We start from the raw sequence: 105,236 nt of genomic DNA, 5'->3' as shown, positions 1-105,236 counted from the left end.
AACTGCGTAACTCGTTGTTTACCAAGGAGTTTTCCGTTTCGACTGCGCCGGAAGTGGGGCGAATTATAGACGTCCAGGATCTGCCGTCAACCCCTGATTACGCTTTTCTATCAGGATGTTCAAAATCCCTGCTTATATATAGACGCAACCGCAACGAATGCGCAGTATATTGCCCAACACATTACAAACTACTCTCGTTTCTCACCTCGGACGATGCCACGCAATGAATGACCACCCCCGCAGCCTTGCCTCGACCCTGTTCTCGGTAGGCCTGCTCTTGATAGCCATGGCATCGATCCAGTCCGGAGCCTCCCTGGCCAAAAGCATGTTCCCGGTTATCGGCGCTCAAGGGACCACCACCCTGCGGCTGATCTTCGCCAGCGTGATCATGCTGCTGCTATTGCGCCCATGGCGAGCGAAGCTCACCGCAAAATCCCTGCGCACGGTAATTGTCTATGGGATGGCGCTGGGCGGCATGAACTTCCTCTTCTATATGTCCTTGAACACTGTCCCTCTGGGTATCGCGGTAGCCCTGGAGTTCACCGGCCCATTAGCGGTCGCTATTTATGCCTCACGTCGGGCGATCGACTTTCTGTGGATCGCTCTGGCGGCAGTGGGTTTACTGCTGTTGATTCCAACTGGCGCCACGAGCGCAGGTATTGATCTGATTGGCGCAGGTTATGCCCTTGGCGCCGGTGTCTGCTGGGCGTTGTACATTCTGTTCGGCCAGAAGGCCGGTGCCGACAATGGCGTGCAGACCGCCGCATTGGGCGTGATGATTGCTGCACTGTTCGTAGCCCCCATCGGTATCGTCCATGCTGGTGCTGCGCTGCTGACACCCTCGCTGATTCCCGTGGCCATCGGGGTCGCGATTCTGTCCACTGCCCTGCCCTACACCCTGGAGATGGTCGCCCTCACACGGCTGCCGGCCCGGACCTTCGGCACATTGATGAGTATCGAGCCCGCGTTCGGTGCACTGTCCGGCCTGTTGTTCCTCCATGAATACCTTTCCCTGTCTCAGTGGATGGCAATCCTGTGCATCATTCTGGCGTCCGTCGGCGCAACCATGACCATGGGGAGCACCGCCAAGCCCGCAGTAGCGGCGGATTGATACGAGATTTGACGAGGGTCTAGTATTTACCGCTCATTTAGGCCATGTTTAGGCCACGTAACTCAGTGTCAGACATGGATTTTTTCAGATAGGGATATCAGAACGCTTCAAGCAAAAGCGAATGCAGGCAGACCCGGGCACAAAGATCCGGGGCCTCAATAAGGACAGCAATGAAACGAATTTTGATACTGATCGCCGTGCTTGCAGTTGCGGGCTGCGCGGCGACCTCGAAAACCCAGATCAAACACGGCAAGAAAGGGCTGCATATCAACTGTTCCGGGCTGTCGTCCTCCTGGGACCAGTGCTACACCAGCGCTGCCAACTCGTGCGCGCCCAAGGGTTACAAGGTGATTGCCAAGTCTGGGGATGCGGTCGAAGAGCCCGGAGATTATCCGTTTGGCCTTAACCCGGCCGGCTATACCAGCCGCAGCATGATCGTCATCTGCAAGTAATCCTCCAACCCTATTGGGCTTGCGTAGCCCGATAGGCGCCTCGCCCGGGATGCTGCTAACGTTCGTCAGTCACTGACCGTTCAGCAAAGGGCGACATCCATGACCACCGCTATCAATAGCAAGAAAATCGTATTGGTCGTCGGCGCAGGCGATGCCACCGGCGGCGCCATCGCCAAGCGTTTTGCCCGAGAAGGCTACGTCGCCTGCGTCACACGTCGCAGCGCAGACAAACTTCAGCCACTGGTAGATGCCATCACGATCAGCGGCGGCGAGGCTCATGGCTTTGCCTGCGATGCGCGCAAAGAAGAGGACGTGATTGCGCTCGTCGAGCAGATCGAAACCGCGATCGGCCCCATCGAAGCATTCGTTTTCAATATCGGCGCCAATGTGCCCTGCAGTATTCTCGAAGAAACCGCCCGCAAGTATTTCAAGATCTGGGAAATGGCCTGTTTCTCAGGGTTTCTCAATGCTCGCGAAGTGGCCAAACGCATGGTCACCCGCCAAAGGGGCACGATCCTGTTCACCGGGGCCACCGCCGGTTTGCGCGGTGCCGCAGGTTTTGCTGCCTTCGCCGGCGCCAAGCACGGGATTCGCGCCCTGGCCCAAAGCATGGCCCGCGAACTGGGGCCGATGAACATCCACGTCGCCCATGTGGTGGTCGATGGTGCCATCGACACCGACTTTATCCGCGACAGATTTCCGGAAAAATACGCGACCAAGGATCAGGACGGCATCCTCAATCCCGAGCACATCGCCGAAAACTATTGGTACTTACACAGCCAGCCACGGGACGCCTGGACGTTCGAGCTGGATCTGCGCCCCTGGAACGAACGCTGGTAAGCCTTCCCCTACGACAAAAAGAAGAGCACATCGACATGAGTAAAACCGTGGAGTTCTTTTTCGACCTCGGCAGCCCCGCCACCTACCTGGCCTACACCCAACTGCCGAAAATATGCGCGCAGACCGATAGTCAGCTGATCTACAAACCGATGCTGCTGGGCGGCGTCTTCAAAGCCACCGGCAACGCCTCCCCGGTGACCATTCCGGCCAAGGGTCGCTACATGTTTCAGGATCTGGACCGCTATGCCAAGCGTTACGGTGTGCCGCTGAAGTTCAACCCGCACTTCCCCATCAATACCCTGATGTTGATGCGCGTGGTCACGGGTATGCAATTACGTCATCCCGAACGCTTTCAGGCGTTTATCGATTGCCTGTTTCACGCCCTGTGGGTGGAAGGGTGCAGCCTCGATGATCCCGCGACCGTTGCCGCCGTGCTGACGCAAAACGGTTTCGACCCGAACGAGGTGCTGTCGCTAGCCGCAGATGAGAACGTCAAAGCCGCCCTCAAGAAAAACACCGAGGAAGCAGTACAACGCGGTGTATTCGGCGCACCGAGCATGTTTGTCGGGAATCAACTGTTCTTCGGCCAGGATCGGCTGGACTTCGTCCTTGAAGCCCTGCGGGCACAATAGCCAGGCTTGAGTTCAGGCGCTGTTTCCAGCAACTGAACTCAAGCCGATCAAATAGCCGCGGTCCGGGTGTTCAACCACTCAAGGGCCGCGCCATCGAGCAACGGGCTCAGGCGCTCGCGCACTTCGGCATGGTAGCCGTTGAACCACTGCTTTTCGTCTTCGGTCAGCAACGACGGTTCCAGGCAACGGGTGTCGATCGGGCACAGGGTCAGGGTTTCGAACTTCAGGAATTCACCGAACTCGCTCTTGCCCGCCTCGCGGTTCAACACCAGGTTCTCGATCCGCACGCCCCAGCGGCCCGGACGGTAGGTGCCCGGTTCGATGGAAGTGATCATCCCTGGCTGCATTGCAGTTTGCGGCGCGGCTGCCGCCTGATAGGCGATCACTTGCGGGCCTTCGTGAACGTTGAGGAAGTAGCCGACGCCGTGACCGGTGCCATGACCGTAGTCGACACTTTCGGCCCAGATCGGTGCGCGGGCAATGGCGTCCAGCAACGGCGACAGAATGCCCCGCGGGAACTGCGCGCGGGAGAGTGCAATCACGCCTTTGAGTACGCGGGTGCAATCGCGCTTCTGCTCGTCAGTCGGCGTCCCCACCGGCACCATCCGCGTAATGTCGGTAGTGCCGCCCAAGTATTGGCCGCCGGAGTCGATCAGCAACAGGCCGTCACCCTCGATGACCGCGTGCTCTTCTTCGGTGGCGTGGTAATGCGGCATCGCACCGTTGGCATTAAACGCAGCAATGGTGTTGAAGCTCAGTGACACATAATCCGGACGCCGGGTGCGGGCCGCGGTCAGGTGTTCGTCGATGGTCAGTTCGGTGATGCGCTCACGCCCCCATGCCGCCTCCAGCCAGGCGAAGAATTCGCACAGCGCCGCGCCATCCTGCTCCATGGCCCGACGGATGTGCTCGGCATCGGCCAGGCTTTTTTGTGACTTGGCCAGGGTGGTCGGGTTCAGGCCTTCGACCAGTTTCACATCACTGTTCAAGTTATCCAGCAGACCCGCCGTGACCCGCGCCGGATCGACTTGCAGGCTCGCGCCGCTTGGTATGGCGCGCAAGGCGGCGGCCACTTCGCTGTAATCGCGCAGGGTCACGCCGTCCTGTTCAAGGATGGCACGCAGCTCGGCGCTGACTTTACTCAGGGCGACGAACAAGGTGGCCTGTTGCTGGCTAATGAGCGCGAAGGACACAAACACCGGGTTGAACGACACATCGCCGCCGCGCAAGTTGAACAGCCAGGCGATGTCATCGAGGGTGGCGATGAAATGCCAGTCGGCACCGCGCTCTTTCAACACGTCACGCAGCTGGGCGAGTTTTTCGCCACGGCCGACGGTCGCCTGAGGCGGTAAGTGTTGATAAATCGGCTCGTTCGGCAAGCTCGGGCGATCACTCCAGACTTCGCTCAGCAAATCGATGTCAGTGCGCAGACGTGCGCCGCGTTCTTGGAGTTTGCTGCTCAGGGTACGCGCCGACGCCACGGCCATCACCGCGCCATCGACTGCGACGACACCGCCTTCAGGCGTTTGCTCGGCCAGCCAATCAAGCGGGCCGGGTTGACCCGGTTGCAGCTTGACCAGCTCGATACCGCTGCCCTTGAGTTCCTTGCTCGCTTGTTCCCAATAGCGGCTGTCGGCCCAGACGCCGGCGAAATCCGGTGTGACGATCAGCGTGCCGACCGAGCCATGGAAACCCGACAGCCACTGCCGCCCCTGCCAATAGCCCGGCAGGTATTCCGACAGGTGCGGGTCGGCCGACGGCACCAACAGAGCATGAATGCCCTCCCGGCTCATCAGCTCGCGGGTTTGCGCCAGGCGCCGGGGTACCAATCCATTGATCGAAGGCTGCGTACTCATCGTGTCTCCTGCTAACCACTTCATCATTATTGTTTGGTGCCGATCAGAGTCGGCGCTTAAGGACCTGTCGCCCAGAATGCCGGAGCACTGGCGGTGGCCGTTTTGATCAGGTGCGCAGCCTGGTCGATATCTTGCTCGGTGGTGAAACGCCCCAGGCTCAGGCGAATGGTGCGACTGGCCGAGCGCGCGTCATGCCCCAGCGCCAGCAGCACATGAGATGGCGCATTACTGGCGGAGTTGCAGGCCGACGTCGCGGAAAACGCGATCGAAGTGCTCAACGCCGCGGAATTGAACTCACCTTCGTTGAAGGTCAGGCTCAGGGTATGGGGAATGCGTTGGGTCGGACTGCCATTGACGCGAATACCGGAAATGCTCAGCAGCTGATCGAGCAAGCGTTCACGCAGGCGCACGATGGTGGCTTTTTCTTCATCGAACAAAGCGGCCGCCAGTGCGAAAGCGGCGCCCATGGCTGCGATCTGGTGCGTCGCCAGAGTACCGGAACGCAACCCGCCCTCATGGCCGCCACCGTGGATCTGCGCCTGCAGGCGCTGTTGCGCACGAGGCCCGACGTACAGCGCGCCGATGCCTTTGGGGCCGTAGACCTTATGCGCCGAGAACGACATCAGATCCACCGGCCACCGGGCCAGGTCGATCGCTACTTTGCCCGCGCCCTGAGCCGCGTCAACGTGGAACAACGCATCGCGATCACGCACCACCTGGCCGATGGCCGGGATGTCGTTGACGGTGCCCAGTTCGTTATTGACCAGCATCAGCGACACCAGAAAGGTGTCTTCACGCATCGCCTCGCTGACTGCTTGCGGAGTTATCAGGCCTTCGGCATCGGGCACCAGATACGTCACGGCAATGCCGGCATCCTGCAATTGTTTGGCGGTGTCGAGAATTGCCTTGTGTTCAATCTGGCTGGTGATGATATGGCCGCCGGACACACCGCGGGCCTGGGTAACGCCCTTGAGTGCCAGGTTGTTGGATTCGGTGGCTCCGGAGGTCCAGACGATCTGCTCGGCCTGGGCGCCCACCAGTTCGGCGACCTGGCGCCGTGCGTGCTCGACCGATTGCCGGGCCTGTTGACCGAAGGCGTGGGAGCTGGATGCCGGGTTGCCGAAGTTTCCGCTAAAACCCAGACACTCGACCATCACCTTGATGACCCGCTCATCCACCGGCGTGGTGGCGGCGTAGTCGAAATACAACGGACGTTTATTCATAGAAGACTCGCAGAGCGTGTTCCGGGATCAGGAAGCTCGTCACTGGAAATATCAAAGCGCCGCCTTATGAGCGGCGCCGAATTTGCAGAACGATAGCAATACCCGATCGGAGGCCATTAAAGAAGAACAACTTCATTTAAAAGTGCGTAGGAACGCTCCTGAAGTCGAGCTTAACAGGCATCGGGCAACCGGTTGAAGCAATGCGTCAGCTAAAACTTTCAAGCAACAACGGATACATGGAAGCCACCAGCAACAAGGCCATGCCCCAGTTGAACAGGCGTAGCCAGCGGCGATCGCGCAGCACATTGCGCAACAGCGTGCCACAACCGGCCCACACACCGACGCTCGGCAGGTTGATCAGAGCGAAGACCGCGGCAATCACAATCACATTGGTGAAATAGCCCTGCATCGGCGTGTAGGTGCTGATGGCACCGATGGCCATGATCCAGGCCTTGGGGTTGACCCATTGAAACGCCGCCGCGCCCAAATAACTGATCGGCTTGCCCTCGCCCTGCTCACCCTCGGCGACCGGCCCGGAATGCGCAATCTTCCAGGCCAGGTACAGCAAATACGCCGCGCCGACATAACGCAGCACGGTGTAAAGCAGTGGATAGGTTTGAAACACCGTGCCCAGGCCGAAACCGACGGCCACCACCAACACGAAGAAGCCGCAGGTAATGCCCAGCATGTGAGGGATGGTGCGGCCAAAGCCGAAATTCACGCCCGAGGCCAGCAACATGGTGTTGTTCGGACCGGGGGTGATCGAGGTGACAAGAGCGAACAGGGCAAAGCCCAGCAGAAGGTCGAGCGAGAGCATGGGGGGCAGTCCATCAGAGTCAGTCAGGTGTTGACCCTATCGCACGCCTTGAGGGAAACCCATGGACAGTTGCGTGAAAGTTAGAGCAGCACAGTTGTCGCTCAGCTTTGGCGACCGTGCATCTGTACTGTGCGCTCGGCGTTCATCTCGCCTTGCTTGTCAAAACTGATCGATTTGGTCGGCTGGCCGAGCAATTCGGCTTTCTTCGCGTGGTACTCCTCGAAGGACAAGCCCCGACGGTTCAAGGCTTCCAGCGCCAGTTCCCGGGTTTCTTCAGCGGTGTAGGGGCGTAGTTCCGGTGAAACATGACTGGCACATCCGGCGAGGACGGAAACGGCGAGCAACAGAAAAGTAGTGAGTAGAGTTTTCATTTCGAAAGTCCGGATAGCTGGGTTCGGGGCAATGAACACAGGCTACCGACGCGCCCCGACGGGCAGAAATCAATGCTCTCGATAGTGGGTATCGGGAATTGGTGAACTGGCAGTGAACAAGCGTCGCGCCACAGAGAACCTGTCGATCCAGGTTCTTACCGCTGATGCACCAAAATTGCAGTGCGGCGCGTTGTCGTGACTGCGGCTACTCGTCGGGCACTCAGTTGTGGCGAAGGGGTTGACCTATAGTTATCCGACCGGAAAACGGCGAAGGAACACCTTAACTCCACAACAATAAAGGGAGAACCGTCATGAGCGTCAAACCTATTCCAGAGGGTTATCACAGCATCACCCCTTATCTGGGCATTCAGAAAGCTGCCGAAGCCATCGACTTCTACAAGAAAGCCTTTGGCGCCACCGAAGTCATGCGCCTGGCCATGCCCGACGGCGGCATCGGGCACGCCGAACTGCGTATCGGCGATAGCCCGATCATGCTGGGCACACCCTGTGACCAAGGGCCCTTGAGCAACCCGGACAAATCGCCGTCCGTGGGCCTGCATTTGTATGTGAACGACGTGGACAAGTCCTATAAACAGGCCATCGATGCCGGTGCCACGGTGGTGTCCGAGGTCAAGGATCAGTTTTATGGCGACCGCACGGGGACCTTGAAGGATCCCTATGGGCATGTGTGGTTTCTGGCCACGCGCAAGGAGGATCTGACGCAGGAACAGATCGAACAGCGGGCGAAGGAGATGTTCAAGCAGGGTTGATAGCTTCGGTATGTGATCAGCCCCCATCGCGAGCAGGCTCGCGATGGGGGCATCACATTCAACATCAATATTGGCTGTTCCCACACAGCGCAGAAACACGAAACATTTACTTTCATATCCCCTTTCGGGATTTCCGATGCTCATACGTCTTATTTAGATGCAGCCGGTCGCGTAGGCAAAAGCCACGACCGGGCCTTTCATGGACCTCAACGCTGGGAAGCCCGCAGCAGAGGTCCTCTCATCGAAACAAGACCTTTAATCATGTCGAAGAAATCCCGCTCAAAACTCTGGTTTCTGGTCCATAGCTGGCTGGCCCTGCCCATCTGGTTCTTTGTATTGATCGTCTGTGTGACCGGCACATTGGCGGTGGTCAGTCAGGAAATCGTCTGGCTGGCCAACCCGCAAATGCGCGCCAGCCCGCCTTCGGACGACGCGCCGCTGCTCAGCTATGACCAGATCATCGCCGCCATCAAAAAGGCCGAGCCCCAAACGCTGGTCGAAAGTATCAACCGTCCCGACGAGTCGCATTTCGCCCTGGACGTGAAGGTCAGCTACCCGGACGGACGCTCGGTGACGGTCTATGTGAACCCCTACAGCGGGGCGATTCAGGGCACCGCTCCACCCTTCAACTTCCAGGCCTTCACTCGCGCGCTGCATGGCTGGTGGCTGGTGCCATTCACCAACGGCTACAGCTGGGGCTGGTATCTGGTGTCGTTCCTCGGCTTGCCGATGCTGGCTTCACTGGTGACGGGGCTCGTGGTCTACAAACGGTTCTGGAAAGGCTTCTTGCGACCGACCCTGCGCATTCGTCATGGCGCGCGGATTTTCTGGGGCGACTTTCACCGGCTCAGCGGCATCTGGTCGATCTGGTTCATTGCGGTGATTTCCGTCACCAGCACCTGGTTCATGATTGAAGCGATCCTGTCCGATAACCACATTTCGATTTCCACCGCGCCGGTCGCCCCCGTCGTCCCGCGTGAGAGCGTGCCGCTCACCGTCGATGGCGCACCGGCGCCGATGATCAGCCTGGAAAGCGCGATCCGCGAGGCCAAGGAACGCATTCCTGGCCTGGAAGACAGCTCTGTCAGCCTCCCCGCCAATGCCTATAGCCATCTTTTGGTGAGCGGGCGCAGTTGGTACCCGTTGATCTACCAGAGCGCCGAGGTCAACCCTTACACCGGTGACATTTCCACCACGCGCCTGCTGTCGGATCGTTCGGGTCTGGAGCTGGTGACCGAATCCACGCGTCCGCTGCACACCGGCGATTTCGGCGGTATTTGGATCAAGCTGATCTGGTTCTTCTTCGGCCTGATCCTGAGCATGATGGTCCTCAGCGGCCTGTTGATCTGGACCAAACGCACCGCCCTGGCCACGGCCAATGCGCTCAAGCGCAACAACAAGCGTCCACGGGCTGCGCTGACCGGCCAACCGGCCCCGGCCATGAGCCGCGAAGCCACGGAGGGCAGCCGATGAGCCAGGTCGCAGCAGAAAAACCACGCTCGCCGCTAAGCCGCTTCTGGCACACATGGCGTTTCCACATCAACGTGCTGCTGTTGCTGGTGCCGCTGGGGTTCATGCCCAAATACTTCGCCGACGCAGCGCTGTTTCGCGGAGACACCGGCCTGGGTGAGCGTGAAGTCGGTGAAATTCAGGTCGGCCCCTGGAGCCTGCGCCTGGCTGAATTGCGCAACGCAGCCCCGGTATCCGATGGCCCGGCCGGCTACTTGAAGTCCTTCAATGCTGCGCTCTGCGACAGTTGTCGCGATCAGGTCAAGGCGACTTACCTGCGCATTGGCAAACCGCGCAGCCTGCGCGCCGCCGGGGTGATTTTCTTCGGCACGCCCTACCACATGGGCGCCGCGCTGCCGGTACCCGAAAAGACCAAAAACGACGCTGAACTGTGGATCACCATGGAAGGCTGGGACGGCGCCATGCATCAAGCCTCCATCCCCCTGAGCCAGGCGTCCCCGGCCACCGTCGCATGGCTGAACAGACAAGGAGGCAAACCATGACCAGCGTTTTTCGCCCCGTTTTACTGGTGCTCTGCACCGTCTTCAGCACCAGCGCCCTGGCCCACAACCCGATGTGCGAGTGCAAGGCCATCGACGCCGAACAGATCCGTTGCACCGGTGGTTTCTCCGACGGCAGCGGCGCGCCGGGCGTGACCCTGGATGTGATCGGCTACGACGAAACCATTCTGGTGCCAGGCAAGCTCGGCGCCGATTCGACCCTGACGTTCAAGAAGCCCGGCGCTGAATTCTACGTGCTGTTCGACGCCGGTCCCGGCCACGTGGTCGAGATCGACCAAGCCGACATCGAGGCGCCCTGAGCATGAGCACGCCAACCACCCAAGTGGTGCGCCCGGCCGGAGCCGGCCATGAAACCCTCTATGTGTTGCTGTTGTGCCTGATGATCCTGGCGGTGGCCGGCTCGGTAGTTGCCTGGCGCGGCGAGTCCCGGGAAGTGAGCAGCGTCGGCAGCCATCAACTGGATGCCCGCCGCGACCTGAGCGCATCCGAGCAAGGTATTTACGCAGACCTGCGGGTCACGCTGGATGAAATCCACCTGTTGCGCGAGGAACAACAAGCACTGCCCACACCCGCCACCCTAGCCGATGAAGGTTTCGCGCCGTTTGCCCGGGATGCCAGTTCTGTCAGCCGAGGCGGTCATGCCTGGCAATTGCTGGACGCCAAGGCGTATTTCGGCCAGAGCCAGGCACCCACCGTGGCCGGCTCATTCCTGATGCGTTTGACTGCTGACGACGATGCGCCAGACGTCTGGCTCAACCGCTCCAAAGCCCTCGCGCGCCCGGCTGATCTGACTGAGGCCGCGCTGGAAAGCGCCGGCTGGCAGCAGATCGTCGCGCAATTCGATGCCGGGGTCACCCGCCAGCATCGGCACTGAACCCTCGCCCTCACCCGAGAGAAGACCGCTTTCCCATGCCTAGTTCATCTCAACGTCGTTTTTTGCGCCTGCTGCTGGTCGGCCTGCTTGCCTGTTTGCTGACGCCTCTGGCCAGTGCCGACGAAGCCAAGCGCCTGCGCATCGGCATCACCCTGCACCCTTATTACAGCTACGTGGCCAATATCGTCGGCGACAAGGCCGAAGTGGTGCCGTTGATCCCGGCCGGTTTCAACCCGCACGCCTATGAGCCCCGCGCCGAGGACATCAAACGCATCAGCGGGCTCGACGTAATCGTGCTCAACGGTGTGGGCCATGACGACTTCGCCGACCGCATGATCGCCGCCAGCGAAACCCCGAATATCAAAGTGATCGAAGCCAACGAAAACGTGCCGCTGCTGGCCGCCACCGGTGTCGCCGCTCGCGGTGCCGGTAAAGTGGTCAACCCGCACACGTTCTTGTCGATCAGCGCTTCGATTGCCCAGGTCAACAACATTGCCCGCGAGTTGGGCAAGCTCGACCCGGCCAACGCTAAAACCTACACCCAGAATGCCCGCGCCTACGGTAAGCGCCTGCGGCAGATGCGCGCCGATGCCCTGGCCAAACTGACCCAGGCGCCGAACGCCGAGCTGCGCGTGGCCACGGTCCATGCCGCCTACGACTATCTGCTGCGCGAGTTCGGCCTGGAAGTCACTGCCGTGGTCGAGCCGGCCCACGGCATCGAACCCAGCCCCAGCCAACTGAAAAAGACCATCGATCAACTGCGGGAGCTGGACGTGAAAGTGATCTTCTCGGAGATGGATTTCCCGTCCACTTACGTCGAAACCATCCAGCGCGAATCGGGGGTGAAGCTGTATCCGCTGTCGCACATTTCCTATGGCGAATACACCGCCGACAAGTACGAAAAGGAAATGACCGGCAACCTCAATACCGTGGTTCGGGCGATTCAGGAGTCTGGCGCATGACCGCTCAAGAAACCCTGACCGTACAAAGCGCCGGCCCGACCCTCGACTTCGCCGAAGTCAGCCTGACGCTGGGGCGCACGACCATCCTCGACAACGTAACTTTTCAGGTCCGGCCCGGCAGCGTGCATGCCCTGGTTGGCCCCAACGGTGGCGGCAAGAGTTCGCTGATCAAGACCCTGCTCGGGCAGATGCCGCATCAGGGCCGTTTGAGCCTGCAATGGCCCGACGAACCGGGGACGATCGGCTACGTGCCGCAAGCGCTGGAGTTTGATCGCGGTTTGCCGATGACCGTCGACGACTTCATGGCGGCCATGTGTCAGCGACGTCCAGCGTTCCTCGGTTTGAGCAAGCATTACGCAACAGCCATTGGCGAGGCGCTGGAACGGGTCGGCATGCAGGACAAACGCAAACGGCGCATGGGCGCGTTGTCCGGCGGCGAACGCCAGCGGGTTTTGTTGGCCCAAGGGCTGATTCCGGCGCCGCAATTGCTGGTGCTCGACGAACCGATGTCGGCCCTCGACGAGGCTGGCATTCAAGTGTTCGAACGGCTGCTGGGCGATTGGCGCCAGAGCGGCATCACCGTGCTGTGGATCGAGCATGATCTGGAAGCGGTCGGGCGTCTGGCGGACCGGGTCACCGGGCTCAATCGCCGGGTGTTGTTCGATGCCACGCCGAAACAGGCGCTGACCCCGGAGCGACTGCTGACCCTGTTCTCGACCCATCCCCGGAGCGCTGCCTGATGAGTTATGAAGCCTTTCGTTTGATGGTCCAGGGTTGGGCCTCGCAAGGTTACCTGCCGGAAGCGCTGGCCTATGGATTTGTGGTCAACGCCCTGCTCGCTGGATTACTGATCGGCCCGGTGCTGGGCGGTTTGGGCACGCTGGTGGTGGTCAAGCGCTTCGCGTTTTTTTCCGAAGCGGTGGGTCACGCGGCGTTGACTGGCGTGGCCATCGGCATTCTGCTCGGTGAACCTTACACCGGGCCTTATGGCAGCCTGTTCGGTTACTGCCTGCTGTTCGGGATTTTGCTGAACTACCTGCGCAACCGCACGGGTCTGGCGCCGGATACATTGATCGGCGTGTTTCTGTCGGTGTCGTTGGCGCTGGGCGCGAGCCTGCTGTTGATTCTGGCGGGCAAGATCAATGTGCACATTCTGGAAAACGTGCTGTTCGGCTCGGTACTGACGGTCAACGGCAACGACCTGCTGGTGTTGGCTATCGTCGGCTCGCTGGTCATGGCACTGGCCCTGCCGCTGTACAACCGCATCATGCTCGCCAGTTTCAACCCGCAACTGGCGGCGGTACGTGGCGTGGCGGTGAAAACCCTGGACTACCTGTTCGTGATCCTGGTGACGCTGATCACGGTGGCAGCGGTGAAAGTCATCGGCGCGATTCTGGTCGGCGCCCTGCTGGTGATTCCAGCGGCGGCCGCGCGGTTGCTCAGCCAGTCGTTGAAGGGTTTTTTCTGGTGTTCGGTGCTGATTGCCACGGTGAGCACCTTGTGCGGAATTCTCGCGCCGATTGTCTTTGACCTGCCCATCCCGTCCGGTGCCGCGATCATTCTGGTGGCCGGTATCGCCTTCGCCCTGGCCGCGATCGCTCGCGGCATCCTCCCCAGCCTGAAAGGGAACCTCGGATAAATGTGCTTTTCTCTGCGTCAACTGACCCTGGCATTGACCTTCACATTGCCCCTGTGCGGTCTGGCCAATACTTGCGCTGCGGCGGACAGCGCCAAACCGCTGCACGTGCTGGCGTCCTTGCCGATCACCTATGGTCTGGGCGAAGTGTTGCTCAAAGGCACCGAAATCAAACTGGAACGGGCCGCGCCGGACAATCTCCCCGGCAGCCGACAGACCGCCTATTTCACCGGTCGTGGCGCTCCGGCGCTGGCCAAGCTGGCGACCGACGCCGATGCCGTGATTGGTCTGCGTTCCCTGTGGGCGGATGATCCGCTGTACCCGATATCCCGGCGCAGCAATATTCGTATCGTCGAAGTCGACGCCGCCCGCCCGGTGGACGGCGCCCTTCCCGGCATCGCCGTGCAGCCCGGCAGCAAGGTCGACGGGTTGAACAGCCAGCCGTGGCTTTCCAGCAACAACATGGGGCGCATGGCAGACGTGATGGCGGCGGACCTGGTGCGCCTGGCGCCGGCGGCCAAACCGACCATCGAGGCCAATCTGGCAGCGCTCAAGCAGCGCCTGCTCAAGCTCAGTGCCGACAGCGAAGCGCGGCTGGCCAGTGCCGATAACCTGAGCGTGATGAGCCTGAGCGATCATTTCGGCTACCTGATCGGCGGCCTCAACCTGGAGCTGATCGGCCTCGATGCACGGCCGGATGCCGAGTGGACGCCTGAAGCGCTCAAGCAGTTGAGTGCGACGCTCAAGGACCATGACGTGGCGGTGGTGTTGCATCATCGACAGCCGTCGGAGGCGGTGAAAGCGGCGATCTCGCAGGCAGGCAGTCGGTTGGTGGTGTTGAGTGTCGATGCGGCGGATCCGGTGGCCGAGCTGGAAGGGAATGTGGATCAAGTGATCAAGGGGTTGAGCGGGGCATAACGTCAGTTAAACCCGCGATGGCAGCCGCGCAGACAACAGAGATTTCAAACGTGAAAAACCCGCTGACCGTCACCGGTTCAGCGGGTTTCTTTTTGCGCGGCGACTCAGTGAGCCACGGCCGCCTGCTCTTCCATTTTCTGGCGCAGGCTCAGTGGACGCATGTCAGTCCAGACCTCTTCGATGTAGGCCAGGCATTCCTTTTTCAGGCCGCTCTTGCCCACGGTGCGCCAGCCTTGTGGCACGGCTTTGTAGTCGGGCCAGATCGAGTATTGCTCTTCGTGGTTGACCACGACCTGAAAGAGGATGTCCTCGCGGTCGAATACTGACGTCATGCTGTCTCTCCATCGCTATAGGGTGGGCTGCACACCGCGCGCAGCCGTTATGTAGAAGGAACGTTAAAGGCGCTGAAAAATTTAGAGGCTGGCGACGGCTGCGGCCATGGCCCTGCCGAAAATGTCGGATACCCGATCGATTTCGGCAGCGGTGATCACCAACGGCGGCAGGAAACGCACGACACCGCCATGACGCCCGCCCAGCTCGAGGATTAACCCACGCTTGAGACATTCGCGCTGCACCAACGACGCCAGACGACCGAATACCGGTGGATGGCCTTGAGCGTCCGGCGCACCAGCCGGGTCGACCAATTCGACACCCAGCATCAAGCCACGTCCGCGAATGTCGCCCAGCTGCGGGAAGTCCCGCTGCAGGATGTGCAGGTGTTCGCTCAAGCGCTCGCCCATGGTGGCGGCGTGCTCGCAAACCTTGTGCTCGGTCAGGTAGCGCATCACCGCAGAGCCTGCGGCCATGGCCATCTGATTACCGCGGAAGGTTCCGGCATGGGCGCCCGGCAGCCAGGTGTCGAGCCATTCGCGATAGACCACCACCGCCAGCGGCAGGCTGCCGCCGATGGCCTTGGACATCACCACCACGTCCGGAATGATTCCGGCGTGCTCGAAGGCGAACATCTTGCCGGTGCGGGCAAAGCCGCTCTGAATCTCATCGACGATCAGCGCCACGCCGGCCTGCTCGGTGATGCGCCGCAAACCGCGCAGCCAGTCGAGATCGGCCGGAATCACCCCGCCCTCGCCCTGCACCACTTCGACGATCACCGCAGCCGGCAGTTGCACGCCAGCCTCTGGATCGTTCAGCAGGTTCTCCAGGTAATTCAGGTTGACCTGCACTCCCTGCGCGCCACCGAGACCGAACGGGCAACGGTAATCGTAGGGATACGGCATGAACTGCACGCCATTGCCGAGCAAGGCACCCAACGGCTTTTTCGGTCCCAGACTGCCCATCAGGCTCAGCGCGCCCTGACTCATGCCGTGGTAACCGCCCTGGAACGACAAGACGGTGCTGCGCTCGGTGGCGGTACGCACCAGCTTCAGCGCGGCTTCCACGGCATCGGTGCCGGTGGGGCCACAGAACTGAATCTTCGCTTCAGCGGCCAATGCCGGCGGCAGCAGGCCGAACAGGTCCTGGACAAACCGGTCCTTGACCGGCGTGGTCAGGTCGAGGGTGTGCAGCGGCAGTTCATCGCTCAGCACTTGCTGGATCGCTTCGATCACCACCGGATGGTTGTGCCCCAGGGCCAGGGTCCCGGCACCGGCCAGGCAATCGATGAAACAACGGCCTTCGACGTCTTCGACATAAATGCCCTTGGCACGCTTGAGTGCCAGGGGTATGCGTCGCGGGTAGCTGCGGGCGTTCGATTCCTGTTGGCTCTGACGGGCCAGCAGCGGCGATTCGTTGAACTGATAAAGCGTCTCGGCAGGCGTCGGGGCAATCCGGGCCGGCTGATCTTCGATAAGGCTGGTAGCGACTGACATCTCTCGACCCCTGTTGATAGTGACCAAAACTGCACACCGGGCAGGTGCGCATTCCGTTCACGGGGCGCACTTGCAGGTTTTCCTGTTCTGGAAACGCATCAAGGGCTCGAGGATTTAGACCCTCGATCAGCTTTCTATGAAGGTGGTGGCAGCGCCTTGTGCATGGGAATGGCGTGGAGCCCCGCCACCGTGAAAGCTTCAGCGCAAGCCCGGTAACCCAGGCGGTGGTAAAACGCTTCGCCGGTGCGCGTGCTGTTGAGACGTGCCTGGGGCAAACCCTGAGCAATCAACCACGTCTCCAGATCATGCACCAACGCTTGTCCGGCGCCCCGTCGAAACCATTCCGGTTGCACGTAACAAAACGCAACCTTGCCGCTGATCGCCGCCATGGCGACGCCGACCGGTTTGTCTTGCAACAGAGCGATGTTCAGGTACAACCGCGGGTCGTTCAGCCAGGGCTGCACGTGTTCGATGGTTTTGTTGTGGGTCCAGGTGGCGACGGTTCGCGGGTCGTTACGGTGGTCGAGCGCGCAGCCGACGCGAATGGAGCGCTCGACGATCCGGCTGATGATGCCGGCGTCGGCAGACGTTGCCTTGCAGATGTGTATCGATGCAGTCATGGCGCTGTTACCTCAATCCATTGAGTCAAAGCTGCCGGGGACGATAACGCCGTGGGGGCCGGGAGGCCAACGGAGAGACGTTACATTTGGTGTGCGACAACATAGACACCCTGTGGGAGCGGTGTCTGTTAGACAGGTTGCAACGGCATCGTCAATTCAACCCGCAGGCCATCCGGCCGGCTGTCGAAATGCAGGGTACAGCCGCAGCGCTGGACGATGGCCTGGACAATCGCCAGGCCGAGGCCGCAACCGGTGCTCTGGCCATTGCGCCAGAAGCGTTGGGTCAGGTGTTGCAAGTCGTCTTCGGCAATTCCCGGACCGTGGTCGCGCACCAGAAAGTGCACGCGATTGCCATTGGTTTCCAGGCTCAGCTCCACCGCCCTATCGCCCGGCGTGTGGCGCAGGGCGTTGTCGAGCAAGTTGCGTAATGCAGCAATCGACAGCACTGCGGGCATTTGCAGCGGCGCATCGGAGAATCTGGCCGGCACCTGAAACTTGATCCGCTGACGATCGCCGCTGGCGGCATCCTGAATCGCCAGTTTTGCCACCTGCTCAGCGCTGCACTGCACGCCATCATCGAACGACAAGCTGCCCTCGACACGCGCCAGCAGCAGCAATTGTTCAAGGGTACGGTGCAGACGGTCGGCGCCCTCTTCGGCCCGGGCCAGGGACTGATCCCGCGCGGCACCGTCGGTCATGCGCGCCACTTGCAGATGGGTTTTGATCGCAGTCAGCGGGCTACGCAATTCGTGCGCCGCATCACCGGTCAGGCGCCGTTCACGCTCGATGGTCTTGCCGATGCGCTGGAACAACTGATTCTGGGTTTCCAGCAGCGGTTGCAATTCGCTGGGCAAGGGCTGGATCTGCAATGGCTCCAGAGAATCGGCGCTACGCCGCATCAACGCATCGCGCATACGATTGAGCGGTGCCAGCCCCTGACCGATGCCGAGCCACAACAGGCACAGGCAGCCAAGCAGCGCCACGCCGACGGGCACCGAAGCCGCCAGCAGAATGGACATGTTCAGCGCTTCACGCTCGATCTGCCGGTCGGCGGTGGTGATGCGCACATCGCCCCGCGCCAGGGTGAAACTGCGCCATGGCGCGCCGTCGATAATCTGATCGTGGAAACCCATTTTCTCGGCTTCCAGCGCTTGCTCGGGGTTGCTGTGGCTGCGGGCCAGAATCTCGCCGCGCAACGAGCTGACCTGACAGGCCATGCCGCCGGGGATATTCAGTTGTTCAGCGCTGAAATGGGTGCCCTCGCCCTTGCTCGGCAATGCCGGCAGTTGCTCCAGTAACCCGGCGACCATCCGCGCCGAGGCAACCAGCCGCTGGTCGAGGGAAAACATCATCTGGTTGCGCAGATCGCTGAGCATCCAGGCGGCGGCCAGGGCCCAGATCAGCGCAAATGCGGCGCCGAGGGTCAGGCTCAGACGCAAACGCAGGCTCATCACTTCGATTCTTCTCCGCCATCGGCCGGCCCCAGGCGATAGCCCAGGCCACGCACCGTCTCGACAATGCCATTGCCGAGTTTACGCCGCAGGTGATGGATATGGACGTTAAGGGCGTTGCTTTCCAGCTCATCGTTGAAACCGTAGACGCTGTCTTTCAGTTGCTCGGTTGAGAGTACGCGACCACGGTTGTGCAGCAAGGCTTGCAACAGCGATTGCTCGCGACGGGAAAGGTCCACCGGCTGGCCGCCCAGCATGGTTTCGCGGCTGCTCGGATCGTAGGTCAAACGACCGTGCTCGATCAGGTTGACGCTGCGCCCCGCCACTCGTCGCAGCAAGGTGTGCAGGCGCGCTGCCAGTTCGCGCAGGTCAAAAGGCTTGAGCAAGTAATCGTCGGCCCCGGCCTGCAAACCGTCGACGCGATCGGTGACCGAATCCCGCGCCGTGAGAATCAACACCGGAATCTCCAGGCCACTGTGACGCAACTGCTGCAACAGCTTCAGGCCATCCTCATCGGGAAGGCCAAGGTCGAGCACCATGACATCGAACTCAGCCACCTTGAGCATCGCCCGGGCAGCCGACGCGGTGGCGACGTGCTCGACGGTCAGGCCTTGCGCGGTCAGGCCGGCAACAATTCCGCTGGCGATCAGCTCATCGTCTTCGCAAACCAGTACATGCATGGGAGCCCCCAGGACAAAAAAGCGAGTGAAGCAGCTGAGGATTAAGCCGCAATTATGGCAAGGCCCGCCGCTGACGAGAAGCAGCGCCTCCCTCGCAGGCGTCGCGACCGCTAAGCGACGAAGTTGAAAGTGAAGTTCGCTGTTAATCCATGGCCGAACGCCTGCGCACATGTCGTTTCAAACCGAAACATATTCCATCCTGAAAACATGACCACAGCGTAAAACATCACGCTACCCTAGCACGGCTCCACTCCAGGCCAATCATTACCTGGAAGAAAGTCATTTAAGACCCGAACCATACTTAATTATCTGAAAGGAATCAGATCATGCCGACACTTAAAAACATCGTGACCGTCGATTGGCGTTCCGGAAAAGACAAGATCTACTTCATCTTCAAAGACACCGATACTTATTCCCGCTTTGATATTCCCGATAACAAGGTCTCTGATGGATACCCCTGGCCTATTAAAGGAAACTGGGGGACGTTGGAAAACCACATGAAAAACCTGCGGTTTGGATTTACGACCACGGGCATAACGCTTGATCGTCCCATGGACTCTTCTGACCTCGATATCCTTTGGCTTTTCTATTACGAGCGCACTACGCCGATGGTCTGCGCCTACAATCAGGATACCGATGCGGTAATGCAGACCCGCAAGGTTGAAGACACTAAATGGAAGCTGCTGTTGCCTCACTTTGATCGAATCGTTGCAGGGACATGGTGGCAAGTAAGTCGCCCCTCACTCTTTCGATTCATCATGAATGACGGGAACTCCCTCTATCTGGATTTGGACGAGGATCCCAACCGGGACCGCGGCTATATCGGTGGCAAACTTGACGACGACCTCCCTCCTCCTGTTGTGACCCCGGTCCAGTCACTGAGGACAGAGCCCATTACAGAAGCTACCTGGCCCGGTCTTGCTCCCTATAAAGACCGGATCATTACAGCGGTGCAAAACGATCGGACTTTCGCTGACAGTTATTACTATATCTTTCTGACTGACAATCAGTTTCTGACTTATAACATTCCGAAAAATCGCCTGGTTTCCGGTCCGCATGCGGTTGATAGCCAATCCTGGCCAGGCCTGTTGCGCAACTGAAGTTTCAAGCCGTAGTGGCTACCTCCTGACGGGTCGAGCAGGCGGTACCGGCGGCGGTTAATCATCGGTTAATCGCCGCCACCCATTGTGCAGTCAACTTGCACAGGGATAAGGCTTACCCATGCGTCGACTGTTTCTATTTTTTGTTCTCTTGATCTCGGGTGTGGCCCAGGCAGGGATAAATCCGTTCGACACCAAACCTGAATTCTTGCCAGTGGAAAAGGCCTTTGCCTTTACCTCCGAACGCCTCGAATCAGGTGAAACACAGCTCTATTGGCAGATTACCGACGGTTATTACCTTTATCAGAAACGCCTGAATTTCGAGGGTTTGTCTGCGCAACAGCACCCGGTACTACCTGACGGCGAAGCACACAGCGATGAGTTCTTCGGCGAACAAGAGGTTTATCGCCAAGGCCTGGAGCTGAAGATTCCGGCGGGAGCCACCGGTCAGATCAAGGTGGGTTTCCAGGGGTGTGCCGATGCCGGTTTGTGTTATCCGCCGCAAACCCAGATCGTGGACCTGGGCGGCAAGGCTACTGCATCTGCGGCCAGCGAAGCGCCGGACCAAGCCTTGGCCAGCGGCCTGCAACAACGTGCGCTGGGCTGGAGCTTGTTGGTGTTCTTTGGTCTGGGCCTGTTGCTGGCCTTCACCCCTTGCTCGTTGCCGATGCTGCCGATTCTGGCGGGGTTGATCGTTGGCAGTGGTGCCACGCCCAAACGCGGTTTTGCCCTCGCCGGCAGTTATGTGATCAGCATGGCGCTGGTGTATGCGGCGATGGGTGTTCTGGCGGCGTCGCTTGGCGCGAACCTTCAAGCGCTGTTGCAGAATCCATGGCTGTTGGGCAGCTTTGCGGCGGTGTTCGTGCTGCTGGCCTTGCCGATGTTCGGTTTTTTTGAACTGCAATTGCCGGTGGCCGTGCGGGATCGGCTGGAACATGTTTCACGCAGCCAGCGCGGTGGCAACCTGATGGGCGCCGGTGTGCTTGGGGCCTTGTCCGGTCTGTTGGTGGGGCCGTGCATGACTGCCCCATTGGCCGGCGCCCTGCTCTATATCGCCCAGAGCGGCAATGCGCTGCACGGCGGGTTGATTCTGTTCGCCCTGGGCATCGGCATCGGTGTGCCGCTGTTGCTGCTGGTCACCGTCGGCAATCGCTTCCTGCCTAAACCTGGCGCCTGGATGAACCTGCTCAAGGGCGTGTTCGGTTTCCTGTTCCTCGCCACCGCGTTGCTGATGCTGCGCCCGGTGCTGGATGAATCGCTGTGGCTCGGTTTGTGCGGTGGTTTGCTGCTGATCGCCGCCTACAGCGCCTGGAAGCAGTCCCAGGGGTTTGGCCGCGTTGCCCACCTGTTCGGCGCCAGTTCGCTGCTCTTGGGTTTATGGGGCAGCCTGCTGGTGGTCGGTGCGGCGGGCGGCAGTGACGATCCGTATCAGCCGTTGCAGGTGTACAGCGCCGGTCGCACCGGCGCTGTCTCGCCGAGCGCTCACGATGCATTCACGACGATCAAGGAGCCCGCAGCCCTGCAACGTGAGCTCGACGCCGCCAAGGCCCAGGGCCAATGGGTGCTGCTGGACTACTACGCCGACTGGTGTGTGTCGTGCAAAGTCATGGAAAAACAGGTCTTCGGCAAACCCCAGGTGCTGGATGCGCTGAGCGATGTGCGCTTGCTACGGCTGGACGTCACCGCCGACAATGCCGCCAGCCGCGAACTGCTCGGCCGTTATAAAGTGCCGGGGCCGCCGAGCCTGTTGTGGATCGGCACCGACGGCGAAGAGCGTCGCAGCCAGCGCATCACCGGCGAGGTCGATGCCGGCACTTTCCTGCAACGCTGGACCACCACCCGAGACGCTCGTTAATGCTGACCTTTACCCTCGGCACCTTTGCCATCGCGCTTAACCACTTGCTGCTGATCAGTGCCCTGGCGCTGGCGACGTTTGTCGGCTGGCGGGTGGCCAAGCGTGGCGGCGAGAACCCGGAATCGGTGCTGTTCAGCCTGTTCCTGTTGGGCATGTTGGCGGCCCGGGTCGGCTTCGTGATTGCCTACTGGGCACAGTATCGCAACGATCCGTGGCAGATCATCGACCTGCGCGACGGTGGTTTTCTCGCCTGGCCGGGGGTGGTCGTGCTCTTGCTGGCTGCGTTGTACCGAGGCTGGCGTCAACCGGGCCTGCGTCGGCCATTGGGCTTTGGCGTGGCCAGCGGTCTGGCGTTCTGGCTGCTGGCGAGTTTCTCCCTGAGTATTTACGAACAAGGCACGCGCCTGCCGCAGATCACCCTGCGCAATGCCGCCGGCCAGACCATCCAACTCAGCGATTACCAGGGTGGCCCGTTGGTCATCAACCTCTGGGCCACCTGGTGCCCGCCGTGCCGCCGGGAAATGCCGGTGCTGGAGAACGCCCAGCAACAGCGCCCGGACCTGACCTTCCTGTTCGTCAACCAGAGCGAAAGCATGCAGAGCGTCGCCACTTTCCTCGAAACCCAGGGCCTGAGCCTGACCAACGTGCTGTTCGATGGCAGCGGTCGATTGAGCCATGCCGTGGGTTCCATGGCATTGCCGACTACGCTGTTCTATAGCCCCAACGGGTATCTGTTGGGCAGTCACCTGGGTGAGTTGTCGGAAGCCAGCCTGGCCCGCGCCCTGGAACACTTCGACACCCCGAACCCGGCCACCTCGGCCACGCCTTCAAGGAAATTGCCATGCTCCGCCTCCGCCTCCGCCACCTGCTGACACTGACCCTGGGTGCTGCCCTGCTACACCTGCCGTCGGTACAGGCCGAAGAACTGCCTGAAGCGATCAAGAAGATCGAAGCCAAGGGCGCCAAAATCGTCGGCACCTTCGACGCGCCCGATGGCCTGCGCGGTTACGCGGCGCAGTACCAGAACCGCGGTATGACGCTGTACCTGACCCCGGACGGCAAACATGTGCTGCTCGGCAATCTGTACGACGCCGACGGCAATGACCTGAGCAGCGCACCGTTGCAGAAACTGGTCTACGCGCCGATGGCCAAGGAAGTCTGGGGCAAGATGGAAGCAAGCAGCTGGATCGGTGACGGCAATAAGGACGCACCACGGGTCGTCTACCTGTTCAGCGACCCGAACTGCCCGTACTGCAACATGTTCTGGGAACAGGCACGGCCGTGGGTCCAGGCCGGCAAGGTGCAGCTGCGGCACATCATGGTCGGTATCATTCGCGAAGACAGCCCCGGCAAATCCGCCGCGCTGCTGGCCGCCAAGGACCCGCAGAAAGCCCTGGAAGAACACGAGAAATCCGGCAAGGGCAGCTCGCTCAAGGCCTTGAAGGACGTACCACCGGCGGTTCAGGCGAAACTGGCGGCGAACATGAAGTTGATGGAAGACCTGGAACTGGCCGCTACCCCGGCGATTTTCTACATGGATGAAAAGGGCCAGTTGCAACAACAGCAAGGCGCGCCGTCGCCGGACAAGTTGCTGAAGATTCTCGGGCCCAAATAAAGATCAAAAAATCGCAGCCTTCGCCCTACGCGCCTGTGGGCAATACCGAAGGCTGCGATCTTTTTAATCAAGCGCTACACGGATTTCTGTCGGCCAGAAACTTCAGCAGCGCCTCAGTGACAAACTCGGGGTTCTCCAGATTGGAGATATGCCCCGCCTCCGGCACCAGCACATACGGGCAACCGATCAACTCAGCCATTTCTCTGGTTTCCGACGGCGGCCGCGGTTTGTCCTGATCGCCACACATCAACAGTGTGGTTTCAGGGTTCAGCTGAGCCAGGCGCGGCAACAAATCATCACGACTAAACGTGATCCGTCCCATCGGCACAATGCTTTCACGCAGCCGGCTGACGGGTAATGCCGCCAGCCTGGCGCGGAAATCCTGATACAAAGCCGACTGCGGATCGATGCCCGGACGGAAGAAGATCGGCACAATAATGTCGAGCAGTTGCGGCGAGATCTCACCGCTGTCTTCGATCTGCTTGAACAGCGAGAAATAGTATTGGCGGGTCGGTTCCGGTTCGACGCCGACATAGGTGTCCATCAGCACCAGCCCGTTGAGCCGCTGCGGCGCCGACAGTGCCAGGCGAACGCCCCACATGCCACCGACCGAAAGACCGACCAGCGTGACGCGATCGATGTCCAGATGATCGAGTAATGCCAGTGCCTGACGCGCCACGTCATCCAGCGACGTCATGCCCTCGGGCATCCGCCCGGATTCGCCATGGCCCCAGAGGTCCAGTGCAATGACCCGATAGCGCTGCGACAGCGCCGCAATCTGCGGTGCCCACATGGCCTGGTCCCACAGGTAGCTCCCGGCCAGCAATACCGCCGGGCCCGTGCCTTGATCTATGTAGTGAAGCGCTTGTCCATCAACCGTTACGAAGGGCATCGACTGTCTCCCTGGTGAAATAGGATCCATTAAAAAACCACGGGAAGCCTGAGCCGCGTGGGCTCGGCAGTCAACCCGGATTAAAGGCCCTCCAGCTCCGCCATCAGGTCATTCAACCGATCCACCTTCTCCTCGGTAATGTCGCTCGCCGCCAACCCATCGATGTACTCGGCCAATTCCGCCACCGTGCTGCACTCGAACATCGCCCGCAGCGGCACGTTGCGTTGCAGGGCTTTTTGTACCCGCGAGGCAATTTGCGTGGCCAGCAGCGAATGCCCACCAAGTTCGAAGAAGTTGTCACGCACGCCAACCTTCTCGACCTTCAACACTTCGGCCCAGATATCCGCCAAGGTCTGCTCCAGCCCATTGCCCGGCGCCTGATAGTCCTGGCTCTGCAACTGGCCGATCTCCAGTGCCGGCAAGGCCTTGCGATCGAGTTTGCCGTTGGCGTTGAGCGGCAGCTTGTCGAGCCACAACCAATGCAGCGGCACCATGTATTCCGGCAACTCAGCACGCAGGCGCTGCTTGATCCGCTCCAGTCGTTCGTTCGGATTGAGCGCCGAATCCGCTGCCACCAGATAGCCGACCAGATGCTTGCCGTTGACGCCCTCCTGCACCCCGACCGCCACGTCGCGGACTTCCGGCTGTTCATGCAGACGCGCTTCGATTTCACCCAGCTCGATACGGTACCCGCGAATCTTCACTTGATGATCGATACGCCCGACGTATTCCAGCACGCCATCACTGCGCCGACGGGCCAGGTCACCGGTGCGATACAGGCGATCCCCGGGCGCACCGAACGGGTTCGGCACAAACACCTGCGCCGTGCGCAACGGATCGCTCACATAACCGCGCCCGACCCCGGTGCCGGCCACACACAACTCACCCACCGCCCCCAACGGCACCAGCTCCAGCGCGCCATCGAGCAAGTACAAACGGTTGTTGTCGGTCGGCGTACCGATCGGCAGATAACTGCCACGGGTCGAGGCCAGGTCGATGCGGAAGAACGCCACATCGTCCGAGCATTCCGCCGGGCCATAAGCGTTCACCAGCCCCGTCTGCGGGTAACGCAGCAACCATTGATGCGCCAGTTCCGGCGGCATCGCTTCACCGGTCGGCAACATCCAGCGCAGGCCATCGAGGCTCATGCAGTCCTGGGCGAGCATGCCCTGAATCAGCGACGGCACGCTTTCCAGCACGCTAATGCCCTGGCTCTGGACGTGGGCCAGCAAGCCTTGCGGATCATGGGCGATGCTGTTCGGCACGATGTCCACCCGAGCGCCGAACAACGGCGCCGCGAGGAACTGCCAGACCGAAATGTCGAAGCTTTGCGAGGCAGTCTGGGCGATCACATCGGCGTCACTCAGTTTCAGGTACGGCACCTTACTCAACTGGTTATTGAGCATGCCGCGCTGCTCGACCATCACGCCCTTCGGCAGGCCGGTGGAGCCTGAGGTGTAAATCACGTAGGCGAGGTTGTCCGGGCCGCTGTAAATACCCGGATTGGCCACCGAAACATCGCTCGCCTGCACGTCTTCCCAGACCAGCAATCGAGGCCGGTTGGCACATCCGAATTCCTCCAGCAGCGCGACGGCTTGTTCACGGCACGCCTGGGTGCAGACCAGCAACGGCGTGCGGCTCAGGTCGATGATGCGGCTTAGACGTTGACTCGGAAGGCCCGGGTCCAGCGGCAGGTAACCGGCACCGGCCTTGAAGCTGCCGATAATCATGCCCAGCAGATCGAGATTACGCTCGGCGAGCAGCGCCACCGGTTGATCGAGGCCGACGCCTGCAGCGATCAAGGCATGGCCGAGACGGTTGCTGCGCTGGTTCAACTCAACATAGCTGTGTTGCTGATCGAGATAACTGGCGGCAATCCGCTGTGGATGCCGGGCAACCTGCGCTTCGAACAATGAGACATAGCTCTGCTCCAGCGGATAATCGTGTTCGCTCTGGTTGCAGCCATGGATCAGGAAGTCCTGCTCCTCGACGCCCAGCAGCGGCAAATCGGCCATGTCACCGTGGAAGCCCTCGACCAGCGCCAGCAACAGGCGCTTGAACTCACCGAGCATGCGCTCGACGGTGGATTCGTCGAAATAGCGCTGGTCGTAGGACAGGTGCAAACCCAGGTCATCCCCCGGATAGCAGACCGCCGTCAACGGGAAGTTAGTGTGGGTGCGGCCCGAATCCGAAGTGGCATTGAGGCTTTGCGCACGGTCCAGCACCGAGACTTCCACCGGGGCATTTTCGAACACGAACAGGCTGTCGAACAGCGGCTGGCCTTTCGGCAACTCGCTGTTTTCCTGAATGCTCACCAGCGGCAGGTACTCGTATTCGCGCAGTTGCATGTTGCTGTCGAGCAGACCGCTGAGCCACTGACGAACGCTGCAGCGCTGATCGTCCTCGGGCATTTTCACCCGCAGGGCGATGCTGTTGATGAACAGCCCGACGGTGCGCTGCATCTCTGGCATGTCCACCGGACGCCCGGCCACCGTGACGCCGAACAGCACGTCGCGCTCACCGCTCAAGCGACGCAGCACCAACGCCCACGCCGCCTGGGCGAAGGTGTTGACGGTCAACTGATGGGCCTGGGCCAGTTCGCGCAATTGTGCGCCGTCCCGGGGATCAAGCCTTGTGTAACGGTCGCCGACGATCATGCCGCCGCTGTCGCCGGCATGTTCACGCAGGAACGGCCGGTCGCTCGGAATCGGCGTGGTGCGCTCGAAACCTTGCAGGTTCTGCCGCCACCACTGTCGCGCCTCGGCCAGGCTCTGGCGTTGCAGCCAGCCGATGTAATCGCGATAACGCGGCGGCACGGCCAGTTGCGCTTGCCGGCCTTCGCCGAGGGCGGTGTAGATTTCGAAGAAGTCGTTCATCAGCAGCGAACGGCACCAGGCATCGATGAGGATGTGGTGGTTGCTCATCATGAACCAGTAGCGCGCCGCGCCGACGCGGATCAAACGCAGATGGAACGGTGCCTGGTTGAGCAGATCGAACCCGGCCTCGCGCTCGCTTTTCAGCAGCGCCTGCAGCTTCGGCTCTTGCTCTGCTTCGGCAACCGCGCTCCAGTCCAGATACTCGATCGGCGTGCTGCCGGGTTTATGGATCACTTGCAGCATGTCTTCGCCGACGTTCCAGCAGAACGACGCGCGCAAGGCTTCGTGACGGGCGATCACCGCTTGCCAGGCCTGGGCGAAACGCACCGGGTCGAGCTCGCTGTTGATGCGGTAGCGGTCCTGCATGTAGTAGAGGCCGGTGCCCGGTTCGAGCAAGGTGTGCAGCAGCATGCCTTCCTGCATCGGGGTCAGCGGGTAGACGTCTTCGATCATCGCTGCCGGAACCGGCAGTGCGTCGAGTTGCGGCTGAGTCAGTTTGGCCAACGGGAAGTCCGACGGCGTCAGGCCGCCCGCGTTGTCGCTCAGGCAGTGCTGGATCAGGCTGTGCAATTCATCCAGATACGCCTGCGCCAGGTCGGTGATGGTTTGCCGGTCGTGGCGTTCGGCGCTGAAGGTCCAGCGCAGCACCAGTTCACCACCGTACACCTGACTGTCGATGCTCAGTTCGTTGGGCAGCGGCGCATGCGGATCATGGGCCGCGCCGACCGGCTCATCGAGCGGACGGAACAGCGCATCGCTGCCGAAGCTCTGGTCGAACTGGCCGAGGTAGTTGAAGGTGATCGGCGCCACCGGCAGCGCGGCCATGGTCTGCCGACACAGGCCATCGGCCAGGTAACGCAGCACGCCATACCCCAGGCCTTTATGCGGCACCGCGCGCAGTTGCTCCTTGATTACCTTGATCGACGCACCCTGCTCACTCACCGGAGTGAGGCGCAGTGGATAAGCACTGGTGAACCAGCCGACGGTGCGGGTCAGGTCAATCTCGTCGAACAGGGTTTCGCGGCCGTGGCCTTCGAGTTGAATCAACGCCGACCCATGACCGCTCCAGCGGCACAACACACGGGCCAACGCAGTCAGCAGTAAATCGTTGACTTGGGTGCGATAGGCCGCCGGCGCCTGTTGCAACAGTTGGCGGGTGCGCTCGCTGTCGAGGCGCACGCTGACGGTTTGTGCGTGACGATTCTGCTGCCCGCCCCGAGGCCGATCACACGGCAATTCAGCGCTTGGGCCGGCCAGTTGCGCCTGCCACCAGCTCAATTCTTCCCGCAAGGATTCGCTGCCGGCATAAGCCTGCAACCGTGCGGCCCAGTCCCTGAAGGCACTGGTTTTCGCTGGCAGTTTTACTGACTGCTCTGCGTCCAGTTGACGATAAACCGTTTGCAGATCGTCCAGCAGCACCCGCCACGACACCCCGTCAACCACCAAGTGGTGAATGGCAATGAACAACCGTTGTTGCCCCTCGGGATCATCGACCAGCAGCGCCCGCATCAGCGGCCCTTGCTCAAGGTCGAGGCTGCGCTGGGCATCGGCGAACAGCGCGGCGCACGCGTCCAGGGTCGGCACGTGTACCTGCCACAGCACAGCGGCATCGGAAACCGCCTGATGCTCGGCTTGCCAACGGCCGGCGACCTCAGTGAAACGCAGGCGCAAGGCGTCGTGCTGCTCGATCACCGCCAACAGCGCTTGCTCCAGGCGATGCGGCTCCAGCACCACGGTCGGTTCCAGCAGCAACGCCTGGTTCCAGTGTTGACGCTGCGGGATTTCGGTGTCGAAGAACCAGTGCTGAATGGGCGTCAGACGCGATTCACCCGTGAGCAAACCTTGTTCGGCGGTGACCTGCTCGGTACGAGTCGCCACCGCAGCCAACGTCTGCACGGTCTGGTGCTGGAACAGGTCGCGGGGGCTGAAGTGAATGCCCTGCTGCCGCGCACGGCTCACCACCTGGATCGACAGGATCGAATCGCCGCCCAGTTCGAAGAAGTTGTCGTTGAGGCCGACCTGTTGAACGTTGAGCACTTCACACCAGATGCCGGCCAGGATCATCTCAAGTTCGTTGCTCGGCGCCACGTATTGCTGACGATTCAACTCCGGGTCCGGTGCCGGCAGTGCGCGACGGTCGAGTTTGCCGTTGGCGGTCAGCGGCATGCTGGCCAGCAGGATCAAGTGCGTCGGCACCATGTAATCCGGCAACTGAGATTTGAGGTGCGCCTTCAGCGCTTCGCGCAGTGCAGTTTGCTGCGCTTCATCCTGCTCGGCCACGTTTGTAACCAGATAGCCCACCAGTTGCTTGCCGCTCGGCGCATCGAGCGCCAGCACGACCGCTTCACGGATCGATTCATGTTCCAGCAGTCGGGTTTCGATCTCGCCCAGTTCGATGCGAAAACCACGGATCTTCACTTGATGGTCAATGCGGCCGAGGTACTCGACCAGGCCATCGGCGCGCTGACGGACAAGGTCGCCGGTGCGGTACAAGCGTCCGCCGTTCGCGGCAAAAGGATCAGCGACAAAGCGTTCGGCGGTCATCCCCGGACGTTGGTGATAACCCTGCGCCAGACCGGCGCCGCCGACATACAACTCGCCGGTCGCGCCTTGCGGCAGCAACGCCAGATCGGCGTCGAGAATGTACGCCACCCGAGCGCCGATCACGCTGCCAATCGGCACACTGCCCAGCCCTTCTTCCAATTGCTCGGGGGCCAGGCTGGCGAGCGGCATGACCACAGTTTCGGTCGGGCCGTAAGCGTTGAAAAACAGGCTCGGTTTGAACGCCGCGCGAATCCGCTGCAAGTGTTCGCCAGTCAGGGCTTCGCCACCGGTGATGCACATGCGCACCGGCAGGGTTTCGCCCTGGGTCGCCAGCCATTGCGCCAACTGGCTGCCGTAGCTTGGGGTGAAGCCGAGGATGTTGATGTTGTGGCGACGAATCAGCCCGCAGATTTCCTGCGCGTCCCACTGGCCTTGAGCGCGAAGGACCACCTGCGCACCACTCAATAGCGGCACCAGCAGACGCTCGGTCGCGGCATCGAAGTTGATCGAATAGAAGTGCAACTCGCAATCATCGGGGCGCATGCCGAAACGCTCGATCACCGCGCGGCAATGCATGGCGATTTCACCGTGGGACACCACCACGCCTTTCGGTTTTCCGGTGGAGCCCGAGGTGTAAATCAGGTACGCCTGATGCTGCGGCATACTGATAAACGGCAGCTCGCTGGCCGGGTAATTGGCCAGGTCCGCGGCATCGTCTTCCAGGCACCAACGACCGACGCTGGCCGGCAATTCACCGAGTGCTGCGAACATCGCCGCATCGCTGAGCAACAAACCGATGCCGCTGTCTTCGATCATGTAGTGCAGGCGATCCAGCGGGTATTCCGGGTCCAGCGGCACATAGGCGCCGCCCGCCTTGAGGATTGCCAGCAAGCCGATGACCATCTCCAGCGAACGTTCCAACGCCAAGCCGACCCGCACGTGCGGCCCGACACCGCGCTCACGGAGCATCCAGGCCAGACGATTGGCGCGGCTGTCGAGCTCGGCGTAGCTCAGGGTTTGCCCGGCGAACGTCAGCGCCGGTGCGCCCATGCGCACCAGCGCCTGCTCAGCGAACAGCTGATGGATGTATTGATCGAGGCGATGCTCACCCGGCTCGATGCCGAGGCTGTCGAGCAGGTTTTGCTGTTCAGTGGCGTCGAGCAATGGCAGCTCACTCAAGCGCTGTTGCGGATCGGCCAGCAACGCTTCCAGCAGATTGCGCCAGTGCCCGGCCATGCGCGCAATGCGCGGCTCGTCGAACAGATCGGTACTGTAAGTCAGGCAGCAACCCAGGCGATGGTCGAGGTCGGTGACTTCCAGGTTGAGGTCGAACTTGGTCGCTCGCGCATCGTTGGCCAGGTACTCGACGGTCATCCCGGCCAGGGTCCGGCGCTGCTGGAACTCCCAGCGCTGCACGTTGCACATCACCTGGAACAGCGGGTTGTACGCGGCGCTGCGCGGTGGCTGCAGGGCTTCGACCAAGTGATCGAACGGCAGGTCCTGATGGGACTGGCCTTCGATCACCGTGTGGCGAACCTGCTCGAACAACTCGCCCACGGACATCTGCCCGTCGAGCTGGCAACGCAGCACTTGGGTGTTGAGGAACGCGCCAATCAGCCCTTCGCTTTCCGGGCGAATGCGGTTGGCCACCGGCGCACCGATGCGCAGGTCGGTCTGGCCGCTGTAGCGGTAAAGCAGCACGGCCAGGGCGGCGGTCATGGTCATGAACAGGGTCAGGCCGTTGTCTGCGTTGAAGGCACGAACCCGCGCCGCGAGGTCATCGCTGAGGTCGAAGCGGAACAGTTCGCCCTGATGACTTTGCACCGGCGGACGCGGACGATCAGCCGGCAACTCCAGCAGCGGATGTTCGCGACCCAGTTGCGCAGTCCAGTAATCGAGCTGGCGCTGACGTTCGCCGGATTCCAGCCACTGACGCTGCCACACGCTGTAATCCAGGTACTGCACCGGCAAGGGTTGCAGCGGTGATTCGCGGTCATCGACGAACGCTTCGTAGAGCGCGCTGAGTTCCCGGGCGAAGATGTCCATCGCCCAGCCTTCGGTGACGATGTGGTGCAGGGTCAGCACCAGGTAATGTTCATGCTCGGCGGTCTTGACCAGGCAGGCGCGCAGCAACGGTCCGGTATCCAGATCGAAAGGCGTGTGCGCCTCGCTGTCGGCCAGTTGCTGGACTCGCTGCTCACGGGTATCGGCCGCCAGCGCGGAGAAATCCTTCCAGTCCATGCGTAGGCCGGTGTCCGGACGCACCTGTTGCCGGGCCACGCCGTCGATGCTCGGGAACGTCGTGCGCAAGGTTTCGTGACGCATGACCAATGCTTGCAGCGCCGCTTCGAAACGCCCGACATCCAGCACGCCACGCAAGCGCGCCATACCGCCGACGTTGTAGGCCGGGCTGTCCGGTTCCATCTGCCAGAGGAACCACATGCGTTGCTGGGAATAGGACAAGGGCACCGGTTGGCGGCGGTCGACCTTCTCGATCGGTGGCTGCCGGTTGGTTTTGCCGCTGGCCTGGATCAAGCGAACCTGTTCGGCAAACGCGCCCAGCTCACTGGCCTCGAACAGCGCCCGCAACGGTAACTCGACGTCGCAGGCCTGACGGGTACGGGAGATGATTTGCGTGGCCAGCAGCGAGTGGCCACCAAGGGCGAAGAAGTCGTCGCGCAGACCGATCTGCGTCTGGTCCAGCACTTCGCGCCAGATGCCGGCGATTTGTTGCTCAAGCGCCGTGACCGGTTCAACGTGTTCGCGAACTTGCCACTGCGGCTCCGGCAAGGCACGACGGTCGAGTTTGCCGCTCGGGCTCAGGGGCATTTTGTCCAGACGCATCAGTTGCGCCGGGACCATGTATTCCGGCAACTCGGCGGCCAGTGCGGCTTTCAGGCGTGCGGTTTGAGTGTCGAGGTCTTCAGTGGAATCAGTGGCGGTGTAGTAACCGATCAACTGCCCGCCGACCGCTGTTTCGCGCACCAGCACCACCGCTTGGGCGACGCCGGATTGTGCCAACAGCCGCGCTTCGATCTCTTGCGGCTCGACACGAAAACCGCGCAGCTTGACCTGCTGATCGAGACGACCGAGGTATTCGATCACGCCATCGGCGGTCCAGCGCGCACGGTCGCCGGTGCGGTACAGACGCGCGCCCTGCTCGCCCAGTGGATCGACCACGAAACGCTCAGCGGTCAGCCCCGGACGGCCCAGATAGCCCCGAGCCAAACCGATACCGCTGATGCACAGTTCACCCGGCACGCCGGCCGGCACCGGGTTGAGGTCACTGTCGAGCACCCGGCACAGCACGTTGCCCAATGGCCGGCCAATCGGCGAGCGCTCGCCATCGGCGGTTGTGCAGTGCCAGTGAGTGACGTTGATCGCGGTTTCGGTGGGGCCGTAGCGGTTGTGTAGTTGCACCGCCGGCAGTTGCGTCAGCAGGCGGTTGCGCAGTTCGACGGGCAAGGCTTCGCCGCCGCAGAACACCCGGCGCAGGCTGGTGCATTCGGCGGTCAGCGGTTCGTCGATGAACAGCGAAAGCAGCGGCGGCACAAAGTGCAGCGTGGTCACGCCGTATTGCTTGACCAGTTGTGCGATGCGGTGTGGATCGCGGTGTTCGCCGGGACCGGCGATCAGCAAGCGGCACCCGGTAATCAGCGGCCAGAAACACTCCCACACCGACACGTCAAAACTGATCGGGGCTTTTTGCATCAGCACGTCGGTATCGTTCAGGCGATAAGTGTTCTGCATCCATTGCAGACGTTCAGCGAGCGCTGCGTGCGTGTTGCCGACACCCTTGGGCTGGCCGGTGGAACCCGAGGTATAAATCACGTAGGCCAGGTTGTCGCCGTGCAGGTGCAAACCCGGTGCATGGCTTGGCCAGTTCTCCAGGTGCAGGGCGTCCATGGCAATCAGGCAGACGCCATCAGTGGCCGGCAAGCGGTCGAGCAATTCGGTTTGGGTCAGCAACAACTCGACGCCACTGTCGCGGAGCATGTAGGCCAGGCGCTCGGCCGGGTAATCCGGGTCCAGCGGCACATAAGCGCCGCCGGCCTTGATGATCGCCAGCAAACCGATCAGCAACTGCGGCGAACGTTCGGCGGCGATCGCCACGCACACGTCCGGGCCGACGCCTTTGTCGCGCAGGTAATGCGCCAGGCGGTTGGCCTGAGTATGCAGTTCGGCGAAGTCCAGGCTGCCGCCGTCCCACAGCAACGCGATGCGTTCCGGGGTCTGGCGTACTTGTTCGTTGAGCAGTTCCGGCAACCACTGCTGTGCCGGGTTGCACGGAGCAACGCTCCAGTCATTTTGCTGAGCCTGTTCGGCGGCGGTCAGCAGTTGCAGATCGCCGATCGCTTGTTGCGGACGCTCACAGACGGCTCGCAGCAGGTTGGCGAAATGCTCGGCCAGACGCTCGATGGTCGCCGCGTCAAACAACTCGCTGGCGTAGTCGAACGACAGGCTCAAGCGTCCGTTGCGGTCTTCTTCGCTGTGCAGTTGCAGGTCGAACTTGGCTTCGCGGCTGTGCCACGGCAGCTCTTCGGCGAGCAGCCCCGGCAGACGACGCAGAGCGCCGAGATCCCGTTGCTGATGGTTGAACATGACCTGGAACAAGCCTTGTTCGCGGGCCTGGGGGAAGGCCTCGAGCAGTTGCTCGAACGGCAAGTCCTGATGCGCTTGCGCACCCAAGGCGGCTTGACGGGTTTGCGCCAGCAACTCCACGAATGGCAGACGCGAATCCACTTCCGCACGCAGCACCTGGGTGTTGATGAAGAAGCCGATCAGCCCCTGGGTTTCCAGCCGTGGACGGTTGGCATTCGGCACGCCGATGCGGATGTCGCGCTGGCCGCTGTAGCGATGCAGCAGGCTCTGGAACGCCGCGAGCAACAGCATGAACGGCGTCGACTCATGAGCCTGGGCGGTCTGGCGAATGGCGTTGCTCAGGCTCGCGTCCAACCGCAGGGTGTGGCGGGCGGCGCTGTGGGTGTGTTGTGCCGAACGTGGGTGGTCGGTGGCCAGGCTCAGGGTCGGATGCTCATCACCCAACTGCTCTTTCCAGTAAGCGAGTTGCCGTTCGCCCTCCCCTTGCGCCAGCCACTGGCGCTGCCAACTGCCGTAGTCGGCGTATTGCGTCGGCAAGGCTGGAAGGCTGGCGGTCTGGCCTTGAGAGGCGGCCGTATACAGGCGCGAGAACTCCTCGATCAGCACGTTCAGCGACCAGCCATCGGCGATGATGTGGTGCATCGTCACCAGCAGTTGATGATCCTCATCATCGAGGCGCACCAGGGTCACCCACAGCAGCGGGCCGTTCTCCAGGTCGAACCGGGTGCGGGCTTCGTCCTCGCGGATTTGTTGCGCGCGGACTTCACGCTCGGCGGCCGGCACGTCGCTGATGTCGATCACTTGAAGATTGAATTCAGCGGCAGCATCGACCCGTTGCAGGGCCACACCGTCGCGCTCGAAAAACCGCGTGCGCAGGGATTCGTGACGTTCGATCAGTTGCTGGAAACTGGCGCGCAAGGCGTCTTCGTCCAGTTCGCCGCGCAGGCGCAAGGCGCCGGGAATGTTGTAGGCGCTGCTCTGCGGGTCGAGTTGCCAGGTGATCCACAAACGGTTTTGCGCCAGGGATTGCGGCATGGCGTCGTTGCGCGACAGCTGAGTGATCGCGCCTTGGGCGAGGCCGCCGTCCTGTTGTTGCCGGGCGACCGCGGCGGCGAACGCGCCGAGGGTTGGCGCTTCGAACAACAGACGCAGATTCAGCTCCAGAGCCAACGTTTCACGCAGGCGTGCGACCACTTGAGTAGCGGCGATGGAGTTACCGCCGAGCAGGAAGAAATGATCGTCGGCGTTGACTTGTTTGACCTGCAATTGCTCGCACCAGATCTGGCCGATCAGGGTTTGCAGTTCTGAACTCGACTCGCTGCTGCCTTCACTTTCGTTCGCTGCCGACGGGAAAACCGCATAGCTGTCGAGGCTGCCATCGGCCAGGCGATTGCGGCAGGCCGAACGTTGCAACTTGCCGCTGGAGGTCTTGGGCAGTGCCCCCGGATTGAGCAGCACCACCACGCTCGGCGCCTCCTGATACGCCTCGGCCACCGCTTGGCGGATGGCTTTGATCAGCGCCTCGGACGACAGGATTTTCTGCACGCTGCGGCTGATTTCCGCGGCAATGCCGATGCCTTCCTGACCCTCGAGATTGACCGCGAACGCGGCCACACGCCCCTTGCGCACCACCTCCACTTCGCGCTCGATGGTCTGCTCGATGTCCTGCGGATAGAGGTTGTGACCACGAACGATCAGCATGTCTTTCAGGCGCCCGGTGATGAACAGTTCACCGTCACGCAAAAAGCCCAGGTCGCCGGTGCGCAGCCAGGTGCGGCCCGCGTGCTGGACGAAGGTCTTGGCCGTGGCTTCAGGGTTGCGCCAGTAGCCATGGGCGATGCTCGGCCCGGCGGCCCAGACTTCACCGACCGCGTTGTCGGCGAGTTCTTCGAACGATACCGAATCGACAATCAGCACCGCATGATCCGGCTGGTTGATGCCGCAACTCATGACCGGACTGCCGTCGCCCGGTTCGGCGCGGTTTTGCGCCAAGGCCTGATCGTCCACGCGCAACGCCGGAATGCCCTGACCGCGCGGAGTGCCGGCAACGAACAGTGTCGCTTCCGCGAGGCCGTAAGAAGCCATGAAGCTGTCTGGCGTAAAACCACAGGCCGAGAACTTCTCGGCGAAGCGTTCCAGGGTGTCGAGGCGAATCGGTTCGGAACCGGAATACGCCACGCGCCAGCCGCTCAAATCAATGCGCTCCAGAGCCGATTCGCTGACGCGCTCGCTGCACAGTCGATAGGCGAAGTCCGGCCCGCCACTGATGGTGCCGCCGTACTCGCTGATCGCTTCCAGCCAGCGCAACGGGCGACCGAGGAAGTACGCCGGCGACATCAACACGCACGGCACACCACTGAAAATCGGCTGCAGCAGACCACCGATCAGGCCCATGTCGTGGTACAGCGGCAGCCAGCTGACGATCACGTCATCAGGATTGAGGTCAATGCCAAAGCCGTGACGAATCAATCGTTCGTTGGCCACCAGGTTGCCGTGGCTGACTTGCACACCTTTAGGCAAAGCGGTGGAGCCGGAGGTGTATTGCAGGAAAGCGATGTGCTCGCCTTGCAGGTCCGGCGCAACCCAGCGTTCAGCCAGGGCGTTGTCGAGGGTGTCGACACATAGCAGCGGCGGCGCCCCGTTGATTTGCAACAAGGCGTCGCGCAGGTCGGCGCTGGTCAACAGCAGGCGCGGCTCGGCATCGCTGATGATCGACAGCAGGCGTTCCTGATGATGACGACGGGTCGATTCCGGCGGATAGGCCGGCACCGCGATCACCCCGGCGTACAGGCAACCAAAGAACGCCGCGACGTAATCCGGACCGCTGGGAAACAGCAGCACCGCGCGATCACCGAGCGACGCCTGGGCCTGCAACGCGCCGGCAATGGTTCGCGCCCGTTGGTCCAGCTCACGATAACTGAGCACCACAGCCTGATCCTGGGCTTCGGCAAGAAAACGCAAGGCCACCCGGTCCGGCGTCAGGGCCGCGCGGCGCTGGAGGGCTTGGACCAGTGTGCTGGGGAGTTCGAACGCGTCGGTCATGAGGTTTCCTGCCTGAATTCGGCTTGCAAGTGGAATCGGTTTTCGTACGTCACGCCCGTTCATGGGCATGCAGGACGCGGTCTTCGCCGACCGCGCAAGGCATTGGGAATGCTGTTCTGGCCGGGGCTTGCGCCCGCAGCCATTCACCAATGAGAACGGATGAGGTCTTGGAATAATTAGTCGCCGGGCTTGAGCGCCGGCAGGCTTGTGGCCGGTGGGTGAGTCAGCGTGTCGCCGTTCTCGGTCCGCACCGCAACGGAGCATTAATTCTCTTTCTCAATTGACAATCATTATCATTCAACATAATTTGTCGCTCGATATGTAGGACGGCTCCGACCCCCTTGTCGTCCCACGACCCTATTTGCAGCAAGGTGATTTCCAATGACGGAACAAGTATCCACAAGCAGGTGCGATTCACCGCTACTTCAGGCCTTCGTCGACAACCGAATGATTCTGGTCAAGATTGCCGCCCGCATTACCGGCTGCCGATCCCGCGCCGAAGACGTGGTGCAGGATGCGTTCTTCCGGTTGCAATCGGCGCCGCAGATCACCTCGTCCATCAAGGCGCAGCTCAGTTACCTGTTCCAGATCGTGCGCAACCTGGCGATCGATCACTACCGCAAGCAGGCGCTGGAGCAGAAGTATTCGGGCCCGGAAGAAGAAGGCCTGAACGTGGTGATCCAAGGCGCTTCGCCGGAAACCTCGCACATGAATTTCTCGACCCTGGAAAACATTGCCGATGCACTGACGGAGCTGCCCAGCCGCACCCGTTACGCCTTCGAGATGTACCGCCTGCACGGCGTGCCGCAAAAAGACATCGCCAAGGAACTGGGCGTCTCGCCGACCCTGGTGAACTTCATGATTCGTGATGCGCTGGTGCATTGCCGCAAGGTGTCGGGCAATCGTGCCGATACCTTCGCCCGTCGTTAAACGCTTCGCGGGCAAGCCTCGCTCCACAGGGAATATTGCCTGTCACTGTAGGAGCGAGCGGTGCGGCGATCCGACTTGCCCGCGAAGACTGACTCAAGCCAACGAACACCGATCAAAAAAACGCTCACGCCCCAGCACCATCAGCGCCGCGCGCTTGTGCGGGAAGTCGAACTCTTTCTCGCAGTGAAAACACTGATTATGCAGATGCCCGATCATCTTCGCGTTGTCGGCGCGAGGTTCGGCGACCACCCGTTGAGTGCGCGGATCATCGAGAAACAGGTAGTGCACCAGCGCCGATAACCAACTCGCCACCTTGTGCGGGCCACGGTGATCTTCCTCACCCACCAGCATGTGAATGCCACGGTCGTAATCGCCGGCGTCATAGAACGGCGCAATGCGATCTTCCTTGGCCCAGTAGGCTTCAAAGTAGGCAAACGGCTGATCATCGAAGCAACCGATCAGGGTCAAGGTGTGCGGGTCGGCTTCGAGTTTGCCGAGGTATTCCCGATGCTTCTCGAGGCTGCCCTCCTCCTGCCAGAAACTCGCGACCCGCGGGCTGTTCTGCCAGCGGTTGAAACGCGCCAGGTCATGCTCAATTTCTACCGTGCGCAAGGAGACCCACGCACCGAGCCGCGCATCGAAGCGTCGATAGACCTCACCACGGGGTTTCACCGCACGCAGGGGATGGCGCTTGCCGTCACTGATGACCATCTGCTGCGGATAGCTATCGGTCAACGACTCACCCAGCCAAGGCTGAGGCAATTGCCAGAACAGCGTGCGTTCACAGCGATATTGACCGTTGACGTCGGTCGCGATCAGCAACCCGCTGAGCAAGGCTTCAGTGGGCACTTGATCGAGGTGCCAGGTCAGACGCTGACACTGCGCATCACGGGCAAACAGCCAATAACAGGCCGCCCAGAATGCTTGACCGTCAGGACGGCCAAAGCACTCCTCCAGCCACAGATGCAACTCGGGCTCACGGGTCAGCCGCAGTTCGATCAGCGGCTGCCCTTCCAGACTGAGGCTCAGGCGACTTGCGGTTTCATCGGCTACAAGACGGTTGCCTGACGGCAAGGCCAGGGCGGTCAGGTCATTCAGATTGGACATGGGTCGGGCTCACGGTAATCGTCGACAGTTAACTGAGGTGACGTGAGCCGGACATGGAAATTTAACGAAAAATACCGCGAACCTTAATCAGCATTCGCGGTGGCATGCACAGCCTGGATCAGTTCCAGGCCATTGACGTTACGCAGGTGCTAGATCGACCTGACCCAGATTTCGCGGAAGGCATAGTCATTGCCGTTTCCGGTGGCGACATGGTTAACGATCTGCAACTCCATCTGTGATGCACTCGCGGTAAACGTGCCTTTGAGCGGAGCCCAGGCCATTGACGAAATTTCCGTCGCGGGGGCAATGACTTGCGCTCCGCTGTTGAGTGACAGCACCGGAACCGAATAGCTGTTGTTCCACCTGCGCACGGTCACCCCGAACTCATAGGACCGACCCACTTCCAGCCCCTGAAAGGTCTTTTTCAACACCGTGCCGGCAGAGTTGTTGGTGTAGGTGTTGTCGAATAATACGTAGATATCTCCATCTTTGGTGATGGTGAGATCCCGTGGATCAGTCGCAGCGTCGCCCCTCATCCAACCATTCCAGTTATTGGTACCGTCTGTTGCCGAGAAGGTCGTTGTATCGTCGAAAGGCGCCTGGACCTCAAGACACAATGTCGGGAACAGCACCGGGCCAGCACAACTGCCTCCATCCAGCGCCGCCTGAAAAACAAACGCGAGATGGCTCCCGTCTTTCAGATTCTGCAAAGACGCCCAGGCAATATTGCGACGCCAGCCCTCCTGGAACTCTTGTTGCGTGACGGGCTCGGCGTCGGCCACTCGCAGCATCACTGGCGAGCCGTCGGCTTGTTGACCGCAGACATGCAGCGTTGTCTTTTGATTAACCACCATGAATGGCCAACGCGCCACCTCGACCGTGACACCGGCCGAATCATCAGGTTTTTTCAGAACGAGTACATCGTTGACGGCTTGTGGCACCACAGGAGCGGGCACACAGGAGAGAGAAACCAACGCGGGGTTTGTCATGACAGAAATCCTTTCTGAATGAGCGCCAACCCCTCCATGGGGTCGGACACAGGAAAGGAGCTAAGACCACGTGAGGGGAAGCGTCTACTGTCAATTCGACCATTCGAACAGCAAAACATAAATACCAGATGAATGGTCGTCCGCCCCCCCCTGCCCCCGGAAACTCTATCTGTCAGTGCTTGCCCACCGGCACCAGGGCAATTTTGTAGGGATCGAAAATCTTCAGCATCTGGCCGTTGTTTCGCAGGCCTTGCAGCAACTTGCCGAATGCTTCCCCCGTAATCGGCGCCTCTGGACGAATCAGCGCGTAATGGTGATAGACCTGATCGATGCGTTGCGACACCAGCAACTGCTCGCCGACTTTTTCGTTGCGCAGCAGGTAATCGCTCAGATAAGAGCGTGTCACCAGGGCAATGTCCGCTCGCCCGCGCAGCACCATCAGCAGGTTGCTGTCGTGGGAATAGGTCAGCGTGGCGTTGTAAGTGTCGGCCAGGTACTTGGGATCGGCGTTGAAATTGGCAAACTCGTAGTGATAGCCGCTGTACAGCGCCAGGCGCTTGCTCGCCAGATCCTTGAAGTAGTTCTCATCGCGACCGGGTTGCTTCTGCGCGACAAAGATTTCTGCATCTTCCAGGCCCATGTCGACATCGGTATGCGGAATGTCCTTCCAGCCCCACTCCGGGTTCTCGAAAATCGCCATATCGACCCGGCCTTCCTTGAAGTCATTGAAACGCCGGGGAATCGAGGTGGGCACCAGCACAAACTGATAATCGGTTTGCAGCTGATTCAACGCTTCCACCAGTTGCGGCAGCAGACCGGTGTCGGCACCGGACTCCGGGCGCACGGTATAGGGTGGAAAATGGGCGGCCCCGACCCGCACCTGTTGCGCGGCCTGAGATGGCAACACCCAGCACACCGCAAGCGCCGCCAGCAAAAGCCGCGACGCCATTCGAATTGATGAAGACATCAAAACAGCACACTCCCCAAAAAAAATACTCACCAATGCATACAAACTAGGCTGTTTCGTCAACTTAGCCAGTTTCTTGCCGAGATAGACGGCTCTTACCGTTCTTCAAGCACCAAAATCAGCGCTTCATCGGCCAATTGATCGAGGTTCATACTGCCATCGGCGCGAAACCAGGTGGTGGTCCAGGAGAGTGCGCCCGTCAGGAAGCGGCGGGTGATGAACACGTCGCCCCGGATAAAACCGGCGTCCTTGGCTTCTCCCAGCACCTGCAGCCAGATGGCTTCATAAATATCGCGCAACGCCAGAACCTGCGCCTGACCTTCCTCAGACAGCGAACGCCACTCATACACCAGCACCGCCATGGCCTCGCCACTGCCGCCCATGATCGACTGCAATTCGCAGCGAATCAGCGCCAGCACCCGCTCGCGCACATTGCCGGCCTCGGCCAGCGCTGCACGCATCAACGCGGTGTTGTAGCGAATGGTCTCCTCCATCACTGCCCGCAGAATCTCGTCCTTGCTTTTGAAGTGATGAAAAATGCTGCCTGACTGAATGCCCACCGCACTGGCCAGGTCACGCACGGTGGTGCGTTCATAACCTTTGTTGCGAAACAGGTGAGCGGCCACTTGCAGCAGTTTGCCGCGGGCGCTGTCGGGGTCGGTCAATTGGCCGCTGTCGACCAATTCGCGCATCACCCTCAGGGCTTTTTGCTCGTCCACCCGTTCTCTCCTACAGTCGATCAATCAAATGCGCCGCTGCCCGTTAAAACAGCAGGGTTGCGCGGGCAATTTAAGCTGGCGGGGGCGACCAAGCAAGCGCTCGGGAAGAAGATAATCAAGGCGTTTACAAACCAAGCGCTTGCTTGGTAGTCTCGAAGCACTTCTGTCGCAGGTGGCTATGGAGTTGACTGTGCCTAAAACAATTCGCATCGGTTGTGCCAGTGCATTCTGGGGCGACACCTCGACCGCCGCCGCGCAACTGGTGGAGGGCGGGGGACTGGACTATCTGGTGTTCGATTATCTGGCCGAAATAACAATGTCGATCATGGCCGGGGCGCGGATGAAAGACCCCGCCACCGGCTACGCCAGCGACTTCATCGAAGTCCTCAACCCCCTCCTCGAGCAGCTCGCAAAACAACAGATCCGGGTGATCAGCAATGCCGGCGGGGTTAATCCACAGGCCTGCGCCGCAGCCCTGCAAGCGGCCTGCGACAAGGCCGGGGTGGCGCTGAAAATCGCCGTGCTGTCGGGTGACGACCTACAACCGCAGTTCAAACACCTGAGCAACCTGGGCATCCATGAGATGTTCAGTGGCGCACCCCTGCCGCCTATGTGCGTGTCGACCAACGCCTACCTCGGCGCACCGGGCATCGTCGAAGCCCTGCGCCTGGGCGCCGACGTTGTGATCACCGGGCGCGTAGTCGACAGCGCCGTGGTCAGCGCCGCGCTGATGCATGAGTTTGGCTGGTCGTGGCACGACTACGACAAACTCGCCCAAGCCGCATTGGCCGGGCATCTGATCGAATGTGGCGCCCAGTGCACCGGCGGTAATTTCACCGATTGGCACGACGTGCCCGACTACGAACACATCGGTTTTCCGATCGTCGAAGTCGGTGCCGACAGCCAGTTCATCGTCAGCAAACCCGACGGCTCCGGCGGCCTGGTCACGCCCCTGACGGTAGGCGAGCAGATGCTCTATGAAATCGGCGATCCGCAGGCCTATTTGCTGCCCGATGTGGTGTGCGATTTCAGTCAGGTCAAACTCGTGCAACAAGGCAAAAACGCGGTTCAGGTGCATGGCGCGAAAGGCTTGCCACCGACCGCTCAGTACAAGGTCAGCGCAACGTACCCGGACGGTTTCCGCTGCACCGCCAGTTGCCTGATCGCCGGGATCGATGCCGTGGCCAAGGCCCGACGGGTCAGCCAGGCGATCATCAACAAGACCTCGGAAATGTTTAACCAGCGCGGCTGGGCGCCCTACAGCGAGGTGAACATCGAACTGCTGGGCAGCGAAGCCACTTACGGCCCCCACGGCCAGCGCCAGGACAGCCGCGAAGTGGTGATCAAACTCGCCGTGCGCCATCCGAGCAAGCAGGCCTTGATTCTGTTCTCCCGGGAAATCGCTCAGGCTGCCACCGGTATGGCGCCTGGGCTGACGGGAATCGTCGGCGGGCGGCCGACGGTGTATCCGTTGATCCGGCTGTTTTCGTTCCTGATCGACAAAACCGCCTGCACCTTGGAGATCGACCTTGCCGGTGAGCGCCATCCGTGTGCCCTGCCCGCCCTCGATGCGCTCGACCCAGCTGACTTGCCGCTGCCGTTCGACCCACCCAAAGCCACAGAGCGTGCCGACGCCAGCGTGGCCTTGATCAAACTCGCCGTGGCGCGCTCCGGCGACAAGGGTAACCACAGCAACATCGGCGTCATGGCCCGCCACCCCGACTACCTGCCGTGGATCGCCGAAACACTGACACCCGAGGTGATGGTCGACTGGATGAGCCATGTCCTCGACCCGATTCACGGACGCGTCGAACGCTGGTATTTACCCGGCACTCAGAGCTTTAATTTTCTTCTGGAAAACGCACTCGGCGGCGGTGGCGTGGCCAGCCTGCGGATCGATCCGCAGGGCAAGGCGTTCGCCCAACAACTGTTGGAAATCCAGATTCCGGTGCCCCAGCGCATCGCCGATCAGTTCAATTAGAGGACTGTCGCCATGGCCTATGACTCGATTTTCAAACCCGACCTGTTCGCCGGCCAAACCATCATCGTCACCGGAGGCGGTAGCGGCATCGGTCGTTGCACCGCCCATGAGCTCGCGGCCCTCGGCGCGCAAGTGCTGCTGGTGGGACGCAATGCCGACAAATTGAAAAAGGTCAGCGCCGAAATCACCGAAGACGGCGGTAAAGCCAGTTGGCAGGTCTGCGATATCCGCAACGAAGACGCCGTCACGCAACTGGTCAGCGAGCTGATCCGCGAACACGGGCCGATTCATGGGTTGGTCAACAATGCTGGCGGGCAGTACCCGTCGCCGCTGGCGTCGATCAATCAGAAAGGTTTCGAAACCATCCTGCGCACCAACCTGGTGGGTGGTTTTCTGATGGCCCGGGAGGTGTTCAATCAGTCCATGAGCAAGCACGGCGGTGCCATCGTCAACATGCTCGCCGACATGTGGGGCGGCATGCCCGGCATGGGCCATTCGGGCGCGGCGCGCTCGGGCATGGACAACTTCACCAAGACCGCCGCGTTCGAATGGGGCTACGCCGGCGTGCGGGTCAACGCCGTCGCGCCGGGCTGGGTCGCGTCCAGCGGCATGGACACCTACGAAGGCGCGTTCCGGGCGGTGATTCCGACGCTGTGCGAACACGTGCCGCTCAAGCGCATCGGCACCGAATCGGAAATCAGCGCGGCGATTGTGTTCCTGCTCAGCCCGGCAGCGGCGTTTGTCAGCGGCAGCACGTTGCGCATCGACGGTGCCGCCAGCCTCGGCGGGCGGGCCTGGCCAATGCACAAGGCGCAGAACAGTCACTCGTACAACGGCTTTCACCGCGCCTATTTACCTGAAGTACTCAGGCCGGACGCCTCCAAACCAGACGAACCGAAGGACAAGGAATAACCATGCCGGTCATCCAGTCCCAGATAGACCCGTTCAGCGAACCATTCGCCCGCAACCGTGCGGCCATGCTGGCCGGCATCGAGCAGGTCCGCCAGCTCGAACAGAACCTGTTGAATAAAGCCACAGAAGCCAAACCGAGGTTCGACAAGCGCGGGCAATTGCTGCCCCGGGAGCGGCTGAACCTGCTGCTTGATCCCGGCGCGCCATTCCTCGAGCTGGCGAGCCTGGCCGGCTACAAGCTGCACGACGACAAGGACGGCAGCGCGGCCGGCGGCGGTTTGATCGCCGGGATCGGTTACGTATCCGGCGTGCGGGTGCTGGTGGTGGCGAACAACAGCGCGATCAAGGGCGGCACCATTTCCCCCAGCGGCCTGAAAAAGTCCCTGCGTCTGCAGCAGATCGCCATGGAAAACAAACTACCGGTGATCACCCTCGCCGAGAGCGGTGGCGCCAACCTCAACTATGCGGCGGAAATTTTCGTCGAAGGCGCGCGCAGCTTTGCCAATCAGGCGCGGATGTCGGCGATGGGCTTGCCGCAGATCACCGTGGTCCACGGCTCGGCCACGGCGGGCGGTGCTTACCAGCCAGGGTTGTCGGATTACGTGGTGGTGGTGCGCGGCAAGGCCAAGCTGTTTCTCGCCGGCCCCCCGCTGCTCAAGGCAGCCACCGGTGAAGTCGCCACCGACGAAGAACTGGGCGGTGCCGAGATGCATGCACAAACCGCCGGCACCGCCGAATACCTGGCCGAGAACGATGCCGATGGCGTGCGCCAGGTGCGCGAGATTGTCAGTCTGTTGCCGTGGAACGATCAGTTGCCGTGGTTACCGGAACGTCGGTGGGAAGAGCCCCTCTACCCCATCGACGAACTGCTGGGGCTGATCCCGGATGACCCGAAAAAACCTTACGACGTGCGTGAAATCATCGCGCGGGTTGCCGACGCTTCGAACTTCCTCGAATTCAAAAGCGAGTTCGATCAGCAGACGGTGTGCGGGCATTTGCAGATCCAGGGTCGAGCCTGCGGTTTCATCGGCAACAACGGCCCGATCACCCCCAAAGGCGCGAGCAAGGCCGCGCAGTTCATTCAACTCTGCGACCAGAGCCAGACGCCGCTGCTGTTTTTCCACAACACCACCGGCTTCATGGTCGGCACCGAGTCGGAACAGCAAGGCGTGATCAAGCACGGCGCGAAAATGATTCAAGCGGTGGCCAATGCCCGGGTGCCTAAACTGACAATCGTCGTCGGCGGTTCCTACGGTGCCGGCAATTACGCGATGTGCGGCCGCGGTCTCGACCCGCGCTTCATCTTCGCCTGGCCCAACAGCCGCACCGCGGTGATGGGCGGCGCCCAGGCCGGCAAAGTGCTGCGGATCGTCACCGAAGCCAAACAACTCAAGGACGGATTGGTGCCCGACCCAAAAATGCTCGACATGCTGGAACAGGTCACCGCGCAGAAACTCGATAGCCAGTCCACCGCGCTATATGGCAGCGCCAACCTGTGGGATGACGGGCTGATCGATCCACGGGATACCCGCACGTTGCTTGGATACTTGCTGGACATCTGCCATGAGGCCGAGGTTCGGGCGCTGCAACCCAACAGCTTTGGTGTCGCCCGCTTCTAAGGGCGATCAGGAGAACAATAAAAATGATCTTCACCCAGGAACACGAAGCACTGCGCCGCACCGTCCGCCAATTCGTCGATCATGAAATCAATCCCCACGTCGAGGAATGGGAAAAGGCCGGGCGCTTTCCGATCCATGAGATCTTCCGCAAGGCCGGCGAGCTCGGTTTGCTGGGGATTTCCAAACCGGAAAAATTCGGCGGAATGGGCCTCGATTACAGTTATTCGATTGTGGCGGCCGAAGAGTTCGGCACCATTCATTGCGGCGGCATTCCGATGTCCATCGGCGTGCAGACCGACATGTGCACCCCGGCCCTGGCGCGTTTCGGCTCCGATGAACTGCGCGAAGAATTCCTGCGGCCGGCGATCACCGGCGAGCAGGTCGGCTGCATCGGCGTTTCCGAAGTCGGCGCCGGCTCCGACGTCGCCGGGCTGAAAACCACCGCCCGCAAGGACGGCGACGACTACGTGATCAACGGCAGCAAGATGTGGATCACCAACTCGCCGAGCGCCGATTTCATCTGCCTGCTGGCCAACACCTCGGACGACAAACCGCACATCAACAAGTCGCTGATCATGGTGCCGATGAGCAGCCCCGGGATCAGCCTCAGCTCGCACCTGGACAAGCTCGGCATGCGCAGCTCGGAAACCGCCCAGGTGTTTTTCGATAACGTGCGCGTGCCGCAACGCAACCGCATCGGCCACGAAGGCGCGGGGTTCATGATGCAGATGCTGCAGTTCCAGGAAGAACGGCTGTTCGGCGCGGCGAACATGATCAAAGGCCTGGAGTACTGCGTCGACAGCACCATCGAGTACTGCAAGGAGCGTAAAACCTTCGGCAACGCGCTGATCGACAACCAGGTCATCCACTTTCGCCTGGCCGAGCTGCAAACCGAAATCGAATGCCTGCGGGCGCTGGTCTACCAGGCCACCGAGCAATACATCAAAGGCCAGGACGTCACCCGTCTGGCCTCCATGGCCAAACTCAAGGCCGGGCGACTGGGCCGGGAAGTCAGCGACAGTTGCCTGCAATACTGGGGCGGCATGGGCTTCATGTGGGACAACCCGGTGGCCAGGGCTTACCGCGATGTGCGGCTGGTATCGATTGGCGGCGGTGCCGACGAAATCATGCTGGGGATCATCTGCAAACTCATGGGCATCCTGCCGGGGAAAAACAAATGAGCACCCTCCCCACCTGTCAAACCCTGTTGCTCGGCCTGCATGACAGCGTGCTGCACATCACCCTCAATCGTCCCGAAAGCCGTAATGCCATGAGCTTGCAGATGGTCACCGAACTGCGTGCGGTGCTGGCGGCGGTTCGCGATGATCGGCAGATTCGTGCGCTAGTGATCGGCGGTGCCGGCGGGCATTTTTGTGCCGGTGCCGACATCAAGGACATGGCCAACGCCCGCGCTCAAGGCCAGCCCGCCTACCGCGATTTGAACCGTGCGTTCGGTGCGCTACTGCAAGAGGTGCAACGCGCGCCGCAAGTGGTGATGACGGTGCTGCAAGGTGCGGTGCTTGGCGGCGGCTTCGGCCTGGCTTGCGTCAGCGACATCGCGATGGCCGATCATCAGGCGCAGTTCGGCCTGCCGGAAACCAGCCTCGGCCTGTTGCCGGCGCAGATCGCGCCTTACGTGGTGCAACGCATCGGCCTGACCCAGGCCCGCCGACTGGCCCTGACCGCCGCACGCTTCGATGGCACCCAGGCGCGGCGCATGGGGCTGGTGCATTTTGTCGAACATGACCCACAAGCCTTGGCCGAACGCCTCGATGAGGTGCTGGCCCATGTGTTGTGTTGCGCACCGGGGGCGAACGCGGCGACCAAAAAGCTGTTGCTGGCGAGTGCCGGACAACCCTCGGATGATCTGCTGGATCAGGCAGCCGAGTGGTTCAGCGAAGCAGTGACCGGGGCTGAAGGGATCGAGGGGACGATGGCTTTTGTGCAGAAGCGCAAACCAGGGTGGTCCGTTTAAGAGCTTCGCGAGCAAGCCCTTACATTCACCGCAAAAAACCAAGGGAATAACCGATGCCCGCCCTCAAAAAAATCCTGATCGCCAACCGCGGTGAAATCGCCTGCCGTGTCCAGCGCACCGCGCAAGAGCTGGGCTACCGCACCGTCGCCGTATTCAGCGACGCCGACGCCGATGCGCTGCACGTGCAGATGGCCGACGAAGCCGTGAACATCGGCCCAGCCCCGGTGCAGCAGTCTTATCTGGACATCCCGGCCATCATCGACGCCGCCCGGCGCACCGGTGCCGATGCAATCCATCCCGGTTACGGCTTCCTCTCGGAAAACTCAGGCTTCGCCCTCGCCTGCCAACAAGCCGGCATCATCTTTATCGGTCCCAGCTCCGAAGCCATCGAGCTGATGGGCAGTAAACGGCTGTCGAAACTGGCCATGATCAAAGCCGGCGTGCCCTGCATCAAAGGCTATCAGGGCAGCGAACAGGACGACGCCACCCTGCGCCGCGAAGCCGAACGCATCGGCTATCCGCTGATGATCAAGGCCAGTGCCGGCGGTGGCGGTCGCGGCATGCGCCTGGTGCACAGCGCCGCCGAATTGCCGGAACAGCTCCGTAGCGCACGCTCCGAAGCGCTGCACGGGTTTGGCAGCGACGAATTGATCCTCGAACAAGCCTTGATCGATCCGCGTCACGTTGAAATTCAGGTGTTCGGCGACCAGCACGGCAACCTGATCCACCTCGGCGAGCGCGACTGTTCGATCCAGCGCCGCCACCAGAAAATCATCGAAGAAGCGCCCTGCCCGGCGATGACCACCGAGTTGCGCCAGGCCATGGGCGAGGCGGCGCTCAAGGCGGGTCGCGCGGTGAATTACGTGGGGGCTGGCACTGTGGAATTCCTGCTGGATGCTCACGGCCGGTTTTACTTCCTGGAGATGAACACCCGGTTGCAAGTGGAACACCCGGTGACTGAACTGATCACCGGCCTCGATCTGGTGGCCTGGCAATTACACATCGCCGAAGGGCAACCGCTGCCGCTACGACAGGAACAGGTGCAGCTCAACGGGCATGCCATGGAAGTGCGCCTGTACGCCGAAGATCCGGCCCAGGGATTTCTGCCGCAAACCGGTCGAATCGTGGCCTGGGAGCCAGCGATCCAGGGCAGCGTACGGATCGACCATGGCCTGATCGAAGGCCAGTCTGTCAGCCCGTTCTATGACCCGCTGCTGGGCAAGCTCATCGCCCACGGTGCCACCCGTGAAGAAGCCCGGCGCAAGTTGCTGCGGGCGGTACAGGACAGTGTGCTGCTGGGCGTGCAGAGCAATCAGCGCTTGCTCGCCAATCTGCTGGAACACCCCCAGTTCATCAGTGGCGAGTTCAGCACCGGGTTCATCCCCACGAACTTCGCCGACCATCCCTGCCTGCACCCTCATACGCCGAGCGCCGACGAGCTGGCCATCGCCGCGGTGCTTTTTTATCAAGCATCAGCGCAGGCCCACCCCGCCCCGCTGGCCGGTTGGCGCAACAATGCCAGCGTGCCTCTGCACTATCGGATCGGCCTGGAGGATCAGGCCTGGCCGGTCGAACTGCACGCTGAACCTGGCAAGCCCTACCGTGTTCAGGTTGGCGCCCGGCCCCTCGAACTGAAGGTCATCCAGTGCGACGGACGCTGGGCCACCCTGCAAATCGACGGCATCCGCCAACGCCATGCCTACCGCCTCGAAGCCGGGCAACTCTGGTTGTTCACGCGCCCCGGCAGCCTGCGACTGGTCGATCGGACCCGGGCGCTGGTCAGCGGCCAGGCCAGTGTCAGCTCCGGCACGCTCAAGGCGCCGATGGACGGGGCGATCGTCGACGTATTGGTCAGTGAGGGCAGCCCGGTCAGCAAAGGACAGCTGCTGGTGGTGCTTGAAGCGATGAAAATGGAGCATCCACTCAAATCGGGTATCGACGGCGTGCTCAAGCGCTTGCAGGTCAGGGTCGGCGACCAGGTAAAAAATCGTCAGATTCTGTTGGAGGTCGAATAAGCCGCTAGGCGGATCCGCCGGGTTTGGCTACGCTCAAGCCCTATCAGGATGCGGATACCAGGAAACCTGCAATGCCTCACTGGCTGGTCATTGATCTGGAAGCCACCACCGATGAGGGCGGCTGGCCAGTAACAGAAATGGAAATCATCGAAATCGGCGCCACCCTCGTGGACCGCAAAGGCCGGGAACTGGATCACTTCCAGTGCTTCGTGCGCCCGTTGCGTCGGCCCCTGTTGACCCCGTTTTGCCGCGAATTGACCCACATCACCCAGGCCAATGTCGATGCTGCCCAGCCCCTGAGCGACGTCTGGGTTTCGTTCGAACACTGGCTCGACCAACATCTCTCGAATCTGGAAGGCTGGGCCAGTTGGGGTGACTACGACCGCAAACAGCTGCTTCAGGAATGGCAGCGGCTGCAACTCGACAGCGCCCTGAACCGAGTGCCGCACATGAATCTCAAGCAACGTTTCGCCAAGGCCTGTCGACTGGAGCGCCCGCTGGGGCTTAATGGCGCCCTGCAACTGGCGGGCCTGCAGTTCAACGGTCAGCAGCATCGGGCGCTGGAGGATGCGCGCAATACCGCGCGCCTGTTGCCGCTGATTTTCCCCGCCAATCCTTGAGTGCAGGAGGTGACGCCTATCGACACCTTGTGCATACTGGCCGGCCCTTTTTAGCCCTTTTCGAGGAATCGCCCATGTTTAAAGTCAACGAGTACTTCGACGGCACCGTCAAGTCGATCGCCTTTGGCACCGCTGAAGGTCCGGCGACCATCGGCGTCATGGCACCGGGCGAATACGAATTCGGCACCAGCCAACGTGAAATCATGCACGTGGTGTCCGGCGCCCTGACCGTCAAACTGCCTGACAGCAGCGACTGGCAAACCTTCGCCGCCGGCAGCCAGTTCAACGTGCCCGCCAACAGCAAGTTCCAGCTGAAAGTGGCCGTCGACACCGCTTACCTGTGCGAATACCGCGGCTAACCCCCTAGGGTTTCACAGCGAAAAAAAATGCCCGTGTTCTTGGACACGGGCATTTTTTTTATCAGGGCTGCTATTCGAGGATCGTCACCGGCATGCCGACTTCGAGCCGACCGTTACCGTCATTGACCAGGTTCTGCCCGAACATCGCGCCGTCCTCTTGAGCCCGATACTGCTGCAAGGTCGCCAGAGGTTCGCGGTCGTCGCTACGTTCGCCGGTCTGCGGGTCGATGGTGGTCAGAATGCAACGTGAGCAGGACTTGACCACGCGGAACTCGACATCGCCAATGCGGATGCGCTTCCAGCCATCTTCGGCGAACGCCTCGCTGCCCTCGATCACCAGATTGGGCCGAAAGCGCAGCATCTCCAGCGGTCGCCCGACCCGTTGCGACAAGTCTTCCAGCGACGCCTGGCCAATCAGCAACAACGGAAAACCGTCGGCAAAAGCCACCTGATCGTCGTCCTTGCCGTAGCCGGCCTGGGTGGTCCGCGCACGATCGAGCGGCACATGCACCAGACGCGTCGGCTTGCCGATGAACTCACTGACCCAGGCAGCCGCAGCAATGCCGGCATCGGGCACGCGCAAGGTGTCGCGCCAGATGGTCACGCCACGCAGCTCTGCATCGCTGGCGGGCAAGGCGATATCGATCGGTGAATGGCCTTGGGCACTGAGGGTCAAGCCACCGCTTGCGTTCCACAACGCCGACAGCTGACTCATTTTCGCCTCCGCGCGCTGGGTCAGAAAACGCCCGCTGGCCTCGTCGACCAGCATCCAGCGCCGGTCGCCGTCCAGCCCCAGTTTGTCCAGGCTGACCTGATTCAAGGTCTCGCCCTTGCCGGATTTCAACGGAAAACGATAAAGCGCGCTCAGATGCATGGCCACAGCTCCCTGGTGGGCAAAAACGCCACCCTATACGAGCTTGATCGCCGAATCAAAGACCCTGTGGCGAGGGGGCTTGCCCCCGTTGGGCTGCACAGCAGCCCCAAACCCTGCCACCGCGTTTTTCCAGATCGTTATCAGGCCGGCACTTCGTCGAGCATCAGGCGCTGACGCACCACGTCGACGAGTTTGTCGGGCTGGAATTTGGAGAGGAAGTTGTCGCAGCCGACCTTCTTGACCATCGAGTCATTGAAGCTACCCGACAGCGAGGTGTGCAGGACTACATAAAGGCCGCGCAAACGGGGGTCGTTGCGTATCTCGGTGGTCAGGCGATAGCCGTCCATCTCCGGCATTTCCGCATCGGTGAAGATCATCAACAGCTTGTCAGTCATGTTCACACCGGTATCAGCCCAGGCCTTGAGCATGTTCAGCGCCTTCAAGCCATCACTGGCAATATGCATTTTCACGCCCAACTGACCCAAGGTGTCGCGCAATTGCGACAGAGCCACGTTCGAGTCATCCACCAGCAGCACTTCACGGCCACGGGCGCGCTCCAGAACCGGATCGTCGAGTTTGTCGCGAGAGACCTTGGCGTTGTACGGCACGATTTCGGCCAGGACTTTTTCGACGTCGATGATTTCCACCAGCTGATCGTCGACCTTGCTGATGGCGGTCAGGTAATGCTGGCGACCGGCGCTGGTCGGCGGCGGCAGAATGGCTTCCCAGTTCATATTGACGATGCGGTCCACGCCACCGACCAGAAATGCCTGCACCGAGCGGTTGTACTCGGTGACGATGATCGTACTGGTGGGGCTTGGCACCAGCGGACGCATGCCGATGGCCTGGGACAGGTCGATCACCGGCAGCGTCTGGCCACGCAGGTTGACCACGCCACAAACAAAGGGGTGGCGCTGCGGCATCAGGGTCAGCTTCGGCAGCTGCAGCACTTCCTGGACCTTGAAGACGTTGATCGCGAACAATTGCCGTCCGGCCAGCCGGAACATGAGAATTTCCAGGCGATTCTCACCCACCAGTTGCGTGCGTTGGTCTACCGTGTCGAGAATGCCGGCCATTAATGACTCCTGGGCTTGTTCTGATGAATTCACTAAAGAGAGTTATCGGCAGTTTTTGCCGAATCTTGACCCCCGGACAAAATGCCATGCCCAAGCATTGATATCACATTAACATCATGCTTTACTGACCCCGTGAATTCATCTGCTTCATCCCTTGCGGCGCGACCTTGGTTTGCACGTTAGGTTCCCCTGTGTAAGGGATTCCCCTAGGCACAATCAGGCCCAACCTGATATTCGCAATATCCAATAGCCATTAATGTGACGCCATTCTCATTGCATGAACGGAGTCAGGCTTTTGTGTGCGATCGCAGGTCAGTGGCCATCCACTCTTTCGAGTTCCCCAGTCGGTGCCCAAGCCTGCCAGAGCGCGATCTCACCAAGGCATGGCAGCGCCGGGACACGTAAGGTTCTCGTCGACACACACGACATTCCCTCATCTGACATGACGTTGTGGAGATAAGCATGGCGAACAACCCTAAAGAGTGGGCCCAGCGGATTCCGGAGTTTCTCGTCGAGGCTGAAACACTCCTGGCCAAGTCCGAGGAGTGCCTGAGTCATTTGCAGTTGATCAGCAATGACAAGGACGCCATCGATTGCATGCTCAGCACCCTTCTCAAGCTGGCAAGCAAGGCCGATGCCTTGGCACTGGCAACGGTTTCGGAATTCTCGCTGCACATTCATGGATTGCTGAGCCACGCCCAGAATCACATGGACCTGCATGATCAGGCCCTGGATGCGCTCAAGGATTGCTTCACGTTAATGGCCTGGCAACTCGAACTCATCGACCAGACCACCGGTCAACTCGGCCTCGATGACAGTGAACAGACGTCCCTGATCGAAGCGTTTGCATTTCAAGTGGGACAAAGTCAGTTTCAGCCGCCCAGCCACTCCAAGCAGTTCAGGCTCGTTTCGTTCTCTGAACGGCAGGCTTAAATTCACCAACCCCGTGTTGCGCATTTTTTATTGTAATGATGCCGCCCTGTAACTTGACTGTGCGCATACCGCAATTGAATATTTCATACCCGTCGATGGCAGCTCGAAACAAATAGATACCCCCGCCCCGACTTCAGATAGTGCCTGCCAATAGAAACTAAACGCCTGGCACACTCGATATCTTTCGAAGATAAAAATCAAAAAGCTTTCCATTATGGAACTATCGTCCAAAAACGTTATTTCCTGAAGGTGCCTACCTATGTGCCGAACGCGACCAACGGTATCTTAAGTGGTATTATGCCGCCCATTCGTTGACGTCAATTAATGACAGAGTGCCCCTTGGCGCGAACAAGCTCATAACATTGAAGGCTTTATTTCGAGCATTGCACTGCCATCATTAAAGGCGACTCATACAACCTATTTTCAAACAGAGACCCGTCAGCCCTTATGACCGGTCTGCCCGCAGCGAACATCCATTGGCTCCATCCGCTATGTACGCCAGCCTCAAGTCAATCGCCCTGTGGCCACCCTCCCGAAAAAGCGCTCGCCGGTTCACGCTTTTCGTGTGCACCTGCTCGACGCTTGGCAGCCTGTTGGTCTACAGCTTGTCGATGCCTCTGCCGGTGAGTCTGCTGGTGCTCAATACTGCGGCGCTGACCTGCGTCTGGGTGGGGCATCGCCTCTCGCTCAAATCGATAAAGTTTCAGCCTCAAGAATTGGCCGACCGTCTGCTGGAAGTTCAGGAAAATGAACGTCACCGGCTCAGTCGGGAACTGCATGATGATATTGGCCAATTGCTGACCGCCGCAAAACTTCAGAGTGAATGGCTCAAACGTCGATTGCCTGAAGAACTGCAGGGTCAATGTTCGGTCCTCTGCGATACGCTGGACGAAACCCTGACCAAAGTTCGTGATGTATCAGCCATCCTGAACCCACGACAGTTGACCAGTCTCGGGCTGGAAGCCAGTCTGCGTGCACATTTACTCAGAACCCTGGCCAATACGTCCGTGAACTGGAGCCTGGAATGCCATCAACGTTTGACTGGCATACCGGAAGAAATGGCGGTGGCGGCCTTTCGCATCACTCAAGAGGCGGTTACCAATATGCTGCGCCATGCCGAAGCCAGGAATCTGTTGGTCCGCCTGCAACGTCTGCCCCAAGGCCTGACGTTGTTAATCAGTGACGATGGCCTGGGGTTCGAGCCAGCGGCAGACCCTGCTCGCGAGGGGCAACGCGGAATGGCCGGAATGTCGGAACGGATCGATCAGTTGGGCGGCACGCTGACCGTGACCAGCGAGCCGGGCAAAGGCACTCAAATCGAAGCACTCTTCCCCTGGGCGCCCCGTGCGCTGGAACGGGCCAGTACGAATAAGGTTATGCGTTGACTTGTAACTTACTTCTGGTGGACGACCACTCGCTTATCAGGGCTGGCGTGCGCGCTCTGGTGCTGGATATTCCCGGCTATGCGGTCATTGGGGAGGCCAGTGACGGCTCGCAGTTACTCGAGATGGTCGAGCAACTGTCCCCGGACATCATCCTGCTGGATATCTCCATGAGGAAAACCGGTGGCCTTGAAGCCTTGCAGCGACTCAAACGAGTACGTCCGCAGTGCAAAGTGCTCATCCTGTCGATGCACACCGACCCGGCGCTCATCATGCAAGCACTCGAATCCGGGGCTCATGGCTACCTGCTCAAAGACACCACGGCCACCGAGCTCGAACATGCCCTGGATGCCTTGCGCAATAACGAACGCTACCTGAGCCCGGCCATTGCCCACACCGTCATCAACCAGGCGCTGACCCGAACCCAGAAAAATCAGGCGCCAACCCAGGACTCGCACAACCTGACGGCACGCCAGCTGGAAATCCTGCGATTGATTGTTCGCGGAAAATCCACCCGGGAAATTGCCAATGGCTTGGGCCTGAGCATCAAGACTGTCGAAACCCACCGCTCGCAGATCATGAAACGCTTGCAGATCTACGATGTGGCCGGCCTGGTGTTGTTCGCCGTGCGCGAGCAAATCATCAGTCTGGACGATTAGCCGGATTCGAGCCGCTCAGCAGCGGCGAGCCCTCGGGCAAATGCACCCGCAATGCCGCCGGCCGTGCCGAAAACCGCAGGCTATCGCCCTCCAGAGGCTCACCATCAAGGTTGATATAAAGGCCCTCCGATACTTTGATCTCGACCCATGGCAAGCGGGCTCGCACAAACATGTTGTCGATTCCGAAGCCATCGGTCAGCAGGTCTTTCAAGGTACCGACCACTTCCTGGGGCGCGGGCAAAATGCTGATATCCAGCAAACCATCGTCAGCCAGCGCCTGCGGGCACAACATATGACCACCGCCAGCCTGTCGGCCATTGCCGATGCCTAATGCCAACAACTCACCGGCCCAGTGAAAATCCGGCCCCTGCAACTCGCCATAGGCCGCATGCAACTCACTGAAGCGCGATAAACCGGTGAAGAGATAAGCCGCGCCGCCAAGAACTTTTTTCAGTTCCTCGGAAGTATTGGCCGTGACCTGACTGCCAAAGCCGCCCGTGGCCATGTTCAGAAAAACCTGCCCACCCACCTCCCCCAGATCAATGGCATGCGGGGCGGCCTCCAAAAGCTCCAGCGCTTGAGCGGGCTCCAGGGGCACACCCGCGGCGCGTGCAAAATCGTTGGCGGTGCCCAAGGGCAAAAGCACCAGGCTGGCCTGAGTCGAATGCGCCGCCATGGCTTCGGCGATATCACGCAAGGTGCCATCGCCGCCGCCGGCAATCAGCTGCGTATAGCCCGCCGTCAACGCTTCCCCCACCAGCCGCTGCGCATCACCAGCCTCCCAGGTCAGTCGAACAGCCAGTTCCCAACCTTGTTGGCGCTTGCCTTCGACAGCTGAACGGACCTGCTCATTGAGTGCCTGCTTGCCATGCAGAATCAACAGCGCCTTGCGCTCGTTCATTTTGATCACCCCCCTTTCCGAATCCGTATGGGAGATGTTGACCTCGCAGCCCCTCATAAAAGTCGCAAGGATTTCAATTATTTCCTGGGGAAGGACACTTGAGTCCTACAGAGCGGTATTTTTTCTTACAAAACCTGAGGAATCGGCTCAATTGACCCATCAGGGCAATTGGTACACCGTTGTGTCAGCGGTTATCAGTCATCACCAGTAAATTACACAGGGATGTGCAAACAATGAATGGAACCCCTTTAAGGTCCTCAAAAATCGTAAGTAATAACCGTATCGGCCACCTGAATGGTTTTAACGCAAGGAGCCAATTATTCCATGCAAAGCCATGACCTCAGACTACCGGTAACTCCGGTTGCGCCGTTCTCAGACAATCACGTCAATCAGCAGGCTGAATTCAAAAGCAGCGCAAAGCCCACCGGAGAAGTTGATATGGAACCTCGCGTCACTGAACTGGAGACACATCTCAAGTACATCCGCAGAGACCTGGATGAAGTCCGCGGCGACGTCAAATCCATCAAGCACAGGCTTGCCTATTCAGCTGGCGGAACAGCTGTGGTCCTGGGGCTTTTGAGCTGGATCTCCAATAGTCGCTTCGACCAGGTCGTGACACTTCTGGCAAATTAAGGAACGGTCATGCACGCAAGCCCCAACGCTTTCGACCGGGCTTGCGTGGCAGAACCAGGACCTGCATCAGCCCAGGACTTCACTCAACGGGATGAAGCTCACACTATCACCCTCGATCAGCGTACGGTCCTCCAGCACTTCAACCAGACCGTCCGCCCAGGCGGCACTGCGAAGTACGCCAGAGCTCTGATTCCTGTAGATGATTGCCCGGCCATTCTCCAGACGTCCGCGCAAGTACTCACGTCGGTTACCAGCCTTTGGCCAGACAAACCCTGCCGGTACCTGAAACTTCAGGGGTTCGATCTCTTTTACGCCTTGGCGGCGCAAGAGGTAGGGCCTCGCCAACAAAGCAAAAGTCACCAGGGTTGACGCCGGATTGCCGGGCAAACCAATGACAGGCACACCGCGAAAATGCCCGAACGTCAGCGGCTTGCCTGGCTTGATGGCAAGCTTCCACAGGGTCAACTCGCCCTCTTCCCGCAAGGCAATGCCCAGAAAGTCGGCTTCTCCCACCGATACGCCACCGGTGGAGAGAATCAGGTCGACATCCTTCAACTCGCCGAGACGGGCACGAGTGGTCGCTAAATCATCGGGAAGAATGCCAGCATCGATCACCTCACAGCCCAAGCGCTGCAACCAGCTGCAAAGCAACACTCGATTGCTGTTGTAGATCTGTCCCGGTCCAAGGGCCTGGCCCGGCTCAATCAGCTCATCCCCGGTAGACAAAACCGCAACACGAACCTTGCGAACCACATCCAATTCAGCGCATCCCAACGATGCCGCCAGCCCCTGTTCGATGGGCCCCAGGCGTGTACCGGCGGGCAAGATCAACTCACCGGCGGTGGTTTCCTGGCCTTGTGGACGGATGTTCTGCCCCGGCGTCATGGTCTCGGTGAAACGTACCCGCTCATCCGCCTGAACCTCGGCGTTCTCCTGCATCTCGACACAGTCGGCTCCCGCGGGCACAGGCGCGCCGGTGAAGATCCGCGCACAGGTCCCAGGCTTCAAGGGCTCCGGAGCCTGACCTGCAAAAATCTTCTGGCTGACCGGCAACGGTTCTCCCGTCCAGTCGGCGACGCGCAAGGCATACCCATCCATGGCACTGTTGGGCCAAGGCGGCAGATCAAGTGTCGAAACCAGATCAGCAGCCAGTACACGCCCCTGAACCTGCGCCAACGGCAAGCGTTGGTACTCATGAATTCTCGAGGCGTCGGCCATTTCCAGTAGCCGCGCGAGCGCTACCTCGACAGCCATCAGGCTGCCAGTCTTGCCTGGCTTACCCGCGGGATTCACAGGGTGCCGCCTGTTTCAGATGAGTCACGAAATTGCACGGACGGTGCCGGGAATCCAGTTGTTCGGCGAGAATACCGTCCCAACCGGTGCGCACCGCATTGGTCGAACCCGGCAAGCAGCAAACCAGCGTGCCATTGGCCAGACCGGCCAAGGCCCGGGACTGAACCGTGGAAGTACCGATATCCGCCACCGATATCTGCCGGAACAGTTCACCAAAACCATCGACCTGCTTATCCAGCAGGCAACTCACCGCTTCAGGCGTGCTGTCACGACCGGTAAACCCGGTACCGCCAGTGATCAGCACCACTTGCACGACTTCATCGGCAATCCAGTTGGCCACTTGCGCACGAATTTTGTAGAGATCATCTTTGAGCAATACACGGGCCGCCAGGTTATGACCGGCAGCGCTCAAGCGGTCGACGAAGACCTGGCCTGAGGTGTCGGTTTCCAGGGTACGGGTATCGCTGACAGTCAGCACCGCGATGTTGAGCGGTGCGAAAGGTACATCAGCCTTGGCTTTCATAGGCTCGTCCAGTTGTAGGAGAAACAGCCCGGTGTTATATCACAGCGCCTCATTTTTTCGCCGCCCCCATGGAGAAGTGCAATGACCTCGGATACACCTTTGGCGCCGTGCTCCATTTTGCTCCTGGCGGGTGGGCGTGGCCAACGCATGGGCGGTCAGGACAAGGGTTTGCTGGAATGGCACGGCGAGCCACTGATCGCGCATCTGCACCGCAAGACCCGTCTGCTGAGTGATGATCTGATCATCTCCTGCAACAGAAACCTGGAGAAATATGCGCCTTATGCGGATCAGCTGGTCCATGACGATGAAGGCGACTTTCCGGGACCATTGGCGGGTATTCGCGCTGGCCTGAAGGCCGCCCGCCACACGCACCTGCTGGTATTGCCCTGCGATGTGCCATGCATCGATGCGGCGCTGCTCCAGAACATGCGTGAAACTGCCGCGCAGCATCCGGACAAACCGCTGATGCTACGCCATGGAGAACACTGGGAACCTTTGCTGTGCATGATTCCCGTCGCTCTTTCAGGGGCTTTCGAGACGGCCTGGAACGAAGGCGAGCGCAGCCCGGGCAGACTGATGCGCAAATTGGGCGCCATGGCCCTGCAGTGCCCCGAGAACGACTCTCGCCTGGCCAACCTCAACACGCCGGAACTGTTAAGCACGCATCACACTGTGTCAGACTGATAATTGAAGGAACTTGCGCGTGTTGCATACGTCTCAAGCTCAGCAATCAAAAGATTTTCCATTCGGAGACACACCCATGACCCAACGGACCCTCGCCACTTTCATGCTCGCCCTGGGCCTTGCGACCCTCGCCGGTTGTGCATCGCCTTCAGTGATCACCTTGAATGACGGTCGAGAAATCCAGGCCGTCGACGCGCCTAAGTACGATAAAGAATCGGGCTTTTACGAGTTCGAACAGCTGGATGGCAAGCACACTCGCATCAACAAGGATCAGATTCGTACCGTTAAAGAGTTGTAATCTTTGCGGCGACCATCGGATACAGAAAAGCCCGCTTTTAAAGCGGGCTTTTTCGTGGCAGAAGAAAAACAGGATCGCCTATGATCACCACTCCAGAGTGATTGTGCTTTCGAACTCTCTTTCGTGCCCCGTAACCGGATCGACAAATCGCAACCCCTGGGCGAGCAGCTTCAAGGGATTGGCATAGTCGTCTTCAACATCCTTGAGCACCTGCGGATAGAACGGGTCATTGCAGATACCAGCCCCCAGGGCCGCCATGTGCACTCGCAACTGATGTTTCTTGCCTGTTACCGGGTAAAGCGCATAGCGCCAGAACTCACCGTTTTTTTCCCGGACCTCGACAGCCGTCTCGGTATTGCTGACGCCCGGACCTTCCTGCATGCGAAAGAACGGTTCGCCATCGATGAGTCGACTTTTATGAACCATCGGGAAGGTCAGTTCAGGCAATGCCCGGGCGATTGCTTCGTAGCGTTTTTCGATCTGGCGTGTAGGAAACAATGTCTGATACGCCGACCGACTCTGAGGATTGGCTGAGAACAGCACCAGCCCTGCCGTATGCCGGTCAATACGATGCAAAGGCACCAGATGCGGGTTATCCAGTCGCCGGATCAGTCGTCGCAGCAATGTCTGCTCCACATACTCCCCAGCCGGCGTCACCGGCAGGAAGTGCGGTTTGTCCGCCACCACCAGATGCTCGTCGGCATAGAGGATCGACTCCACCACCGGGATCGGTTTTTCGTCCGGTACTTCACGAAAATAATGAATCCGCAGACCTTCCTTGTAAGGTAGATCCAGGGCGATCGGCATGCCTTGTCCATCGAGGACACGACCGCGAGCAATTCTGTCCAGCCATTGCTCACGACCGATGGCGCTGAAGTGTTCGCACAGGCAATCGAATACGGTCTGCCACGGACCAGGCGGCAGATAGAGCGTGCTGGCCTGGTTGTGCGCAGCAGAAAACGATGAAGTGGACATACGAAAAACTCTAACCCTCAATGCAGGGCAGCATTATCCAACAGTGGCCGGAACGAACCTAGAAGAGAATCCTCAGGCCGGTATTGACTGCGTTCGAGCGGCCGCTTCGGTGAACTCCTTGAGCCAGCGCAGCACATCGACCGCTTCCCAGCGACCCGGATCATAGAGCGCATACAACAACCCCTGATAGCCCACGACATCGAGCTGCCGGTGATAACCCGCACGCTGGAACAAGGCTTCGATTTCGGCGAAACAGGTATTGAAATGCAGTTTGTTGAAAGGCGTTTTTCCTTCCGTGACCAGACCATCCAGACGCAACTCGAGAACCGCCTCGCGCACCACGTCCGCCGACATCCGGTTCACGCTGTTCTTCAATTGTTCGACATTGACCACATTTCATCCCTCTGACGTCCGGGATCATCTGCCCAAACCCGAACAGGGAGAAGCATGGCAGGCAATCCGAATAACTGTATAGACATACAGTAACCGAATAACCAACCTTTCGCCAACGAATGAAACGAGGATCGCGACAGGTGGGGCATCGCCAGCAGTGTCAGGACTCGCGCAGGAACGCCACCACCTGCTCGGCACTAAACGGCCAGCCCAGTTCAGCGCCGGTATCGACCCGACGCAACACCGGAATACGCAGGCTGTAGGCTTCGAACCAGGTTTCATCATCAGCGATATCCACCAGCTCCACCAACAGACCACGCTCGACAAACTCCATCAGCATGGCTTCGGCGACTTCACAAAGATGGCAACCAACGGTGCCGAACAGCTGACATTCAGGAGGCATGACGACAAGACCAAACGAAGTAAGCGCTCATTCTAGGCCCGCCATCAAACGCAGTCGAGCCGACGTCCGAGCAACGGTGACTTCAAGAGATTTCAGCAAAACTCTGACGCAAATCATTTGCGTCGCCGGTCATTTGCGCAATGCTCGCGTCTTTTTTGCCTCTACGCTTGAGTAGCCAGAACCCTCACCGGAGTTTTTTGTGTTTGCCAACTTGTTGATCATCCTCGCCTCCTCCCTGGTGGTGATTGCACTGTTCCAGCGCCTGCGTTTGCCACCGGTGCTGGGCTACTTGTGCGTAGGGCTGATGATCGGGCCGACAGCGTTCAACTGGGTGAATGAAAACGAAGATTTGCCCGATCTGGCCGAATTGGGCGTGGTGTTCCTGCTGTTCTCCCTGGGGCTTGAGTTTTCCCTGTCGAAGATGCTCGCACTGCGCCAGGTGGTGTTTGGCCTGGGCAGCCTGCAAGTGCTGGGGTCCGGGATCTTGCTGGGAGCTTTGCTGATGCTGTTCGGCATGCCGATCACACCAGCCCTGTTACTCGGCGCCGGTCTGGCGCTGTCGTCTACCGCCATTGTCAGCAAGGAGTTGAGCAGCCTCGGCGAAATATTCAGCCGTCACGGCCAGAATGCCATCGCCGTGCTGTTGTTCCAGGACGTGGTTGCGGTGTTGCTGCTGACGCTTGTGCCGGTGTTCGCCGGCAGCAGTGACCAGGCCTGGTATTGGGCGCTGCCGCTGACACTGGCCAAGACCCTGGTGCTGTTCGTCGGTTTGCTGCTGGTCAGTCGCTGGTTTCTGCCACGGCTGTTCCATGAAGTCGCCGCGGCCCGGTCCGCGGAGCTGTTCGTGCTGTTGGCACTGGTGATTGTTCTGCTGACGGCCTGGCTGACTCACCTACTCGGCCTCTCTCCTGCCCTGGGCGCCTTTCTCGCCGGCATGCTGCTGGGGGAAAGCCATTACCGACATCAGATCGAGGCCGATATCCGTCCGTTCCGCGATATTCTGCTCGGAGTATTCTTCGTCAGTATCGGCATGCTGATCGACTTGCGCCTGTTTGCCAGCCACGGCCTGCTGATTCTCGGTCTGACGTTGGGGTTGCTGCTGATCAAGGGCACCCTGGTCGCACTGCTGGTCAAATGGCGCGGCAGCGATGGCGAAACTGCATGGCGCAGCGGCCTGGCATTGGCCCAGGGGGGTGAGTTCTGTTTTGCCCTGATGGCGCAGATGCAACAGAACAAACTGATGCCCGCCGACCTCGGCGGCCTGCTGCTGGCGGCCACGTTCTGCTCGATGCTGGTAACGCCTTTACTTCTGCGCGCCGCTCCCCGCATCGCCATGCGTCTGCACCGCAAACCCAACAAAGCAGCCGAACTCGAAGAAATCAGCGCGCTCAATGCCGGCCTGCACAATCACGTGGTGATCTGTGGCTACGGCCGCGTCGGTCAATCCATCGGGCGTTTCCTGCGTCATGTTCAGCAACCGTACATCGCGTTGGACACCGATCCGGTGCGGGTCCAGGAAGCTGTGGTCAATGAAAGCAGTGTGCACTATGGCGACTCACGCCGCGGCGAGCTGCTGATCGCGATAGGGCTGGAGCGCGCAAGACTGTTGGTGGTTGCCGTGGACAAGACGGACATCGCCCTGCTGATTCTCAAGGAAGCACGGCGGTTCAACCCGACCGTGCCGATCCTGGTGCGCACCCGGGATGACAGCCAGTTGGCCGAGTTGAAGGCGGCCGGTGCCAGCGAAGTCGTACCCGAGTTGCTGGAGTCCAGCCTGATGCTCGCCTCCCACGCTCTGATCATGCTGGGCATACCCGGCCAGCAGGTGCAGGACCGGGTCGACCAGGTACGGCATGACCGCTATCGCCTGCTGCACGATTTTTACCCTGGCGCCGACGATGAGGAACGCTGATTCAGTCCTGGCTCATGGCGCCGATCTTGTGCACCGACAAATCCGCGCCGTAATACTCTTCTTCCTGGCTCAGGCGCAAGCCATGGACGGCCTTGATCGCGCCATACACGGCAAAACCACCGGCCAGCGCCACGACTACCCCCAAAGAGGTGCCGATCAACTGGCTGATCAGGCTCACGCCCCCCAATCCACCCAAAGCGGTTTGCCCGAAAACGCCGCAAGCGATCCCGCCCCAGACACCACACAGCCCATGCAAAGGCCAGACACCCAGCACATCGTCGATACGCCATTTGCCTTGAGCCGCGGTAAAGCACCAGACAAACAGGCCCCCGGCGATGGCGCCGGTCACCAATGCGCCCACCGGGTGCATCAGATCCGAGCCGGCGCAGATCGCCACCAATCCAGCCAACGGGCCGTTATGCAGGAAGCCCGGGTCATTGCGCCCGACGATCAACGCCGCCACCGTGCCGCCGACCATGGCCATCAACGAATTCACCGCCACCAGCCCGCTGACCCCTTGCAGGGTCTGGGCGCTCATCACGTTGAAACCGAACCAGCCGACGATCAGGATCCACGACCCCAACGCCAGGAAGGGAATGCTCGACGGCGCGAATGCCACCAGTCGCCCGTCGCGATAACGACCTTGCCTAGGCCCCAGCAGCAACACCGCCGCGAGTGCCAGCCAGCCGCCCATGGCGTGAACCACCACGGAGCCGGCGAAGTCATGGAAACTGGCGCCGAAACGTGCCAGCAACCAGGCTTGCAGGCCGAAGTTGCCGTTCCAGACCACGCCCTCGAAGAAGGGGTAGATAAACGCCACGATCAGCGCCGTCGCGCACAACTGCGGGACGAACCGGGCGCGCTCGGCGATGCCTCCGGAAATGATCGCCGGTATCGCCGCGGCAAAGGTCAGCAGAAAGAAAAACTTCACCAACCCATAGCCATGGTCGGCGGTGATCACCGCCGCCGGTTGCATAAAACTGACCCCATAGGAAATCCAATAGCCTATAAAGAAGTAGGCCAGGGTCGAAATGGCGAAGTCACTGAGGATCTTCGACAAGGCGTTGACCTGATTCTTTTGGCGAACCGTGCCGACCTCAAGAAAGGCGAAACCGGCGTGCATGGCCAGAACCATGACCGCACCGATAAGGATGAACAACGTGTTGGAGCTATGGACCAGACTGTCCACAGCACTTTGCAGATTTTCCATGGATTGGCAGACCTGAAGGCTGAAAAAAGCACCAAAGCAGTTCGCGCAGATGGTCGGCGCACCAAGTTGCAGCCAATCCAGACCGCAACGCTGATCCGGATGAACCGCTTTGGCGCACAAGACCGCCGCCTCTGCGCGAGTTTTGATTGTTTGAGTTAGGGTTTTCCTGAAATCATGCCCGGCAACAGCGCAATAGCGCCGGCTGACGCACCACGACGTAGCAAAAGATGTACCAGTCATTTGTACTGAACCTTCGCGCAAGGCTCATACTCGAACGCTTCAGAAGCCACTTACGGAGATCACCAATGGCACGCATCAAGGCAAAGACTGCTCAAGAAATTCTGATGGAAGATTTTCAGACACTGGTCAGCGATACCGAACGGTTGCTGGAACACACCGCCTCCCTGGCCGGTGATCAGGCCGATGAGCTGCGCGAACAGATCCGCGACAGCCTGCTGCGTGCCCGGGAAACCCTGAAGCTGACCGAAGACGCCCTGCAAGAGCGCGGCAAAGCGGCTGTCGCCGCCACGGAAGATTACGTCCAGGCCAACCCATGGCAATCGGTCGGGATTGCAGCCGGCGTGGGTTTCCTGATTGGTCTGCTGGCCACTCGGCGCTGATATGGCGATCGATGAATCCGGCTCGTCCGCGACGGGCACCCGCTCTTCATCGCGGCGCCTGGGTGCCGCGTTTCTTGGATTGCTGCATAGCCATGTCGAACTGTTCGGCATCGAACTGCAGGAGCAAAAAGCACGTACCGTAAGCCTGTTGCTGTTTGCAGGCCTGACGCTGGTCTTTGCCTTGTTGTTGCTGGTGGGGTTGTCGACGCTGGTGTTGATCCTGTTCTGGGACACCTATCGCCTGGCGGCGATCATCGGGCTCTGTGTGTTCTACACCCTCGCTACGTTGTTCTGCGCGATGCGCTTGAGGGCGGCGATTTTCGATGAATCCTCACCCTTCCATGGCACCCTCGAGGAGCTGGCCAATGATCGGGAGCGTCTGTTGCCATGAGCATGCCTGAACTTCCCCGCAATAGTTCGCGAACGGAAATGCGCAAGGCACTGATCCGTCTGCGCATGGAAATGCATCGCCAGGAAATTCGCCACGAATCCCAACAACTGCTGCAGCCCCTGCAACGGGTGCGCGGCATGACACAAAGCCTGCAAGACGGCTTCGGCATCAAACACGCCCCGCTCTGGGGCATCGCCGCCGTGATCGGGTTGGGTTTTCTGACCGGCAAGGGTGCCAAGGGCGGCGGTATCGGCAGCCTGACCAAGCTGGTTAGTCTGGGCGCCGCACTAGGGCCGCTGATCAAGCTGGTCATGCAGAGCGCTTCGCGCAAACACTAATCAGTCTTGTCTGGCTGCATTCTTGCAATACCACCAGGATCAACCTCTTTATCGAGAGGTTGATCCTGCGTGCCTACCTGGGACCAGGTATTTATCCAGAACAACACCTTAATAAGGAGGCCTCGTGATCGACGGGCAACCGCTCGCCTGTTTTCAGCCATTCATCGATACCGCCACAGGCCGTATCGCGGGTGTCGAAGCGCTGGGCCGACTGCGCCAGGCCGATGGTCAACTGATCTCGGTAGGTGCGCTGTTCGCCGATCCGCGAACCCCGGCCATCGCCCTGCGACGTCTCGATCGCCAGATTCGCGACAACGCCCTGAGCCGTCTGCACGAAGCGCCCGCGGACTGGTTTCTCAGCCTGAACATCTCACCCCGCTGGATCAGCCGCTTGCGCCGGGACCAGGCACTGCCGAGCCTCAAGCAACTGAGCAGGCATGGTGTCGATGCACAGCGAATCGTCTTCGAGATCACCGAATTGGGCGGCGACAGCCAGCGTCTGGCTGAAGTCGTGGCCCGCTACCGGCAAGCCGGGGCGCGGATCGCCATCGATGATTTCGGTGCCGGTTACTCTCAACTCGATCGCGTGCTGGCCCTGCAACCGGACATTCTCAAGCTCGACATGCGGTTGTTCCAGGCCGCCGCACTGGGCGGTCCCAGCAGCGATGTGGTCAAGGCACTGGCGCAAATGGCAGAAAAAACCGGTTGCTGGATCATCGCCGAAGGCGTGGAAACCGAAGCTCAACTGAATTTTGCCCTGGAGTGCGGCTCACGCTACGTACAAGGCTTTCTGTTCGCCCGAGCGCAAGCGGATTTCTTCGCCACCGACGCCTTTGTCGAGCGCTTCGCGCAACTGCGCCAGCGTTACGTTCAGCAAAAGCTGACTGAACGCGCTCGCCTGATGATCATGCGCCAGCAACTCAGCGAACTGATGACCATCCTGCAAGCCTGGGCTCAAGCCTGCGCCCCCCTCAGCGCCTTGCCGCAACTGCAGGCGTTTCCCTGGCTGCTGCGTTTTTATCAGTGCGACCGCCACGGCACGCAACTGACCCCCAACCTGGAATGGCGCAACAACGGCTGGGAAGCCGATAGCCGCTACCTGGGCCATAACTGGTCATGGCGCCCCTATTTCTATCACTTGCTGGCCGAGGGTTGGGATGAGCGCCGTCTGACGCTTTCCAACACTTACCGCGACGCCACCAGCAATCAGTACTGCCTCACTGCGGGGCAGTTTTTCGATAACGGCGAACGGCTACTGCTCATCGATATCGACGCTGCGGGGTTGTAGTTCTCCTTGCAGGTACCGGCGCGAAACGGGAAGCTAGGGGTTCAGTCACCTGACGGAGAAACCAGCCTTGGATTGGCACACCCTGCTTACCCGCGAACGCCTCGGAAAACCTGTGCACAGCCCGGAAGAACTCGGCCGCAGTCCTTTCCATAAAGACCACGACCGGATCATTTTCTCAGGCGCGTTTCGCCGTCTCGGGCGCAAGACCCAGGTCCATCCGGTCTCCAGCAACGATCACATTCATACGCGCCTGACTCACTCGCTGGAAGTCAGCTGCGTCGGCCGTTCGCTGGGGATGCGCGTCGGTGAAACCATCCGCAGCGCGCTGCCCGACTGGTGTGAACCGAGCGACCTGGGGATGGTGGTGCAATCGGCTTGCCTGGCCCATGACATCGGCAACCCACCCTTCGGCCACTCCGGCGAAGACGCGATCCGCCACTGGTTCCAGCAGGCCGCCGGCCGTGGCTGGCTGGATGCCATGAGCGAAGCCGAACGCAACGACTTCCTCAACTTCGAAGGCAATGCCCAAGGTTTCCGGGTGCTCACCCAGCTTGAATACCATCAGTTCGAAGGAGGCACCCGGCTGACCTATGCCACCCTGGGCACCTACCTGAAATACCCGTGGACGGCCCGGCACGCCGACTCACTGGGCTACAAGAAGCACAAGTTCGGCTGCTACCAGAGTGAACTGCCGCTGCTGGAACAGATCGCTCATAAACTCGGCCTGCCCCAACTGGAAGAACAGCGCTGGGCGCGCCATCCGCTGGTGTATCTGATGGAGGCCGCCGACGACATCTGCTACGCGCTGATCGATCTGGAAGATGGCCTGGAGATGGAGCTGCTGGAGTACGCCGAAGTCGAGTCCCTGCTGCTGGACCTGGTGGGCGACGATCTCCCGGAAACCTATCGTCAGCTCGGTCCACAGGATTCGCGGCGGCGCAAACTGGCGATTCTGCGGGGCAAAGCCATCGAACACCTGACCAACGCAGCAGCCCGAGCCTTTGTCGAGCAACAGGACGCGTTGCTGTCCGGCACGCTACCGGGGGACCTTGTCGAACACATGCATGGCCCGGCCAAACGCTGTGTCTTGAATGCCAAGGACATGGCACGCAAAAAAATCTTCCAGGACAAGCGCAAGACGCTCCACGAAATCGGTGCCTACACCACCCTGGAAATCCTGCTCAATGCTTTTTGCGGCGCAGCACTGGAGCAGCACAACGGTCGTACGCCCTCCTTCAAGAACCGGCGCATACTCGACCTGTTGGGCAACAATGCACCCGACCCGCATGGCCCGTTGCACACCTCTTTCTTGCGCATGATTGATTTCATCGCTGGCATGACCGACAGCTATGCCGGTGAAATGGCGCTGGAAATGACCGGTCGTTCAAGCCACGGATAACAGCGCATCGATCAGCCGCGTCAGCGACGTCTGAACGGCTGATCGAATGTCTCGACATTCATCTGTATTTCAACATCGACAGAATCGCCCTACACCTTGTGCAGAGCTGACTGATCGATTGTTCGACCATCTCGCGAAACAATTGCACACCCACTGCTCGACAGATGACGCATGAAAACTCCTACGTTCAAACACGATTGGCACATATTGCTGGTGGAAGATCATCCGTTTCAGCTGAGAGCGGCTCAATACCTGCTCGAGAGTTACGGCTTCACCCAACTGACCACCACTGACAGTGCCGAAGGCGCCTTGCAACAAATGCTCAAAGCTGCGCAACCGTTCGATATTCTTCTGTGCGACCAATGCCTGCCCGACCTTCCCGGTCTTGATTTGATCGAGTTCGCCAGTCACCGGGGAATGATCAGACAGGCAATACTGCTGAGCAGCCTGACATCCGCCGAGCTGGAAAAACTTAAAACAGTAGCCTACGAACACGGACTTCCCTTGCTGGGTTACTTGATCAAGCCATTGAAACAATCAGATTTTAGAAACTTGTTGACCTTGGCCTCACAATAAAAAACACCAACTCTCACACACTAGAACCACATCCAAAACACAGATTAATACTTATAGCCAAACGCCTTCTAGCCTCTTGACTAAACTATCAAATTTTTAACCCTTCCTCATTCAAAACCTAGTTGACACGTAGTCCATTTCTTTTTCAGTTGTAGGACTTTTCCTATATTGCTGCTATCGGCTTGTCAGTTCATGCGCCCCCTCAACTACTGAGCTAAGGTGCGCGCTTTATTTGTGCACGTATGGGATTTGATTATGAACTCCGTTTTTATTGTCGACGATCACCCTGTCATCCGCCTTGCCGTTCGAATGCTGCTGGAACATGAAGGTTACAAAGTCGTCGGTGAAACTGACAATGGCGTCGATGCCATGCAAATGGTGCGCGAATGCATGCCCGACCTGATCATCCTCGACATCAGTATTCCCAAACTGGATGGGCTGGAAGTGCTCTCACGTTTCAACGCAATGAGCACACCATTAAAAACACTGGTGTTGACTGCACAATGCCCAAAACTTTTTGGTATTCGCTGCATGCAGTCAGGTGCATCAGGGTATGTATGCAAACAGGAAGAGCTCAGTGAACTGGTAAGCGCGATCAAAGCAGTATTATCAGGTTACAACTACTTCCCCAGCGAGGCCTTGAACCCAGTTCGTTGTGACGACGCACAGTGGGCAGACCTGGACTTGTTCAAATCCGTAAATGATCGAGAGTTGATGGTATTACAACTTTTTGCCCAAGGTCGCACCAACAAGGAAATTGCCAAGGGCATGTTCCTCAGCAACAAGACTGTCAGCACCTATAAAAAACGACTTATGCAGAAACTCAAAGCCAAATCTCTGGTTGAACTCATCGATATGGCAAAACGTAACGCGCTAGTGTGAGGAACAGGATGCCCAGTCGTTTGAAGGATTATCTAAGACTCATGGTCACGGCTTTATGCATGAGTACCCCGGTGCTCGCGGCGCAGACAGCCAGTGAAAACTACACCCTGCTCAGTCGCTCAACGACCGGGCACATGGAAGTCCGACTGGATACCTCACAACGACAATGGGTCAAAGACAAACGTGAATTGATCCTGGGCACATCAGGCCCGGATTATCCGCCTTTCGACCTGACCCTCAGCGGCCACGACTACGAAGGTTTCACCGCCGACTACGCCGGCATCCTCGGCAAGGTTACGGGGTTGCCCGTCAAGGTTCAGCGCTTCGCGTCCCGAGGGGCTGCGATCGAGGCACTGGAAAAGGGTCAGGTCGACATGCTCGGCACCGCCAACGGGTTCGAGGCCGACAATGCCGACATTGCGCTGTCCATCCCTTACGCCGTGGATCAACCCGTGCTGGTCACACGGGAAGGAGAAACCCGATCACTGACAGATGGACTCGCCGGCCTGCGGCTTAGCATGGTCTATCACTATCTGCCCCTGGACGAAGTCAGGGCGCTGTATCCGAAGGCAATCATCACCTCCTACCCGTCCTACCAGAATGCAATCAACGCGGTTGCCTTCGACCAGGCCGACGTTTTTCTCGGTGACACCATTTCAACTCATTACATGATCAACAAGGGGTATCTGAACAACATCCGCATGGCCAACTTCGGTAAACACGAAGCCCATGGTTTCAGCTTTGCCGTACAGAAGGACAACCCGGACCTGCTCGGGATCATCAACGCGGTACTCAAGGCCATCCCCACCAGCGAACGGGAAAACATCGCCAAACGCTGGAGTGCCGGCAGCGACATTCTTCTCACCGATCAAAAACTGCAACTCACCCACCATGAAGAACGCTGGCTGGCGCAACATCCGGTTGTGCGGGTGGTAGTTAATGAAGCATTTGCGCCGCTGACGTTTTTTGACAGCGACGGCAACTTTCGGGGTGTCACGGCTGACCTGCTCGAACTGATCAGATTGCGCACCGGTTTGCGCTTCGAGATCCAGCGCAGCCGAAGCGATGACGAGATGGTCGAGCAGATCGCCAACCAGCAGGCCGACCTGATCGCCGCCCTGCTCCCCAGCGCACAGCGTGAAACGATGTTGAACTTCAGCCGCCCGTATCTGGAAAACTCCTTTGTCCTGCTGACACGCAAAGCGGCCGACAGCCCGACCAACCTCAATCAACTGCAGGACAAACGCCTGGCCATTGCCCAGGGCAATCCACTGGTGGATTACCTGCGCAGCGAGTTTCCGCGGATCAATCTGGTTGAAACTCCAGACACATTCAGTGCCGTGGAGTTGCTCGCCGAGGGCAAGGCAGAAGGTGCGGTGAACTCATTGGTGATCGCCAATTACTTCATCTCATCGCGGATCTTCGAGCGGGCACTTCAGATCACCACCACCATCGGCACCCAGCAGGCGGCATTTTCCCTGGCGACCGGGCGCGACGCCAAAGAACTGAATGCCATCCTCGACAAGGCGCTGTTGAGCATCGCACCGGAAGAGCTGGGCATCATCAATAACCGCTGGCGTGGCTATTCGGCGGCCTCGCAAAGTACCTGGCGCAACTATCACAGAGTGTTCTATCAGATCGTTACCGGTGCTGGCGTACTGCTGCTGATCTCCGTTGCCTGGAACGCCTATATGAGACGCCAGATAAAACAGCGGCAGGCGGCGAAAGAACGTGCCGATGAAGCCAACCGGGCTAAAAGCACCTTTCTGGCAACCATGAGCCATGAGATCCGCACGCCGATGAACGCGATCATCGGCATGCTGGAGCTAACACTCAAACGCATTGATCCTGGCCATCCGGATCGACCGGCCATCGACGTCGCGTATCACTCGGCAAAAGACCTGTTGGAACTGATCGGGGACATTCTCGACATTGCGCGCATCGAATCCGGACGTCTGAGCCTGAGCCCGGAACGCGTCAATCTGGCTGAAGCCGTGGCCTCGGTGGTGAGGATCTTCGACGGGCTGGCCCGGCAAAAGAATCTCGGACTGCACCTGGCATTCAACCCTGCTAAACCTGCGACCGATGTCCTGCTGGACCCGATGCGTTTCAAGCAGGTGCTGTCCAACCTGGTCAGCAATGCAATCAAGTTTACGCAACAGGGTCAGGTCAGGATCAGCCTCGAGTTGCAACCGACCGACGAGCCCGACCGCATGCAGCTGCAGTTGCTGGTTGAGGACAGTGGCGCCGGGATCAGCGAGCAGGATCAGCAGCGACTGTTCGAGCCTTTCGTCCAGGCCAATAACTCCAGCCAGTTACCCAGGGGCGGTGCGGGGCTGGGACTGGTGATCAGCCGCAATCTGTGCGAAATGATGGGCGGCAACCTGCAATTGAGCAGCCAGCCTGGGGTCGGCACTCAGGTTCGGGTTTCGCTGAATCTGGCAACCCTGCCGCCTGTACAGATGCCGGAAATTGCCGAGCCACAGATTCACCAGAGCGCTGCCCCCTTGAACGTTCTGGTGGTCGATGATCACCCGGCCAATCGCTTGCTCATGTGCCAGCAACTGGAGTTTCTGGGGCATCGGTTCAAGGTCGCAGCAGATGGCGAGGCGGGATTGGAGGCGTGGAAAGATCAGCCATTCGACCTGGTGATTGCCGATTGCAATATGCCGATCATGAATGGATATGAGATGGCTCGTGCCATTCGCCAACATGAACAGCGCGTGCAGCGCCCTGCCTGTACCGTTCTGGGTTTCACCGCTAATGCGCAACCGGAGGAAAGACAACGCTGCAAACAAGCCGGGATGGACGATTGCCTGTTCAAACCTCTCAGCCTGACAGCCTTGAGCCAATGGATCGAAGGCATTGCACCGACGGTCCGCGACCCGGCGTTCAGCCTGGAGGGGCTGCACCTGTTAACCGGTGGCAACCCGGCACTGAACCGGCGATTGTTGACCGAGCTGCTGAATAGCAACCACCTGGATCGGCAAACGCTGCTGACGTTGTCCCGGTCAAACGACCGGCATTCACTCCTCGACATTGCCCACAAAATCAAGGGAGCGGCGCGAATCGTCCAGGCCTCCCGACTGATCGACAGTTGCGAGGCGCTCGAAAAGGCCTGCCATAACAGGCCCCACCACGATCAAGTGGCCGATTGCAGCAAGTCCATGGAGCGCGCCATGCTCGAACTGGATCACGCGTTGCGACAACAGCTCGCACGCCACGACAAACAGCAGAATGACGGAGCGTTAACTATGCTGGAAGGCTGAGCAGTGTGTTCATCGTCATGGAGAAATCTGCAATGCCCAGCCCACTGCGCCCGGACCAGCGCCGATTTCCCCTGCACATCCATATCAGCGTGATGTTCACGTTCCTGCTGTTGCTGACCGGGGTGGTGCTGGGCATTTTCAACTATCGGCAAACCACCCGGATCATTCTTTCCAGCAGTGAAAAGCTCTTCAATCGCATCGAGCAGGATGTCCGTCTGGACCTGCATCGCACCTATGAGCCGATTCGTCATCTGCTGAGCCTGCTGGCGGACAATCCGGCAACCCAGGCCGCCGACCTTGAGCAACGCCTGGCGTTGCTCAAGCCCTTCAGTCAATCACTCACGGACAACCCCGATCTGGCCTCGCTGTACCTGGGCTACAGCAATGGCGACTTTTTCATGGTTCGCCCCCTGCGCAGCGTCGCCCTGAAAACGCAGCTCAAGGCACCGGACTCCGCGGCGTATCAGGTATGGAGCATCGAGCATCCAGGCGGCGGTCAGGTCCGCTCCCAATCCTTGTTTTTCGATCAGAACCTGGCCCTCGTCAGCCGTCTGGACAACCCCGACGAAATCTATGATCCACGCACCCGCGCCTGGTTCTCCAGCGCCCGCAGCGACCGTGATCAGATCACCACCGAGCCCTACCTGTTTTTCTCCACCCACAATGTCGGCACAACCCTGGCGCGGCGCAGTGGTGAGCAAGCGGTGATGGGGGCCGACCTTACGCTGGCGGAACTGTCAGCGACCCTGGCCAAACATGTGGTGACGCCCGGCACCGAAATTGTGCTGCTCGATGCCGAGGGTAATGCCGTCGCCTACCCCGACAGCAGCAAACTGATCGTCGACGACCAGACAGCCCGGCTGATCAAAGCCGCCGACCTGAGCCCCAGCCTCGCGGCCCTGCTCACCAGTCCGCCTGAGATCAATCGCCTGAACGCCGCGGGTCGTCAATGGATCGCGGCGCGCAGCAGCATGCAGGAGGGTGGCCCACAGGGGCTGCAACTGGCGCTGCTGGTGCCGGAAGACGAATTGCTCGTCGATGCCTACCGCATGCGCTGGCAAGGCGCGCTGATTACCCTGGCAACGCTACTGTTGTGCCTGCCCATGGGTTGGCTGACCTCCAGAGTCCTGGTCACCCCCCTGCGCGCCCTGGTGCGGGAAGCCGATGCGATTCGTAGTTTCGATTTCAATTTTCCGGCCAGCCGTCGCTCGCCGGTGCTGGAAGTCGACCAACTGAGCGTGTCGATGGCGCGCATGAAAGACACCCTGGCGAGTTTTTTCCGGATCACCGAAAGCCTGAGCGCCGAAACCCGTTTCGCCCCCTTGCTGCAACGGGTGTTGTTTGAAACCGTGCAGATCGGCCAGGCCCAGGCCGGTCTGATCTACCTGCGTGAAGGTGATGAAAATCGCGTGGAACCTCATGCGCTGGTCATCAACGGCAGTTCACAGGCCTTGCCGCCATTCGACATTCAAGGACACGTACCCCAGGATTTTCAGAGCCCTCAGTGGATGCAAACACTGTCGACCGCCGACAATGTCGTCACCTCCCTGGGCTTCGAACAGGCGGGGGATCTGCAGAAAGTCTTGCTCGCGCTGGAGTGCCCGCGGGTTCATCTGGTCGGTATTCGGCTACACAATCGTCATAACGAAACCGTGGGGCTGCTGGTCTTGCTGCTGGCCGACAGCGGCACGCAAGACGACCTGGAAAAACTGCGCCCGGATCGCATCGCGTTTCTCCAGGCGGTGTCTGGCGCGGCCGCTGTGAGTATCGAAAGTCAGCGCCTGCAAGCCAGGCAAAAACAGCTGCTGGACTCATTCATTCAGCTGCTGGCCGGCGCAATCGATGCCAAGAGTCCCTACACCGGCGGGCACTGCCAGCGAGTACCGGTACTGACGCTGATGCTGGCACAGGCGGCCGCTGCCAGTCAGGACCCGGCCTTCCGTAACTATCAGCCCGGCGAAGATGAATGGGAGGCGCTGCACATCGCCGCCTGGCTGCATGATTGCGGCAAGGTCACCACCCCTGAATACGTGGTCGACAAAGCCACGAAACTTGAGACCCTGTACGACCGCATCCACGAAATCCGCACCCGTTTCGAAGTCCTCAAGCGTGATGCCTGGATCAATTATTGGCAGGCCATCGCCCTGGGGGGTGACGAGTCGCCTCTGGCGCAATTGCGCAATGCGAGCCTGGCGGCGCTGGATGATGATTTCGCGTTTGTGGCGCGCTGCAACCTGGGCAGCGAGGCCATGGCCGAGGCCGATCTGCAGCGGTTGAACACCATCGCCCAACGTACCTGGACCCGAACCCTGGATGATCGGCTTGGCGTTTCGTGGGAAGAGAACCGGCGCCAGGCCCGGACCCCGGTGCCGACCCTGCCGGTCAGCGAGCCACTGCTGGCGGATAAACCCGAGCATCTGCTCGAGCGCGCCGACAGCGAACTGATCCCGGACGACAATCCCTGGGGATTCAAGCTCGACGTGCCGCGATACAAGTACAACCGGGGCGAACTGTACAACCTGAGCATCGTCCGAGGCACCCTGACCCGCGAGGAGCGTTACATCATCAATCACCACATGGTGCAGACGATCCTGATGCTCAGTCACCTGCCCTTCCCCGGTCACCTCAATAACGTCGCGGAAATCGCCGGCGGCCACCACGAAAAAATGGACGGCACCGGTTATCCCAAACGCTTGAAGCGCGAAGACATGAGCCTGCCGGCGCGGATGATGGCGATTGCCGATATTTTCGAAGCGCTGACCGCCGCCGATCGCCCCTACAAGAAAACCAAGTCCTTGAGCGAAGCGCTGGGCATCATGGCCACCATGTGCCGTGACGCCCACATCGACGCTGAATTGTTCGGGCTGTTCATCAACGACGAAATCTACTTGCAGTACGCCAGCCAATTCCTTGAGCCACAGCAGATAGACACCGTTGACCCGACAAGCCTGCTGATCAAGGCCGGCTTGAAGGGCTGATCAGCAGTCGGTCAGACGCAGGAAAATCGCCGCCAGCTGCTCGATTCCGGCCTGATCGTCAGCGGTAAAACGCGCCAGCTTCGGGCTGTCGAGGTCCAGCACACCGATCAGTCGACCGTCCTTGACCAATGGCACGACGAGTTCACTGTTCGATGCGCTGTCACAAGCGATGTGGCCGGGGAATTCATGTACGTCTTCGACCCGCTGGGTCTGCAAGGTGGCAGCGGCAGCCCCGCACACGCCGCGACCGAATGGAATCCGTACACAGGCGATCTGCCCCTGAAACGGGCCAAGCACCAGTTCTTCGTTGCGATTAAGGTAGAAACCGGCCCAGTTCAGGTCATCGAGCTGGTTGAACAGAAACGCGGAAAATTGCGCGGCGTTGGCGATAAAATCACGCTCGTCCGCCAGCAACGATTCCAGCTGTGCCCATAGCATGCCGTAGCCCTCAAGGCCCTGGCCGCTCTTTTGTAAATCGATCATGCCTTTTGCTCCAACAGCTTCAGCCCGACCCAATAGCGGGCAAATTGATACGCGCAACGTCCGTTGCGATTACCCCGGCCCGTGGCCCAGCGCACCGCGAGGATGTCCAACTCTTCGTCACGCTGCCACTTGAGACCGGCCTTGTCGGCCAATTGGCCGATCCAGTGCTCGACGACGTTGAGGAAATGTTCCTGAGTAAACGGATAGAACGACAGCCACAGGCCAAAACGGTCCGACAGTGCGATCTTGTCTTCCACCGCCTCATTGGGATGGAGCTCGCCATCGACCCTTTTCCAGTTTTCGTTATCGCTTTCCTTTTCCGGCACCAGATGGCGACGGTTGGAGGTGGCGTACAGCAGAACGTTATCTGGCGCCTGCTCGAGAGAGCCATCGAGTACGCTCTTGAGCACGCGATAATCGCCCTCGCCCGACTCGAACGACAGGTCATCGCAGAACAGCACAAACCGTTGAGGCAGCTTGGCAATCTGCTCGACCACCCGCGGCAAGTCCGCCAGGTGATCGCGCTCGATCTCGATCAGCCGCAGGCCGTTCTTGGCGTGTTCGGCCAGCAAGGCGCGCACCAGCGACGATTTACCGGTGCCCCGCGAGCCCCAGAGCAAGGCGTGATTGGCAGGCATGCCGTCGAGGAACTGTTGAGTATTGCGGCCCAATTGCTCAAGTTGCCGGTCAACGCCGATCAGGTCGGACAGGCGCATGTCGAGGCTGACTTGCAGCGGCAACAGAAAACCGTTGCGACCCTCGCGTTGCCAGCGTGCGGCCAGGCAATGTGTCCAGTCGACCGTTTGCCGAGGCGCCGGCAGCAGCGGTTCGATACGGGCCAGAACGGCATCGGCGCGTTCAAGAAAAGCATTCAATCGGGAATCCACGTCTTCTCCTCGGGCACGTTCACAGTGATGATGGCGGTACAGCGACGAAACACAGCATCCGATGCCCGGCCAACACCCCGTACAGGTGTTTTGCGAGAACATCGGTATCCATTGATGATCGACTATGCTTGAGCAGCGAAGGGAAACGGAAGTGGTTCAACACCCCATGGATATCAAGTTCAGCCAGCGGCTGTCGTACAAGCAAGCCAAGCTTACGGTGCTGGTCGGTTTCATTCTGGGCACGCTGCTCAGCCTTGTGCAAATAGGCATCGATTATGCCAGCGAAGACGCCTCCATCAACCGCGAAATCCTGTCGTTGCTGGAAATCAGCCATAACCCCGCGTCTCGCATCGCCTACAACATCGATGCCGAACTCGCCCAGGAACTGATCCTGGGCTTGCTGCGCTCCCCGGCGATCATCGGCGCGAAATTGACCGACAACAACAATACCGTGCTGGCCAGCGCCAAACGTCCGGGCCTGGAAAACAATTACCGGGTGCTCAGCGACTTCCTGTTCGGCGCCAACCGACAGTTTGAAGACCGTCTTTACCTCGACCACTTGCCGGACGAATCCCTCGGGACCTTGCACCTGGATGTCGATACCTACACTTTCGGCAGTCGTTTCCTGCGCCGGGCCGAAGTGACCCTGCTCAATGGCTTCGCGCGCAGCCTGATCCTTACGGGCATTCTGCTGGCGCTGTTTTACGTGATGCTGACCAAGCCGCTGGTACGGGTCATCCGAGAACTCAGTGGTCGTGATCCGCGCAGCGCGGAGCCGACCTGGCTGGAGTATCCGGCGGGGCATGAAAACGATGAAATCGGCGTCTTGGTCAAGGTCGCCAATCAACAGTTCGATAATATTGCCACCGAGATCCAGCAGCGGCGCAATGCCGAAAACCGCCTGACCGACTACCTCTCGCAACTGGAAAATATCGTCTCGGCCCGTACGGCGGAACTCAAGGCCATCAACTCGCGGCTCAGCCAGTCCAACGAGGAACTGGAAGTCGCCCGCCGCACCGCCCTGGACATGGCCGAGGCACGCTCGGTGTTCCTGGCCAACATGAGCCATGAAATCCGCACGCCTCTCAACGGTCTGCTGGGGATGATCGCGCTCTCGCTGGACGGCCCGCTCAATGCCGAGCAGCAGCAACAGCTGTCCATCGCCCATGACTCGGGCAAAGTGCTGGTGGAGCTGCTCAACGATATTCTCGACCTGTCGAAATTCGATGCCGGCCAGCTGGAACTCGAACACATTCCATTCGACCTCGGCTCGCTGATCGAAGACACCGCCAACCTGCTGTCCCAGAACGCCGCGCCGAGCGTCGAGCTGACGTGCCTGATCGACCCGCAATTTCCCGCGCTGGTACTCGGTGATCCGACCCGGGTCCGGCAGATCGTCAGCAACCTGTTGTCCAACGCCCTCAAGTTCACCCGCTTCGGGCGGGTCGATGTGCGTCTTTCAACGTTCGAAGACGGCGTGCGAATCGAGGTCTGCGACACTGGCATCGGCATTGCCCAGGACGCACAGGTCAAAATCTTCCAGCCCTTTACCCAGGCCGGTGCCGGCATTACCCGGCAATTCGGCGGTACCGGGCTGGGCCTGGCGCTGACTTACAACCTCTGCGAAGCCATGCAGGGGCGTCTGACGATCAGCTCGGAAGCAGGCTTCGGCAGTCAGTTCTGCGCCGACCTGCCGCTGCCCTGCCACACCCGCGCCATCCCGCCAGCAGCTCTGCAAGGCAACATCGTCGCGATCACGGCCGCCAGCAGCGGACTGGCGGAACTGCTACAGAATCTATTGCCCGAATGGGGGCTCGGCTATCAACAACGTTCCATCGATGACCGATTGATCGGTCTGAAACCGGATGTGTTGATCACCGACTGTCCCGAATGCCTGTTTGGCCTGCGCCCAACTTTAACCGCGCCGATTCTGCTGGTGACCGCATACGGCAGTTTCCTGCCCAGCGAGCAAGCCAGCGCCCTGGCACCTTTGCAGCAACAGGCGCGACCGTTGGCGCGCAATGCGCTTTACCAGACATTGCGACGGATCCTGCAGCCGGAACTCAACACGATCAACGGTGCCCGGGTCGAAGTCCTCTCGCCCCAGCGACGCGGGCGCATCCTGCTGGTGGAGGACAACCCGGTCAATCAGTTGGTGGCCAAGGGCATGCTCGGCAAACTCGGCTGCGAGGTGAGCGTCGCGGCCCATGGCGCCGAAGCCCTGGATCAGCTCGAACACAGCGAATTCGACCTGGTGCTGATGGACTGCAACATGCCGGTGATGGACGGTTATGAAGCCAGCCGGCAGATCCGTCGCAGCGGGCGCTGGCCACAACTGCCCATCGTCGCCCTGACCGCCAACGCCATGTCCGAAGAACGCGAACGTTGCCGTGCGGCGGGCATGAGCGACTACCTGGCCAAACCCTTCCGCCGGGAAGAACTGGCGGCCCTGCTCGACTTGTGGATACCCACTACGACAGCGATTTGATTTGCCCCAACAGGTGATCAAGACCATCGCGCAGCTCATTCAGGCGATCCAGATCGACACCGCTATCGCACAACAGGCGGGCCTTGAGCGGCCCGACCTGATCGCGCAAGGCCTTGCCGGTGGACGACAGGCTCAAGTGCACCTCGCGCTCATCGCGCGCCGAACGCTGGCGCTGCACCAGTTGCAGTTGCTCAAGACGCTTGAGCAGCGGCGTCAGGGTTCCGGAATCCAGCGCCAGGCGCTCACCCAGCGCCTTGACCGTCGGTTGCTCTGGCGCCGCCTCCTGCCATTCCCACAGCACCAGCATCGCCAGGTATTGCGGGTAGGTCAGGCCCAGTTGATCGAGCATCGGCTTGTAGGCACGGATCACCGCCCGAGAAGCGGCGTACAGCTTGAAGCAGAGCTGACTGTCGAGTTTCAGCGAATCAACTGACAACGTGTTCATTTGAGCAGGGCTTCGATCTCGCGGCGCAGCGCTTGCGGCTTGGTTGCCGGAGCAAAGCGCTTGACCAGTTGACCGTCCTTGCCGATCAGGAACTTGGTGAAGTTCCATTTGATGCCCTGGGAACCCAATACACCTGGCGCGCGTTTTTTCAGCTGAACGAACAGCGGATGAGCGCCGGCACCGTTGACTTCGATCTTCTTGAACAGCGGGAAACTCACCCCGTAATTCAGCTCGCAGAACTCGGAAATCGCCCCTTCGTCGCCCGGCTCCTGCTGGCCGAACTGATTGCAGGGAAAGCCGAGTACCACCAAACCTTGATCCTTGTAGCTCTGCCAGAGCTCTTCGAGGCCTTTGTACTGCGGGGTGAAACCACATTTGCTGGCGGTGTTGACCACCAGCACCGCTTTACCGGCGAAATCGGCCAGGGTCTTTTGCTCCCCCTTGATGGTGGTGCAAGGGATGCTCAGCAGGTTGTCGCTCATGGCACGAACTCCGAATGAAGGAAGATCAAACATAGCGAGCAATTGAATTGTGTGCAATTTAATAAATCAATAGATGCCCGGCACGCGAACATCATTGCAGGAGCTGCCGGAGGCTGCTCCTGCGTATACAAATCAAGCGCACGACATCAGCAGATTATTCGCGGGGAACGAGGTCCAGGCACACCGAGTTGATGCAATAACGCAAACCGGTTGGCGGCGGACCGTCCGGGAACACATGCCCAAGGTGCGCATCGCATTTGGCGCAGACCACTTCGGTACGGATCATGCCGTGGCTGATATCACGGATCTCGACCATCGCGCTGTCGCCAATCGGCGCATAGAAGCTCGGCCAGCCGCAGCCGGAATCGAACTTGGTTTTGGAGTCGAACAGCGGTGCGTTGCAGCAGATGCAGTGGTAAACGCCGTCGGTTTTGGTGCCGTTGTATTTACCGGAGAACGGTCGCTCGGTGCCCTTGAGGCGGCAAACGTTGTACTGCTCCGGATCAAGCATGGCCCGCCATTCTTCCAGGGTTTTTTCCAACTTTTCCATTGATACACCTCAGCAGCTGAAAAAGCCCGATCTGTACCTTTTCCACGGATCGGGCGGCACGTATGATTGCGCCTCGTCAAACGCCAGTCTGGCAGCCAGACCACGCGCATTCAAACGGATTTATGAGTGCCGCCACTCAAGGCGTCAGGCCTGTGTGAATACGCAGGATTCCCAGCACGGTCGTTCACACGCCGCCTGGATCGTTCATTTTCGGGAACACATCGCCATGCAGGTCAGCAAATCGAACAAGCTCGCCAACGTCTGCTACGACATTCGCGGCCCAGTGCTCAAGCACGCCAAACGCCTGGAAGAGGAAGGTCATCGCATCCTCAAGCTGAACATCGGCAACCCGGCGCCCTTTGGTTTCGAAGCGCCGGACGAAATTCTTCAGGACGTGATCCGCAACCTGCCGACCGCCCAGGGCTACAGCGACTCCAAAGGCCTGTTCAGCGCCCGTAAAGCCGTGATGCAGTACTACCAGCAAAAGCAGGTGGAAGGCGTCGGCATTGAAGACATTTACCTGGGCAACGGCGTTTCCGAGCTGATCGTGATGTCGATGCAGGCCCTGCTCAACAACGGCGACGAAGTGCTGGTACCGGCCCCCGACTATCCGCTGTGGACCGCCGCAGTGAGCCTGGCGGGTGGCAACCCGGTGCATTACCTGTGCGACGAGCAGGCCAACTGGTGGCCGGACCTGGCCGACATCAAGGCCAAGATCACCCCGAACACCAAGGCCCTGGTGATCATCAACCCGAACAACCCGACCGGCGCGGTGTATTCGAAAGAAGTCCTGCTGGGCATGCTGGAACTGGCCCGTCAGCACAATCTGGTGGTGTTCTCCGACGAGATCTACGACAAGATCCTGTACGACGACGCCGTGCACATCTGCACCGCCTCGCTGGCACCGGACCTGCTGTGCCTGACCTTCAACGGCCTGTCCAAGTCCTATCGCGTGGCCGGCTTCCGCTCCGGCTGGATCGCCATTTCCGGCCCGAAACACCACGCCCAGAGCTACATCGAAGGCATCGACATGCTGGCTAATATGCGCCTGTGTGCCAACGTGCCGAGCCAGCACGCAATCCAGACCGCACTCGGTGGTTATCAGAGCATCAACGATCTGGTATTGCCCCAAGGGCGTCTGCTGGAACAGCGTAATCGTACCTGGGAACTGCTCAACGACATTCCGGGCGTGAGCTGCGTCAAACCGATGGGTGCGCTGTATGCGTTCCCGCGGATCGATCCGAAAGTCTGCCCGATCCACAACGACGAGAAATTCGTGCTCGACCTGCTGCTCTCGGAAAAGCTGCTGGTGGTACAAGGCACGGCCTTCAACTGGCCATGGCCAGACCATTTCCGCGTGGTCACCCTGCCACGGGTCGACGACCTGGATCAGGCCATTGGCCGGATCGGCAACTTCCTCAAGTCCTATCGCCAGTAAATGGCCTGTCACCGTGCGACGCGGATAAAAGTCGCACGGTGATTAATTCAGCAACACTTCTGTGCGCCCTGCCCTGCCTCGTTGTTTCAAGCGCTGACTGACGACACGCTTCATGCCCACGCCCAATAACGGCGGGGGCCTGTGAAGCTAATCGGCTGACAACCGTTTCCCATGTCGACGTCGGAAATGCCCTTCAAGCAGCTAGACTGTTGCCGTAGGACACAGTTTGAAATAGTCACCCGGTTGAATAGCCCGGTGCAGCACCTTATATACCCCGCAGTACGCTACATCTTTAGCACGAGGAGATTTCTACAACCATGATGCGCATTTTGCTGTTTTTGGCCACTAACCTGGCGGTCGTGCTGATTGCCAGCATCACCCTGAGCCTTTTCGGCTTCAACGGGTTCATGGCGGCCAACGGGGTTGATCTCAACCTCAATCAGCTGCTGATTTTCTGTGCGGTCTTTGGTTTCGCCGGTTCCCTGTTCTCGCTGTTCATCTCCAAGTGGATGGCGAAAATGAGCACCAGCACCCAGATCATCAGCCAGCCGCGCACCCGGCATGAGCAATGGCTGCTGCAAACCGTCGAGCAACTGTCCCGCGAAGCCGGGATCAAGATGCCCGAAGTCGGGATTTTCCCGGCCTATGAAGCCAACGCCTTCGCCACCGGCTGGAACAAGAACGACGCACTGGTCGCGGTCAGCCAGGGCTTGCTCGAGCGTTTCTCGCCGGATGAAGTGAAAGCCGTTCTGGCCCACGAAATCGGTCACGTGGCCAATGGCGACATGGTCACCCTGGCGCTGATCCAGGGCGTGGTGAACACCTTCGTGATGTTCTTCGCCCGGATCATCGGCAACTTTGTCGACAAGGTGATCTTCAAGAACGAAGAAGGCCAGGGTATCGCCTACTACGTGGCGACCATCTTCGCTGAACTGGTCCTGGGCATCCTGGCCAGCGCCATCGTCATGTGGTTCTCGCGCAAGCGCGAATTCCGCGCCGACGACGCCGGCGCACGCCTGGCCGGTACCAGCGCAATGATCGGTGCCCTGCAGCGCCTGCGTGCCGAACAAGGGTTGCCGGTGCACATGCCGGATACCCTGAATGCCTTCGGCATCAACGGTGGTCTCAAACAAGGGTTCGCCCGCATGTTCATGAGCCACCCGCCGCTGGAAGAACGCATCGACGCACTGCGTCGCCGGGGCTGACAGCTTCCGCAGCACTAAAAGAAAAGGCCCGCAGTGAATGCGGGCCTTTTTTTGTCTGTTTGATTAATGCGGTGCTCTTCAGGCCCTCTTCGCGGGCAAGCCTCGCTCCTACAGGTCTTGTGTCGTTCACATAATCGGCGAATTACACAAAGCCTGTAGGAGCGAGCGGTGCGGCGATCCAACTTGCCCGCGAAGAGGCCAGCAAGCTCAACACACCTTAATGGCTGGAAACCCGATACACACGCTCCTCAAGCCGCGTGACACCGGCCTCGAGAAACTTCCAGCTCTCACCCAGGACGTCCTGGTCTTCCAGGATCTTCAGCTCCCACGAAGCCCCCAGCAGCCGTTGCACTTCGTCATCAAGCACAGCAAATGGCGGTCCGGCCATTTGCGTCTGGTCGTAATCCAGCGTAATCAAAATCCCTAAAGAATCCTTCGGCAGAATCCGGATCAGATGAGCCGCGTATTGTTCACGCATCGCTGGCGGCAACGCGATCAGCGCCGCGCGGTCGTACAGTGCGTTGCAATCGGCAACATCGCCTGCCGTCAACTCGAAGAAATCGCCGCACCACAACTCGATCGACCCGGCCCGATAGACGTTGAAAGGTCCCTGCTCGCTGATTGCCGGGTCCAGTTGATGCTCATTGAAAAAGTCCTCGATGGCCTTTTCCGACAACTCGATACCCAGCACCTCATGACCGCAGTGCGCCAGCCACAACAGGTCCAGGCTCTTGCCACACAACGGCACCAGTACGCGAGAACCTTCATCAAGGCCCAGTTGCGGCCAGAACCGTTGCAGATAGGGATTTACTTCCGGCAGATGAAAGCCGATCTGATTCGACGCCCACCGTTTGTGCCAAAACTCCGGCTGCATAATTAACCCCGAAAAATTCGATCAAAAGACTCTAAAACTTATATTAGATTTAGATCAATGATCTGACTGAAGATGCTGCCATCTTACTCTCCGGAGCTCAATTATGTTCCCCAGCCTGTATATCTCTCATGGCTCCCCCATGCTGGCCCTGGAACCTGGCGCCAGTGGGCCGGCCCTTGCGAATCTGGCCGCGACAATGCCCAAGCCCAAAGCCATCGTGATCGTTTCCGCGCACTGGGAAAGCAGCGAATTGCTGGTCGGCGGCAACCCCCAACCCGAAACCTGGCACGACTTCGGCGGTTTTCCGCGGGCCTTGTTCGAGGTGCAGTACCCGGCACCCGGCAGCCCGCAACTGGCGACAGAGGTTGTCGAGCTGCTGAAGACCGATGGCCTGCCTGCGCGCATCGACGCCAAGCGCCCCTTCGACCACGGCGTTTGGGTACCCTTGTCGTTGATGTACCCGCAGGCCGATGTCCCGGTGGTGCAGGTCTCGCTGCCCACCCGTGGCGGCCCGGCGCTACAAACCCGCGTCGGACATGCCCTGGCCAGCCTGCGTGAGCGCGGCGTGCTGTTGATCGGCTCTGGCAGCATCACCCACAACCTGCGCGAACTGGACTGGCACGCCGGCCCGGAAAGCGTCGAACCCTGGGCCAAGGCGTTCCGCGACTGGATGATCGAAAAACTCGAAGCGAACGATGAAGCCGCGCTACACGACTATCGCCAGCAAGCACCGAACGCGGTGCGCAACCACCCGAGTGACGAACATCTGTTACCGCTGTACTTCGCCCGCGCGGCCGGGGGCGAGTTCAGCATTGTGCACCAAGGGTTCACCATGGGGGCGCTGGGGATGGATATCTATCGTTTCGACTAATAAGTCGACCGCCGCCCCCGCTCAAACGCCGGACACAAAACAGCAGGCAAAAAAAATCCCCGAACCAGTCGGGGATTTTTTATGTGCGATCAATCAGCCCGGGGGCAGATCAATCTTCGCGGTAGCGACGCAGCTTCAACTGCTTACCGGCAACGCGAGTGTCCTTCAGTTTGGTCAGCAGACGCTCCAGACCATCTTCCGGCAGCTCGACGAGGCTGAAGCTGTCACGCACCTGAATGCGACCGATGGCTTCACGCGCCAGACCACCTTCGTTGAGGATGGCGCCCAGCAGGTTCTTGGCAGCGATACCATCACGCGCGCCCAGCGCGGTACGGCAACGAGCACGGCCTTCAGCCAGCGGGATCGGAGCACGACGCTCGCGGTCACCACGGTCCGGACGATCACCGGAACGCTCTGGACGATCGCCACGCGGTGCATTGTTCGGCACCAGCGGACGTTCTTTCTCGATCGCGGCCAGGGTCAGCGCTTGACCGTTGGTAGCCTTGCGCAGCAGAGCTGCGGCCAGGGCACGCGGGCTGCAACCGATGTCGGCAGTCAGACGATCCAGCAGATCACCGTGAGTCGACTCGGCATCACCTACCAGCGGCGACAGGCTGTTGGTCAGTTTCTTGATGCGGGCATCGAGAACAGCTTGAGCGTCCGGCAGGCGAACTTCGGCAACTTTCTGACCGGTAACACGCTCGATCACTTGCAGCATGCGGCGCTCACGAGGAGTGACCAGCAGCAGCGCGCGACCTTCGCGACCGGCACGGCCGGTACGGCCGATACGGTGAACGTAGGATTCCGGGTCGTACGGCATATCAACGTTGAACACGTGAGTGATACGCGGAACGTCCAGGCCACGAGCGGCAACGTCGGTCGCCACAACGATGTCCAGACGGCCATCCTTGAGGGATTCGATGACGCGCTCACGCTGGTTCTGAGCAATGTCACCGTTCAGCGCAGCGGCTTTGTAGCCTTTGGCTTCCAGGGCACTGGCCAGGTCCAGGGTCGCTTGCTTGGTGCGCACGAACATGATCAGGGCGTCGAAATCTTCCACTTCCAGCAAGCTGAGAACGGCAGAAGTCTTCTGGTCAGCGTGAACCAACAGGTGAGCCTGTTCGATCGCGGTAACGGTCTGAGTCTTGCTCTGGATCTTCACATGCTTCGGATCGCGCAGGTGGCGTTCGGCGATGGCACGGATCGATTGCGGCAGGGTGGCCGAGAACAATACGGTCTGACGGGTTTCCGGCATGGCCTTGAAGATAACTTCCAGGTCGTCCATGAAGCCCAGCTTGAGCATTTCGTCCGCTTCGTCGAGAACCAGGTGGTTCACGGTAGCCAGGACTTTTTCGTCGCGACGCAGGTGGTCGCACAGACGGCCCGGAGTGGCGACAACAATCTGTGCGCCATTACGGATTGCTTTCAATTGTGGGCCCATCGGCGCGCCGCCGTAGACAGCCACAACAGTTACGCCCGGCATTTGCTTGGCGTAGGTTTCGAAAGCGGTTGCAACTTGTAGCGCCAACTCACGAGTTGGGGCCAGGATCAGAGCTTGCGGCTCGCGCTTGGACGGATCAATGCGGTGCAGGATCGGCAGGGCAAAGGCAGCGGTTTTACCGGTACCGGTTTGCGCCTGGCCAATCATATCGTGACCGGCGAGAATGATCGGGATCGACTGCTGCTGAATGGCCGAAGGCTCTTCATAGCCGGTAGCGACTACTGCAGCGACAATATTAGGGTGAAGTTCAAGAGCGGCGAAGCCGCCGATTTCCTGGGTCATGGGTCTGCCTCTAAGTGCATCCGCAAAGACCCATGCTCCAAAGCTGCGCATGCCGTGTTGAGACTCAAGAGTCGCCCTGGCAGCTTTGTCGGCGGGGATTTGCGAAAACGAATGAATGAAAAGAATCGTCAAGGAAGAGTCCGCGGGGCGGACGTGCAGCCGAAGCTGGCTTCGGGGAATTGCGCTACCTAAACGCGGCCCGTTTAAAGGCCGGCGCGCACTATACCGGAATTCGGCAAAAAAGGGAGCTTTTTTTATCGGAAAAAACCGGCATACGCCGTTGTGTCACGGGCTTTGCGGATAATCGTACAACCGTCTATTTTGCAAAGGCCCGGCCCTGCTGACGATGGCGCTAAAACGGTTCACCCTTGCGACGCAGACCTTTGGTCTGACGCCCCCTTCCCGCCCGAGGAAATGCTCCATGAATCAGCCCAGCCCCAGTCGTGTCACCCGTGAAAGACACGGTCATGTCCTGATGATCGGCCTGGATCGGGTGGCCAAGCGCAATGCCTTCGACCTCGACCTGCTCAATGCGCTCAGCCTGGCCTATGGGGAATTCGAAGCCGACAGTGAGGCGCGGGTCGCGGTGGTGTTCGGCCATGGCGAGCATTTCACTGCCGGGCTCGACCTGGTCAGCGCCGGCGCAGCCCTGGCCGAAGGCTGGCAGGCACCACCCGGTGGCTGCGATCCCTGGGGCGTGTTCGGCGGCCCCCGCGTCAGCAAACCGGTGATTGTCGCGGCGCAAGGCTACTGCCTGACCGCGGGCATCGAATTGATGCTGGCCGCCGACATCAACCTGTGCGCCAGCAATACCCGTTTTGCCCAAAAGGAAGTGCAGCGCGGACTCCTCCCGTTCGGTGGCGCCACCTTGCGCCTGCATCAGGTCGCCGGTTGGGGCAACGCCATGCGCTGGCTGCTCACCGGCGATGAATTCGATGCACATGACGCCTTGCATCTGGGCCTGGTGCAGGAAGTCATGGCCAGCGAGGACTTGCTGCCACGGGCGATCGAGTTGGCCGAGAGGATTGCGAGGCAGGCACCGCTGGGGGTTCAGGCGACGTTGATGTCTGCGCGACAGGCGCACTACGAGGGTGAAATTGCTGCGACCCAAGCATTGCCGGCACTGGTGAAGAAACTGCTCAACAGCGAGGACGCCAAGGAGGGTGTGCGGTCGATGATCGAGAAGCGGCCAGGCGTCTTCAAAGGCTGCTGACAGATCGGCTTTTGTGGCGAGGGAGCAAGCTCCCTCGCCACAAATGACCTCATCGCATTAAGTCGCCGGCCGAATATCCTTGATCAGCGATTGCAACGAATACCCCAACCGCGGCGCCAGGCCTTCCGCGCGGGCGATCAGCCCTTCCATGTCCAACTCCTGATCCAGCTCCGATGGCACGATCAGAATCACGTTGCCCTCCTTCACCGGCAGTTCCCAGTAATGCCGGTGATAGAGACCGCGCAACAACGCTGCACCCAACGGCTTGCCGTCGTCGGTAGCCCACTGGTTGATCACCAGCCAGCCCCCCGGATTCAAGCGTTTCTGACAGTTTTCCAGAAAGCTCCAGGCCAGATGCCCGACACCCGGCCCGACATCGGTATACAGGTCGACGAAAATCAGATCGGCCGGTTCAGCCGTATCGAGCAACTCCAGCGCATCGCCGACGCGGATGTACAGCCGCGGATCGTCATCCAGCCCCAGGTATTCGATGGCCAGGCGCGGTACGTCAGGGCGTAGCTCGATGGCTTCGACATCTTCCAGTGGCAGGAACTTCAAGCAAGCCTGGGTCAGTGTCCCAGCACCAAGGCCGAGGAACAGCGCGCTTTCCGGCTGCTCGTGGCACAGCGCACCAATCAGCATCGCGCGGGTGTAATCGTACTCGAGCCAGCTAGGGTCGGCGGTGAACACGCAGCTCTGTTCGATGGCGTCACCGAACTCCAGAAAACGGTAATCGGCCACTTCCAGCACGCGAATCACGCCGAACTCATCCTGCACCTCGGCGAGCAGATGCTCGACGCGCTCCTCAGTCATTTCGTCTCCTGATCGTTACCGGCCCCGGCAACACGATAAACCGCAACATAAAGCGGCAAAGGCGCGATTGTCCGCGAAGCGACGGGAGCAGGTCACGCACTAATTGCTGATAACATAACCGTCCGAGCGTAAAACACTAGAGACTGCGATGAGCCAACCCTGGAGCCCTGACAGCTGGCGCGCCCTGCCGATCCAGCAACAACCTCAATACCCCGACGCGGCGCATTTGCTGCACGTCGAGCAAACCCTGGCGAGCTATCCGCCACTGGTGTTTGCCGGTGAAGCGCGGGAGTTGCGCCGTCAGTTTGCCGAAGTCACCCAGGGCCGGGCATTTCTGTTGCAGGGCGGCGACTGCGCCGAAAGCTTCGCCGAATTCTCCGCCGCGAAAATTCGCGACACCTTTAAAGTGTTGCTGCAAATGGCGATCGTCATGACCTTCGCGGCCGGTTGCCCGGTGGTCAAAGTCGGACGCATGGCCGGTCAGTTCGCCAAACCCCGTTCGGCCAATGATGAAACCATCAACGGCGTGACGCTGCCGGCCTACCGTGGCGACATCGTCAACGGCATCGGTTTCGACGAAAAAAGCCGCGTACCGGACCCGGATCGTCTGCTGCAGTCCTACCATCAGTCCACTGCGACCCTGAACCTGCTGCGCGCCTTTGCCCAGGGCGGCTTTGCCGATCTGCATCAGGTACACAAATGGAACCTGGACTTCATCGCCAACTCGGCACTGGCCGAGAAATACAGCCACCTGGCCGATCGCATCGATGAAACCCTGGCCTTCATGCGCGCCTGCGGCATGGACAGCTCGCCGCAACTGCGCGAAACCAGTTTCTTCACCGCCCACGAAGCGCTGCTGCTGAACTACGAAGAAGCCTTCGTGCGTCGCGACAGCCTGACCAACGACTACTACGACTGCTCGGCCCACATGCTGTGGATCGGTGACCGTACACGTCAACTGGACGGTGCTCACGTCGAATTCCTGCGCGGGGTGCATAACCCGATCGGGGTCAAGGTCGGCCCGAGCATGAACCCTGAAGACCTGATTCGCCTGATCGATGTGCTCAACCCGGACAACGACCCGGGTCGCCTGAACCTGATTGCGCGGATGGGCGCGAACAAGGTCGGCGATCACCTGCCGCAGCTGATTCGCGCGGTGCAGCGCGAAGGCAAGCAAGTGCTTTGGAGCTCCGACCCGATGCACGGCAACACCATCAAGGCCAGCAGCGGCTACAAGACCCGCGACTTCGCGCAGATCCTTGGCGAGGTGAAGCAGTTCTTCCAGGTTCACGAAGCGGAAGGCAGTTATGCCGGCGGCATCCACATCGAAATGACCGGGCAGAACGTCACCGAATGCATCGGCGGCGCGCGGCCGATTACCGAAGATGGGTTGTCGGATCGTTATCACACCCATTGCGACCCGCGGATGAATGCCGATCAGTCGCTGGAACTGGCGTTTTTGATTGCCGAGACCCTGAAGCAAGTCCGGCGTTAAATCGCGTTAAGCCCTTCGCGGGCAAGCCTCGCTCCTACAGGTTTTGGGTCGTTCACATTTCCGGTGGACGACATAAAACCTGTAGGAGCGAGGCTTGCCCGCGAAGGCGTCAATTCAAACAACACTGAATTGAGCCAACGCCCCCCGCAACCGCGCCGCACTCGCCCGCGGGCAATTCAGCTGAACCCGCTCGAGCCCCAACCAGTCCGCCATCCGCCGTAGTTTGACCGCCAACGCCAGCATCCCTTCATCATCCAGCCCCGGCTCTTCCTCATGCACGGCATGCACCGCCAACCGGCCTGACGCTCGTTCGGCTCGCAAGTCGACCCGCGCAGCAATCCGCTCATTGTGCAAAAACGGCAAGACGTAATAGCCGTAGACGCGCTTATGCTGCGGCGTATAAATCTCCAGCCGATAACGGAAATCGAACAATCGCTCGGTACGGCTGCGCACCCAAATCAGCGAATCGAATGGCGAAAGCAGCGCACTGGCCTCAACCTTGCGCGGCACTTTCGGCTCAGCCAGGCAATAAGCCGGTTGCCGCCAGCCTTCAACTCCACAGACCAGCAGCTTTCCGCCCTCGACCAGTTCCGCCAGACGCGGCCGGCTGTCTGCCGGGCTCAAGCGAAAATAGTCCCGCAGGTCCTTTTCCGTGCCGACGCCCAACGCCGTGGCCGCATGCAGCAATAACCCGCGCTGGGCTTCGGCTTCACTGAGCAAGGGCTGCTGTAAGAGCGCCGAAGGAATCACCCGTTCCGGCAAATCATAAAGCCGTTCGAACCCGCGCCGGCTGGCCACGGTCACTTCACCGGCGGCGAACAACCATTCAAGCGCATGCTTTTCAGCGCTCCAGTCCCACCACGGCCCTGCCCGTTCCTGACGGGTCGACAGGCTGCCCGCCCCCAGCGCACCGAGCTTCTGGACCGACGCTAAAACACGGCGAATCGTGTCCTGCTGCTCACGACCGAAACGCGCCAGTTGCTGGTAGATATCTTCGCCACGGGAAGCGCGCTGCATGCGCCAGCGCATCAAGGGGTACATCGACAACGGTAATAACGAAGCTTCGTGGCCCCAATACTCGAATAACGTGCGCCGGCGGCCCTGACTCCAGGCAGCCTGATCGAGCAAGTCGGTTGAATAATTGCCAAGACGGGAAAACACGGGAAGGTAGTGCGAACGCACCAATGCATTGACCGAATCGATCTGCAGAATGCCGAGCCGTTCGATCAGCCGGTTGAGCTGAACCGGTTTGATCGCCGCCGGCGGCTGGCGCCCGTTGAACCCTTGGGCAGCCAGCGCCAGACGCCGAGCCTGTTTGAGGGAAAAGGACAGTGTGGCGGGCATGAGCATCTCCTTGTCTGCTCGCAACCTACCTCACCCGAAAGTGGTTTGTGTAGCGATGGCATCATCATTTGTGCATCGGATCATCCCAGAACGGTCTTACTGCCTCATGCTCCACATCTGCGCGGCTCACGCCGATATCCTTCAGTGCTTCGTCGCTCAAGCTCGCCAGTAATTCACGTTCACGGTGAAGTTCGTACCAGCGACTAAACTTGTGCAGCAGATCGGATACCGCGTGGATTGAGAATTTTTGTTCCGTTACATGCTCGTTGTGACCTTTCATCGTGTAGCCCTCCTTTAGGGATGGATCCAGTCTCGCCGCAGCGCTAAGATCAATCCAACGAATGTTTCTGATGGCATACATCTCGGAGATTGATGAATGTCCGCCTACCCCAGTATCGACACCGATGTACTGCGCACCTTCGTCGCGATCGCTGATCAGGGCGGCTTTACCCGCGCCGGGGAAATGGTCAACCGCACCCAGTCGGCGGTGAGCATGCAGATGAAACGTCTGGAAGAAGACGTGTTGCAGCGCCAGCTGTTCGAACGCGACGGGCGCCAGGTCAAGCTGACCGCCGAAGGCCAGGTGTTGCTCGGCTATGCGCGGCGCATCCTCAAACTCCACAGCGAAGTCTTCAATACCCTGCGCGAGCCGCACATGGTCGGCACGGTGCGCATCGGCACACCCGACGATTACGTGATGCGCTTTCTGCCGGGCATCCTGTCGCGCTTCGCGCAGTTCTACCCGCTGATCCAGATCGAGGTTCATTGCGAATCGACCCGGCAACTGTTGCAGCGCCAGGACCTGGACCTGTCCATCGTCACCCGCGAGCCGGGTAACGAGATCGGCCAGTTGTTGCGCAAGGAGCGCTTTGTCTGGGCCGAGGCCCAATGCTTCAACGCCCACGAGCAGACGCCGCTGCCGCTGGCGATGTTCAATAGCGATTGTTTCTGCCGTGCCTGGGCGTGTAATGCGCTGGAAGCCATGGGTCGCGATTATCGCATTGCCTACAACAGCTCCAGCCTGTCGGCATTGATGGCAGTGGTCAGCGCGGGGCTTGCGATCACCGCGCAACTGGAAAGCCTGATCACGCCAGACATGCGCATCCTTGGCGCCGACGAAGACCTGCCGCTGTTGCCGGAAGCCAGCATCATGCTGATCCGCAACCTGAACAACCCTTCACCGATCACCGAATGCCTGGCCGAGCACATCGTCGAAGGCTTCAAACTTTAAAGGCGAGCATCACCGCGCAGCACACCAGAAACCCACAGAACAGCCCGCGCAACAGCCGCTCCGGCAGTGCGTGGGCGATTCTCACGCCCCAACTGATGCTCATCAATCCACCGACTGCCAATGGAATACCGATCGCCCAGTGCACCTGATGGTGCACCGCATAAGTCGCCAACGTGACGCCCGTGCTCGGCAATGCCAGTGCCAGCGACAAGCCCTGGGCAACCACTTGGCTGGTACCGAACAGACTGGTCAACACCGGCGTGGCCACCACCGCCCCACCCACGCCAAACAACCCGCCCATGGTCCCGGAAGCCGCGCCGAGCACACCCAGCCACGGCCATGAATAATGCATCTGTGAAGACGCCGGCGCAGTGGCGGTGAACATTCGCATCAGGTTGTAGGCCGACAGCGCGACCAGGAACGCGACAAACCCCACGCGCATGGTTTGCGCATCGATGCCCACCGCCCAGATCGAACCGATCCAGGCGAAGCAAAATCCCATCGAAGCCAATGGCAGCGCATGACGCAATTCGATGCGATTGCGCTGGTGATAACGCCATAGCGCCAGCATCACGTTCGGCACCACCATCACCAGCGCCGTGCCTTGGGCGACCTGCTGATCGAGACCGCACCACACGCCCAGCAGCGGAATCGCCACCAACCCGCCACCAATGCCGAAGAGCCCGCCGAGGGTGCCCATGGCGGCGCCAAAAACCAGGTACATCACGAACTCAATCACAGGCGGTTTCCTCTTGTCAGGCCGCTCATCCTACGCAGTCGGCTCTGGCAGGGAAACGCATAGCAACGCACAATGGCTGTGCCAAATTCGCACAAGCGTTGACGAAGCCATGAACCCCAATCAATTGACCGAACAACTCGGACTGTTTCTGGATGTGCTGGAGACCGGCAGTTTTTCCGCTGCATCCCGCCGTCATCCCCTGACGCCATCGGCGGTGGCGCGACGTATCGATAGCCTGGAAAGCGCCGTCGGCAGTCAGCTGTTCATTCGCAGCACCCACGCGGTGCGGGCTACCCCGGCAGGTTTGGCCTTTGCCGAGCGCGCGCGGAGGATCGTCGCGGAACTGCGGCTGGCGCGGGCGGAAGCGGTGTCCCTGAGCAACGCGCCGGAAGGCTTGATTCGGGTCGATGCGCCGGCAGCGTTCGGACGACGCCATCTGGCACCGGTGATTGCCGACTTCCTGACCCTTTACCCCGGCCTCGACGTGCAATTGCACCTGATCGACAGCTTTGTCGACATGCAGGGTTCGAACCTGGGCAAGGTCGACCTGGTACTGCGTGCCGGGCAAATGGCCGATACCCGGCTGGTGGCCACGCCGCTGGCGAGCATGGTGCGCATCGCCTGCGCCAGCCCCGATTACCTGCAACGCCGTGGCGTGCCGACCGAGCCGGCGCAATTGGTCGACCACGACGGTCTGGATTGGGACGGCCTGGCTCCGCCGTTCGCCTGGCGCTTCGAGCGGGATGGGCAGATGCATTTGCACCGGCCTGCGCGAATCCGCATGAGCGCCAATAACGCCGAGGCGCTGGTCTGCGGCGCACTGGCCGGGCTGGGTGTCGCGCATCTGCCGACCTGGTTGGCCAGTGAATATTTATTGCGCGGCGAACTGCTACCGCTGTTCTGCGAACAAGGTCTGCCAAAACCGGAAAGCACCGGTATTTATGCGTTACGCCTGGAGCAGCAGCCCAGTTCGCGTAGCCGCTTGCTGCTGGAATACCTGAAGACCCGTTTCAGCCCCATCCCACCGTGGGATCTGGCGCTGCAAACCAACCTGGACCGCCACTAGTCCATAATTATCTGGCGCATTAAAGATTCGCCCGCTAGATTCATGACGATCACTGATCAAGGCTTTGAAATGAACACCGACCGCGACACCCCGGACAACTGCGATAACCTGCTGCTGGATAATCAGGTCTGCTTCGCCCTGCATTCCACTTCATTGCTGATGACCAAGGTTTACAAGCCGCTGTTGCAAGCGCTGGGCCTGACGTATCCGCAGTACCTGGCAATGATGGTGTTGTGGGAAAAGGACGGATTGACGGTCGGCGAAATCAGCAGCCGACTACTGACCGACCCCGGCTCCCTCACCCCGCTGCTCAAACGCCTGGAAGCCGAAGGCCTGCTGAGCCGCACCCGCAGCCGCGAAGATGAACGGGTGGTGATTGTCGAACTCACCGAGCAAGGCCATGCGCTGCGAGACAAAGCGCGCGATATTCCGCAGTGCATCCTCGGCGCCAGCGGGCAGACGCTGGAGCAGTTGAAGAAGCTGCAAGCGGATCTCCAGGAGCTGCGCAGCCACCTGCAAGACAGCCTTTAGACCGCGTTATCGTTCTTCGCGGGCAAGTCGGATCGCCCGCGAAGGCGTCCTCCCCCGTCGCAAAAAAATTCACTTCGCATAAATCCCGCACGAAAGCCTCTATCTCAAGCATCTCCCGCCTGATCGAATCTCCAGGTGATGGGCAGGGTCAGTTTTTTTCAAAAATTTATCTTGCGCGCTAAATATTAGCGAGCTACATTCACTTCGCACTTACTTAGCGCGCAAACATTTAGCGCGAAACACCCAATCCGAAACGAGGCTCACACCATGCAAACTCTCTACACCGCAATCGCAACCTCCACCGGCGGCCGTGACGGTCGTTCGATCTCCAGCGACAACGTCCTCGACGTCAAACTCGCGACCCCGAAAGAACTCGGTGGCGCCGGCGGTGCGGCAACCAACCCTGAACAATTGTTCGCCGCCGGCTATTCCGCCTGCTTCATCGGCGCGCTGAAATTCGTCGCCAGCCAGACCAAACGCAAAATCCCCGACGACGCCTCGATCACTGCCCATGTCGGCATCGGCCAGATCCCTGGTGGTTTCGGCCTGGACATCGACCTGCACATCAGCCTGCCGGGCCTTGAACAAGCCGATGCACAAAGCCTGGTCGACGCCGCCCACCAGGTCTGCCCGTACTCCAACGCCACGCGTGGCAACGTCGATGTGCGCCTGCACGTTGCCGTTTAATCACTGATCTTGATCATTCGCCCACAAAAAAGCCCGACTCAATGGTCGGGCTTTTTCATTCCTCAAGCGGTGCTTATTTAGCACGGCCTTTGTAGGAACCGCCTTCGCGGGTATCGATCTCGATCATGTCGCCGATTTCGATGAAGTCAGCAACCGACAGCTCGGTACCGTTCTTCAGTTTGGCAGGCTTCATCACCTTGCCGGAAGTATCACCGCGAGCGGAGCCTTCGGTGTAGTCAACCTGACGCACGATAGTGGTCGGCAGTTCTACGGAAACCAGACGCTCTTCGAAGAAGATCGCTTCGCAAACATCGGTCATGCCTTCTTCAACGAAAGGCAGAACGGCTTCGATGTCTTCAGCGTTCAGCTCGTACATGGTGTAGTCAGTGGTGTCCATGAACGTGTAGGAGTCGCCGCTGATGAAGGACAGGGTCGCTTCTTTGCGGTCGAGGATCACGTCGTCCAGTTTGTCGTCGGCGCTGTAAACGGTCTCGGTCTTGTAACCGGTCAACAGGTTTTTCAGCTTGGTCTTCATGATCGCGCTGTTACGACCCGACTTGGTGAATTCAGCTTTCTGAACCAGCCAAGGATCGTTGTCGATACGGATCACCATACCGGGTTTCAGTTCTTTACCAGTTTTCATTGCGAATATCCGAATTTGGATGGGATTTACAAAAATCTAGGCCGCGTATCATATCCAATTTAGGTAAAACTGTACCAGCGCTGCGGCAAGATCTGCCTGCAAGGCTTGTTCCAGACACCACGCCTCGGCATGTTTTTCCAGTTCCGGCCAATGTTTGCGGGTTGATTTCCAGTACTCGCCCATTGTCTCACCTGCATTCCATGCCCGCCATAGACCGCTGATCGCCTCGCCAGCAGGTTTGGACAGGCCTTGGGTGTACAGGGTCAGGAAGGCGTCGAGCTTGTCCAGGTGGATATCTTCGTCCTGCCGATAGATGTGCCAGAGCATTGGCCGGCCTGCCCATTGCGCGCGAACAAAGGAATCTTCGCCGCGCACGGCGTTGAAATCGCAGCTCCACAGCAGCAGGTCATATTGATCCTGCCGGACGAACGGCAGCACTTGCACGGTCAGGGCATCGCGCACATGCACCGCGCCGGCCGTCAGCCCGTCCACTGCGAGCCAGCGTTCGACGTCGCCGAGAATCCGCCCCTCGGGCACCAACAGATGAGTGGGCGTCGAGTCGGCAGCCATGGCGTCGAGCCAACTGGCCAGCCCGTTATTCTCGTAGGCGAACAGCGAGATCAGCTGCGCATTCGGGGCGCGTTCAACCCCCAGGCCTTGCAGGAACTCTCGCTGAGCCTCGGGACTTTGCTGAAACTGCCGACGCCGCTCGAGCAATCCCCTCTCACGCAGCAAGCCACCGGTGCCCTTGCGAAAACCCGGGAAGAAAAAGAACTTCTGCACGTTTTTGTACTTCACCGACGGCAAGCCGTGACAACCGACGACCCAGTCTTCGGCGCTCAGATAATCGAGGTTCATCCACAGCGGCGGCTTTTCCCGCTCGGCCATGGCCTCCATATAAGCACTCGGCAACTGGCAGGCGAACGCGGCGATAACGACATCCGCGGCTTCGGTGGGTTGCCAGTGCGCTGACCACTGCCGCACCTCGACACCCTGCTGCCACTGCTGCGTAGCGTGGATGTCGATTTCTGGACACAACCGCTCGAAGGCCCGCAGGTCATCGACCCACAAGCGCACCGTCACTGAATGTTCGGCCACCAGTTGGCGGGCCAGACGCCAGGTCACACCGATGTCGCCGAAATTGTCGACCACGGTGCAAAAAATATCCCAGCGGGTTTTCATTTCAGGCATCCCAGGTTCCCGTTGGCAAAAGCGCCGATTGTCCGCATAAATTACCCCGCGCAGAAGAGCCGACGACGATTAATCTTCGTGCGACAATCGCCACTCGCCCGCGACCACCCGCCAGGAGGCAGTCATGCCCTACCGTCCCCACCCGCGCCGCTCCATGCCGATCCAGCTCAATGCGCTGCAACTGACCGGCAGCATCGCCCTCGGTTTGTGGCTGGGATTTATCGCGATCGCACTGACTTGCTGGCTCGCCTGGCGCCTGTTGTTCAACGAGCAATTGGCACCCTTGGCCCAGGCGGTGGAGCAACAGGCCAAGCCGCCGGTGATTGAACAACCCGCTGCGCAAAACCCGATGTTCGAACAGTACGAGGAACACCTGCGCAGGAACGATCAGCAGCAAATGGTGGAACAGGCCAGAAGCAGCAAACACAATCTGGCCAATCCAAAATGTCAGTTCTGGCTGCAACAGGACCAGACCGCGCCGAGCGAAAAAAGCCGCGCCAACGTCCTGCAATTCTGCGATTGATCATGAAGCTCTCTATGCACAAGCCGACCGTCCACCAACTGATTATCGACAAGCTGCGGATCGATCTCGACATCGCCGAGCGTGCCGCGCAAACCGCTTACGAAACCGCGACCCACGAAGAAAACATAGCTGAAAACAAGTACGACACCCTGGGGCTGGAGGCGTCTTATCTGGCGGCCGGGCAGGCCAGGCGAGTGGAAGAAATCAGGCTGTCATTGACCCTTTGCCAGAACCTGACACTGCGGCCTTATGACGAGCGGCGCGGCATCGAGGTCGGCGCTCTGCTCGGCCTGGAAGACGAAAAGGGTCGCGAACAATGGCTGTTCCTGGCCCCCGACGCAGCCGGATTGAAGATTGATCTGGTGGGGCAACTGATTACCGTCATCACCCCTCGTTCGCCGCTGGGTAAAAGCCTGCTGGGCAAGTTCGAAGGGGATGAAGTGGAGATTCTGGTGGCGGGCGCTCGGCAACAGTTTGCTGTCACCGAGGTGGTCTAGCGCCTGTTGACGCTTAATGGACCGGCAGTTCGACGCCGTCGAACAGCTCTTCCAGTTCCTGTTTGTTGTGGCACTGAATGGCCTTGGCCATCACTTCGCGGGTCAGGTGCGGAGCGAACTTCTCGATGAAGTCGCACATGAAGCCACGCAGGAAAGTGCCGCGACGGAAACCGATTTTGGTAATACTGGATTCGAACAACTCGCTGGCATCGAGCACCACCAGGTCGCTATCGAGCTTGGTATCGACCGCCATTTTCGCCACGATGCCCACACCCAGCCCCAGGCGAACGTACGTCTTGATCACGTCGGCGTCAGCGGCGGTGAACACCACTTTCGGTGTCAGGCCACGGTGGCTGAAGGCTTCGTCGAGTTTCGAACGGCCGGTGAAGCCGAATACGTACGTCACGATCGGGTATTCGGCCAGGGCTTCGAGGGTCAGCTTCGACAGCTTGGTCAGCGGGTGGCCCTGAGGCACGACCACGCAGCGGTTCCAGCGATAGCACGGCATCATCACCAGATCACCGAACAGCTCCAGGGCTTCGGTGGCGATGGCGAAATCGACGGTGCCGTCCGCAGCCATCTCGGCGATCTGCATCGGCGAACCCTGGTGCATGTGCAGGGCAACATCCGGGTATTGCTTGATGAAATTGCTGATCACCGGTGGCAATGCATAACGCGCCTGGGTGTGGGTGGTGGCGATCGACAGGGTGCCTTTTTTCTCGTTGGAGAATTCCTGGGCGATCTGTTTGATGCTTTCAACTTTGCGCAGGATCTCACCGGCAGTGGTGATGATGCGCTCGCCAGCCGGGGTAACGCGGGTCAGATGCTTGCCGCTGCGGGCGAAAACCTCGACCCCCAATTCGTCTTCCAGCAGACGAATCTGTTTGCTGATGCCCGGTTGCGAGGTGTAGAGGCTTTGGGCTGTAGCAGAAACGTTGAGGTCGTGGTGCGCCACTTCCCAGATGTAGCGCAATTGTTGAAGCTTCATATGAATCCCTCAAAGCAGGTAGACGCCACGGGCATCAGCGACGGTATATAACTATATTAATGGTTAGACCAATAAATCTAGAACTTTTTTGTCAAAATGCCATTATTCGTGTTCTAGCGATCCTCTTTGCGGCGACGCTCTACCAGCGGCACCAAATAGACCGGCACCCTGGCCAGTTGCAACACGCGCGCAGCGGTTCGACCCAACGGCGTTTCCGCGCCAGCACCATGGCTGTGACTCCCTACGATCAGCAAATCGACAGAGAGTTTCTGCGCCTGGTCGAGAATCACCTGCGACGGATCGCCCTGCAGCACCCGCACTGCCTGAATCCGCTGCAAATCCTGCTCTCCTTCATCCCCCAGCTCTTCGCGAAAGTTGTCGAGCACCCGTTGCTGAATATTGGCGATCACATTGTTCAGACCCTGACTGTGAAATTCGTTCAAGGCCTTCTCGTCGAGATAGCTTTGCAACACGGATTCGGCAAACAGCCCCATGGGCTCTACCGCGTGCACCACATACAAGTCGGCATTGAATGTTCGAGCCAGTTCCAAGGCATGCTGCATCACCAATGGTGCGTACAGACCCAAGTCAGTGGCATACAGCATCGAACGAATCATATGACCTCCTCAAATGCCAACATGGCGGAGATTGATTCAGCTTAGCAGTGCCGTGGCGAGTGCGGCGCCCGGCGCAACGTATTGAACCGCCGGGCTTTAAACCGACGGCTCGTTACTGATGCCATGGGGCACGTGCCCGGTGGCGACCACTTCGCGGGCCAGTTCGCAATGGCCTGCCTGATCGTCGAAAAATACGTCGGCGGCAAAGGCTTCGAGAAAAGCTGATTTGGTCAAGCCGCCAAGAAACAGCGATTCGTCCAGACGAATGTCCCATTCGCGCAAGGTACGGATCACCCGTTCATGGGCCGGCGCCGATCGCGCGGTCACCAGCGCGGTACGGATCGGACAGGCATCATCCGGAAACTCGCGCTGCAACAGATTGAGCGCCGCGAGGAAACCTTTGAACGGCCCGCCACGCAAAGGCTCGCGGGCCGCCTCACGCTCGCTGGCCTGAAACGCCGCCAGGCCTCCCGACTGATAGACCCGCTCCGACTCGTCGGAAAACAGCACCGCGTCACCGTCGAAGGCAATGCGCAATTCATCGCTGGCGGCGCGACTGGCACCGCCCGATAGAATAGTCGCTGCGGCGAATCCGGCCTCCAGCGCATTGCGCACATCTTCGGCATGGGTCGAGAGAAACAGGTCGCAACCAAAAGCCTTGAGGTACGGATAAGGACTGCGCCCGCCGACGAACGCCGCACGCGAGATCGACAGGCCATAGTGATGAATCGAGTTGAAAACCCGCAGGCCGGTGTCGGCGCTGTTACGCGACACAAGGATCACCTCGACCCGGGCACGGCCGAGACGGGTATTCAGGTTCAGGAGTTTTTCCACCAACGGGAATGCATCGCCGGGCTCGAGAATTTCGTCTTCGTGTTCGATCTGGTACTGCCGATAAGCCTCGACGCCGCTCGACAGATAGACCTTGTGGCTCTCGCTCAAGTCGAACAGCGCTCGCGAAGAAATCGCCAGCACCAGTTTGTCGTCTATGACATTTGCCATGCCCTTCCCCCTTCTTGACCGACTCAGTGGTTACGTCGGTCGATAAAACTCAAGCTGCGATACAAGGCCTCGATTCGCGGCAACTCACATCCCGCCGCCTTCGCCGCTGCCAGTGGCCGAGTGTAGATGGCGTCCAGTTCCAGCGGCCGCTTGTGCAGAAAATCGTGATGCATGCTCGGCCAGTAGTCGGGCATCTTCTCGGTCATCATGAACAGATAATCGGCGTAACTCGGCGGCATGTCATGACCGCAAGCCTTGGCCCCCTGAACCACTTCGGCCATCAAGGCCTGAATCAGCGCGCGGCTGTCGGCATCCGCCATCAACGGTGTGGTGCTGGCCCCGAGCAGCACCGACAGACCGTTGTAGGGAATATTCCAGACCAGTTTCTGCCAGCGCGCCTGCTGCAGATTCGGCATGGCCTGGGCGTCGATACCGGCCGTGCGGAACAATCCGGCGCCCTCCTCGACGATGTTCATGCGTACCTGTGCATCGGCGGCGGGGCCACTGTGGTAGCCGACATTCACCGCCCCCAGCGCTTGATGGGTGATGACCCCGGGGCCGGCGCGATGGACGCAGATCAGACAAAGCCCGCCCAGCAGATGCAGCGAATCGGGGAGCAACTCGCGCAGATGGTCTTCGACGTCCAGGCCATTTTGCAGCAACAGCACTTTGGCATCAGGTGCCGCGGCTTGAATAATGGCCGGTGCCAGGTCCGCGTTGCTGGTGGTCTTGGCGCCCACCAGCAGCCAGTCACAGGGCGGCATGTCGGCAGCCGACGAACAGGCCTGGACCGGGTTCAGGGTCAGCGGGCCCAACGACGCATGGTCAAGATGCAAGCCGCGTTCGGCCACCGCTGAAAACTCGCTGCGCAACAGAAAATGCACATCGAAGCCGGCACGCGCCAGCATCAGCCCGTAGAAACCACCGATCGCGCCGGTCCCGATAATGCCGATTGTCGGCTTGGCCACTGTGCCTGTCATGGCAGCTCCTCTGCTGGTCGATTCAACGCCTGGTCCACAGCCTCGTTGAGCGCTGTGCGGGTCAGGCGCGACTGTAGCGCCCCGAAATACTCACCGTCGCGCACCACAAACAGTGCCGGCAAATGAAAGACCCGATAACGCTCAACCACCCCGCCATTGCTTCCGGCATCGATCCAGCACAGCCGATCGACCGCCAGTTCGAGCCTGGGCAACTGCTCGCGGGCAAAACGGCAACTGGCACAGCCGACGCTGGTAAAAATCACCAGTGAAATGCCGCTCATTGCCAGCAACCGTTGGTCGGCGTCGAAATCGGTCAGTTCCGATTCGACCACTATACTGGGAGAAACAGTGTCAAGTGGCCGACACAGGGAGTCCGTGTTCATGAGACGTTATCTTCCTCATCCTGACGATGTGCCCGTCGAATTAACGTTGCTCAAACATGAGTGTATTTCGCGGCAAGAGCTGCACACTATCAGCCTCGGCGGCATGGCT

The 105,236-nt window shown here is 60.0% G+C and carries 98 protein-coding genes (1 of these 98 only partly in view); 56 read left to right on the top strand and 42 right to left on the bottom strand.

Annotated features, from left to right (window positions below; all coding sequences use genetic code 11):
- From AC07VO_RS14730 to AC07VO_RS14710, 5 genes are all read left to right on the top strand, one after another.
- Nucleotides 1–227 (top strand): hypothetical protein (locus AC07VO_RS14730; RefSeq protein WP_495007602.1); only part of this gene is annotated, 227 nt, incomplete at its 5' end.
- Entirely contained in the window at nt 224–1,111 is an 888-nt protein-coding gene (gene rhtA, locus AC07VO_RS14725) for a threonine/homoserine exporter RhtA (RefSeq protein ID WP_018929954.1), read from the top strand. The genes AC07VO_RS14730 and rhtA, both read left to right, overlap by 4 nt.
- Nucleotides 1,112–1,281: 170 nt before the next feature.
- Complete coding sequence (locus AC07VO_RS14720; RefSeq protein WP_018929955.1) at nt 1,282–1,563, top strand: hypothetical protein; 282 nt, start codon at nt 1,282–1,284, stop codon at nt 1,561–1,563.
- 99 nt (nt 1,564–1,662) lie between these two features.
- Nucleotides 1,663–2,403 carry an SDR family oxidoreductase gene (locus tag AC07VO_RS14715; RefSeq protein ID WP_192351041.1) on the top strand — a complete coding sequence of 247 codons (741 nt, stop codon included), beginning with the start codon at nt 1,663–1,665 and terminating at the stop codon, nt 2,401–2,403.
- Nucleotides 2,404–2,438: 35 nt separating this feature from the next.
- Nucleotides 2,439–3,035, top strand: coding sequence for a 2-hydroxychromene-2-carboxylate isomerase (locus AC07VO_RS14710; protein WP_192351039.1), 597 nt, complete (start codon nt 2,439–2,441; stop codon nt 3,033–3,035).
- A 47-nt stretch (nt 3,036–3,082) separates the two neighbouring features.
- Here the strand turns inward: AC07VO_RS14710 and AC07VO_RS14705 are convergent, their stop codons facing one another.
- The 4 genes from AC07VO_RS14705 to AC07VO_RS14690 all read right to left on the bottom strand — a co-directional run bounded on the left by AC07VO_RS14705 (nt 3,083) and on the right by AC07VO_RS14690 (nt 7,302).
- Entirely contained in the window at nt 3,083–4,891 is a 1,809-nt protein-coding gene (locus AC07VO_RS14705) for an aminopeptidase P family protein (protein ID WP_086944688.1), read from the bottom strand.
- Between the two features lie 56 nt (nt 4,892–4,947).
- A complete protein-coding gene (locus AC07VO_RS14700) occupies nt 4,948–6,114 on the bottom strand; it encodes a cysteine desulfurase family protein (protein ID WP_192351037.1) in 1,167 nt (388 codons plus the stop codon).
- A 205-nt stretch (nt 6,115–6,319) separates the two neighbouring features.
- Nucleotides 6,320–6,931, bottom strand: coding sequence for a LysE family translocator (locus AC07VO_RS14695; protein WP_495007601.1), 612 nt, complete (start codon nt 6,929–6,931; stop codon nt 6,320–6,322).
- Nucleotides 6,932–7,032: 101 nt separating this feature from the next.
- Complete coding sequence (locus tag AC07VO_RS14690) at nt 7,033–7,302, bottom strand: hypothetical protein (RefSeq protein WP_018929961.1); 270 nt, start codon at nt 7,300–7,302, stop codon at nt 7,033–7,035.
- Between the two features lie 311 nt (nt 7,303–7,613).
- On the opposite strand from AC07VO_RS14690, the gene AC07VO_RS14685 reads away from it, so the two are divergent.
- From AC07VO_RS14685 to AC07VO_RS14645, 9 genes are all read left to right on the top strand, one after another.
- Entirely contained in the window at nt 7,614–8,072 is a 459-nt protein-coding gene (locus AC07VO_RS14685; RefSeq protein ID WP_019582478.1) for a VOC family protein, read from the top strand.
- A 261-nt stretch (nt 8,073–8,333) separates the two neighbouring features.
- A complete protein-coding gene (locus AC07VO_RS14680) occupies nt 8,334–9,545 on the top strand; it encodes a PepSY-associated TM helix domain-containing protein (protein WP_495007600.1) in 1,212 nt (403 codons plus the stop codon).
- Nucleotides 9,542–10,084 (top strand): PA2404 family protein, encoded by a 543-nt coding sequence (locus tag AC07VO_RS14675; RefSeq protein WP_018929964.1) that lies wholly within the window; start codon nt 9,542–9,544, stop codon nt 10,082–10,084. The genes AC07VO_RS14680 and AC07VO_RS14675 overlap by 4 nt, the downstream gene beginning before the upstream one ends.
- Entirely contained in the window at nt 10,081–10,401 is a 321-nt protein-coding gene (locus AC07VO_RS14670; RefSeq protein ID WP_138867065.1) for a hypothetical protein, read from the top strand. Before AC07VO_RS14675 ends, AC07VO_RS14670 begins: the two co-directional genes overlap by 4 nt.
- A gap of 2 nt (nt 10,402–10,403) precedes the next feature.
- The gene (locus AC07VO_RS14665; RefSeq protein WP_192351033.1) at nt 10,404–10,976 is read left to right on the top strand and encodes a DUF6162 family protein; all 573 of its coding nucleotides are present in this window, start codon (nt 10,404–10,406) and stop codon (nt 10,974–10,976) included.
- A 35-nt stretch (nt 10,977–11,011) separates the two neighbouring features.
- Nucleotides 11,012–11,938 (top strand): metal ABC transporter substrate-binding protein, encoded by a 927-nt coding sequence (locus tag AC07VO_RS14660; RefSeq protein WP_019582483.1) that lies wholly within the window; start codon nt 11,012–11,014, stop codon nt 11,936–11,938.
- On the top strand, nt 11,935–12,678 hold the full coding sequence (locus AC07VO_RS14655) for a metal ABC transporter ATP-binding protein (protein ID WP_064616794.1): 744 nt from the start codon (nt 11,935–11,937) through the stop codon (nt 12,676–12,678). Before AC07VO_RS14660 ends, AC07VO_RS14655 begins: the two co-directional genes overlap by 4 nt.
- Nucleotides 12,678–13,577: a metal ABC transporter permease gene (locus AC07VO_RS14650; RefSeq protein ID WP_192351031.1), complete on the top strand. Its 900-nt coding sequence runs from the start codon at nt 12,678–12,680 to the stop codon at nt 13,575–13,577. The genes AC07VO_RS14655 and AC07VO_RS14650 overlap by 1 nt, the downstream gene beginning before the upstream one ends.
- Nucleotides 13,578–14,492: a metal ABC transporter substrate-binding protein gene (locus tag AC07VO_RS14645; RefSeq protein ID WP_018929970.1), complete on the top strand. Its 915-nt coding sequence runs from the start codon at nt 13,578–13,580 to the stop codon at nt 14,490–14,492. It abuts the gene before it with no gap.
- 104 nt (nt 14,493–14,596) lie between these two features.
- Here AC07VO_RS14645 and AC07VO_RS14640 read toward each other — a convergent pair whose 3' ends face one another.
- From AC07VO_RS14640 to AC07VO_RS14620, 5 genes are all read right to left on the bottom strand, one after another.
- Nucleotides 14,597–14,824: an MbtH family protein gene (locus AC07VO_RS14640; RefSeq protein WP_007934245.1), complete on the bottom strand. Its 228-nt coding sequence runs from the start codon at nt 14,822–14,824 to the stop codon at nt 14,597–14,599.
- An 81-nt stretch (nt 14,825–14,905) separates the two neighbouring features.
- Nucleotides 14,906–16,318: an aspartate aminotransferase family protein gene (locus AC07VO_RS14635; RefSeq protein ID WP_192351029.1), complete on the bottom strand. Its 1,413-nt coding sequence runs from the start codon at nt 16,316–16,318 to the stop codon at nt 14,906–14,908.
- A gap of 134 nt (nt 16,319–16,452) precedes the next feature.
- Nucleotides 16,453–16,938 carry a GNAT family N-acetyltransferase gene (locus tag AC07VO_RS14630; protein ID WP_018929972.1) on the bottom strand — a complete coding sequence of 162 codons (486 nt, stop codon included), beginning with the start codon at nt 16,936–16,938 and terminating at the stop codon, nt 16,453–16,455.
- Between the two features lie 128 nt (nt 16,939–17,066).
- Nucleotides 17,067–18,392: an ATP-binding protein gene (locus tag AC07VO_RS14625; protein ID WP_026286707.1), complete on the bottom strand. Its 1,326-nt coding sequence runs from the start codon at nt 18,390–18,392 to the stop codon at nt 17,067–17,069.
- The gene (locus AC07VO_RS14620) at nt 18,389–19,069 is read right to left on the bottom strand and encodes a response regulator (protein WP_018929974.1); all 681 of its coding nucleotides are present in this window, start codon (nt 19,067–19,069) and stop codon (nt 18,389–18,391) included. The genes AC07VO_RS14625 and AC07VO_RS14620 overlap by 4 nt, the downstream gene beginning before the upstream one ends.
- A gap of 326 nt (nt 19,070–19,395) precedes the next feature.
- Between AC07VO_RS14620 and AC07VO_RS14615 the strand changes: the two genes are divergently transcribed.
- The 4 genes from AC07VO_RS14615 to dsbG all read left to right on the top strand — a co-directional run bounded on the left by AC07VO_RS14615 (nt 19,396) and on the right by dsbG (nt 23,639).
- Complete coding sequence (locus AC07VO_RS14615; protein ID WP_086944684.1) at nt 19,396–20,169, top strand: hypothetical protein; 774 nt, start codon at nt 19,396–19,398, stop codon at nt 20,167–20,169.
- 121 nt (nt 20,170–20,290) lie between these two features.
- The gene (dsbD, locus tag AC07VO_RS14610) at nt 20,291–22,024 is read left to right on the top strand and encodes a protein-disulfide reductase DsbD (RefSeq protein ID WP_192351024.1); all 1,734 of its coding nucleotides are present in this window, start codon (nt 20,291–20,293) and stop codon (nt 22,022–22,024) included.
- Entirely contained in the window at nt 22,024–22,896 is an 873-nt protein-coding gene (locus AC07VO_RS14605) for a TlpA disulfide reductase family protein (protein ID WP_192351022.1), read from the top strand. The genes dsbD and AC07VO_RS14605 overlap by 1 nt, the downstream gene beginning before the upstream one ends.
- On the top strand, nt 22,866–23,639 hold the full coding sequence (dsbG, locus tag AC07VO_RS14600) for a thiol:disulfide interchange protein DsbG (protein ID WP_192351020.1): 774 nt from the start codon (nt 22,866–22,868) through the stop codon (nt 23,637–23,639). Before AC07VO_RS14605 ends, dsbG begins: the two co-directional genes overlap by 31 nt.
- A gap of 67 nt (nt 23,640–23,706) precedes the next feature.
- On the opposite strand, the gene AC07VO_RS14595 is transcribed toward dsbG, so the two are convergent.
- Nucleotides 23,707–24,531 (bottom strand): alpha/beta fold hydrolase, encoded by an 825-nt coding sequence (locus AC07VO_RS14595; RefSeq protein WP_192351018.1) that lies wholly within the window; start codon nt 24,529–24,531, stop codon nt 23,707–23,709.
- Between the two features lie 80 nt (nt 24,532–24,611).
- A complete protein-coding gene (locus AC07VO_RS14590) occupies nt 24,612–37,595 on the bottom strand; it encodes a non-ribosomal peptide synthetase (RefSeq protein ID WP_192351016.1) in 12,984 nt (4,327 codons plus the stop codon).
- Between the two features lie 381 nt (nt 37,596–37,976).
- Between AC07VO_RS14590 and AC07VO_RS14585 the strand changes: the two genes are divergently transcribed.
- On the top strand, nt 37,977–38,525 hold the full coding sequence (locus AC07VO_RS14585) for an RNA polymerase factor sigma-70 (RefSeq protein ID WP_026286708.1): 549 nt from the start codon (nt 37,977–37,979) through the stop codon (nt 38,523–38,525).
- A 93-nt stretch (nt 38,526–38,618) separates the two neighbouring features.
- On the opposite strand, the gene AC07VO_RS14580 is transcribed toward AC07VO_RS14585, so the two are convergent.
- From AC07VO_RS14580 to AC07VO_RS14565, 4 genes are all read right to left on the bottom strand, one after another.
- Entirely contained in the window at nt 38,619–39,632 is a 1,014-nt protein-coding gene (locus AC07VO_RS14580) for a GNAT family N-acetyltransferase (RefSeq protein WP_018929982.1), read from the bottom strand.
- 149 nt (nt 39,633–39,781) lie between these two features.
- Nucleotides 39,782–40,621: a hypothetical protein gene (locus AC07VO_RS14575; RefSeq protein WP_018929983.1), complete on the bottom strand. Its 840-nt coding sequence runs from the start codon at nt 40,619–40,621 to the stop codon at nt 39,782–39,784.
- 172 nt (nt 40,622–40,793) lie between these two features.
- Nucleotides 40,794–41,588: a substrate-binding periplasmic protein gene (locus AC07VO_RS14570; protein WP_026331946.1), complete on the bottom strand. Its 795-nt coding sequence runs from the start codon at nt 41,586–41,588 to the stop codon at nt 40,794–40,796.
- 95 nt (nt 41,589–41,683) lie between these two features.
- Complete coding sequence (locus tag AC07VO_RS14565) at nt 41,684–42,307, bottom strand: TetR/AcrR family transcriptional regulator (protein ID WP_064616776.1); 624 nt, start codon at nt 42,305–42,307, stop codon at nt 41,684–41,686.
- Nucleotides 42,308–42,497: 190 nt separating this feature from the next.
- On the opposite strand from AC07VO_RS14565, the gene AC07VO_RS14560 reads away from it, so the two are divergent.
- The 8 genes from AC07VO_RS14560 (at nt 42,498) to ppnP (ending at nt 51,788) form a co-directional block, all read left to right on the top strand.
- Complete coding sequence (locus tag AC07VO_RS14560; protein ID WP_192351014.1) at nt 42,498–44,288, top strand: acyclic terpene utilization AtuA family protein; 1,791 nt, start codon at nt 42,498–42,500, stop codon at nt 44,286–44,288.
- A gap of 12 nt (nt 44,289–44,300) precedes the next feature.
- The gene (locus AC07VO_RS14555; protein WP_138867052.1) at nt 44,301–45,200 is read left to right on the top strand and encodes an SDR family oxidoreductase; all 900 of its coding nucleotides are present in this window, start codon (nt 44,301–44,303) and stop codon (nt 45,198–45,200) included.
- Between the two features lie 2 nt (nt 45,201–45,202).
- Complete coding sequence (atuC, locus tag AC07VO_RS14550; protein ID WP_192351012.1) at nt 45,203–46,819, top strand: geranyl-CoA carboxylase subunit beta; 1,617 nt, start codon at nt 45,203–45,205, stop codon at nt 46,817–46,819.
- 23 nt (nt 46,820–46,842) lie between these two features.
- Nucleotides 46,843–48,000 (top strand): citronellyl-CoA dehydrogenase, encoded by a 1,158-nt coding sequence (atuD, locus tag AC07VO_RS14545; protein ID WP_018929989.1) that lies wholly within the window; start codon nt 46,843–46,845, stop codon nt 47,998–48,000.
- On the top strand, nt 47,997–48,794 hold the full coding sequence (locus AC07VO_RS14540; protein ID WP_192351010.1) for an enoyl-CoA hydratase/isomerase family protein: 798 nt from the start codon (nt 47,997–47,999) through the stop codon (nt 48,792–48,794). The genes atuD and AC07VO_RS14540 overlap by 4 nt, the downstream gene beginning before the upstream one ends.
- A 53-nt stretch (nt 48,795–48,847) precedes the next feature.
- Nucleotides 48,848–50,809 carry an acetyl/propionyl/methylcrotonyl-CoA carboxylase subunit alpha gene (locus AC07VO_RS14535; RefSeq protein ID WP_192351008.1) on the top strand — a complete coding sequence of 654 codons (1,962 nt, stop codon included), beginning with the start codon at nt 48,848–48,850 and terminating at the stop codon, nt 50,807–50,809.
- 71 nt (nt 50,810–50,880) lie between these two features.
- Complete coding sequence (locus AC07VO_RS14530; protein ID WP_086944671.1) at nt 50,881–51,429, top strand: 3'-5' exonuclease; 549 nt, start codon at nt 50,881–50,883, stop codon at nt 51,427–51,429.
- 74 nt (nt 51,430–51,503) lie between these two features.
- A complete protein-coding gene (gene ppnP / locus AC07VO_RS14525) occupies nt 51,504–51,788 on the top strand; it encodes a pyrimidine/purine nucleoside phosphorylase (RefSeq protein ID WP_018929993.1) in 285 nt (94 codons plus the stop codon).
- 70 nt (nt 51,789–51,858) lie between these two features.
- Here ppnP and AC07VO_RS14520 read toward each other — a convergent pair whose 3' ends face one another.
- Nucleotides 51,859–52,662, bottom strand: coding sequence for an MOSC domain-containing protein (locus AC07VO_RS14520; protein ID WP_019582506.1), 804 nt, complete (start codon nt 52,660–52,662; stop codon nt 51,859–51,861).
- Nucleotides 52,663–52,802: 140 nt separating this feature from the next.
- A complete protein-coding gene (locus AC07VO_RS14515) occupies nt 52,803–53,738 on the bottom strand; it encodes a chemotaxis protein CheV (protein ID WP_018929995.1) in 936 nt (311 codons plus the stop codon).
- 462 nt (nt 53,739–54,200) lie between these two features.
- Here AC07VO_RS14515 and AC07VO_RS14510 point away from each other — a divergent pair, with 462 nt between their 5' ends.
- From AC07VO_RS14510 to AC07VO_RS14500, 3 genes are all read left to right on the top strand, one after another.
- Complete coding sequence (locus AC07VO_RS14510; RefSeq protein ID WP_019582507.1) at nt 54,201–54,671, top strand: hypothetical protein; 471 nt, start codon at nt 54,201–54,203, stop codon at nt 54,669–54,671.
- 491 nt (nt 54,672–55,162) lie between these two features.
- Complete coding sequence (locus AC07VO_RS14505) at nt 55,163–56,056, top strand: sensor histidine kinase (RefSeq protein ID WP_018929997.1); 894 nt, start codon at nt 55,163–55,165, stop codon at nt 56,054–56,056.
- Entirely contained in the window at nt 56,053–56,712 is a 660-nt protein-coding gene (locus AC07VO_RS14500) for a response regulator (RefSeq protein WP_019582509.1), read from the top strand. The genes AC07VO_RS14505 and AC07VO_RS14500 overlap by 4 nt, the downstream gene beginning before the upstream one ends.
- Here the strand turns inward: AC07VO_RS14500 and yegS are convergent.
- Entirely contained in the window at nt 56,696–57,613 is a 918-nt protein-coding gene (gene yegS, locus AC07VO_RS14495) for a lipid kinase YegS (protein WP_192351006.1), read from the bottom strand. The two genes, AC07VO_RS14500 and yegS, sit on opposite strands and share 17 nt — an antisense overlap.
- Nucleotides 57,614–57,937: 324 nt before the next feature.
- Here yegS and AC07VO_RS14490 point away from each other — a divergent pair, with 324 nt between their 5' ends.
- Nucleotides 57,938–58,246: a hypothetical protein gene (locus AC07VO_RS14490; protein ID WP_086944670.1), complete on the top strand. Its 309-nt coding sequence runs from the start codon at nt 57,938–57,940 to the stop codon at nt 58,244–58,246.
- 66 nt (nt 58,247–58,312) lie between these two features.
- Here AC07VO_RS14490 and AC07VO_RS14485 read toward each other — a convergent pair whose 3' ends face one another.
- The gene (locus AC07VO_RS14485) at nt 58,313–59,539 is read right to left on the bottom strand and encodes a molybdopterin molybdotransferase MoeA (protein ID WP_064616760.1); all 1,227 of its coding nucleotides are present in this window, start codon (nt 59,537–59,539) and stop codon (nt 58,313–58,315) included.
- Complete coding sequence (moaB, locus tag AC07VO_RS14480; protein ID WP_007940044.1) at nt 59,523–60,062, bottom strand: molybdenum cofactor biosynthesis protein B; 540 nt, start codon at nt 60,060–60,062, stop codon at nt 59,523–59,525. Before moaB ends, AC07VO_RS14485 begins: the two co-directional genes overlap by 17 nt.
- Nucleotides 60,063–60,143: 81 nt before the next feature.
- Here moaB and mobA point away from each other — a divergent pair, with 81 nt between their 5' ends.
- Together mobA and AC07VO_RS14470 are read left to right on the top strand one after the other, a co-directional pair.
- Nucleotides 60,144–60,746, top strand: a complete 603-nt coding sequence (gene mobA, locus AC07VO_RS14475; RefSeq protein ID WP_064616757.1) for a molybdenum cofactor guanylyltransferase MobA — start codon at nt 60,144–60,146, stop codon at nt 60,744–60,746.
- A 76-nt stretch (nt 60,747–60,822) separates the two neighbouring features.
- Nucleotides 60,823–61,044: a YgdI/YgdR family lipoprotein gene (locus tag AC07VO_RS14470; RefSeq protein WP_064616755.1), complete on the top strand. Its 222-nt coding sequence runs from the start codon at nt 60,823–60,825 to the stop codon at nt 61,042–61,044.
- An 84-nt stretch (nt 61,045–61,128) separates the two neighbouring features.
- On the opposite strand, the gene AC07VO_RS14465 is transcribed toward AC07VO_RS14470, so the two are convergent.
- From AC07VO_RS14465 to AC07VO_RS14455, 3 genes are all read right to left on the bottom strand, one after another.
- The gene (locus tag AC07VO_RS14465) at nt 61,129–62,019 is read right to left on the bottom strand and encodes a pseudouridine synthase (protein WP_064616753.1); all 891 of its coding nucleotides are present in this window, start codon (nt 62,017–62,019) and stop codon (nt 61,129–61,131) included.
- A 72-nt stretch (nt 62,020–62,091) separates the two neighbouring features.
- Nucleotides 62,092–62,412 carry a hypothetical protein gene (locus tag AC07VO_RS14460; RefSeq protein ID WP_007895054.1) on the bottom strand — a complete coding sequence of 107 codons (321 nt, stop codon included), beginning with the start codon at nt 62,410–62,412 and terminating at the stop codon, nt 62,092–62,094.
- Between the two features lie 160 nt (nt 62,413–62,572).
- Nucleotides 62,573–62,815, bottom strand: coding sequence for a glutaredoxin family protein (locus AC07VO_RS14455; RefSeq protein WP_019582515.1), 243 nt, complete (start codon nt 62,813–62,815; stop codon nt 62,573–62,575).
- A gap of 199 nt (nt 62,816–63,014) precedes the next feature.
- Here AC07VO_RS14455 and AC07VO_RS14450 point away from each other — a divergent pair, with 199 nt between their 5' ends.
- Nucleotides 63,015–64,727, top strand: coding sequence for a cation:proton antiporter (locus tag AC07VO_RS14450; RefSeq protein WP_018930004.1), 1,713 nt, complete (start codon nt 63,015–63,017; stop codon nt 64,725–64,727).
- A gap of 1 nt (nt 64,728) precedes the next feature.
- On the opposite strand, the gene AC07VO_RS14445 is transcribed toward AC07VO_RS14450, so the two are convergent.
- Nucleotides 64,729–65,937, bottom strand: coding sequence for an ammonium transporter (locus tag AC07VO_RS14445; RefSeq protein WP_064621209.1), 1,209 nt, complete (start codon nt 65,935–65,937; stop codon nt 64,729–64,731).
- 305 nt (nt 65,938–66,242) lie between these two features.
- Here AC07VO_RS14445 and AC07VO_RS14440 point away from each other — a divergent pair, with 305 nt between their 5' ends.
- The 9 genes from AC07VO_RS14440 to AC07VO_RS14400 all read left to right on the top strand — a co-directional run bounded on the left by AC07VO_RS14440 (nt 66,243) and on the right by AC07VO_RS14400 (nt 77,678).
- Nucleotides 66,243–66,557, top strand: coding sequence for an ElaB/YgaM/YqjD family protein (locus AC07VO_RS14440; protein ID WP_007940034.1), 315 nt, complete (start codon nt 66,243–66,245; stop codon nt 66,555–66,557).
- A gap of 1 nt (nt 66,558) precedes the next feature.
- A complete protein-coding gene (locus AC07VO_RS14435; RefSeq protein ID WP_018930007.1) occupies nt 66,559–66,948 on the top strand; it encodes a phage holin family protein in 390 nt (129 codons plus the stop codon).
- The gene (locus AC07VO_RS14430; protein WP_019020946.1) at nt 66,945–67,286 is read left to right on the top strand and encodes a hypothetical protein; all 342 of its coding nucleotides are present in this window, start codon (nt 66,945–66,947) and stop codon (nt 67,284–67,286) included. The genes AC07VO_RS14435 and AC07VO_RS14430 overlap by 4 nt, the downstream gene beginning before the upstream one ends.
- Nucleotides 67,287–67,410: 124 nt before the next feature.
- Nucleotides 67,411–68,574, top strand: coding sequence for an EAL domain-containing protein (locus AC07VO_RS14425; protein ID WP_192351004.1), 1,164 nt, complete (start codon nt 67,411–67,413; stop codon nt 68,572–68,574).
- A 67-nt stretch (nt 68,575–68,641) separates the two neighbouring features.
- Complete coding sequence (locus AC07VO_RS14420) at nt 68,642–69,973, top strand: deoxyguanosinetriphosphate triphosphohydrolase (protein WP_007940029.1); 1,332 nt, start codon at nt 68,642–68,644, stop codon at nt 69,971–69,973.
- Between the two features lie 171 nt (nt 69,974–70,144).
- Nucleotides 70,145–70,549 carry a response regulator gene (locus tag AC07VO_RS14415; RefSeq protein WP_018930010.1) on the top strand — a complete coding sequence of 135 codons (405 nt, stop codon included), beginning with the start codon at nt 70,145–70,147 and terminating at the stop codon, nt 70,547–70,549.
- A 255-nt stretch (nt 70,550–70,804) separates the two neighbouring features.
- On the top strand, nt 70,805–71,431 hold the full coding sequence (locus tag AC07VO_RS14410; RefSeq protein WP_007940027.1) for a response regulator transcription factor: 627 nt from the start codon (nt 70,805–70,807) through the stop codon (nt 71,429–71,431).
- Nucleotides 71,432–71,439: 8 nt separating this feature from the next.
- Nucleotides 71,440–74,700 (top strand): transporter substrate-binding domain-containing protein, encoded by a 3,261-nt coding sequence (locus tag AC07VO_RS14405; RefSeq protein ID WP_192350981.1) that lies wholly within the window; start codon nt 71,440–71,442, stop codon nt 74,698–74,700.
- 32 nt (nt 74,701–74,732) lie between these two features.
- Entirely contained in the window at nt 74,733–77,678 is a 2,946-nt protein-coding gene (locus tag AC07VO_RS14400; RefSeq protein ID WP_192350979.1) for an HD domain-containing phosphohydrolase, read from the top strand.
- Here the strand turns inward: AC07VO_RS14400 and AC07VO_RS14395 are convergent, their stop codons facing one another.
- The gene (locus AC07VO_RS14395) at nt 77,679–78,161 is read right to left on the bottom strand and encodes a GAF domain-containing protein (protein WP_018930013.1); all 483 of its coding nucleotides are present in this window, start codon (nt 78,159–78,161) and stop codon (nt 77,679–77,681) included.
- Nucleotides 78,158–79,048 carry an ATP-binding protein gene (locus AC07VO_RS14390; protein ID WP_018930014.1) on the bottom strand — a complete coding sequence of 297 codons (891 nt, stop codon included), beginning with the start codon at nt 79,046–79,048 and terminating at the stop codon, nt 78,158–78,160. The genes AC07VO_RS14395 and AC07VO_RS14390 overlap by 4 nt, the downstream gene beginning before the upstream one ends.
- A 166-nt stretch (nt 79,049–79,214) precedes the next feature.
- Here AC07VO_RS14390 and AC07VO_RS14385 point away from each other — a divergent pair, with 166 nt between their 5' ends.
- Nucleotides 79,215–81,536, top strand: coding sequence for a hybrid sensor histidine kinase/response regulator (locus AC07VO_RS14385; RefSeq protein ID WP_018930015.1), 2,322 nt, complete (start codon nt 79,215–79,217; stop codon nt 81,534–81,536).
- Here AC07VO_RS14385 and AC07VO_RS14380 read toward each other — a convergent pair.
- The 3 genes from AC07VO_RS14380 to msrB form a co-directional block, all read right to left on the bottom strand.
- A complete protein-coding gene (locus AC07VO_RS14380; protein ID WP_007940020.1) occupies nt 81,520–81,981 on the bottom strand; it encodes a MarR family winged helix-turn-helix transcriptional regulator in 462 nt (153 codons plus the stop codon). The two genes, AC07VO_RS14385 and AC07VO_RS14380, sit on opposite strands and share 17 nt — an antisense overlap.
- Nucleotides 81,978–82,463, bottom strand: a complete 486-nt coding sequence (locus tag AC07VO_RS14375) for a glutathione peroxidase (protein ID WP_192350977.1) — start codon at nt 82,461–82,463, stop codon at nt 81,978–81,980. The genes AC07VO_RS14380 and AC07VO_RS14375 overlap by 4 nt, the downstream gene beginning before the upstream one ends.
- 154 nt (nt 82,464–82,617) lie before the next feature.
- Entirely contained in the window at nt 82,618–83,013 is a 396-nt protein-coding gene (msrB, locus tag AC07VO_RS14370; RefSeq protein ID WP_007940018.1) for a peptide-methionine (R)-S-oxide reductase MsrB, read from the bottom strand.
- A 226-nt stretch (nt 83,014–83,239) separates the two neighbouring features.
- On the opposite strand from msrB, the gene AC07VO_RS14365 reads away from it, so the two are divergent.
- Nucleotides 83,240–84,451 (top strand): pyridoxal phosphate-dependent aminotransferase, encoded by a 1,212-nt coding sequence (locus tag AC07VO_RS14365; protein ID WP_007940017.1) that lies wholly within the window; start codon nt 83,240–83,242, stop codon nt 84,449–84,451.
- Nucleotides 84,452–84,768: 317 nt separating this feature from the next.
- Nucleotides 84,769–85,656, top strand: a complete 888-nt coding sequence (gene htpX, locus AC07VO_RS14360; protein WP_008075669.1) for a protease HtpX — start codon at nt 84,769–84,771, stop codon at nt 85,654–85,656.
- 217 nt (nt 85,657–85,873) lie between these two features.
- Here the strand turns inward: htpX and AC07VO_RS14355 are convergent, their stop codons facing one another.
- On the bottom strand, nt 85,874–86,530 hold the full coding sequence (locus AC07VO_RS14355; RefSeq protein WP_192350975.1) for a thiopurine S-methyltransferase: 657 nt from the start codon (nt 86,528–86,530) through the stop codon (nt 85,874–85,876).
- A 103-nt stretch (nt 86,531–86,633) separates the two neighbouring features.
- Between AC07VO_RS14355 and AC07VO_RS14350 the strand changes: the two genes are divergently transcribed.
- Nucleotides 86,634–87,401, top strand: a complete 768-nt coding sequence (locus AC07VO_RS14350) for a DODA-type extradiol aromatic ring-opening family dioxygenase (protein WP_018930019.1) — start codon at nt 86,634–86,636, stop codon at nt 87,399–87,401.
- A 109-nt stretch (nt 87,402–87,510) separates the two neighbouring features.
- On the opposite strand, the gene AC07VO_RS14345 is transcribed toward AC07VO_RS14350, so the two are convergent.
- Nucleotides 87,511–89,184 carry a DEAD/DEAH box helicase gene (locus tag AC07VO_RS14345; RefSeq protein ID WP_018930020.1) on the bottom strand — a complete coding sequence of 558 codons (1,674 nt, stop codon included), beginning with the start codon at nt 89,182–89,184 and terminating at the stop codon, nt 87,511–87,513.
- A 421-nt stretch (nt 89,185–89,605) separates the two neighbouring features.
- Between AC07VO_RS14345 and AC07VO_RS14340 the strand changes: the two genes are divergently transcribed.
- The gene (locus AC07VO_RS14340; protein ID WP_064616732.1) at nt 89,606–90,397 is read left to right on the top strand and encodes a crotonase/enoyl-CoA hydratase family protein; all 792 of its coding nucleotides are present in this window, start codon (nt 89,606–89,608) and stop codon (nt 90,395–90,397) included.
- 57 nt (nt 90,398–90,454) lie between these two features.
- On the opposite strand, the gene AC07VO_RS14335 is transcribed toward AC07VO_RS14340, so the two are convergent.
- On the bottom strand, nt 90,455–91,210 hold the full coding sequence (locus AC07VO_RS14335; protein WP_007940010.1) for a spermidine synthase: 756 nt from the start codon (nt 91,208–91,210) through the stop codon (nt 90,455–90,457).
- Between the two features lie 148 nt (nt 91,211–91,358).
- Between AC07VO_RS14335 and AC07VO_RS14330 the strand changes: the two genes are divergently transcribed.
- Nucleotides 91,359–92,705, top strand: coding sequence for a class II 3-deoxy-7-phosphoheptulonate synthase (locus AC07VO_RS14330; RefSeq protein ID WP_007899909.1), 1,347 nt, complete (start codon nt 91,359–91,361; stop codon nt 92,703–92,705).
- A 114-nt stretch (nt 92,706–92,819) separates the two neighbouring features.
- Here AC07VO_RS14330 and AC07VO_RS14325 read toward each other — a convergent pair whose 3' ends face one another.
- A complete protein-coding gene (locus AC07VO_RS14325; RefSeq protein ID WP_495007599.1) occupies nt 92,820–94,049 on the bottom strand; it encodes a winged helix-turn-helix domain-containing protein in 1,230 nt (409 codons plus the stop codon).
- 64 nt (nt 94,050–94,113) lie between these two features.
- Nucleotides 94,114–94,329 carry a DUF1127 domain-containing protein gene (locus tag AC07VO_RS14320; RefSeq protein ID WP_018930023.1) on the bottom strand — a complete coding sequence of 72 codons (216 nt, stop codon included), beginning with the start codon at nt 94,327–94,329 and terminating at the stop codon, nt 94,114–94,116.
- A 96-nt stretch (nt 94,330–94,425) separates the two neighbouring features.
- On the opposite strand from AC07VO_RS14320, the gene AC07VO_RS14315 reads away from it, so the two are divergent.
- Complete coding sequence (locus tag AC07VO_RS14315) at nt 94,426–95,280, top strand: LysR substrate-binding domain-containing protein (RefSeq protein WP_018930024.1); 855 nt, start codon at nt 94,426–94,428, stop codon at nt 95,278–95,280.
- Here the strand turns inward: AC07VO_RS14315 and AC07VO_RS14310 are convergent.
- A complete protein-coding gene (locus tag AC07VO_RS14310) occupies nt 95,270–96,004 on the bottom strand; it encodes a sulfite exporter TauE/SafE family protein (protein ID WP_081626569.1) in 735 nt (244 codons plus the stop codon). The two genes, AC07VO_RS14315 and AC07VO_RS14310, sit on opposite strands and share 11 nt — an antisense overlap.
- A 124-nt stretch (nt 96,005–96,128) precedes the next feature.
- Between AC07VO_RS14310 and AC07VO_RS14305 the strand changes: the two genes are divergently transcribed.
- The 3 genes from AC07VO_RS14305 (at nt 96,129) to AC07VO_RS14295 (ending at nt 98,303) form a co-directional block, all read left to right on the top strand.
- The gene (locus AC07VO_RS14305) at nt 96,129–97,085 is read left to right on the top strand and encodes a LysR family transcriptional regulator (RefSeq protein ID WP_086944663.1); all 957 of its coding nucleotides are present in this window, start codon (nt 96,129–96,131) and stop codon (nt 97,083–97,085) included.
- Nucleotides 97,086–97,154: 69 nt separating this feature from the next.
- A complete protein-coding gene (locus tag AC07VO_RS14300) occupies nt 97,155–97,616 on the top strand; it encodes a MarR family winged helix-turn-helix transcriptional regulator (protein WP_192351043.1) in 462 nt (153 codons plus the stop codon).
- Nucleotides 97,617–97,883: 267 nt separating this feature from the next.
- Nucleotides 97,884–98,303 carry an organic hydroperoxide resistance protein gene (locus AC07VO_RS14295; RefSeq protein WP_018930027.1) on the top strand — a complete coding sequence of 140 codons (420 nt, stop codon included), beginning with the start codon at nt 97,884–97,886 and terminating at the stop codon, nt 98,301–98,303.
- A gap of 73 nt (nt 98,304–98,376) precedes the next feature.
- On the opposite strand, the gene AC07VO_RS14290 is transcribed toward AC07VO_RS14295, so the two are convergent.
- Both AC07VO_RS14290 and earP read right to left on the bottom strand, forming a co-directional pair.
- The gene (locus AC07VO_RS14290) at nt 98,377–98,946 is read right to left on the bottom strand and encodes an elongation factor P (protein ID WP_007940000.1); all 570 of its coding nucleotides are present in this window, start codon (nt 98,944–98,946) and stop codon (nt 98,377–98,379) included.
- 48 nt (nt 98,947–98,994) lie between these two features.
- Nucleotides 98,995–100,137 (bottom strand): elongation factor P maturation arginine rhamnosyltransferase EarP, encoded by a 1,143-nt coding sequence (gene earP, locus AC07VO_RS14285; protein ID WP_032834260.1) that lies wholly within the window; start codon nt 100,135–100,137, stop codon nt 98,995–98,997.
- A gap of 124 nt (nt 100,138–100,261) precedes the next feature.
- Between earP and AC07VO_RS14280 the strand changes: the two genes are divergently transcribed.
- Together AC07VO_RS14280 and AC07VO_RS14275 are read left to right on the top strand one after the other, a co-directional pair.
- Nucleotides 100,262–100,660, top strand: coding sequence for a hypothetical protein (locus AC07VO_RS14280; RefSeq protein ID WP_064616722.1), 399 nt, complete (start codon nt 100,262–100,264; stop codon nt 100,658–100,660).
- Nucleotides 100,661–100,674: 14 nt separating this feature from the next.
- Complete coding sequence (locus AC07VO_RS14275; RefSeq protein ID WP_018929794.1) at nt 100,675–101,157, top strand: GreA/GreB family elongation factor; 483 nt, start codon at nt 100,675–100,677, stop codon at nt 101,155–101,157.
- 13 nt (nt 101,158–101,170) lie between these two features.
- Here AC07VO_RS14275 and cysB read toward each other — a convergent pair whose 3' ends face one another.
- From cysB to AC07VO_RS14250, 5 genes are all read right to left on the bottom strand, one after another.
- On the bottom strand, nt 101,171–102,145 hold the full coding sequence (gene cysB, locus AC07VO_RS14270) for an HTH-type transcriptional regulator CysB (protein WP_007899921.1): 975 nt from the start codon (nt 102,143–102,145) through the stop codon (nt 101,171–101,173).
- Between the two features lie 113 nt (nt 102,146–102,258).
- A complete protein-coding gene (locus AC07VO_RS14265; RefSeq protein WP_007939995.1) occupies nt 102,259–102,762 on the bottom strand; it encodes a universal stress protein in 504 nt (167 codons plus the stop codon).
- 96 nt (nt 102,763–102,858) lie between these two features.
- Nucleotides 102,859–103,764 carry a 5'-nucleotidase gene (locus AC07VO_RS14260; RefSeq protein ID WP_018929795.1) on the bottom strand — a complete coding sequence of 302 codons (906 nt, stop codon included), beginning with the start codon at nt 103,762–103,764 and terminating at the stop codon, nt 102,859–102,861.
- A gap of 23 nt (nt 103,765–103,787) precedes the next feature.
- The gene (locus AC07VO_RS14255; protein WP_192350971.1) at nt 103,788–104,744 is read right to left on the bottom strand and encodes a putative 2-dehydropantoate 2-reductase; all 957 of its coding nucleotides are present in this window, start codon (nt 104,742–104,744) and stop codon (nt 103,788–103,790) included.
- On the bottom strand, nt 104,741–105,127 hold the full coding sequence (locus AC07VO_RS14250) for a thioredoxin family protein (protein WP_007939991.1): 387 nt from the start codon (nt 105,125–105,127) through the stop codon (nt 104,741–104,743). Before AC07VO_RS14250 ends, AC07VO_RS14255 begins: the two co-directional genes overlap by 4 nt.
- Here AC07VO_RS14250 and AC07VO_RS14245 point away from each other — a divergent pair.
- A protein-coding gene (locus tag AC07VO_RS14245) for a PilZ domain-containing protein (protein ID WP_081625788.1) crosses the window boundary here: on the top strand, nt 105,126–105,236 show its 5' end (the start). It continues 333 nt past the right edge of the window; the window shows 111 of its 444 coding nt (coding positions 1–111); it begins with the start codon at nt 105,126–105,128; its stop codon lies off the right edge, out of view. The two genes, AC07VO_RS14250 and AC07VO_RS14245, sit on opposite strands and share 2 nt — an antisense overlap.

The organism is Pseudomonas sp. GW821-FHT03E01 (genome assembly GCF_059420765.1).
The sequence above is the reverse complement of the archived record's forward strand: the minus strand, read 5'-3'. Positions and strand labels throughout refer to the sequence as shown.

Excerpts from the sequence above, each read along its gene's own strand:
- AC07VO_RS14325 (WP_495007599.1), bottom strand. The coding sequence starts at position 94,049 with ATGCCCGCCACACTGTCCTTTTCCCTCAAACAGGCTCGGCGTCTGGCG.
- msrB (WP_007940018.1), bottom strand. The coding sequence starts at position 83,013 with ATGGAAAAGTTGGAAAAAACCCTGGAAGAATGGCGGGCCATGCTTGAT.
- cysB (WP_007899921.1), bottom strand. The coding sequence starts at position 102,145 with ATGAAGCTTCAACAATTGCGCTACATCTGGGAAGTGGCGCACCACGAC.
- AC07VO_RS14380 (WP_007940020.1), bottom strand. The coding sequence starts at position 81,981 with ATGAACACGTTGTCAGTTGATTCGCTGAAACTCGACAGTCAGCTCTGC.
- AC07VO_RS14330 (WP_007899909.1), top strand. The coding sequence starts at position 91,359 with ATGAGCCAACCCTGGAGCCCTGACAGCTGGCGCGCCCTGCCGATCCAG.
- AC07VO_RS14520 (WP_019582506.1), bottom strand. The coding sequence starts at position 52,662 with ATGCATCTGAGCGCGCTTTATCGTTTTCCGTTGAAATCCGGCAAGGGC.
- AC07VO_RS14515 (WP_018929995.1), bottom strand. The coding sequence starts at position 53,738 with ATGGCCGGCATTCTCGACACGGTAGACCAACGCACGCAACTGGTGGGT.
- AC07VO_RS14505 (WP_018929997.1), top strand. The coding sequence starts at position 55,163 with ATGTACGCCAGCCTCAAGTCAATCGCCCTGTGGCCACCCTCCCGAAAA.
- AC07VO_RS14685 (WP_019582478.1), top strand. The coding sequence starts at position 7,614 with ATGAGCGTCAAACCTATTCCAGAGGGTTATCACAGCATCACCCCTTAT.
- AC07VO_RS14700 (WP_192351037.1), bottom strand. The coding sequence starts at position 6,114 with ATGAATAAACGTCCGTTGTATTTCGACTACGCCGCCACCACGCCGGTG.
- htpX (WP_008075669.1), top strand. The coding sequence starts at position 84,769 with ATGATGCGCATTTTGCTGTTTTTGGCCACTAACCTGGCGGTCGTGCTG.
- AC07VO_RS14510 (WP_019582507.1), top strand. The coding sequence starts at position 54,201 with ATGGCGAACAACCCTAAAGAGTGGGCCCAGCGGATTCCGGAGTTTCTC.
- AC07VO_RS14315 (WP_018930024.1), top strand. The coding sequence starts at position 94,426 with ATGTCCGCCTACCCCAGTATCGACACCGATGTACTGCGCACCTTCGTC.
- AC07VO_RS14375 (WP_192350977.1), bottom strand. The coding sequence starts at position 82,463 with ATGAGCGACAACCTGCTGAGCATCCCTTGCACCACCATCAAGGGGGAG.
- AC07VO_RS14345 (WP_018930020.1), bottom strand. The coding sequence starts at position 89,184 with ATGACCCAGGAAATCGGCGGCTTCGCCGCTCTTGAACTTCACCCTAAT.
- AC07VO_RS14640 (WP_007934245.1), bottom strand. The coding sequence starts at position 14,824 with ATGACGTCAGTATTCGACCGCGAGGACATCCTCTTTCAGGTCGTGGTC.
- AC07VO_RS14655 (WP_064616794.1), top strand. The coding sequence starts at position 11,935 with ATGACCGCTCAAGAAACCCTGACCGTACAAAGCGCCGGCCCGACCCTC.
- AC07VO_RS14395 (WP_018930013.1), bottom strand. The coding sequence starts at position 78,161 with ATGATCGATTTACAAAAGAGCGGCCAGGGCCTTGAGGGCTACGGCATG.
- AC07VO_RS14260 (WP_018929795.1), bottom strand. The coding sequence starts at position 103,764 with ATGGCAAATGTCATAGACGACAAACTGGTGCTGGCGATTTCTTCGCGA.
- rhtA (WP_018929954.1), top strand. The coding sequence starts at position 224 with ATGAATGACCACCCCCGCAGCCTTGCCTCGACCCTGTTCTCGGTAGGC.
- AC07VO_RS14605 (WP_192351022.1), top strand. The coding sequence starts at position 22,024 with ATGCTGACCTTTACCCTCGGCACCTTTGCCATCGCGCTTAACCACTTG.
- AC07VO_RS14355 (WP_192350975.1), bottom strand. The coding sequence starts at position 86,530 with ATGCAGCCGGAGTTTTGGCACAAACGGTGGGCGTCGAATCAGATCGGC.
- AC07VO_RS14440 (WP_007940034.1), top strand. The coding sequence starts at position 66,243 with ATGGCACGCATCAAGGCAAAGACTGCTCAAGAAATTCTGATGGAAGAT.
- AC07VO_RS14705 (WP_086944688.1), bottom strand. The coding sequence starts at position 4,891 with ATGAGTACGCAGCCTTCGATCAATGGATTGGTACCCCGGCGCCTGGCG.
- AC07VO_RS14470 (WP_064616755.1), top strand. The coding sequence starts at position 60,823 with ATGACCCAACGGACCCTCGCCACTTTCATGCTCGCCCTGGGCCTTGCG.
- AC07VO_RS14650 (WP_192351031.1), top strand. The coding sequence starts at position 12,678 with ATGAGTTATGAAGCCTTTCGTTTGATGGTCCAGGGTTGGGCCTCGCAA.
- AC07VO_RS14435 (WP_018930007.1), top strand. The coding sequence starts at position 66,559 with ATGGCGATCGATGAATCCGGCTCGTCCGCGACGGGCACCCGCTCTTCA.
- AC07VO_RS14575 (WP_018929983.1), bottom strand. The coding sequence starts at position 40,621 with ATGACAAACCCCGCGTTGGTTTCTCTCTCCTGTGTGCCCGCTCCTGTG.
- AC07VO_RS14585 (WP_026286708.1), top strand. The coding sequence starts at position 37,977 with ATGACGGAACAAGTATCCACAAGCAGGTGCGATTCACCGCTACTTCAG.
- AC07VO_RS14580 (WP_018929982.1), bottom strand. The coding sequence starts at position 39,632 with ATGTCCAATCTGAATGACCTGACCGCCCTGGCCTTGCCGTCAGGCAAC.
- moaB (WP_007940044.1), bottom strand. The coding sequence starts at position 60,062 with ATGAAAGCCAAGGCTGATGTACCTTTCGCACCGCTCAACATCGCGGTG.
- AC07VO_RS14265 (WP_007939995.1), bottom strand. The coding sequence starts at position 102,762 with ATGATTCGTTCGATGCTGTATGCCACTGACTTGGGTCTGTACGCACCA.
- AC07VO_RS14570 (WP_026331946.1), bottom strand. The coding sequence starts at position 41,588 with ATGTCTTCATCAATTCGAATGGCGTCGCGGCTTTTGCTGGCGGCGCTT.
- yegS (WP_192351006.1), bottom strand. The coding sequence starts at position 57,613 with ATGAACGAGCGCAAGGCGCTGTTGATTCTGCATGGCAAGCAGGCACTC.
- AC07VO_RS14290 (WP_007940000.1), bottom strand. The coding sequence starts at position 98,946 with ATGAAAACTGGTAAAGAACTGAAACCCGGTATGGTGATCCGTATCGAC.
- AC07VO_RS14400 (WP_192350979.1), top strand. The coding sequence starts at position 74,733 with ATGCCCAGCCCACTGCGCCCGGACCAGCGCCGATTTCCCCTGCACATC.
- AC07VO_RS14595 (WP_192351018.1), bottom strand. The coding sequence starts at position 24,531 with ATGCCCTTCGTAACGGTTGATGGACAAGCGCTTCACTACATAGATCAA.
- AC07VO_RS14670 (WP_138867065.1), top strand. The coding sequence starts at position 10,081 with ATGACCAGCGTTTTTCGCCCCGTTTTACTGGTGCTCTGCACCGTCTTC.
- AC07VO_RS14445 (WP_064621209.1), bottom strand. The coding sequence starts at position 65,937 with ATGGAAAATCTGCAAAGTGCTGTGGACAGTCTGGTCCATAGCTCCAAC.
- AC07VO_RS14690 (WP_018929961.1), bottom strand. The coding sequence starts at position 7,302 with ATGAAAACTCTACTCACTACTTTTCTGTTGCTCGCCGTTTCCGTCCTC.
- AC07VO_RS14660 (WP_019582483.1), top strand. The coding sequence starts at position 11,012 with ATGCCTAGTTCATCTCAACGTCGTTTTTTGCGCCTGCTGCTGGTCGGC.
- AC07VO_RS14720 (WP_018929955.1), top strand. The coding sequence starts at position 1,282 with ATGAAACGAATTTTGATACTGATCGCCGTGCTTGCAGTTGCGGGCTGC.
- AC07VO_RS14535 (WP_192351008.1), top strand. The coding sequence starts at position 48,848 with ATGCCCGCCCTCAAAAAAATCCTGATCGCCAACCGCGGTGAAATCGCC.
- dsbD (WP_192351024.1), top strand. The coding sequence starts at position 20,291 with ATGCGTCGACTGTTTCTATTTTTTGTTCTCTTGATCTCGGGTGTGGCC.
- AC07VO_RS14645 (WP_018929970.1), top strand. The coding sequence starts at position 13,578 with ATGTGCTTTTCTCTGCGTCAACTGACCCTGGCATTGACCTTCACATTG.
- AC07VO_RS14630 (WP_018929972.1), bottom strand. The coding sequence starts at position 16,938 with ATGACTGCATCGATACACATCTGCAAGGCAACGTCTGCCGACGCCGGC.
- AC07VO_RS14590 (WP_192351016.1), bottom strand. The coding sequence starts at position 37,595 with ATGACCGACGCGTTCGAACTCCCCAGCACACTGGTCCAAGCCCTCCAG.
- AC07VO_RS14715 (WP_192351041.1), top strand. The coding sequence starts at position 1,663 with ATGACCACCGCTATCAATAGCAAGAAAATCGTATTGGTCGTCGGCGCA.
- AC07VO_RS14490 (WP_086944670.1), top strand. The coding sequence starts at position 57,938 with ATGCAAAGCCATGACCTCAGACTACCGGTAACTCCGGTTGCGCCGTTC.
- AC07VO_RS14635 (WP_192351029.1), bottom strand. The coding sequence starts at position 16,318 with ATGTCAGTCGCTACCAGCCTTATCGAAGATCAGCCGGCCCGGATTGCC.
- AC07VO_RS14620 (WP_018929974.1), bottom strand. The coding sequence starts at position 19,069 with ATGCATGTACTGGTTTGCGAAGACGATGAGCTGATCGCCAGCGGAATT.
- AC07VO_RS14540 (WP_192351010.1), top strand. The coding sequence starts at position 47,997 with ATGAGCACCCTCCCCACCTGTCAAACCCTGTTGCTCGGCCTGCATGAC.
- ppnP (WP_018929993.1), top strand. The coding sequence starts at position 51,504 with ATGTTTAAAGTCAACGAGTACTTCGACGGCACCGTCAAGTCGATCGCC.
- AC07VO_RS14280 (WP_064616722.1), top strand. The coding sequence starts at position 100,262 with ATGCCCTACCGTCCCCACCCGCGCCGCTCCATGCCGATCCAGCTCAAT.
- AC07VO_RS14615 (WP_086944684.1), top strand. The coding sequence starts at position 19,396 with ATGCCGACACTTAAAAACATCGTGACCGTCGATTGGCGTTCCGGAAAA.
- AC07VO_RS14680 (WP_495007600.1), top strand. The coding sequence starts at position 8,334 with ATGTCGAAGAAATCCCGCTCAAAACTCTGGTTTCTGGTCCATAGCTGG.
- AC07VO_RS14300 (WP_192351043.1), top strand. The coding sequence starts at position 97,155 with ATGAACACCGACCGCGACACCCCGGACAACTGCGATAACCTGCTGCTG.
- AC07VO_RS14340 (WP_064616732.1), top strand. The coding sequence starts at position 89,606 with ATGAATCAGCCCAGCCCCAGTCGTGTCACCCGTGAAAGACACGGTCAT.
- AC07VO_RS14410 (WP_007940027.1), top strand. The coding sequence starts at position 70,805 with ATGAACTCCGTTTTTATTGTCGACGATCACCCTGTCATCCGCCTTGCC.
- AC07VO_RS14710 (WP_192351039.1), top strand. The coding sequence starts at position 2,439 with ATGAGTAAAACCGTGGAGTTCTTTTTCGACCTCGGCAGCCCCGCCACC.
- AC07VO_RS14415 (WP_018930010.1), top strand. The coding sequence starts at position 70,145 with ATGAAAACTCCTACGTTCAAACACGATTGGCACATATTGCTGGTGGAA.
- AC07VO_RS14385 (WP_018930015.1), top strand. The coding sequence starts at position 79,215 with ATGGATATCAAGTTCAGCCAGCGGCTGTCGTACAAGCAAGCCAAGCTT.
- dsbG (WP_192351020.1), top strand. The coding sequence starts at position 22,866 with ATGCTCCGCCTCCGCCTCCGCCACCTGCTGACACTGACCCTGGGTGCT.
- AC07VO_RS14275 (WP_018929794.1), top strand. The coding sequence starts at position 100,675 with ATGCACAAGCCGACCGTCCACCAACTGATTATCGACAAGCTGCGGATC.
- atuD (WP_018929989.1), top strand. The coding sequence starts at position 46,843 with ATGATCTTCACCCAGGAACACGAAGCACTGCGCCGCACCGTCCGCCAA.
- earP (WP_032834260.1), bottom strand. The coding sequence starts at position 100,137 with ATGCCTGAAATGAAAACCCGCTGGGATATTTTTTGCACCGTGGTCGAC.
- AC07VO_RS14530 (WP_086944671.1), top strand. The coding sequence starts at position 50,881 with ATGCCTCACTGGCTGGTCATTGATCTGGAAGCCACCACCGATGAGGGC.
- AC07VO_RS14255 (WP_192350971.1), bottom strand. The coding sequence starts at position 104,744 with ATGACAGGCACAGTGGCCAAGCCGACAATCGGCATTATCGGGACCGGC.
- AC07VO_RS14350 (WP_018930019.1), top strand. The coding sequence starts at position 86,634 with ATGTTCCCCAGCCTGTATATCTCTCATGGCTCCCCCATGCTGGCCCTG.
- AC07VO_RS14335 (WP_007940010.1), bottom strand. The coding sequence starts at position 91,210 with ATGACTGAGGAGCGCGTCGAGCATCTGCTCGCCGAGGTGCAGGATGAG.
- AC07VO_RS14665 (WP_192351033.1), top strand. The coding sequence starts at position 10,404 with ATGAGCACGCCAACCACCCAAGTGGTGCGCCCGGCCGGAGCCGGCCAT.
- AC07VO_RS14675 (WP_018929964.1), top strand. The coding sequence starts at position 9,542 with ATGAGCCAGGTCGCAGCAGAAAAACCACGCTCGCCGCTAAGCCGCTTC.
- AC07VO_RS14465 (WP_064616753.1), bottom strand. The coding sequence starts at position 62,019 with ATGTCCACTTCATCGTTTTCTGCTGCGCACAACCAGGCCAGCACGCTC.
- AC07VO_RS14405 (WP_192350981.1), top strand. The coding sequence starts at position 71,440 with ATGCCCAGTCGTTTGAAGGATTATCTAAGACTCATGGTCACGGCTTTA.
- AC07VO_RS14295 (WP_018930027.1), top strand. The coding sequence starts at position 97,884 with ATGCAAACTCTCTACACCGCAATCGCAACCTCCACCGGCGGCCGTGAC.
- AC07VO_RS14555 (WP_138867052.1), top strand. The coding sequence starts at position 44,301 with ATGGCCTATGACTCGATTTTCAAACCCGACCTGTTCGCCGGCCAAACC.
- AC07VO_RS14305 (WP_086944663.1), top strand. The coding sequence starts at position 96,129 with ATGAACCCCAATCAATTGACCGAACAACTCGGACTGTTTCTGGATGTG.
- AC07VO_RS14695 (WP_495007601.1), bottom strand. The coding sequence starts at position 6,931 with ATGCTCTCGCTCGACCTTCTGCTGGGCTTTGCCCTGTTCGCTCTTGTC.
- atuC (WP_192351012.1), top strand. The coding sequence starts at position 45,203 with ATGCCGGTCATCCAGTCCCAGATAGACCCGTTCAGCGAACCATTCGCC.
- mobA (WP_064616757.1), top strand. The coding sequence starts at position 60,144 with ATGACCTCGGATACACCTTTGGCGCCGTGCTCCATTTTGCTCCTGGCG.
- AC07VO_RS14320 (WP_018930023.1), bottom strand. The coding sequence starts at position 94,329 with ATGAAAGGTCACAACGAGCATGTAACGGAACAAAAATTCTCAATCCAC.
- AC07VO_RS14365 (WP_007940017.1), top strand. The coding sequence starts at position 83,240 with ATGCAGGTCAGCAAATCGAACAAGCTCGCCAACGTCTGCTACGACATT.
- AC07VO_RS14455 (WP_019582515.1), bottom strand. The coding sequence starts at position 62,815 with ATGCCTCCTGAATGTCAGCTGTTCGGCACCGTTGGTTGCCATCTTTGT.
- AC07VO_RS14310 (WP_081626569.1), bottom strand. The coding sequence starts at position 96,004 with ATGTACCTGGTTTTTGGCGCCGCCATGGGCACCCTCGGCGGGCTCTTC.
- AC07VO_RS14250 (WP_007939991.1), bottom strand. The coding sequence starts at position 105,127 with ATGAACACGGACTCCCTGTGTCGGCCACTTGACACTGTTTCTCCCAGT.
- AC07VO_RS14430 (WP_019020946.1), top strand. The coding sequence starts at position 66,945 with ATGAGCATGCCTGAACTTCCCCGCAATAGTTCGCGAACGGAAATGCGC.